Here is a 115,343-nt window from a genome sequence, read left to right as displayed (position 1 = left end):
CAATGTCGGCCCCGGTGGTTTTACTAGCCAATCCATCCGTGAAGCTTGGGTATTGCGCACGCAACATAATAAGCCTTGGGGTGAAGTAGCTGGCTTCACCGATAACACTGAAGCCGCTGAAAGGGTCTTGGCCTTAGCGGTACGTTATGCAACAAAACCACAAGAATTAGCTCGTAACGTATCAAGCAATACACTGCTCACCCAGTGTGACGAAACCATTAATGCCATGACCGTTGCTTATTCTGCTGTCCTTGGTATGTTAGTCCAAGGGCACCCACTAGATGAAAATTTATCTAGTAAATTAATGCAATTAGTTGCCGATCACCAGCTTCCCTTTCACGCGATGAGCATACCGGGGAGCAAACCGTCGGGGGCTGGCACGTTTGCATCGCCAGATGCTTTACTAACCCCATCGAGTATTGCTCGCGCTGCGCACGAAAACCTAATTCAACCTGCATGGAAAGTCTCTATTGTCTATGGTATGCCATGTGCTGTTTACCATCAATTCCCAGCCTGTTATTACTTAGCTGCGCGTTATTCAGATGATTTTGAAAATGCCGTCTTACACGCCATAAACGGTGGTGGGCAAAATATGGCGCGAGCCATGTTAACCGGTGCCCTTGTTGGGGCACAGGTAGGCATTCAAAACATTCCAAAACGCTTTATTGATGGGCTGGAAGACTCAAACAAATTGCTTAATAGAGCAGAAAAATTAGCGGCCCTAATACACTAAACCGATGGCACTTACTAATGCACCCAGCTGGAAACCTTTTTTAGATGACGAGCTAAACCAACCGTATATGCTAGTCCTTAAGGAGTTTCTGCGCATAGAAAAAAACGATGGCAAAACTATCTACCCTCATTCTGCCAACTGGTTTCACGCATTGGAGGCCTGCCCTTTAAACGACGTAAAAGTTGTTATCTTGGGCCAAGACCCCTATCATCAGCCGCACCAAGCGCACGGTCTGTGCTTTTCGGTTCAGCCAGACGTCAAAATACCACCGTCACTGTTAAATATTTATAAGGAATTACACGCCGACTTAGGTATTCCTTATGCCTTACATGGCTGTTTAGAGAGCTGGGCAAAACAAGGTGTTTTATTACTAAATAGTGTCCTCACCGTTGAGTACGACAAGCCTAACGCTCACCAAGGAAAAGGCTGGGAAACATTTACAGACAAAATCATTCATACGGTTGCTGAACAAAACGAACACGTTGTGTTTCTACTTTGGGGCAATTACGCACAAAAAAAAGGGGCTTTCATCGATGAGCAGCAGCACCTTGTTTTAAAAGCCCCACACCCGTCACCATTATCAGCCCACCGTGGTTTTTTAGGTTGTCGGCACTTTAGTCAAACCAACCATTACCTCCAACAACATAATATCCCCCCTATTCATTGGGAATTGCCAAAACTAGCGGCACCTGTTAGTTAATACCAATCCACAAACCATCAACAAAAAAACATTATCTGCTAGCATTTATAAAAGCGTATTTATTTTTTAAAATGCTAATGCTTCTCTAACTTTCAAGAAAAACAATAAGGCATTAAAAATGTTAAACAAAGATCAGCTACTTGAACCACTGATGAGTCAATTGGTAACCCCCGCGTTTGTACTCGACGCTAATGGCAAAGTGCTGATATGGAATAAAGCCTGTGAACGTTTAACCAATGTTAAAGCCGACCAAGTGCTCGGCACTAACCGCCATTGGCAAGCTTTTTATGATCATAAAAGAGACTGTTTAGCTGACTTGCTGGTCAACGGTAACGTCGATAAACTCAAAGCCCTATACTCTTATCACTCAGACAACAACCACTTCGGCGTCCATGCTCAAAATTGGTGTCAAATACCTAATGTTCCTGGCCACTTCTATTTAGCCGTTGATGCTGGCGCTATCTATAATGAAAAAGGCAAACTGATTGCTGTTGTTGAGACCATCAGAGACATCACCGAACAAAAGCTTGCGCAAGAAAACCTTAATCGACTCATGCAAGATCATGTCACCCCTACTTTTGCCTTAGATGCAGATGGAGAGGTTTTAATTTGGAATAGAGCCTGCGAACAACTCACTAATTGTAAGGCTGAAAACATGATCGGCACAAAGAATCATTGGCAGGCTTTTTATGATGAAAAACGAGATTGCTTAGCCGACTTATTATTAAAGAATGATACAGATAAAATCGCGGAGCTTTATTCTCTACAAATCGACGATGCGGTTAACGAACACCGGCTTAGAGTTGAAAATTGGTGTCAGATACCCAAAGTCCCTGGGCATTTTTATCTAGCAATTGATGCAGCGCCAATATACAACGAGGCTGGTGATTTAGTCGCTGTCGTTGAATCACTTCGAAATATGACAGAAGCAAAATTAGCACAAGAAAAGCTCGAACGCCTTGCTCAATATGATGGACTAACAGGGCTCGCCAATAGACGATCATTTGATCAAAGGCTTCAAGGTGATTGGAATTTAGCAGAACGAAATCAAACACCTATATCACTATTGTTTATAGACATTGACTGCTTCAAGCAATTTAATGATATCTATGGTCACCAAACAGGAGACGATTGTTTAAAAGCCGTCGCTTCGGTTATTTCTGGCCAATGTTTTCGCCCTTCTGACCTATCTGCTCGTTATGGCGGTGAAGAATTCACCATCATTTTGCCCAACACTGACAAAAATGGTGCTCAAGTCATAGCCGAACGTGTTCGCAAAGCCGTTTTTGATTTACATTGGGAGCATTCTGGTAACACTGCCGCTGATTATGTCACCATTAGCATAGGCATAGGCACTTGCATTCCCAGCACAGGGCAAACAGTCGACACCCTTATTAAAATGGCGGACGAATCTTTATACAAAGCAAAGGAACAAGGCAGAAATCGAATTTATTAAGGCGTGTATTTTAAAATGTAACGCCTGTTCCACCTAAGCCACAGTAACCACTCGGGTTCTTCGCTAAATATTGTTGATGATAATGCTCAGCATAATAAAAGCTAGGCTCTGGCAAAATTTCCGTTGTAATATCACCTAACCCAGCAGCTTTAAGTTTCTGCTCAAATAACTCTTTAGATTGCTTGGCCAATGTCGCTTCTGCGTTTGTCGCATAATAAATACCTGAGCGGTATTGCGTCCCTCTATCGTTTCCTTGACGCATCCCCTGCGTCGGATCATGCGACTGCCAAAATACCTTTAGCAAACTGTCATAGGAAATAACTGTTGGGTCATACACAACTAACACAACTTCATTATGGCCGGTTTGCCCAGAACATACTTCTTCATATGTTGGGTTAGCGGTATAGCCCCCTGCATAACCGACTGCTGTTGAATATACCCCCTCCAATTGCCAGAATTTACGTTCTGCGCCCCAAAAGCAGCCTAAACCAAACAAGGCTGTTTTATGGCCATCAGGGAAAGGCGGGACCAAAACATGACCAGAATAAACAAAATGCTCCCTTGGCACAGGCATCGATTCGGTACGACCCGGCAAGGCTTGATCTTTTGTAGGCAATATAAGTTTTTTATCAAACATGTTTTATATCTTACCTCATACAATAAAGAAAATAACGCCTTGGCCGCCGTTATTGGGCATTCCGTCATATAATGTTGGCTCTATTTTTAGATAAAACAGCACAGGCGAGCAGCTCTACTATGTCAAACGAAAATAAAGACCAACTCTTTCGATTTCTTTTTAAAGAACTAGGCGTACGGGGTGAAATTGTCTCGTTAGATACCAGTTTTCAAGCTGCATTAGCCTTACACAACTACCCTACCAGTGTTGCTGAACAATTAGGGCAAGCGCTTGCCGCCTCGCTGCTCTTATCTGCTACATTGAAATTTGATGGTTCATTAATTCTGCAGATTCAAGGGAACGGACCGATTAGCATGCTGGTGGCTCAAGCAAGTGACCGTCAAAACGTGCGCGGCTTAGCCCATTGGGATGGCGATGTGAAGCCCGGAAACCTGACAGACTTATTTGCTGATGCCCGACTAGTTCTTACGCTTAAACCAACTATGGGCAAACCTTATCAGGGTATTGTTAATTTGGAAGGCAACGCCCTATCCGATGCACTAGAGTCTTACTTTAAGCAATCTGAGCAGCTTAAAACACGCCTATGGTTTGCCGTAAATGGCGACAAAGCCGTTGGCTTTTTGCTACAAGAGTTGCCCGCACATAACGGCGAACAAGCTGATTGGGAGCGCGTAGAAATGTTAGCAGACACCATCACAAGCAATGAGTTGCTTGAGTTAACAGCTGAGGACATTATTCACCGCCTTTTCCACGAAGAAAGCGTCACACTTTACGAGCCACAAGCGATACAGTTTAAATGCAGTTGCTCTAGAGAAAAGATTGAAGCGGGCTTATTAACTGTCGGGCATGCAGAATTAGTCTCATTACTTGAAGAAAAAGGTGCTGTCGACACACACTGTGATTTTTGCAATCAGCATTATCATTTTGACGCCATTGATATCGAACAGCTATTTTCCACCGGCAAAACCAGTAGCCCAACGGTGCTCCATTAACATTGGCACTCACCTGAGCTAAACTAATACAGCAAACAAAGACCCCCTAAAAGAGCTCAATCGCCGTATAAATTACCTGTCTCGCGCTAAGAAATATAAGGTTTCAGCCACTGCTCAAATTGTGATAAATTCATGACGCCTGCTTGCCTAGCAAGCTCTTTTCCATTTTTCATCACTAATAAGGTCGGAATACTTCGAATATTAAAACGAGCGGCTAACCGTTGCTCATGCTCTGTATCCAACTTAGCAAATCTCGCTTTGGGTTCTAGCTTTTTTATTGCCTGATCAAATGTCGGCGCAAAAGACCGACATGGGCCACACCACCCTGCCCAGCAATCTACTACAACTGGAAGATCATTTTGTTCAAAATGGCGTTGCGCATTGGAAGCTTTTAGGGTGACATATTTGCCAGCAAATAACTTTTTCTTACACTGACCACAACGCCCACCAGCAGTTAATTTATCACTCGGCAGCTTATTAACCACATCACAGGATGTGCAAACTACTTTTATTGAATCAGTCATAGGCTAAGCGTTAATAAAGTTTTTAATAGAATAAAATATGGGGCCAAACTCAGCATCATTCAAGGCCTGATTAATTGCAGTTTTTGCAGCCTCGTTAATTTTTTAATGCTTGCCTCTCGAATACTAGCCCTGCTTCTATTATCCACCTTCTCGCTATAGACAAATTTAACAGGTCGGCGACCTTTAAAATATTTCGCACCTTGCCCCGTCGCATGCTGCTGAAAACGACGGTCTAAATCCGTTGTTATTCCTGTATACAAGCTACTATCACTGGCTTCAATAATGTAGACAAACCAGCTCATACAGCCTTAAGAAGCTCGCCACACTGGCGACAAAAATAGTTGGTTTTGCGCTGAACAACTTTATTATGCCGACGAACACCTAATTGATGCGTTTGGCAATCGCAGCGATAAGGGACTGTTGAATATCGTCGCTTAGGGATATCACTCAAATCATATTGCGCTGTTCGGCTCGCTTTAGCGCCAAACTGTTGCATCATAGCTCGCCACTCTGGCCCATGTGGTAACACTTTTTTCTTACTAAACTGTTTATCAATAATATAGTGCGCAACTTCATGTGGCACAGTTTGCTGAAGATTTTGTTTGAAATATTTTGAAAATATAAGCGCGTTATAACGGATTAATATTTGCTCACGAGATCTTTTATACATGCCAATCGTGTGACCGGTCAGATCAAATTTAACTGGAATAACTTGATAATCCGTACTCAATAAGCTGTTCGCCAATTGTATATATCGAGCGGTTTCATCAATAACCAGCTGCTCCTGTTCTGCAGTCAGCTGAGCGATCATTCCACCACGTTAAGACTATCAACTAACGAACGAACTTCTTGCCTTGCCGCGACATGAGATAAACTATTAACCTTTTCGAGATCCAATACCGTCAGACCATTTGGAAACAGTTCCTTATAAATAACGCGTTCATATAAGCCGGGCACATAACGAAACATAATTCGCTTTTGTAATGATTCCAAGGCACTGTGTACACGTTTGTTATTTCTTGAATCTAGCGATGCCAGTCTCGTTCGAACCACCACCCAATCCATCGGCGGTTTACCACTCGCTGAGCGAAACTTTCGGCTATCCCAAACCATTTCCGTATAAAAACTAAGTTTTTTAACTTGAAAAGAATCCGCCGATACCTCACCCAATAAATCCAAGTCTATAAAGCTATCATTCAAAGGCGTAACTAAGGTGTCTGCCAAGGCATGCGCCAAACGTGACAAGTAGGTGTCATTTCCTGGGCAATCAATAACAATAAAATCGACATCACGTTTGAATTCATCCAGCCCCTCTTGCAAACTCTGTTGATCTTCGACTTCCCTGTCTTTAACTAAACTAGCCGTCGATTGACCAACTACTTTAAACGCTGGCATAGCAACTTTGGTTCCACCATTTGCCATAAACGTTTGCCTGTTTTGCAAATATCTCGCTACACTTTTTTGCCGTGCATCTAAATCGATAACCGCTACTTTTTTAGCCTTATCGAGTAAACCAACAATGATGTGCATGGCAAGGGTGGACTTACCTGTCCCCCCTTTTTCATTACCGACTACAATGATGTGCGCGTCTTTTTTATCCATAAAATTTTTGCCTAATCAAAGCATCCTGTAAGACAATAACTAGAGTGTTTCTAATTCAAACTCTACTAGCGGATTGACATCTTCATCGTAATTAACTGCTGCTAATTCAAAACCAAATAGATTAAGAAATTCTTTTTTGTAACTCGCATAATCTGTTAATTCAAATAAATTTTCTGTTGTTACCGTTGGCCAAATATCAACACATTGTTGTTGAATGTCGTCACGTAGCTCCCAATCATCTAAACGTAAGCGATTAGCATCATCTAAATTCTTTTCTGCTCCGGCATTAAACAGTTGCGTTCTAAAAAGGCGGTTTATTTGTTCGATACAACCTTCATGAATACCTGCTTCCTTCATCACCTTAAACACCATTGAAATATACAACGGCATCACTGGAATAGCAGAACTGGCTTGCGTTACCACCGATTTCAATACGGCGACATGCGCACTACCATTAAGCTGTTTAAGTTTCGCATCAATTGCTTTTGCTGCACGGTCCAAATCCATTTTAGCTTTACCTAATGCTCCGTCCCAATAAATGGGCCATGTAATGGCAGTTCCAATATAGCTATAAGCAACCGACTGACAGCCTTTTGCGAGCACGCCAGCTTTACTCAGCGCATCCATCCACAGCTCCCAGTCTTCCCCACCCATGACAGTCACAGTGTCTTTGATTTCTTGCTCAGTTGCAGGCTCAACTTCTGCCTCAATGATAGTATCTTTATTTGTATCAATCGCGGTTGACCGATATGTTTCACCAATGGGTTTTAAGCATGACCGCGTCAGCTGGTCGGCACCCGGAACTTTACGAACAGGAGAAGCCAGTGAATAAACAACTAAGTCTATCTCACCTAACTCTTCTTTAATCAGCTCAATGGTTTTTTGCTTCGCTTCATTTGAAAAAGCATCGCCATTAATATGCTTCGCATACAAACCTGCTTTTTTTGCTTCAGCATCAAATGCAGCCGTGTTATACCAGCCTGCAGAGCCGGGCTTTTTCTCACTACCGGGTTTTTCAAAAAAAACACCGATAGTTGCAGCACCCGAGCCAAAAGCTGCCGTAATTCTAGAAGCCAGACCATAACCACTTGAAGACCCGATAACCAGCACTTTTTTAGGCCCATCTTTGACCGGACCTTGTTGTTGTGTCAGCTTAATTTGCGCGTTGACATTCTCAGCGCAACCAACAGGGTGTGCTGTTGTACAGATAAAGCCACGAGTTTTTGGTTTAATGATCATACCCTTGTCCATTTAATTAAAATAAAGCCGTTATTTTAAAGGGATAACGTAATATTTTATAGCTCTCAATGAATCATCTTCATATTGCTATCAGCTACTTTATATTCCTTCTACGACTAAAGAACGGCTCAGCAGAAACAGAACCTAGCTTATTCACGCTGACGCACGTTTCAACAATCTCTGTATCAATGTCCAACGAATAATAATGATGGAGATAAAAACTAATACACAACCGATCAACTCTTTTTCTGATAGGCTTTCTCCAAACCAAGCGGCTGCCATAAGCGCTGTCCAAATTGGTTCCACAATCATGATAACCACGCCATGACTGTTGCTTGACAGGCTTTGCGCATGGGTCTGCATAAAAAAACGTAGCGCCGTGCCAATAAATGCGCTTGCCAATACCCAAGCCAGCAAAGTGCTTGAAAACCCTTCTGCCGCCTCTAGCCAACCCTCCGTGATAAAGGACAGCATACCCACTAACACACCAACAGTTACCAAGGCTATCGCTGTTAATGGCAATGCTGGGACTCTTTTACTAACCCGGGTGACCTCACCTAATACAACTATTTCACGATGATTAGCTGCTCGAGAATTCAATACAAAAAACAGGGCCACAAAAAGCGCCGATACAATAAAGAGTAATTGCCCTTTTTGTATCTCAAATTCTCCAGATAGGGACAAGAAAGCTAGGCCCACTAAGGCAAAGGGGATTGCATACCATGTAGTAGAAGGCACCTTCTCAGCAAAAAATATTTTTGAAATAATAGGTGAAAAAATAACCGCCGAACTTGTGATAAAGCTCGCTACGCTCAAACTAACACCTGAATGAAGCCCCATTACCCAAAAACACATTCCTAAAGCAAAGATAAACCCGACGATAATAGCTTGTCGGTACTGATTCCAACTTAAGACACTCAATTGGTTAAAACCCACTATCAACAATAACAAACCAGCTAATAAAAAGCGCGAACATATAAATAAAAGAGGAGGCATTAACAAAACTGCCTCTTTTGAAAAAATCCAACTGATAGCCGCTAATATTGTTACCAGCACCAACAAAATGTCGGCTTTTATAGCATTGGACAAAGCAAATAACCTTTTTCTCTCACCCTTAACAACCGATTAACATCTAGGTGAGCTACAGCACCAACAAGACAGGCATCATTAGCTTTTTTTATTGGCCTGATTTTTAATTTCTTCAACAATGTCAGCAGACATTTCCACCTCGCTAGCCAGCGGAATATCATCCTCATCTGTTGGGTTACTTTCAGGTGCATCCATCTCAGTTACTTTCTCGCTGTCTTCTTCAAGAGGCTCTTCTTTTTTTGTCGTTGTTTTTGATATAACCGGCCCTTCTTCCTGTGCTACTTCAAGCTCTTCATTTGGGATAGCAAGCAAAGCTGTTTCTTCTAGATCGACCTGAAGTGCTTTTGCTTCATCAGAACATAACTCACCTGCTCCGTTCGCTATATGTCGATAAACATCTCGATATTGGTCTGTTAAGCCTTTAAACAGGACAGCTGTATTAACAAAATGATTATCGACTTGTTTGCGATATGCTTCGTGTTCAGCTTCTAGCGCTTTAATTTTTGAACTGCCATCTTTTCCTTTTTTAAATAGCAAGGATAAGAAAAAACCAAAAACTGTACCTATTACAACGCCCAACAATAACTCAATACTCATTTAACTTAACTCCTGGCAAATATTCCACTTCACTTAAAAGACCTTCATTACAATTTTTATTCTATCTCACAACGCCTATAGGTGGGCTAATAACTTAAGCGCTTATTTAACGACTAAGCAATTGGCTCAACATCAATTGGCCTATCCATTAGAATATTCATTTAACCGTTAAATACTTTGATATAAGGCTCACTTTGACTAACCTAAACGAAGATTTTCATTTCCATAATACTTACCGATGGCAAACTTTGCTGAGCATGGCAAAAAAGCATCGAGCCTCTTTAATAAAAGCAAATATTATGGCCATGATCGCTGTTTTAGCGAGTGTTCCTGTGCCCCTTCTAATGCCATTATTAGTCGATGAGGTTTTACTTAAACAGCCCGGTGTTGCCGTACAAACAATCCAACAAATAACACCTACTGTTTGGCACGGGCCTGTCTTATATATTCTCGCCTTATTACTATTAACACTTTTATTAAGGGCTATCTCACTTTTTTTTAACGTTTTACAAAGCCGTCTATTTACTCTGACCGCTAAAGAAATCACTTTTCAAATTCGTCGGCATTTATTACAACGTTTACCTTTTATCTCAATGACCGAGTTTGAAACCGTTGGAAGTGGAACCATTAGCAGTCATTTTATTACTGACATTGAAACCGTTGACCAGTTTATTGGCAGTACAACAAGTAAGCTGTTAGTGGCCATTCTTACTGTTCTTGGAACCTCGATTGTTCTGCTTTGGATGCACTGGCAGCTTGCCCTCTTTATTCTTTTTCTCAACCCTGCAGTCATCTATTTCACCACCATTTTTGCCAAACGGGTTAAACATTTAAAAGCTAACGAAAACTTGGCTTTTGAAGACTTCCAACAATCCCTTATTGAAACCTTAAATGCGATAAGAGAAATTCGCGCTCATAACCGAAGCAAACATTACACAACCCTATTGATTGGTAAAGCCAACACTATTAGAACTCGTGCCAGTAGTTATTCTTGGAAGAGTGACACTGCAAACCGACTGGGTTTTATGGTGTTTTTATTCGGTTTTGATATCTTTCGAGCTCTTGCAATGTTCATGGTCGTCTACGCCGACCTAAGTATTGGCCAGATGCTCGCCGTTTTTGGCTACCTGTGGTTTATGATGGGTCCAGTCCAAGAAATACTGCACGTTCAATTAAGTTTCTTCTCCGCAAACGCCGCCCTCGAGCGGATAAACTCCCTCATTACTTTAAAAGATGAGCCTCGTTATCCACATACAGTTAACCCCTTTAAAAATAAACACTCTGTGTCTATTCAAATGAAAAACATTCATTTTTCGTATGGTCGTCACAAATACATCCTCAATGGCATCACACTGGATATTAAGTCAGGCGATCAAATTGCTTTGGTTGGCGCTAGCGGTGGCGGCAAATCTACATTAGTGCAGGCTCTACTTGGTTTATACCCTATCAGTGACGGAATGATTTATTTTGATAATATTCCAGTCACTCAGATAGGTTTTGATACCATTCGTGACAATGTATCAACCGTACTTCAGCACCCCGTATTATTTAATGCTTCTATACGTGACAACTTAACAATGGGGCGCTCTTTAAATGATAATGAGCTGTGGCACGCACTGTCTATTGCACAACTCCAACAAACCATACAACAATTACCTCAGCAACTGGACACATTGATCGGTCAACAAGGCGTACGTTTATCCGGTGGACAGCGTCAGCGGCTTGCCATTGCTCGAATGATCCTTAGCCAACCTAAGGTCGTTATTCTGGATGAAGCAACCTCAGCGCTGGATAGCGAAACTGAGTTTCAATTACATAAATCAATGCGGTCTTTCTTAAAGGACCGCACCACAATCATTATTGCCCATCGCTTAAGTGCCATAAAACAGGCCCAACATGTGTATGTTTTTGAAGACGGCATTATTAGCGAACAAGGCCATCACAACAAGCTTATTGAACAACAGGGCTTATACGCTAAGCTTTACGGTGAAAAGCAGCATTAAACTAACTCTCACTAAGTATTTGCTCGTCCTATTTTTCTTTAAACATGAAAACAATACAGGTGATATAACAAAAAAGCCAGATAAGCACTCAATGGTGTTTATCTGGCTTTGATTATTAACAAGTTTTTAACTCCCCTTGCTACTAACAGGGGTTTCTTATTCTTTTATCCAACCTTGTAATGCCGCGATAATACCTTCCGCTTGGGCAGCACTCGATATATTGAACTTTGATTTCTGCTGGTACTCACCATTACGCTTTTGATAACGACGAATGGTATATTTATCAGGGCCATACTCTTCTTTTGTACGATTCCAATCTTGATGCTTGTATATAACGGTCGCCCATGCACCCTTTGAAAGAACGACTTTATCAAGTTCTTTTACTGTTTCAATACCGCCATCTGTATAACTAACGGTTAGCTCTTCTACTGTTTCTGCCATGCTATTTCCTGCGCTTTGTTAATCGTTAACGCTAAACCAATTATGATTTAACGCTTGGGATAAGGTTTATCGGAGACATTCTACCAACACCTTTAATCTTTTTTCATGATACCTTCAAGTTGTTTGCAGTCCGGCCACGTTTGTTAGCGATTAAAGCCAATGAATAAAAATTTAGTCTGATACCAAACTGTCGGCAACTGCTTCACCGTAATCAATTAATTCTTCTAGTAGCACTTGCTGTTCTTCACTCCAATCACCCTCAACCACTAACTCATCAAGCCTTTCAAAATATGCTTTTAAGGTTAAACGTCCATCATTATGTTCTTTAATAAAACAATCGTGGCGATATGCTTGCCATTGCGTTTTTTCCACCTCATTAAGAGTTTCCGGGTAATTTCTTGCTCTATAACGAAACAACATTTCTTCTAAACGCTCATCCTCAAATGGCAACGATAACTCTGCCAATTTATCTATTGGACAAGCACGTATTTGCGTCATATTTTGCACATCTATAGGGCTAAAAAAACCGCCACTATATAGCATTAAATCAGGGTCTGTAGCGCTTTCGAATGTATTAATAGAGAAAACTTCTGCTAGTTTTTTTTCAATACCCGCACCGAGTATTTTTTGCCTATTTTCTTCGCACCGCAGTAAATCAATATTTAATTTATTTTTGACCTCTGTAGTCAGGGTACTTAAGGGTGCCAACATTGGTGATTTATTAATATGAACGGTCTTAAGAGGCAGGCGCTTCTGTCCTTCATTTAATTCAGCCGTAGGTGTGTATAATCGCTGGTGGATTTCTTCAGCTGTTAAGTCAATAAGCTCTGTTGGGTCAGCAGATAGATCAAAAACCAGCACTCCATTTTTATTCACTGGGTGAGCAGCAATGGGGACAACAACTGCTAAACAATCTTGTGCGGCAGGGTATTTACTCGACACATGTATAACAGCGGTATTGTGTATCAGGTCAAGGTTTTCCGCGGCTTTTTTTTTATTTCGCAGTGATAAGCCCCAACTATAAATTCTAGGTTGTTGTTGCTTAATAAGCTTTGCTAATTCAATAGTGGCATATACATCTGATAAGGCATCATGTGCGGCCTCATGCAAGATACCATTCGCTTTAGTCAGCTCTTCTAATTTAAAACTAGCCGCGCCATCTTCACGTTGTGGCCAATTAATTCCATCTGGTCTAAGAGCATGTGTCAATCGAACTAGGTCTATTAAATCCCAACGTGAGTTGCCAGACTTCCATTCACGGGCATAAGGGTCGAAAAAATTTCTATATAAAAGGTGCCTTGTAAATTCATCATCAAATCGAATACTGTTGTATCCAACGACACATGTTTGAGGCGTACTAAACTCACGGTGCACTCGCTTAATAAATTCGCTTTCTAATAAACCTTCCCTGATTGCATGTTGTGGTGTAATTCCAGTAATTAGACAGGCTTCTGGGTGAGGCAAGATATCATCATGCAATTTACAATAAAAAACATCGGGGTTTGCAACTGGATTAAAGTTTAAATCCGTACGTATACCCGCAAACTGGACCACACGATCTCTAGCAGGATCAATGCCCGTTGTTTCGTAATCGTACCAGTAGTATGTTTCAGACAAAGCTTACCAAAGTTCATCCAGTGCTCTAAGTACATCACTCCGGCTAATTTGACCAACCAATTCGCCGTCTTCATCGAGTACTGGGTAACGTTTAAATGATGATTTTAAAAATTTCTCAGCAACGTCTACAATACTGGCCGTATCTGGCACTGTCTCTAATTCTTCAGTCATATATTCTGACACGACACCACCCACCCAGTCTTCATAGTAGGTTGACTGTAATGCCACTTGAAGACAGTCCTTTTCGGACAACATTCCTACTAGTGTGCCACGCTCATCCACCACAGGTGCGCCAGATATTTTATGCGTATTTAAATACTTAATCGCCTGGGAAATTTCCAGCCCTGGCGTGAAGGTCGTTAAATTAGTGGCCATGTAGTCTTTTATTAATACTGACTTAAACATCTACTCCCCTTATATCCTATAAACTTATTGTAAGAATGACTAAGCGTTTAACTTTTCCATCTTTTTCTTTTTATCACAGGTTTTTTTACTACAAAGAGCGCAATCACCTTCTAGCCCATCAATGCTATTAAGACCACCACAACTGCCTTTGATTTTGCGATTGCTAAAGATCACACCAACGGACATGAATATCACTACTAGCATGAAAACTAAAAACGTTACTAAAAATATATTCATGATGATAACCCCTGGGTCATTAAGGTAAATTCTGGTGTTGCTATTTCTCTAATGCCATCACCATCCTTCACCAGAAATAAAACAGCTAATCTATTGTACACAGCCAAATCGTACCCCTTTTTATGACCCAATACCATAAAAGCTGTTGCCCAAGCATCTGCTTTCATACTATTTTCTGCCAGCACAGTAACTGAGGCCAATTTATGCTGAACGGGTTGGCCATTTGTGGGATTAATAGTGTGAGAAAAACGAACACCATCTTTCTCGAAAAAATTCCTATAATCACCTGAGGTAGCAATAGCCGTATCGCTTACCTTAAGTACGCGATGGATTGAACGATTTTTTGAGTCTGGCTTTTCAATTGCTATACGCCATAAGGTATTTTGTGCGTTTTTACCGCGTAATCGCATTTCTCCGCCAATCTCGACCATAAAGTTGCTATAGCCTCTTGACTCAATAAGTTCTGCAATTTCATCGACAGCATAGCCTTTAGCAATAGACGAAAAGTCGATATACACCTTATCGTTTAACTTTTTAATCTCAAGCGTGTCTAGGTTATAAGCAATATTTTGATAGCCCACACTAGCTAGGACTTCCTTGATCTGAACTTCAGTTGGTATCTCATCGACATTAAATGTCGGGCCAAAACCCCATAGGTTCACTAAAGGTCCGACAGTAATATCATATGCACCCTCAGTAATATCACTTATCTGTTGAGCGTGTGCTAAAACATTTATAAACTCTTTAGATTTTTTGTGCCACTGCTGGCCCTTAGAGTCGTTAAAGACAGACACTTCCGAGGAACCAATATACGTTGAGAATGACTGATTAATTTCAACTAAGCGTGAGTCTATTGCTTTTTTTAATGACTCTTGTGTTTCATTTAATTGATCTGCTGCAATAGTTATGTGATAGGTCGTACCCATCGTTTCGCCACTTAATGTAAACGCTGATTTATGCTGCGAATCGCAACCATTAAGTAAGCTGAGAAATATTAAAAAACCCGCTAAAAATATTACATTTTTAGCGGGGTGCTTAAGTAAACTCAATTATCCACCAAAGTCATCGAGCATGATATTTTCATCTTCAACACCAAGGTCTTGAAGCATTTTAATCACCGCTGCGTTCATCATTGGTGGCCCACACATGTAAAACTCACAATCTTCAGGTGCTGGATGATTTTTTAAGTATTCTTCAAATAAAACTTCATGAATAAAACCTGTCAAACCATCCCAATTATCTTCAGGCTGTGGATCTGATAAAGCAACGTGCCACTCAAAATTATCGTTTTCTTTCGCGAGCATATCGAAATCTTCCACATAGAACATTTCTTTTAGGCTTCGAGAACCATACCAGAATGATATTTTTCGATCTGTTTTAATCCGACGTAGTTGATCAAAAATATGTGACCTCATCGGCGCCATACCTGCACCACCACCTATGAAGACCATTTCAGACTTTGTCTCTTTGGCGAAAAACTCACCATAAGGGCCAGATATCGTAACTTCATCGCCCGGCTTAAGGTTAAAGATATAAGAAGACATTTTCCCAGGTGGGGTGCCTTCTGGCGCATTAGGTGCTGGTGAAGCGATACGAACATTTAACATTATTATCCCTTCTTCTTCAGGATAATTAGCCATTGAATATGCTCTTAATACTTCTTCATCAACTTCAGATTTATAACGCCAAATATTAAAGTGATCCCAATCAGCTCTATATTCTTCTTCAACGTCAAAGTCTTTATAATCTACAACATGCGGTGGACATTCAATTTGAATATAACCACCCGCACGGAAGCCAACATCTTCACCTTCAGGCAATTCAAGAACCAGTTCTTTAATGAATGTCGCTACGTTATGGTTTGATTTAACTTTACATTTCCACTTCTTAACACCAAACACTTCTTCTGGCACTGTAATTTTCATGTCATGTTTAACCGTTAACTGACACGATAAGCGTTCGCCATCACGTTGCTGACCTTTATTAATGTGAGCACCTTCGGTTGGTAACATTGAGCCACCACCTTCTTGAACACGCACCTTACATTGGCCACAAGTGCCCCCGCCTCCACACGCTGAAGGAACGAATAATTGAGCATCTGCTAATGCGCCTAGCAATTTGCCACCCACAGGTGCCTCTACTTCTTTTTCACCGTTAATTAATATTTTGACATTACCATGCGCTACTAATTTTGACTTTGCCGCCAAAATAATCATCACCAGGATTAAGACAATACCGGTAAAAAACGTTATACCTAAACCAATTTCTAACATACTGAGTTCCTAATTACAGTTGAATACCAGAGAATGCCATAAAGCCCATCGCCATTAAGCCTGCTGTGATAAAGGTAATCCCTAATCCACGTAAGCCATCAGGTACATCTGAATATTTTAGCTTTTCTCTTATTCCTGCAATGGCTGTAATCGCTAGTGCCCAGCCTAAGCCACTGCCAAAGCCAAAGACTAAACTTTCGCCTAAATTATAATCTCGCTCTACCATAAACAATGAACCACCTAGAATCGCACAGTTCACGGTAATTAACGGCAAAAACACACCCAGTGCGTTATAGAGTGCTGGTGCAAACTTATCCATCGCCATTTCAAGAATTTGAACGACCGCCGCAATAACGCCAATATAAACAATTAACCCTAAAAAGTTTAAATCAACTTCTGGTAGCCCTAACCACTCAAGCGCACCTTCTTTAAGTAAACCTTGGTATAAAATGTTATTCAGTGGCATTGTTAACGTTTGCACCAAAATCACGGCAACACCTAAACCCATGGCGGTAGAAACCTTCTTAGAAACAGCTAAGAACGTACACATCCCAAGGAAGAAAGATAACGCTAAGTTTTCTACGAAAACCGCTTTAACAAATAAACTTATATAAGCTTCCATTACGCAACCTCCGTTCCGTTAACTTCTTTGATTTTAAATTCTGCCTTTTCAACTTGTGCAGGACGTAATGAACGAACACCCCAGATCATTAAACCAATGATAAAAAATGCACTCGGTGGTAATAACATTAAACCATTAGGTACGTACCAACCCCCATCATTTACAGTCGATAGGATTTCTATACCAAACAATTTTCCTGAGCCCAAGAGCTCACGAAATGTACCTACAAACATTAGAACAAGCGAATACCCCAGACCATTTCCTATACCATCTAAAAAACTAAGTCCTGGTGGGTTTTTCATTGCAAATGCTTCTGCACGTCCCATCACAATACAGTTAGTAATAATCAACCCAACAAATACAGACAGCTGCTTACTTAAATCATAAACATAGGCTTTCAACACTTGGTCAACAACAATAACCAGCGATGCAATAATCGTCATTTGAACAATAATACGGATTGCACTAGGAACATGATTACGAATCATACTAATTGATAGATTCGAAAACGCTGTCACTGATGTCAGGGCTAATGACATAACGAGTGCCGTCCCCAGGTTTGTTGTTACAGCTAGCGCTGAACAAACCCCTAAAACCTGTAAGCCGATAGGGTTATTATCAACTAATGGGTCTAATATAATTTTTTGAGTTTCTTTATTCATCGTTACGCTCCATTCTCTTGAACTTTATTCAGGTATTGTTGATACCCTTCAGCGCCCATCCAATATTTCAGCATATTACTCACACCACGACTTGTTAATGTTGCTCCCGCTAAACCATCAACTTGATATTCCGCTTTAGGTGCACTCGGAACAACCGTTCCCTTAATGACTTTAATTGCAACATCACCCTCTGGTCCGTAGATTTTCTTTCCATCCCATATTTTTTTCCATTTTGGGTTATCTACTTCCCCACCTAAACCAGGGGTTTCTGCGTGTTCGTAGTAGCTTAAACCAACAATGGTCTGGCCATCATTTTCTACCGCAAGGAAACCGTACAAGGTTGACCATAAACCATAACCATTGATTGGAAGAATTAGCTGCTTCACAGCATCACCTTCTTTCACTTGATAAACCGGCATATATTTCGGACGCATCCTGATATTAGCAAGGTCATCTGACTTAGGTATTGTTACATTCAAGTTTGGGTCTTTAGCTGCTCGTCTTACATCGTATGTTGCCGGATCCATATCGGTGACATACTCACCCGTTGATAAATCAACAAGCTTAATATCAATTTTTGAAAAAGCCGCTTCGATATCATCGCCTTGCTCATACAAACCCGCTACTTGAAGAATATTTTTCTTCTTATCTAGCTCTTTATTAAGTTCTTGTAGTGGTTTAAGTGCAACAGCTGAAATTGACACAAAAACTGCACATACTAGGCACACTAAAGTCGCCATGATGAACGTTTTAAGCGTACTATCGTTTGATAACGCGAGGAAGTTCATTTTGCCTACTGGCTTCGCTTCATTTTCATTAGGCATTTCTTTTCTCCCTTCTTTTGATGTTTGACTGAACAACAAAATAATCAATCAATGGTGCAAACATATTGGCAAACAATATGGCCAACATCATTCCCTCTGGGAAAGCAGGGTTTACCACACGAATTAAAACCACCATCAGACCAATTAATAGACCATACACCCATCGACCCGTGTTTGTCATCGCCGCACTCACAGGGTCCGTTGCCATATAGATGGCACCAAATGCAAAACCACCTAATACAGCATGCCAGTACCAAGGTGTTGCAAACATAGGGTTTGTGTCACTACCAATTAAATTAAGCATAGTACTGGTGACTATCATGCCAGCTAAGACGCCTAACATAATGCGATACGAAGCAATTCGGGTATATAACAAAAAGCTCGCCCCAATTAAACACGCAAGTGTTGAGGTTTCACCCATTGAGCCTTGCACCGTTCCTAAGAACGCATCCATCCAAGTAATTCCTGATGTCGTTACTGCTGTAATACCACCCGCAGCAGCCATGCCTAAAGCCGTCGCACCGCTAAACCCATCAACAGCCGTCCAAATAGCATCACCTGACATTTGAGCTGGATAAGCAAAAAACAAAAACGCACGTGCTGTTAACGCGGGGTTCAAGAAGTTTTTACCTGTACCACCAAACACTTCCTTACCAACAACAACACCAAATGAAATACCAATAGCTACCTGCCAAAGAGGAATTGTGGCCGGCAAAATCAGCGAAAACAGCATTGATGTAACGAAAAACCCTTCGTTAACCTCATGCCCTCGCACAATTGCAAATAAGACTTCCCAAATACCGCCTACTAATACGGTAACAACATAAATGGGTATATAGTACATGGCACCATGTACCATATTTGCCACAAGACTGTCTGGGTTATAGCCGACCGCATTTGTTACAAAACCACGCCATGAATCTAGCGATGTCATGTTTAACTCAGCCATCGCCATGTTCGCCATATGGCCGGTATTCCACATTGCCATCAACACACAAGGTAACGCCGCGATGAATACATACGTCATGATACGCTTTAAATCAATAGCATCTCTTACATGCGTTGTGCCTGCGGTAACATCTTTAGGCGTATATAAAAAGGTATCCACCATTTCATAAATCGCATAATACTTCTCTAGTGATCCGCCTTTAGCGAACTTCGGGTGTATTGAATCTAAATAATTCCTTAAACGAGACATTAACCCTCCTTCTCAATGTGTGCCAAATTAGCGCGTAGCGCCTTACCAAAATCATGCTTTCCTGAATCTACAAATGAGCATAACGCTAAATCTTCTTCGTCTAGTTCTAATGCACCGAGTGATTCAGCTGCATCAACATCCATAACAACTAAGGCTCGAAGTAATTGTGTTGGCAAAATATCCAACGGCATCACGCCTTCATATACCCCAATAGGAACCATGGCACGTGGGCTACCGTGTGCTGATGTATCCATTGCCATTTTTTTCTTACGGTTAAAACTAGATAGCAGAGCATTTGTAAAAGAGAATTTCTCGCCTGCCGGGTTTAGCCACCCTAGCAGCTGACGCTCTCTTCCTTCTTGAAGTACTGACAACTGAACATGGTAACGACCTAAATAAGATGCCCAGTTATTCGCTTTTCTACCTGACAAAACAGAGCCCGAAATAATTCGCACATTACCCGTCTCAATTTCTTTTCTAACCAACTCTTCTGTATTTGCACCCAGTCTAGTTTTAATAAGACGCGGCTTAAGAACTTTGGGGCCGGCTAACGAAATGACCCGCTCAACGTTTAAAAGACCCGATGTAAATAATTTACCAATGGCAATCACATCTTGATAGCCAATGGTCCACGCAATTTTTTTCGAATGAACAGGGTCAATAAAATGTATATGCGTACCAGAAAGACCTGCTGGATGTGGTCCAGAAAACTCAGCGACTTCGACCATGCCGGGAACTGCTATGTCTGCGTCGACAGCCTTACTCACATACACCTTTCCTTCTGTCAGGCGAGAGATCACTGTTAAACCATCTTTAAATGCATCTGCATCTTCGGCAATAACAACACTTGGATCTGCCGCTAATGGATTAGTATCCATAACGGACACATGAATCGCTACAGGTCGAGTAGCTGGCGCAGGTACTTTACTGAATGGACGCGTTCTAAAAGCTGTCCATAAACCTGATTCTGTTAGGTTCTTAACAACATCTACCGCATCAAGGCTCGCTAATTTTTCAGACGAGTATTTGGTAAACTCAACCTGATCGTCACCGTCTAATTCAATAACAACCGTGCGTAACACACGTTTCGCACCTCGGTTAATGCTTTTGACAACCCCGCAACCAGGCGAAGTAAAACTAACACCTTCGGTTTTTTTATCGGTAAATAAAATCTGCCCCAGCTTGACACGATCACCTTCTTTAACCAGCATGGTAGGCTTCATATCTATGTAGTCTTCGCCAAAAACGGCAACACTGGAAACCTGATTACCCTCTGAAATAACTTGACTTGGCGCGCCTTTAATTGGCAGGTCCAAGCCTTCTTTGATCTTAAAGTAGTTCATTGATTAGGCTTCTTAATTGATTTAAGTTTGTTTGTTTAAGCAGACTGCACGTTTAATGTCGAGTAGCGACTATAACCCGCTGACCTGCCGTCAATACTTCTAGAAAAATTACTTATAAAACTTTTCGAATTCTATCCTATCGCACCGCATCATTCAATCTCGTTAACTAATTCCTTATACCAATTCCCTTAGAAAGTAGCCTTAAACTGACCCCCAACATAAAAACAATAAATGTCGCAATAACGATAAAGCCGTATAACAGCGGTATATCAGACTCCCCTAATATACTAAACCGGAATACATCGATCATGTAAAGTACTGGATTGAGTAATGATACGTTTTGCCAAAACTCTGGCAATAAGTCAATCGAATAAAACACCCCTCCCAAATATATCAAAGGCGTCAAAACAAACGTTGGCACAATTGAAATATCATCAAAGCTTTTTGCATAGGCTGCATTAATAAAGCCCGCCGCTGAAAACAACACCCCTGTTAACAAGAATACAACCACCATCATCACCGGGTGCGCAATATTTAAGTCTGTAAAAAACAAGGACACAATCGTCACCAAAACCCCCACGATCAGCCCTCTCAGCACCCCACCAGAAATATACCCTGTCAAAATGATCCAACCGGGAATAGGTGCAACCAACATTTCTTCAATATTATGCTGGAATTTTGAACTGTAGAAAGAAGAAACTACATTTGAATAGGCATTACTAATAACCGCCATTAAAATAAGCCCAGGGACAATAAAGTCCATATAATCATAGCCATTCATCGTCCCAATTCTTGAGCCAATTAAAGTGCCAAAAATAAGAAAATAAAGCGTTGTGGTAATCACCGATGGCAATAAAGTTTGCACCCAAATACGTAGAAAACGCCTAACTTCCTTATACGTTATTGTTTCTAGCGCAACACAGTATTCTTTATTAAACATTATCCTTACCCTTCTTTACTAATAACTTAAGAAACAGCTGTTCTAGCCTGTTTGATTCATTACGAATACCCGATACTTTTATACCCAATTGAGTTAACTCATCAAATAAGGCGTGTATTCCCGACTCCTTGCGCACGCTAACCTGCCATGTCGTTTCATCCAAACGCTCTATTCTACAACCCGTTATTACTGGCAGCTCTTTTTCCGGTCGCTCAAGGCTCAATACAAAAACTTCTTCATCTGCTTTTTCCAGCAAACCCTTCATATCCATATTCTCAATCACATTACCTTTATTGATAATGGCAATATGCTTACACAGGCTTTCTGCTTCCTCTAGATAATGGGTGGTTAGAATTATCGTCGTTCCAGCAGCATTTATTTCCTTAAAAAAGCGCCACATTGACCGACGTATTTCAATATCAACACCAGCTGTAGGTTCGTCGAGTATTAGTAATTTCGGCTTATGCACCAATGCTCGCGCAATCATCAACCGCCGTTTCATACCGCCTGACAGCTCCCTTGCTGCCTCATTACGCTTATCCCAAAGCTCTAGCTGTTTTAGACAAATCTCAGCTCTTTCCAGCGCTTTTTTTCGAGGAATACCGTAATAGCCGGCCTGAGACACAACGATATCAAAGACATTTTCAAACTGATTAAAATTAAACTCTTGTGGCACTAAACCAAGACAGCGCTTCACCCCTTCCGGGTCAGTATCCAAATCATGCCCGTAGACTTTAACAGTACCTGATGTCTTATTAACCAACGAGGCCACAATGCCTATTGTGGTGGACTTGCCTGCGCCATTTGCACCTAATAGTGCAAAAAAATCTCCCTGCTTGACCTCTAAATTTATACCTTTAACCGCAAGAAAGTCGTTATCGTAACGCTTGTATAGCTGATTTATTTCAAGTGCATTCATATTTAAAACTTGTATTTGTAAAAATAAAACATCTAACTCGTAAGCCAAGTTAGCAATTAACCGCCTAGTTTAACGTATAATGACACTATCATTTCGACATCAACCAAACTATTACTTAAATTATGTCTGACAAGCCTATAAAGAACGCGCTGTATTATCACCAACATCCGAAGCCTGGAAAGATTGAAGTTACACCGACTAAAGCACTGAGTAACCAAACCGACCTTGCTTTGGCTTACAGCCCCGGCGTGGCAGAACCCTGTTTAGAAATAGCCAAAGACCCCTCTTCTGCCGCACTTTATACGGCACGAAGCAACCTAGTGGCGGTAATTACCAATGGTACTGCCGTCCTTGGCTTAGGGGATATAGGCCCACTGGCCTCAAAACCAGTTATGGAAGGCAAAGGCGTCCTGTTTAAGAAGTTTGGCGGCGTAGATGTCTTTGACATTGAAATCAATGAAAAAGACCCCGATAAATTTGTTGATATTGTGGCCAGCCTAGCACCCACCTTTGGCGGCATTAACCTTGAAGATATTAAAGCACCCGAATGTTTCTTCATCGAAAAAAAGCTTCGTGAAAAAATTGACATCCCTGTTTTCCACGATGACCAACATGGCACCGCCATTATCACAGCCGCTGCTATCCTTAACGGCTTAAAAGTAGCCAATAAAGACATTTCAACGGTTCGACTTGTTGCATCTGGAGCAGGTGCGGCCGGTATTGCATGCCTAGATATGCTTGTTGAAATGGGCCTCAAACGAGAAAACATTCTCGTCAGCGACAGTAAAGGGATTATCCATGACGGCAGAACTGAAGGAATGGATGATCGCAAACAACGCTACGCGACTAAAACTGACATCAGAACCTTAGCCGAAGCCACTGTCGGAGCAGATATTTTCCTAGGCGTATCACGTGCCGGCATGATGACTAAAGACATGGTCAAACAAATGGCCAAATCACCTATCATCTTCGCACTTGCTAACCCCATACCCGAAATACTACCCGAAGAGATTAAAGAAGTAAGGGATGACGCTATTATTGCAACTGGTCGCTCTGACTATCCAAATCAAGTGAATAATGTGCTGTGTTTCCCTTATATCTTTAGGGGCGCACTTGATGTTGGCGCAACTACCATTAACGAAGAAATGAAACTCGCGTGTATCCGCGCACTATCCAAGTTGGCACAAAAAGCAGTAAATGACGACAGTGATAGTTATGTTGGAAAGACCCCTGTTTTTGGACCCGAATACTTAATTCCTCGTCCTTTCGATCCTAATCTTATTATTGAAATACCATTAGCTGTTGCCAAAGCCGCTATGGAAAGTGGTGTTGCTACCAAACCAATTAAAGACTTTAATCATTACAGAGCCTCGCTTGAACGCTACGTTTATCGTTCAGGCATGGTCATGAAGCCTATTTTCGAGCAAGCCAAACTCACACCAAAGCGTGTCGTTTATGCCGAAGGGGAGAATGGAAGAGTACTTCGCGCCGTACAAGAGATCGTTAACTCGCAGTTAGCCTCGCCCATTCTTGTAGGTCGTAAAAAGGTCATTATTGAACAAATTGATCGATTAGGCCTTGAAACATCAATACTAGATCAAGTTGAAATTATTGAACCAGACAACAACCCTTACTTTCGCGAATGTGTTGCCGAATACCATAAAGCAAAAGGGCGAAAAGGTGTTTCATTAACCTTAGCGCAAAATTATGTGCGGACAAAAACAACCGTCTTAGCCTCCTTACTTGTCAAGCTTGGCAAAGCTGACGCTATGATTTGTGGCATGGTTGGCAATTATCACCGACACCTTGGTCATATTACCGATATTTTAGATAAAGCAGACGGGGTAAAAAATGTAGCTGCACTGAGCGCCATTTCATTACAAAAAGGCGTTTTCTTCTTTTGCGACACAATGGTAAACAACAACCCAACTACTGATGAGCTAGTTGCCATGACATTGCAGTCTGCTAACCATGTTAAACGATTTGGCATCACCCCTAAAGCCGCCTTACTATCACATTCTAATTTTGGCAGCGCTAATGATGATGATGCAAAAAAAATGTCCAACGCTGTTAGCATTCTTCATGAAAAACATCCTCAACTTGAAGTTGAAGGCGAAATTCAAGCCGATGCTGCGTTGCTTGAAAATTTAAGAAAAGGCGTGATAAACGACTCCAAACTTAACGGTGAAGCTAATTTATTTATCTTCCCTAATTTAGACGCCGCCAACATTTCATTTAACATGGTTCGCATCTTAAGTGACGGGGTAACCATTGGCCCTATTTTATTGGGCTTAGAAAAACCCGTTCACGTTCTAAAGCCTTTTGCCTCTGTCAGGCGAATCCTGAACATGACCGCTTTATGCTCTGCAGAACAAGGTGAGGTTAGCTAATTTAAGCGATAAAATACCCGTAATGTGATTTCTTTCACATTACGGGTGCTGGTTTGTTAACTATAATTATTACGTAAATTACTCTAAAATACTGATATGAACGTTAGCTCTATCAACCAAAACGCCCTCTTAGGCATTAACAACGGTCTTAATCAGGCAAGCAATGCAAGCCAGAAACTGGCCAGTAATGAGCAGTTAAGCGGCGAGCAATCTAGTCAAGAGACAGCCAAAGAGCTCCTCGCGTTACAACAAGCACAACAGCAAGTTCAAGTATCAACCCGAGTCGCACAAACAGCTGGCGATGTTATTGGCAGCATAATAGATATTAGAGCCTAACCCTCCCTTCAAAACACAACTAAAGCTCAGCATTAATTAAGGTGAATTCCCATCTGCTATAGTTTTGCGTCTATTTATTGTAGAATGGTCGTTTAACTTTACTTAATAGGACTGTATTTTGGAAACAGAAAAGCAAAAGCTTAGCTACACAATGGGCCAACAAATTGGTGGCGGTATCCGTCAAGATAAACTAGATGTTGAAACCGAATCCCTCGTTTTAGGTCTTACACACAGCTTAAATGGCGACCCTAGCCTTTTAAACCCTGCAGAAATGCAAGCAGTTATTGAAGCATTCCAAAAAGAAATGCAGGAAAAAGCTAACGAAGCAAAAAACAACAACGCTGATAAAAGCATTCAGTTCTTAAAAGACAACCTTGCAACTGAAGGGGTACAAGTTCTAGAAAGCGGCCTGCAATACATTGTTATCAATCAAGGCACAGGCGAAAAACCTCAAGCAACAGATACTGTTGAAGTGCATTATGAAGGCACACTTATCAATGGCACTGTGTTTGACAGCTCTATTAAGCGTGGCGAGCCAGCTACATTCCCAGTAAATGGCGTTATCCCGGGTTGGCAAGAAGCACTACAACTGATGGAAGTTGGCACAAAATGGAAAGTGTTTATTCCTTCTGAATTGGCTTACGGTGAACAAGGTGCAGGTGGTGCGATTGGACCAAATGAAACACTGATTTTTGAAATGGAATTGTTAGCGATTAAATAACACTAAGTTTCAAAGCAAAAAAAACCGGTCATTGACCGGTTTTTTTTGCTTCTATAACCTTAATGTTAGTCTTCGTAACGCTTTAGCACTAGGGTCGCATTTGTTCCACCAAAACCAAAGCTGTTTGACATTACTGTATTCAACTCAACACCTGTCTGAGTTTCCATAACAATATTAGCCGCTTCAGCTGCCTCATCTAATTGGTCAATATTTGCTGAGGCTGTTATAAAGTTATCCTTCATCATCAATAAACAATAAATGGCCTCTTGCACACCCGCTGCCCCTAAAGAATGACCCGATAATGACTTCGTAGAACTGATCGGTGGTACCTTATCACCAAAAGCGGCTTTTACTGCTTTAAGCTCAGCCATGTCACCTACCGGTGTACTGGTGCCATGCGCATTAATATAATCGACAGGTGTATCGACATTCTCTAAGGCCATTTGCATACAACGCGTTGCACCCTCACCCGACGGAGCCACCATATCGTAACCATCTGAAGTAGCGCCGTAACCAACTAATTCAGCATATATTTTCGCACCTCTAGCCAATGCAACATCCAGGGCTTCTACCACTACTACACCACCACCACCAGCTATTACAAAACCATCACGGTCTGCATCATAGGCTCGTGAAGCAGTGTCGGGAGTATCATTTCTTTTTGTTGATAAGGCGCCCATCGCATCAAACATCATTGTTAATGACCAATGCTCCTCTTCGCCGCCACCAGCAAAAACACGATCTTGTTTACCTAATTGAATAAGCTCCATAGCATTACCAATACAATGTGAACTGGTCGCGCAAGCAGAAGTTATCGAATAGTTAACGCCTTTAATCTTGTAGGGTGTAGACAGTCCTGCTGATACTGTGCTGCTCATCGTTCTTGGTACCATATAAGGCCCAACTCGACGAATACCTTTCGTATTCAATAAGTTAATAGCTTCATCAACATTCTTTGTAGACGCTCCACCAGAGCCCATGATAAGCCCAGTTTTAGGGTTTGATACTTCCTCTTCTGTCAAACCTGCATCATCAATCGCTTGCTGCATTGACACATAGGCATAAGCAGCAGCGTCTCCCATAAAGCGTCGAGCCTTACGGTCTATTAATTCGTCTAGATTTATATCTGGCACACCAGCGACATGGCTTCGAAAACCTTTTTCTTTGTACGCTTCCCTATAGCTAATACCTGATTTCCCAGTTTTAAGCGAATCTGCAACAGTATCTACATCACTACCTAGTGATGAAACAATACCCATGCCTGTAATAACAACCCGTCTCATATTTAACCTTTTTTAGAAATTTTCAGTTGAAGTAAATAACCCTACACGCAAATCCTTTGCTTCATAAATTACTTTTCCGTCCACTTCCATCACCGCATCAGCAATACCCATCACTAATTTACGCATAATAACTCGTTTTAAATCAATTTTATAAGTCACTTTCTTGGCCGTTGGTAGTACTTGCCCCGTAAATTTTAACTCACCCACTCCTAACGCTCGTCCTCGTCCTAAGCCACCTTTCCAGCCTAAATAAAAGCCAACTAATTGCCACATTGCATCTAAGCCAAGGCAACCAGGCATGACGGGGTCACCCGGAAAGTGGCATTCAAAAAACCACAGGTCGGGAGTAATATCTAACTCCGCAATAATTTGCCCTTTACCATTTGAACCGCCATCTTCTGTAATGGATATAACTCTATCGACCATTAACATATTTGGCATAGGAAGCTGTGCATTCCCAGGGCCAAATAGCTCCCCTCTTCCACAGCTCAATAATTCTTCTTTATTAAATGAATTCTGTTTCTTAATCTCTGTCAAAATACTGCTTCCTTAAAGTGTTATGGCCCATGATGGATTTACAATGCTATATGATACTTGTTATCAAGCAATTGAGCGAGCATCTTAAACACCAAGTAAGTAACCAGCCGCCATTAAAATAACGCAATCAAATAAATATAACTTTGACGCATACGCTATATTCCATTTGAAAATTTGCTGCCCTGACGCACCGTAGCGCCCATGTAGCGCAAGATTAATTCCAGATATTGGGCTTGCCGACACCCCAATCGCCCAAGCCATTAAAAACGTAATCGCCAGTAACGTTTGATTTGGCTCAATACTTATAATCCAATGCCCAATAACAGCGATACTGATAACCGGATGAACGCCCAAAATAGCTAATACAAACATCCATAGCAAAATAACGGATGCCACAAAGCCATCGAAGTGCTGAAACGGAATAGCTATCGACAAGCCATCAAGGGCTGCCGCCAATCCTGAGCCAAACACACCTGCAATAAGAAATAGAAGCAGCTCATTTTTCATTTGCGGAAGCCTGTTCACCCCATAATGAATGAAACCCATACCCCCTTTGCTTAACCCCTGCCTTAACAGCAAAACCACCAAGCTTAATAGCAAGGAGCACATTGCTATTAATATAAGCACACTAACCGCAGGAAAAGCATAATGAGCCAATGCTACTAATATGACCAAGCCAACTGGCAGCCACAATGCTTCAAACCGTACTGGGTAACCAATAAACTCTTCGATACCCTCCTGCTTATTTGCCTTAGCTTCGAAAAATGTAATCAAAAATGCAAGCACGGCCAATCCAAAACCAACGACCATCACAATGGGCAGCGAAGCTTCGGGCGTAAAAACTAACGCTGCTGCAAAAGCAGCAAAAAATGGCGACCAATGGGCGCCCGATGTAAACGCTCTCGTCAACAACTTCTGTTGATTCATTGATAGCTGCGCCTCTTTTACCATTCTATCTGCCACCAATAATACAGCTGATAGATTGATGACCGAGCCAAAGAAGTGAACACCTAGGTAAGTTCTAACAAAGGCTTTGACGCCTGTCGGTAAAGCCTTTGCTTTCTTATCAACGGGCAAGGCCACTAATTGTAAAAACTGCACCCCAATCAGCATTACAATCATTAACTGATTTGCTGAAAATGCTTTATCAATATGAGCTATTTCACCAGTTTGCCATGCCACCAACCAGCTCATGATGGCAAAAGTCGCAATGGTCAGGATGATCTTTTTTTGCTTAACCGCCAAATCAAAAAATAAAATAATGCCGGCAAGCCATGTAAACACGCCCTGAAGTCCTTCAATATTATTTGGAACCCAAGCATTAAAAACTGTTAACACAAAACTAAGTATTAATAACGGCCCTGCAGCCTTTATAAGATAAGACATTAAAGTCTAAGAAGTTTCTACAGCAAGGCGTAATAACGTGGCGATAGTTCGGTTATATGGCGCATCTTTTCCCATCCTTTCACAGCCTTTAATGACAACGCCACAAATCTCTTCAATTTCTAACGGGCGACCCTTTTCGCGGTCAACCAGCATGGAAGGCTTTATAGAATCAAACGTTGAAATCAATTCAAGCATATCTTCGAGATCTTCTTGAGATAACTCAACCCCATTAGCTTTTGCTGCCAGCACTGATTCTTCCATTGCACCACGTATGAGTGGTAATAGACGCACATCAGGTGTTACCTGCCCGGTCTCTTTTTCTAACAAGGTACATACTGGGTTAAGACCATTATTAATAATTAACTTACGCCATAGTTCTTTATTAATATCTTTAGAGACCTCTGTTGGAATTTCTGCAGAGTTAAAGCAACGAGCTATCTCGTTTATTCTTTGCTCGGTTTTAGTACTGATTTTTTGATGATTGGGCCACAAACCTAAAATGACCTGCGCAGGGCCAATTGACTCAACCACACCTGGTTTAACAATATGCGCACCTATCCGGCGAGCAATACCACCCAAAACCAAACCAGCTGGCAATACTGAACTAAGCTGCTGTTCATTATCGACACCATTTTGCAAAGATAAAACATAGGGCAATTCACTTTTTGGATGCTTCTTTAACCAAGCATCAAGTTGACGCGCAAAGCCCGCTGTTTGCATACTTTTCAAGCACACAACAATAACATCAAGCTGTTCTGGTCGTGTTGTTTCAAACCATTTATCAAGACTAACGGCACTAACCTGTTGGTTAAACACTAACTCGGCGTGTTTAACTTCTAGACCCTGCCCTTGCATAGCCTGTAGGTGAGCGCCTCGAGCGACCAACGTAACAGTCTCACCAGCCTGAATTAGCCTGGCGGCATAGTAACAACCTATACCGCCAGCACCTATAATTGCAAAGTTCACTTAATTTTCTTACCTAAGTTTATTGATCCGCTTCTGTAAAGAAATCTAATACCAACTTGTTAAACCGTGCATTTTGTTCTATTTGAGTCCAATGTCCACATTTTCCAAACATATGCAGTTGCGAGTTTGGCAATAATTCAAAAAAGGTCTTTGATGTAATAGGCGGAACCACAACATCTTCACGACCATGAACCATCAATGTTTCGTGTTGAATCTTCTTAATATCTTCAGGGTCACTAGCAAGCGCGTCAACCCAACGTTGACGAGGTGCAGGGAACATTTTACTAAATGACTCTTGGAACCCTGGCTGAATGCTTGCCTTATAACGAAGTTCAGCTAACTCATCGGTCACTAAGCTTCGATCATAAGCAAATAAATCCATCATTTTACGCATATTTGCCACTGATGGCTCATAACCCCAAACCTCATCCAAGCCTGCTGTTAATTCAAATTCAACGCCGGCCGCGCCCATTAAAACAAGACGATTAACTCGCTCAGGGTGCTTAATTGCAAGTGCTATCGCTAGGCCGCCGCCAAATGAATTACCAACTAAATGTGCTTTCTCAATACCCAATGCATCCATTAGGTCAACAGCATGTTGAACCCAATTATCCATTGTATATTCATAGTTTTCTAAACGTTCGGTAAAACCAAAACCCGCCATATCAGGGGCAATCACACGATAGTGCTCAGCCAATACAGGAATAACTAAACGCCAATTAGCCCAAGCCGTTACACCAGGTCCAGATCCATGAATCATAAATACTGGATACCCTTCACCTTCATCGTGGTAATTAGTTTTAAAGGCACCCGTTTGAATGCTGTTGGCAATTTCTGGATTGGAACTCATGATTGTCTCCTAGATGTTATTTAATAAACCGAATTGTTGAGCCAACATTTTATAGGAGGCTATGCGAGGTTTAAAGGAATGAGTCACATTAACAATCATTAATTCTTCAACATCGTATAACTCTGCAATTTGCTCTAAACGTGACTGACATTGCTCAGGTGTTCCGGTAACCATCGTTGCTAATGTTTCATCGTAGTACGCTTGATCAGAGAGGGATAACTGTTTCTTTTTATCCATCACCTCTTCAGGCGAGAAAAAACTGTCAATCTTGCCATGACGAAAGGCCTGAACTTTCCAATATGTATGGCTACTTGCAATGAGCTCCGCCTCTTCTTTAGAGTCTGCACAAATAGACGCGACTGCAATAATTGCTTCTGCTTTGTCTAGACTACCACCTTGTTTAAATGCCTTGCGATAGCGTTGTATGATCTCTGGGGGTCTATCATGTGTTCCAATAAATAGCGCCAACACAAAACCTGCGCCTAACACACCCGCCATCTCAGCACTGCCATCACTCGAACCTAACATCCAAACTGGTGGTGCGCCCACATCGGTTGGTACCACAACGGCTTGACTATAAGGATGATCCTCAGGCAGATTGTTACTTAAATACCCTATCAAATCTTGCGTTTGACTAGGGTAGTATTCGGAGGGAACCGTTTGCCTTGGCGCTGAAATAGCAGCCGATGAAATTGGGTGTCCACCTGGCGCACGCCCTACTCCTAAATCAATACGGCCCGGATGAAATGCCTCCAACATTTTAAATGTTTCAGCCACCTTAAACGCACTGTAATGCGGCAACATGACTCCACCGCTGCCCACTCTAATGCGTTTTGTAGCATGAGCGACATTATTCACCATCATTTCAGGACAAGGGCTTGCATAACCCGGGGTTGCATGATGCTCTGCGACCCAATACCGGTGATAACCTACCTCATCGCATGCTTTTGCCAATTCAATGGTAGAAAATAATCCGCTAGATTCTGGCTGATTATCATGGACAGGAGATTGATCAAGAACGCTTAGTTTTATGTTTTTCATTATTTAAGGGGAAATTTAAAAAGGCATTTATATTAAATGGATTTGTATTCTCTCGTCGATGACAGTTATCAAAAAATACAAAAAAGCCCTAAACAACTTTCATTGCTAGGGCTTTTAAGTGTTTTCAATAAAACCGATAACTTAAAACGTGTCGTCGCTTAACGACCTAACGATTTTGCAGTTTTACCACCAATTCCAAACTGTGTATTAGGTACTTCTTGAATTAATACGCGAACGTTTTGACGTGGCGCATCGACTGCTTCACAAAGCGCATCGGTTACCTTTTCAATAACCGCAGCTTTTTGCTCATCAGTTCGACCTTCCATCATATGAATATGTGCTATTGGCATTTACTTTCTCCCGTTAATCAACAAATCGCATTGTCACAGTGCCTAGATCTTGATAGCGCACTGAAACATTATCACCTGCTTTAACTGCAATAGCAGGGGTAATAGCCCCAGCCATAATAAACGTACCAGCAGGAATAACCTCTCCACGTTCCGCCAACAGATTAGCCAGCATTGCAACACTTGCTGCAGGGTGACCTAGAATAGCTGCACCAGCACCTAACTCTACTACTTCACCATTGATCTCCATGACCACACCGATTGTTTTAAGATCCAAATCTTCAACCGGTAACATACGACCCCCTGTTACAAAGCGTGATGAAGAAGAGTTATCAGCAATCACACTCTTAAGGTCAAATTTAAAGTCTTTATAACGTGAATCAATAATTTCCACAGCTGGAACAATAAAATCTGTTGCTGACAAAACATCACCAATGTGACAACCTGGTCCACTTAATTCTTTTTTTGTTACAAACGCAACTTCTGCTTCTACTTTTGGGTGAATTAACTCAGAGATCTTAACTTCACCACCATCAGGAATACTAAAATAATCAGCCAAAAAACCATAACAGGGTGTTTCTACTCCCATCTGGCGCATTTTTGCCATCGATGTTAAGCCCATTTTTAGACCAACAATCTTGTTACCTCGTGCTTCTTTTCGACGACGAATCTCCCACTGTACATCGAGTGCTTCATCCCAGGTGATTTCTGGATAATCATTTGTTATTTTTGTTACTTCTGTGCAGTTAAGCTCAGCATTTTCTAGGTGCTCCGCTAACTGTTCAATTGTTGCTTTATCTAAAGCCATAATAGTTCCTCTTACGCTGATTTCTTTTTAATCTCTAAGGCAACATCTTCGATCATGTCTTCTTGACCGCCTACTGCACCCATTTCACCTAATGCCATTAAGATTTCTCGTGCTGGCACGCCATGGTTTTTCTCTGCTCTTTTTGCATGAAGCAAAAATGATGAATAGACGCCTGCATAGCCTAACGTTAAAGAGTCTCTGTCAATACGAGTTGGTGTTGGCATTAACGGAAGCGCAATATCCTCAGCGACGTCCATAAGCTTATCGACATCAACACCAGTTTCAATGCCCATTCGATTACAAACCGCGACCATCACTTCTAGTGGTGTATTACCTGCACCTGCTCCAAAGCCTGCAACAGAACCATCAATACGAGTAGCCCCTGCTTCAATTGCCGCTAGTGAGTTTGAAATACCCATTGCCATGTTGTGATGACCATGAAAACCGATTTCGATATCATCGCTAAATTCCGCTCTTAATGCGGCAATTCGATCGGTTACATCATCTGGCAACAGGTAACCCGCTGAGTCGGTTGCATAAATGCAATTTGCACCGTAATCAACCATTTTTTTAGCTTGCTCTAACAATGCCTCAGGTGATGTCATATGCGCCATCATCAAAAAACCAACCGTATCTAAGCCATATTCACGCCCTTTTTGGATGTGCTGCTCAGAAACATCAGCTTCTGTACAGTGTGTGGCCACACGGATTGTTGAAATACCACAGTCAGCTGCCATCGCAAGATCATCGACCGTACCTAAACCAGGCAGTAACAATGCTGATATTTTGGCATTCTTCATTTTTGGTACAACTGCTTCAAGATATTCACGGTTCGAATGTTTTCCAAACCCGTAGTTTACTGAAGAGCCGCCTAAGCCATCTCCATGTGTTACTTCGATTAATGGCATTCCAGCTTCATCCAACGCAACAGCCATCCTAACCATATCGTCTAATGAGAACTGATGGCTGACTGAGTGCATACCATCACGTAACGCATTATCGTGTAACTTAATTTTTTTACCTTTTAAATTCATCACCAACCCCCTAAGCTAATTTGGTTAATGTCAGTGTGCCGTTTTCAATCTCTTCGGCAAACATTTCTGCTGTTCTTGTCCCAGCAGCCGTCATAATATCCAAATTACCGGCATACTTTGGAAGGTAATCTCCTAGCCCTTCAACCTCTAGAAATATACTAACTCTATGTCCATCAAAAATTGGTCCATTTTTTAACTTATAGCCTGGCACATATTTTTGCACTTCTTTAATCATTGCGTGAACTGATTCTGTAATTGCTTTTTGATCTGGTTCTTCTTCAGTTAAGCAATGAACAGTATCCCTCATAATTAAAGGTGGCTCTGCAGGGTTTAAAATAATAATCGCTTTGCCTTTCTTAGCACCACCAATTTCTTCAACGGCTCGGGCTGTCGTTCTTGTAAATTCATCGATATTTTTCCGTGTGCCCGGGCCTGCTGATTTTGATGCAACTGTTGCAACAATTTCACCGTACTCTACTGCCTGAACTTGGCTCACAGCAGCCACCATCGGTATCGTTGCTTGGCCACCACAGGTCACCATATTAACGTTCATTTCTTGCTCACCCACATGCTCTTTCAAGTTAACAGGTGGAACACAAAATGGGCCAATAGCTGCCGGCGTTAAATCAATCACTAACACGCCTTTTTCTTGCAATTTACGGTTATTTTCCCCGTGTACATATGCAGACGTTGCATCAAATGCAATTTGTATATTATCTTCTTCAATATGTGGAATTAAGCCATCTACACCTTCATGCGTGGTTTTTAGGCCTGCTTCTCGAGCTTTTAATAAACCCTCTGAGTCAGGATCAATACCTACCATCCACAGCGGGTTTAAATTTGGACTACGTTGTAGCTTAGCCATTAGGTCGGTGCCGATATTACCGGAACCAATCATTGCGCAATTTATTGCCATTTACTAATCTCCTAAAATTTTACGCTTAAACAAAGCGAACAGATGCTGAACCAATGCCGCCTACACTAACTCGCATAGAATCGCCTGCTTTAGCATCAACCATCATGCATAATGCGCCTGATAAAATAACTTCACCGGCTTTTAATGTTACGCCTAAGGCACCCATCGTATTAGCTAACCAAGTCATTGCATTAACAGGTGAACCAAGTGCTGCTGCTCCTGCACCTGTGTGCATTAGTTCGCCATTTTTTTCGAGTGTTAAACCACATACGCTTAAATCTACTTTGCGTGGGTCAACAGCCGTTCCACCTAATACAAGATAACCACATGATGCATTGTCAGCTACTGTATCTTGAATTTTAATTTTCCAATCCGTGATTCGTGAGTCAACAATTTCGAAACAAGGCATTACTGCTTCTGTCGCCGCCAAAATATCCGCATTGGTTAAGCCTGGCCCACACAAGTCTTTTTTTAGAACGAATGCTATCTCGCCTTCTGCTTTCGGTTGAATCATTTTTTCAGAGATAGGAATATCCTGTCCTTCTGACATCACCATGTCACTCAATAGGTAACCAAAATCAGGCTGGTTTACACCAAGCATATCCATCACAACTTTGCTGGTACAACCTACTTTTTTACCGACAACTTTTTCACCCGCGTCAAGACGACGTTGAATCATTTGATGTTGAATTTTATAGGCATCTTCAATCGTCACCTCTGGTGAACGCTCGGTAATCGGCGCAATTGTTTGTTGCGTAATAAGCGCCTCATACAGCTCATCGCCGTATTGAATTATTTTATCTTGATCCATTTTTATTCCTTATAGTTTTACACAAATATTGGTCAGCTCTGAATAGAACTCCAATGAATAATGGCCACCTTCACGGCCTGTTCCAGATTGCTTTGCACCACCGAAAGGTGTACGTAAATCTCTTAGGAACCAGCTATTAACCCAGCAAATACCCGTTTCCATTTGAGCGGCAACTCGGTGTGCGCGAGTAACATTTTCTGTCCAAACAGATGAAGCTAGACCATAAGGAGTATCGTTTGCTAACTCGATGGCTTCTGCTTCTGTATCAAATGGTGTGATGTGTGTGCACGGGCCGAAGATTTCTTCTTGCACAACCTTAGCTGTTTCTGGCAACCCTGTCCAGATAGTTGGTTCTATCCAATAACCACCAGCTAAGTCTTCAGGCATGTCAGGAATACCACCACCTGTTACGACTGTTGCGCCTTCATCCACTGCCGCTTGATAGTAGCTCAATACTTTTTCACGGTGTGATTTACTAATTAATGGCCCCATATTGGTTTCGGGGTCTTCAGGTCGACCTAATTTAAGCGCTTCAGCGCCTTCTTTTAAACGTTGTACAAACTCGTCAAAAATTGGTCGTTCAACATATACTCGCTCTGTTCCGAGGCAAACCTGCCCACAGTTAGCAAATGCCGAGCGTAATGTTCCTTCAATCGCTTTATCCATGTCACAGTCAGCAAAAACAATGCCCGCATTTTTTCCACCGAGTTCTAGCGATGAATCGCGAACACCTACCGAAGCCGCAGCTGCAATACGCTCACCCGTTGCTGTTGAGCCTGTGAAAGTAATCGCATCTAGGCCTGGGTTCGTGATCAAGGCTTCACCCACTTCACGACCTTTGCCCAGAATAACGTTATAAACGCCTTTTGGCACCCCTGCCTCGTTCATTACCTCACCCAATAAAGTGGATGTTAATTGTGTTTCTTCAGAAGGCTTTACAATGACTGTATTACCACATGCTAACGCGGGAGCAATTTTCCATGTCATCAATAACAAAGGTAAGTTCCAAGGACCAATAACACCAATCACACCTTTAGGCTTATGAACTGTATAGTTTAGCGCGCCTGTACCGTCTGGTGTCGGCATGTGAAAAGCTTCATCCCCAACATTTTTAATCGTATCTGCAAAAATTTTAAAATTAGCAGCGCCTCGGGGAATATCAATATGACTCGCTAAGGAATAAGGCTTACCCGTATCTAAACACTCAGCCTCTAAAAATTCATCAAAACGCGCATTAATACCGTCGGCAATTTTATATAAAATATCCACACGATCTTGGATAGAGTAACCAGCCCAAGGCCCTTTTAATGCTATGCGGGCAGCATCTACTGCTTCGCCAACTTGCTCTATGCTAGTTTTGTGATATTGGCAGACCAGTTCTCCTGTTGCTGGTGAATATATTTCACCAAAACCACCAGAACCAACAAACTCACCATTAATAAACCCTTTTATTTCTCTCATATTTTTTTAGAACCTTTACTAAATAATAATGTAATTAAACCAAGACATAATCAATTGCATCTACGCCAGCTTGCGCGCAAAGAATATCTTCTTCTTCTGAACCACCTGAGACACCAATCGCACCTATAACGTCTTCACCTTCAAAAATTGGCAAACCGCCACCAAAAGTCACTACATTCGGTCGCCCAGCTATGCCCGCTTGCAACTGGGTCTTACCTTGAAGCACTTCACCCCACTGCATTGTAGGAAACCCAAAGCCTGCAGCTGTGTACGCTTTATCCTTAGCAATTGTCATGGAGGGTAGAAACGACTTATTCATACGCAAAAATGCCATTTCTGACGCCCCGCGATCCACAACCGACACACAAATGTTAATGCCAATTTCTTTTGCTTTTTCGACTGCAGCTTGCACCGCAGTAAAAGCTGCTTCGGTGGAAATATTTTTAGTTACAATACTGCTAGACATAACACTAAGACGTAACGCCCATAAAACTCTCAACCAATTGACGAGAGTGATAGAAAATAGCCTGACCAATATTATCTGCTGTCCATGTTAAGACAGGGCTATCGGGATACACGTAGCTATCTTCAGCGAATACTTCGTTACGGTTACCCGATGGATCAAAGAAATAGATCGTTTGTCCTCGAGTTAAACCATGTCGTGTTGGGCCAGTTTCCAATGGAATATCTTCCATCGAAATAATATCACCTGCTTTTAATACGCCTTCCCAAGAACTTAATAAAAATGAAGCATGGTGTAATTGACCTGATTTTTCAGAACGGATAAAGGCAACATCATGCGCCTTAGTGCTACACGTTAAAAATGCTGCCAGTTGAGTTTCACCATCAACTATTTGCTCAGTTAATTGGAAATCTAATGCTTCGGTAAAAAATTTAAAGTTTTCTTCAAAATTATTACCATACAATAAACAATGATCAAAACGAATGGGCTCCATTCCTTTCAAACCTCTTGGCCAAGGAGCAGGGTTAGTGGTTGGAAGACCGTTACCCACTTGTTCTTTTTCAGCATATAAATCAAAGGTATGACCAGCAGGCGCGACAAAGCGAACCCGTTCACCACAGCCCTTTAATTCGCCAGCAGGAATTCTTTTTGTTTCAATACCAAAGTTTTTAACATTAGACTCATAACGCCACAAATCTTGCTCTGTTGCGACTTTAAACGCCATGTGGTCCATACCTGAGCGATCTGAAGGCTCCAATACTAGCGAAAACTTATCTTGCTCATCCCAACATTTAAGATAGACACGACCCTGATCATCTCGGTCAGTTTCTATCAGACCAATATTTTCACAATAATGGTTTAGTGATTCTTCCATATCCAACACTCTTAGTTGGGTATGTCCTGGACGTAAAATACCTGTCATTGCCATGGTTAGCTCTCCTATCTCTATTAATTTTTTGAAATTACGTTGCACTATAACTATTTAATGCGATCAACACACTTTACCGCGATACAATTTTTTGTAAAAGCCCAATCATACATAATACCATATTGTTGGAAAGCTTCTAATACCATATTGCCTCACAACATCCTTTACCCCCTGTCATTCAAAGTTGATCATTATTAATTATGCTTTATTTAAATGATGACTTTTTAGCCCCTCAGTTTAAGGCCATTTCGTTGATTCAATTGGCTAAAAAAGCCACGTAAGTACCTTACGTGGCTTTTTTAGATGTATAACAAATCAACAATTCACATATCGTTTTTGCTTATGTATATACTGTTGTGAAGGTTTCATTCAAAACACCCGTATGGTAGAAAATACCACTGCCGATCTGGTCTTCGGTCCAAGTCGTCACTGGTCTATCGCGTTGCGCCAAGTAGCCTAAGCCTCCGAAGGTTTCGTTTCTATTTCCTGATGGATCAAAGAAATAAATTGTGTAGCCTCTTGTTACCCCATGCCGTTGTGGCGTCACATCAATTTTCACTTTATTCTTACCCATAACATCGGCGGCCTTTAACACATCATCCCAACTATCCATATAGAAGGCGAGATGATGTAAACCATTAATAGGCCCACCAACAAAGGCAATATCATGCGGTGTATTACTAACCGATAACCATGTTGCCAATTGCTCATTGCCTTCAGGCCCAACCAAGATTTGCTCTACCAGATAAAAATCTAAAACATCGATCATGAATCTCGTATTTTCTTCAACCTTATTAACCCCGTTACCAAGGTCGAACTCACTCATTAGCAAGGCGTGATCTAGCCAATGTACGCCGGCTCCTTGCAAACCATCCGGCCAGGGTTCTGGGTTAACCGCACCTACCTCAGTACCAACATATTCTTTCTCGGCATATAGATACATTTCATGCCCACTAGGTATATTAAATTTCAATACGCGGCCAACAAATGGCCGCCCCCCTTCCGCAATATCCTCTACCACAACACCGTACTGAGTAATGCGCCTTTTAAACTCATCCAAATCCGCATTGCTTTCTACTTTATAGCCCAGGTTTATCACTCCTGCTATATCAGCCTCGGTCAAAATCACGGAATATTTATCCCACTCATCCCAACATTTCAAATAAACATTGCCTGCCGTATCTGTATGTACTACTTTCATACCAATTACATTTACGTAATGTTTTACAGACGCCTCCATATCCAAAACACGGATATTGATATGGCTTATTCTCATGACACCCATAATATCTCCTCTTCTTGATTTAAATCGCAAATAATTACCGACCTGATGGTGGCAAGATATACCTCATATTGCATTGATTTAAATCAGAAAAGCCCTTATCTATAAGGGCTTTTCTATACAAGGTTATTTATTGCGGTTTTAGGTCATTAAGATGTGGACCAGGGTGTTTTAGTACTTTTCTTTACAATGTTTTTTTGTAACTTACCAATAACGCTCAAACTCAGGTCGCTGCGGGGGAACACTCTACACGCCAAGACACTGCCAGATGCTTCCTCATCGGCAGATACATGCGCCCTGCTCATTTTTTTAGTGTCATACACTCCAGAATTTATTTGTATTTTACAAACACCACAACCCCCTCCCTGACAACCCGACGGGATACCTTTTTTACCCATTCTCGACATTGCAGATAAAAGATGTCGATCTGGTTGGCACTTAAAGCTTTCCCCTGTGTTTTCTATTGTGATAACAAAATTTTGAGCTTCATCACGCACTGCATCAGTCATAAGCATTAATACAAGTCGTTAAACTTCTGGAGTATATAAGTCTGAAAAGAATGCTGACGGCTTTAAATTCTTATTTGCAATCAGTTCGTCTGCCACTGCTTTCACCATTGCAGGTGAACCAGCACTATAGGCTTGCCACTCAGACAAATCATTAGGCGTTAGTCGATCAACCACCTCTGTAATTAAGCCCGTATGCCCCTCCCAATCTTCTTGGTGCGATAAAGCCGGGTGATAATGGAAGCCACCATATTTCTTTGCTAAAGCATGCATAAAATCAGACTCTAGTAATTCACTCTCTTCACGACAACCTAAAAAATAATGCACTTCACGATTAGCTAATTGATCGGTTTCATCCAAATAATGAATCATCGAACGAATATAGCTTGCACCAGATGCCCCCGCCACAAAGATCAAATTCCGCTTACTGTCTTCTCGTAAATAAGCCTCACCCATTGGCATGTGTAATTGAACAACATCACCGGCTTTTAGTGAATATAAATAAGCTGCACCTGTTCCCAACTTATCTTCTTTCACTAACAGCTCCACCTCACCTTTTTTATTCGGTGAAGAGGCAATTGAATAATATGACGCCTTATCCAAATTTGGTAATAAGACCGCCAAATATTGACCGGCTTTAAATTCGAGCGACTTAGGCTCAAGCAGTTCAATTCTAAGTAAAATAATACCCTTGCTGACAAAGCCAGAATAAACGACTTGCCCCTTATGCGTTACTTCCATCCAAAACTCTCTTTTAATAATTAAAGCACATAACATGGTAACAACAACCAAGCCCGATACTTTTTATATCATGAGCGCACTGCTCACTTTTTTAATTTTTCTATTGAACTCACTAAACATATAGCCATAACTAGTCTCCCTTAGTTAAACAGTGCACTTCATACTCGTCACCGCAACCTTAGTCAGTTTATCTTGCGAAACGAATTCCTTGCACAATAGAAAATCTAATCTCTTTTATATTATACAAAATTAGTAAAATACAACTTTATTTATTGAAGCAAATCCTAACCCTATAAAAGAACATTCAAGATCCTATATTAAAAAACTTATAAACATTACCTTTACAAAGTCGACTGTAGGGCAAATAAAAAAGCCCTAGCGACAAGTCTGCTAGGGCTTTTTGCTTTATATACTAAACACTATAAACATCTAATACAGTATCAACAACATCATTGTGTAACGTGATTTTTCTATAGCAAATTTTCAACTCACCATCCACTTTACGTAAACGGTGCTCTTGAACACCAAAAGCATTACGACTCACTTTAGAATGATAACTGTGTGTCACCCAAGACGAATGAACAACAATCTCGCCTTCATCATTTTCAGACACTCTAAAGTTGCTGTTCATATGACACGTTCTAGGTAATGGGCTTGCAGAATAAGCCAATTCTGTTCTGATTCTATACACCCTATCCTCAAGACCTGAGCGATTACCATAATAAATCAATGAAATTTCACGCTTAGGGTTACTCGTTTGAGTATATTCATCAATCCATGATGGCATCCAATAGGTAGCATCTTTTGTATATAAATTAATCCAATCATCCCACTGCTTATGGTCTAGAGCGGCAGCCTCATTAATAATTACATCTATGGCTTGTTCTTTTAATACTAAATCCATCTTAACTTTCCTCCGCTTGGCCTTCAGCCATCATCTCGGCCCACCGCTTATGCTGCGCAACCATAATACCTTCATCTTCAAGGTTAGTACCTGACTCAACAGGGTTAATTCCAACAGTTTTAGCAACTTTTTCTGGCCCTTCAACCGTATTCATTGCCCCACGACACATATCACTCCAACGTTGTTTTTCACCCATAAAGCCTATCTGGCTGTTATTGAATGCTGTTAAATCATCCGGTGTTGCCATGCCTGTTGCATTGAAGAAATCCTCATACTGCCGAATACGGCGCTCACGGGCTTCATCTGACTCCCCAACCGGTGCAACACAATAGGTTGTTACTTCTGTTTTATCAACAGAAATAGGGCGGAAATGGCGAATCTGCGTACTCATTTGATCCATTAAGAATACGTTTGGATAGATGCAGGTATTACGTAAAAAACCCGCCATAAATTCTGCTCGCGCCTCTCCAAATTTTTCTCGTAGCGCTGGCATCTGCCCACCAACATAAAGTGGACGATCTTGGGCACTAGGAAATTTCCCCCATAACATCACATGACCATTCCCAAAGTGGTAGTAACCACCCGGTAGCTCCCCAGTAGATCCTGTCGTCATCGCGCCCACATCTGCTGCTTTAACTGCGTCATTCTCTGCTTGGATTTTTTTACGATTGGCTAATGTCATTACATAATTGCCATGAATAGCTTCTAAATGATAACCATCCACACCATTTTCCGCCTGTAATTTCCAATTTCCATTATAGGTATAGGTTGTTATACCCGGTAACACCTCTAGGCCTCCCTCAGCCTGATCTACCAGTAGATCTATCGAGTGCGTCGCCTCGCCTAAGAACTCTTTTAAACTACATGCATTGTCATCCAGCACACCAAAAACAAAACCTCTGTAGCTTTCAATATCACCTATTGTTTGAAGGCCTAAATTATCTTTATCGAAGCTCTCACTATAGCCCACACTGTTTTTATGCTCACCACAATCCAGTAATTTCCCTTTCATGTCGTACGTCCACATATGAAATGGGCAAACCATTTTACGCTTATTACCACATGCAGTGTTTACCAGTTGCGCACCCCTGTGTGAACAGGCATTAATAAAGCCATGGATTTCACCGTCTTTATCACGCGTAACGATAACGGGCTGACGCCCCATATATGTTGTAAAGAAATCATTGGGGTTTTTAATTTGGCTTTCATGGCAAAGATAAACCCAGTTTTTTTCAAAAATGGTTTTCATTTCCATGTCAAAAATTTCTTCATCAGTGAAGACCCTTCTATCAGCACGGTAAATACCCTGCTCTTTATCCTCGATCAAATAGCTCCCAAAATCGATTTTATTTTGTTTACCCATTCTTTATTCTCCTTTTATCAGCCTGTTAACTCGGCTGCATCATTAATCTTATTCTCAACTAACTCTGTCGTTTGAGTAAGTGAACTATATCAATATAAACTTTTCCAGCCATGACTTACATCATTTACTTGATAATTTTATATATATTACCCTTTATTCATTTTCATGTATTCAACGTTAACGTCTACATTGCTCGCCAACATTATAGAGTTCTATGGCTGACTCCATAAAAAGGCCAGCTTTTAAACTGGCCTTTACTCAAACAAGCGTTAAGCAATGATTATTTTCCAAATGAGCGCATATACTGAACACTAAATTGTTTTTTCTTAACCAGTTTCGGGTCAACAATACCTTTAAACTGGCCAGTTGTACAATGCATGGCTTGCACATCCATCATGCCAAACGCATCATCAATTGAAACACCTGTTCCTTTATTGATAGGCAAATGACTATCAGGGTGCGCCTGACCAATCATCCAAGATTTCCAGTACTTTCCTTGGCGGTCATGAACCACTGTACGCGGTAGCGTGAAGGTTTGAGCATCCATAAAGTGAACTCGTTTTCCAATGGGGTGGTTAGGATCAACCGGATCAGACTCAACAACATACACTTTTCTTAAAGAGTACGTAACGTTAGGGAAACAGCCGCCTTTACCGTGACACGTTGTATAGTTGCATAGGTGTAGCCGTCAGACTCATTGAATTCGCTAGTACGTTCTTGCTTTGAAGAGTCATACATTGGCAATAACATTGTTTTTGTGCCTTTATAAGTCCAATTCATATCAGAAATACGACCTTTATAGCCTTCAAAATCTTCAATCATAAGGTCAGAGCCTAAGAATGAATCGGTTACTTGACCCGTTGCTAAACGACGGACACGGCGTTGGAAACCAAGGTATAGCCAAGCGTTATCGCGTTTTAAATCATTTTTATGACGATGAATTAATAATTGTGTGTGTTTTTACGTCGAAAGGGGCTTCAACATTTAAGTAAACTGCACGAAATAACTTACTTGGATTCTTTTCAAACTCTGGTAACGGCTCGTGATTGACCCTGTGCATATAATTCAAGAAGAAGTTCCATCATCTCCCCTCAATTATTTTTTTTATTATTACCAGCACATACTGTACCAAACGCATATATCAGAAGTTGGTACAGCATGTGCACGCCTCATTAGTTCATATTGCATCACCGACGAACAGCAATATAAATTGAGGTTATTTTTACCACCAATAACTATATGGCTATTTGATTCCATCACTATTTGGTAACTATTCAAATCTATAATTAACCAAATAATGACTAAAATCACTAATCAATAATTACTAACATTAATTAAAAAAAGGAATATCCTATGAGAACAGCGATCTATTACGGCCCCCAAGATATTCGTTGTGGCGAGAAACCCGAACCAGAAATTAATGAATCTCATCAAATTTTAGTGGAGGTTGACGCAACGTCAATTTGTGGTTCTGACTTACATGTATACCGTGGCGCTCTGGATGCCATGTTGGAACCGGGGCACTCACAAATAGGTCATGAATTAATAGCCCACGTTCGTGAAGTCGGCCGAGGCGTTGGTAAATTTAAAGCCGGCGACCGAATTTCTATGGCTTATTCATGCTCTTGCGGCGAATGTTATATGTGCGGAGTAGGGCAAACCGCGCATTGTGAAACCACCGAAAAAGCGGTTTATGGTTTTGGTATTCCATTTGGCGACTTAAACGGCACGCATACTGAGGCTCTTATTTTACCGCATGCTGAAGGGCATGTTATAAAAGTACCCGATGCTATTGATGATGCCTCCGCACTCACATTGTCATGCAACCTACCTTCTGCCATTATTGCCAACAAACTGGCCGATATTCAGCCCGGGGAGAACGTTGCTATTATTGGTTGTGGCCCAACGGGGCTATTAACTATGGATATTGCCTTGGGCAAATCTGCTGGGCAAGTTGTTTGTATTGATCAACTCGATTATCGCCTTGCCATAGCTGCAAAAAAAGGCGCAACAACTATCAATTCAACAAAACAAGGCTGGAAAGATGAAGCTCTATCTCTAACAAATAGCCGGGGGTTTGATAAGGTTATTGAGGTAGTCGGTTACCCGGAAACACTTCAAATGTGCCTGGATATCATTCGACCAGGCGGGACCATTGCGGCTATTGGAGTTTTCTGCGATCAAGAGTTTAATTTAGTATTGGCTGATGTGTTTTTACGAGATATAAGCCTGCACATGAATGGTTTTGCTAATGTGCAACCTTACATGTGGGAAGGCATACGTTTAATGGAACGAGGTGTCATTAACCCATCTGAATATTTTTCTCACACCTATACACTCGACCATATCGATCAGGCGTTCAGCACGTTTTATGAAAAATCAGACCATGCACTTAAAATGCTTATTAAACCTTAACTAAGCACACTTAAACACACATAAAAAAAGCCCCTTCAAAAGGGGCTTTTTTATAATTAACGTCTAACTCTACACTTGAGGCTCATACTTTGAATGATCAAAGTTTTTATGAGATTCAATATTTTCAGGCACTAAACCAAATGCTGTTTGCTTACTTAAGTTTTGTGTATTTAACTCATCATATTTTATGTACCATGCTTTATGCATTTTATAAAATGGTATTTCTGGCCACAAATGATGGATTAAATGATAGTTTTGATAAACCAATAAGGGTGTCAACAACCATTCCCACCCCATACGCATGGTTGTCGCCATGTATTTGTCTTCTGTTTGACTAACCGTTGCAGGGTAATGAGGCAATATAACAAATACAATCGCGATCAATAGCAAGGTAATACGCGAAGGGATAAACCACAACATAAACAACTCGTAACCAAATCCAAAATACAACGCAGCAACAAATAGTAGCGCCAATGATGAATAATAAGTAATCAACTGTACCATATGGCGTTGAATTACTTTACCCCCATGTTTTAAGAAATAGTAAATATACCACGCATCAAAAAATGACCATCTAAACGGCACCTGCCACCAGGGAGATTCGTGCTCGAAAAGGTCGGGATCTTTTGGCCCATTGGTATAGATATGATGTTGATTGTGCACCCATCTTAAGGCCACCATGGGTGCATATGGAAATAAGAAAAATAACCCAATCGCACCTATTGTTTCATTGACAGGTTTAATACTCGATAGGGAGTGATGTGATGCATCATGAATCACACTAAATAAGCCATACGTTAAAAGACCGTTGATAATGGCTCCTTGCCACATGGGTAGAGATCCCTCTAACGCGTAGTACCAAACTAGTCCCAAGCCAGCCATAATGCCTATAAATAACAATACAGTAGGAATTGCTAGTGTGGGTGCTTTTCTAAGTGATTCAAAATATGCATCACTTGCAGATGTGTCTTGTGTACTCATAATGTCTCCTTCAAATTAACTTATACTTCTTAGACTGATCATACTAACAAAAGTTACAAAACTTTATAAGTGTCTTTATTTGACACCAGCATGTCATTTTGTGACAATTACACGACAACGCTTGGTAACCCTTGCTTTCATAGAGGAACTTATGGCTCAGTCAATTATACTCCCCGTTAGCTACATACAAATAGCTATTCGAGAATTGTCAAACAAGGGTATTACCCCTGAGCAAATCTTTGAAGGCACTAAATTGTCCTGTCATTCCATACAAAAAGATGGTTATGTCACATTAGATCAATTTATTAAGGTTATCCTTAATACAAGGAAACTAAGTAACAATCCAGCTATTGGTCTATTACTGGGTTCGTTCCTACACCCTTCAACTCACGGCCCTGTTGGCTGGGCAGCCATCAATAGTCCTACGTTATCGGATGCCATCAATATTTTTCAGCGGTACAGCCAAATTCGAACACCTTTTATTTTATATACAACGCTCACCCATGGTGAAGATTACATCATTCGCTTAACGCTGACAGATAGCCTAAAAGCCGCCCACCTTATTTTTATTGAGGCCATGCTCATGTTATTACAGCATATTATTGAGTTTATTCTTGGTAGACCCATGACTGAGGCTAACTTATACATGAATAGCTTCAAACCAAGTTACGCTGATAGCTATGGACAATATTTTCATTGTCCCGTTCATTTTAATTCTGGCCACCTCGAAATTCGCCTTCCCATTGCTATGAAGAACACAGCAAACCCTAATGCCGATAAACACATGTACCAAATTGCGCTGGAACAGTGCCAAGAAGCCCATCACCAGCTGCGGCGCGATATAAATATCAGCACCGAAATATACGACTATATATCTGCAAATTTAAGTTGCTCTCCAACACTTGAGTATACCGCCATACATTTTGGCCTTACACCTCGCACTCTCATCAGGCGGCTTAAAGACCAACAAACCTCTTTCCAAAAAATAAAAGATGAAGTTTACGCATTTCAGGCCAGCGGCTATTTACGGAGAAGCGTTATAGCTATAGACACTTTGTCTGTTATTTTTGGCTACACTGATCCTGCAAACTTTAGACGTAGCTTTAAACGATGGTTTGGTATGAGCCCCCAACAATATCGCGAACAACAAACTGAAGCTTCAAAAAGAAACTAAGGCAGGGTAATTACTTATCTTCTTTTATTTTTCCAAGCCTATACGCCAATTGTGGTCGCGTCATTCCCAGTTTTCTAGCGGCACCCGATAAATTACCACTCGACCTTTTAACCGCTTCTTTAAGAATCGTCTCCTCTATATCAAATAGGTTATTCTGGGCCTCAAAAAACATATCAACAAATTGGTTATAAAGCCCTTTCTTTAGAGTTTTCAACTGGCCATTCTCATTAACTATTCCCTCAGAATTCTCATCAATATCCATCATCGCAAAAAGGTGTTCTAGTTCAATAGAGCCACCATTTTCACAAAGTAAAACACCTCGCTCAATTACATTTTCAAGCTCACGGATATTCCCCGGCCACTCATATCGCTCCAGTTGAACCATGGCATGCTCAGTCACTCCTTTAATTTCTTTTTGATACTTCACTCTATATTGATCAACAAAACTCTCAGCTAATAAAGCAATATCACCTTGCCTTTCTCTAAGTGGTGGAATAGTAATCGGATAGACATTTAAACGATAAAATAAATCGCGTCTAAAATCACCTGACTCAACCTTATCGAGCAAGTCTGTATGTGTAGCCGCCACAACACGAACATCTACAGAAATCACTTTAGTACCGCCAACTCGTTCCAACTCTCCTTCTTGCAACACACGTAGTAATTTTGCTTGCGCCGAATAGGACAGGTCCCCTATCTCATCTAAAAATAATGTCCCGCCATTCGCTCGCTCAAAACGCCCTTTTCGAGATTCATGCGCACCCGTATAAGCCCCTTTTTCAACACCAAATAATTCAGATTCTAATAAATCTTCTGGAATCGCCGCACAATTTATAGCGATGAAATTTTTTTCGCTCCTAGCGCTCTTTCGATGAAGTGAACGAGCAAACAACTCCTTTCCAACCCCTGTTTCACCTAACAAGAGAACCGTAACAGGCCCTTGTGTTGCTTTTTGTAATAAAGCAAAGGCACTATGAAATGATTTAGACTCGCCAACGATGTCTTGCTGTTCATTATTAATATTTTTTATTGAAGATCTTAAATTGACCACCTCATCACGTAGATTAAGAATTTTATCGACAATACTTTCTGACTCATAATATTTCGTCCACTCTTCTGAATTTTCCCACTCGTCAACTGGCTTTCCAATCACTACACAATCATCAGCACCACACCCATTGCAAGCTTGCTCAACAAATAAAATAGATTGCCCAGTAAACTCCGAACTATAACCACTGGCATAACCAACCTCCATCCAACAAACAGGGTCTGTGGCAATGCCATATGCTTTTTTATGCGCCTCACTTTCATAGGAGTCTTTCCAGACAAGCTCCATATAAAATCGTTTTTTCAGCACATCAATTTCAATTTGGTTGACTTTAACGCTTACCAAACCTTCTAACTGATGAAGCTCGGGGCCTACCATAAATTGGTCTAGCTCAGATGCCCCTGGTCGTAACTTTTTTGCTAGCCTTGCGTCTGCCACACCTGCTTGAAACCCAGTACGCATCATAATGCCTTTAGCATGTTCGACACCCAGAGTTTCCACTAACTCCTTACGCATAGACCCAGATGCTGCACTATGCATCAACAACATGCGTTGTTCGCCTAACCAAATATGCCCTGACTCAAAGGAAAACCGTATGCGGTCCTTCAAATCATCACTTGGCATTAATCTATCATCCTTTACATGCACCATAATCAAAACGGGTTAAGAATAAAGTTGGACCGACAGCTTAGCATAGAGCCCATGAAGTCATTTAACCCAAGGGTTATTTAAACCAGTCATCTAATTCATCACCATCAAGCTCATTAATAGCGTACTCATTAAAATCTTTATAGGTGTTCCAATCATGGATTTTTTGACTGGCGGAATCCTTTAAATCTTGATCTGACAGTTGCTGTTGATACTTGTTAAGCATCAATTCACTGTAATCATTGCACTGCTTAAGAAAATCAATAACAATTTTTTTTTGAATATCTAACGGAAGATGTTTTTGGCTCATTTTATTCTCACTTAATATTGACGCTGCTTTTGTTAGGCGATAGAGTCATTTAATCTAACAACAATAAGATTCCATGAGAAAAATAATTATCGCTATAACTGGGGCTACCGGGTCTATTTACGGTACCCGTTTACTTGAAATTCTGCAAACTGTCGATGACGTTGAAACACATTTGATTCTTTCCAATGCGGGTGCACTAACTGCTCAATATGAATTAAATATGGATAAACAAGAGCTTATGTCGCTGGCCGACGTAACGCATCACCCAAAAGATATTGGCGCATCAATTTCAAGCGGCTCATTTATCACCGACGGTATGGTTATTGCGCCATGCTCTATGAAAACACTCGGCTCCATTGCCAATGGTATAGCTGATAATCTAGTCTCTAGAGCTGCAGACGTGATACTAAAAGAACGCCGAAAACTTATTTTAATGGTTCGTGAAACACCCTTAAACCTTGTTCACTTAAGAAATATGACGACCCTCTCCGAGATGGGCGCCATCATTGCACCGCCCGTACCGGCCTTTTATATTCAGCCAAAGTCTATCGACGACATAGTTAATCATTCAGTTGGAAGAATACTAGACACATTAGATATTTCTAATGTAGATTATGTAGCCCGGTGGCAAGGTCTTTCAAAATAATAATCACCCACCTTTAAATAATTACACTCGAAGAGGAGCTTATGTTAAGCAGACGCACTTTTATTAAATCCGCACTGGCCACTAATGTCGCCTTATTAGCCACGCCATCTCAAGCGCTTCAACAGGTTTTCACCGGCTCTGAAGAAATCCCATTACTGGTCTTTGCAGATGAGCATTCAGCTCATTCAAAACATTTTATCTCCAATGTTGCCGAGCGCAAGTCTAATATCGATTTAGATATTGGCCAACACTTTGACCTGCTTAGAGAGTTTTGCAAAGAGTCCCCTATGGGCCAAATTTCAGGCTTAACCAGAGATTCCGATTTTTTTGCCCTTGAACAAATCGCAAAGGACTTTGGTTTTTACACCCAATATTCAGCCACACATCATTATTCCGGAAACATGTTGACGCACGAAGTCTCTAGTTCGAAAGACTCTGCTGAACTAATTACCTCATCACTAAAAAACGCAAAAGAACAATGGCCGCAATGGCTTGCAAATCATATGCGAGTTTTACCGAGAGGGAATGCCCAGCTCGTGACGCAAAAAACACAGATCAGCCTAGCCAATACCGATCAACATGACTTCTTAGTCTCTTGGTCTTTAAGCCCAAATAAAAACAAATAACAATTGGAACAACCATGACTAAACCACTCCCACAAGGCATCACTTTAGGCCAGCTTAATGCGGCGATTGCCGAGATCGAAAAAGTCGTCGGCAAAGAATATGTTTACTTGGATGACATAAAAGAACTTCGCAGCTATCGCGACCCTTATAACACCACCAATGATGCTGACTTTGCTCCATCCGCTGCTGTTGCACCTCATAATGTTGAGCAAATCCAAAAAATTCTTGCCATCGTTAATAATTACAAAATACCTGTTTGGACAATTTCCACCGGTAAAAACTTTGCCTACGGTGGACCCGCTCCTCGTAAGCCCGGCTATATTGTTCTGGATTTAAAGCTCATGAATAGAATTCTTGAGGTTAACGAGAAACATGGTTACGCAATCGTTGAGCCTGGTGTGAGCTATTATGACTTATATAACTACCTTCAAGAAAAAGGCTCAAAGCTTTGGATTGATTGTGCCGCACCCGCCTGGGGCGGAATTGTCGGTAACACCTCTGAGCACGGCGCTGGCTACACACCTTATGGCGATCATCTATTAATGCAATGTGGTATGCAAGTCGTGCTTGCTGATGGTACTGTCGTTGAAACCGGCATGGATACTACTGCAAACAGTAAAACAGGCGGCCTCTACAAGTACGGTCAAGGCGCTGCGATTGATGGATTATTCACCCAATCAAACTTTGGTGTCATTACCCGTATGGGCATCTGGTTAATGCCAGAACCTCCGGGCTATACACCTTTTATGATTACTCTGGAAAATGAGCATGACCTTGAAACAGTAACCGACCTCTCGTTACCACTTCGGGTTAATCAAGTCATTCATAATGCACCAATGACTGTTGATTTACTATGGGAAGCAGCCATGTCTGTTAGCCGTAGTCAATACTATACGGGCAAAGGCCCAATGCCAGACAGTCATCGTAAAAAAATGGCTAAGGACCTCGATTTGGGTATCTGGAATTACTACGGTGCTGTATACGGCCCAGGCCCGATGATGAAAAACAATATGGATGTTATCAGAGATACATTTGGTAGTATTCCAGGCGCAAAATTTCATTATGACGACACCAGAAAAGGTGACCCCGGTTGGGATTACCGCGTCAAACTAATGAAAGGTGTTCCTAATATGACTGAGTTCAGCCTACTGAATTGGGTTGGTGGCGGTGGTCATATTAACTTCTCGCCTATTTCAGCCGCTGATGGCAAATCATCTATGAATCAATACAAGATGATTGAAAAACGTGCACACGAATACGGCTTTGACTACATTGGCGAATTCTTAATTGGCTGGCGAGATCAACACCATATCTTTATGCTGATGTTTAACCGCATGAGCCCAGAAGAGAAAAAGCGCGCTCACGATCTATTCGCTATTTTAGTTGATGAGGCAGCCGCCTTAGGATACGGCGAATACCGTACTCACTTATCCTTTATGGACCAAATCGCTGGCACATTTTCATGGAACGACAACGCACTTTGGGACACCCATCACGCCCTAAAAGATGAATTAGACCCAAATGGAATCCTTTCTCCAGGAAAACAGGGTATTTGGCCAAAAAATTTAAGGGGTGAGTCATGAGTAAATATTTTTTAATTATTACAAGTCTTCTGTTTTTGACTGCTTGCGATCAACAAACAACAGATTCTGCAACAAACCCAGAACCAAGCACTCAAAAAGAAACTGCCGTAATTCCTGAAACTGTGGCAGAGCCTACTTCAAACTATGAGCCTAGCAACCGCTCAGGAAAGGTAATTTTTGACCTACACTGCGCTGGTTGTCACGATTCTGGTAATGCGTATGCAGCCACCAAACAACTTGCTCTAGTTCGTGGCAAGGATCTAGCCGTTATTAGAGAACGTACAGACTTAGTTCCTGACTATATTAAATATATTGTTAGAGACGGGCTGCTAGAGATGCCTCCTTTCCGCCCAACAGACATTAATGATAAGGAACTAGATAACTTAGCAGCATATATCGTTGACAGTGCTAAAGCACACGCAAATAAGGAAAGCAAATAATGAGTACCGACAAAAAACCGTTATCCGCTGAAGCCAAAGCTGTTGGCGAACGTATTGGCAGCTTACGTGATTTTCTAGAATTTTTAGAAGAAAATGGCCAATGTATTACTTGGACTGATGAAGTCATGCCTGAACCAGATATTCGCAATATAGCTGTTGCTGCTGGTCGTGATTCAATGAATGGCCCAGCTGTTATATTTAATAATATCGCTGGCTACCCAGGCAAAAAACTCGTCCTAGGCGTACATGGTAGTTTCACCAATCTAGCACTATTGTTGGGGCACCCTAAAGGCACCACTATAAAAGAATTGTTTTACGACATTATTTCTCGTTGGGGTGACGATAAACCACTACTCGATTTTATTGAACCAGAAGCTGCTCCAGTCAACGAAAATCGCCTGACTGACAACTTCAACCTTTATGATTTATTACCGCTTTATCGTATTAATGAATATGACGGTGGCTTTTATATCGGCAAGGCTAATGTTGTCAGCCGTGACCCACGAGACCCCGAAAACTTTGGTAAGCAAAACGTCGGGATTTACCGTATTCAAGTGCAAGCACCGGGCGAGTTTACCCTGCTGTCAGTTCCTGCACATGATATGGGTCGTCACATTGTCGCTGCTGAACAAGAAAATGTACCATTAAAAATATCCGTCATGCTCGGCAACCACCCAGCTATGTGTATGTTTGCAGCAACACCTGTTGGTTATGAAGAGTCTGAGTTTGCCTATGCATCTCAAATGATGGGTAGTCCGCTACGACTAACAAAATCAGGCAACGGCATGGATATTTTGGCTGATTCAGAAATGGTTATCGAAGCAGAACTAATGAATGGTGTGCGTAGCTTTGAAGGGCCTTTTGGTGAGTTCCCTGGCAGTTATAGTGGCGTTAGAAAAATACCTCGCTTTAAAGTAACGGCTATTTCACACCGCAACGACCCTATTTTTGAAAATATTTACATTGGTCGCGGCTGGACAGAGCACGACACCTTAATTGGCCTAAACACATCAGCACCAATCTACGCACAACTTAAAAAAGACTTTCCTGAAGTTGTTGCTGTTAACGCCTTGTATCAGCATGGCCTTACCGGCGTAATATCGGTTAAGAATCGGTTTGCTGGCTTCGCAAAATCAGTGGCCATGCGAGCACTTGGCACGCCACATGGCACCATGTACCTTAAAAACTTAATCATGGTTGATGATGATGTTGATCCTTTCGACCTAAACGAAGTGATGTGGGCCTTATCAACACGTACCCGGGCTGATGACACGATTGTTATCCCCAATATGCCATTGATTCCGATTGATCCGGCAGCAGAAGTTGCGGGCAAAGGTCATCGCTTAATTATTGATGCAACAAGCTTTATGCCACCCGATAAATTGGGTTCCGACTCAAAAATTGTTACCCCACCATCGGGGGCAAATATTGATGAATTAGCTAAGGTTATTCAATCATTACAAAATGGAGGTCAATCATGAGTTTATGCCCACGCTGCCAAGCCGCCGAAGAAAAAATCCGAGTTGAACATAAAGGTCTCAATGCTCAAGGTGAACTCGTTTGGACAATCTTTCATTGTAGCGCCTGTGAGTTTACATGGCGAGATAGTGAGCCTGCTACTTCCATAGATTACGAGGAACGGGAAGCATTTTTCAGGGTTGATCCTGAAAAACCATATCCAATAATTATGCCTCCGGCTCAATATAAATAGGTTTATCAGCATGAAAAATATTATAGAAAACCTTAACGGCTTATTAGGTGCTGACAACGTCATTAGCGCTTCAGATCAACCTACAGAATATCAATTTCTAACAGACCGCATCAATAATGGTGAGCGTGAAGTCATCGCCGTGGTAACGCCTAGCAATCTAGAGGAATTAAAAAATCTACTGGTCTCTTCCACAGATGAAAGCTATTCCTTGTTCAACCTATTAAGCCCTGGAGAAATAAACACCGCGCCTATTCCCGCAAAAGGTGCCATCGTAGTTATTGATCTTAAAAAGCTTAATAGTATTATCGAAGTTAACACTCAAGCTGCTTATGCACTGATCGAGCCTGGCGTTAGCTATGCTCAACTCAATGAATACTTAGAAGCCAATAACATTCCTTTTATCGTTGATTTTGATAAAAACTCAACTCAATCGGTTTCAGGTGGGATCAGTAATAGAAGTTATGGCTACACGCCGTATGGTGACCACCTCATGATGCAATGTGGTATGGAAGTGATGCTCGCGAATGGTCGTTTAATACGTACAGGTATGGGGGCGATGCCAAACAGCGACTCGTGGCAATTATTTAAATATGGTTTTGGTCCCTATATTGACGGCACCTTTACCCAATCAAGCTTAGGCATTATTACCAAAGTAGGTATCTGGCTAATGCCCAAGGCACCAGCTTATAGACCGTTTGCCATTCAACTGCCAAACGAAGCAGCCATGAATCAAGCCGTTGAGATTATGCGCGACATGAAAATTAATATGCTGGTTCCAAATACGGTAACTGTTGCTTCCGCAAAGTCTGACGCCTTGCAATTCTCTACTGAAGCCCTGGAAGACATTGGTAACAACGATGAAGCGGCGACAAAACACCAATTGGGTGCTTGGAATATGTACGGTGCTTTGTATAACATGCCAGCCAACGTTGATTTCTTATGGCAAGCTATTAATGGCGCCTTCAGCCAAATTGAAGGGGCTAAATTTTTAATGCCTGAGGAAACAGCCAATAACCCTATCTGGGCTCAGCGTGAAATGAAGATGGATGGAAAATTCAATACAATTAATCCAAACTTATCAGGCTACTCATCCATCAATGTACATTTTGCTAGCCCAATTGATGGTGACGATGCAGTTAAGATGCAAACGCTGCTAGAAAGCGTTAACAACCCAGCGGAGCTTAACATCATCGGTCAGTTTGCGCTGACATGGCGTACCATGATGACGCAGCTTCAAGTGCTCTACCCTACAGGTGATGCTGAAAAACTAGCACAAGCACGTCAACTCACTAAGCAGCTTATTGACGACTTTTCAGCTCAAGGATACCCTACTTGCCTAGTGGATGCGGACATGCAAGAAGCCGTTGATGCCGTCAGTCTAGATGGACTCAAAACACTTAAAAACCGTGTTAAAAAAGCACTCGATCCGCAGTCTGTTTTTGGTTAAAACTGCTCCATATTATTATTGCTGAGTCGTGTCACTAAGCATTTTGTTTAATGCACGACTCAGCATAATTGAGTTGTAACAATACGCCGAGTTATTTTAATTAACTTATTCTTCAAACCTTACTAACAGTAGATACTTATTATGATTAAAACCTATGACCTTTGGATTAATGGAGAGCACACAAAACCAGCTTCTGGAAAATATTTTGATGTCCTTAACCCGCTAGATGACAGCCTTTATTGCAAAGCCGCCGAGTCTAATCAAACAGATATCAACAACGCAGTAGATGCTGCTCATGCTTGCTTCTCCAGCTATCGAAAATGCTTAGCTAAAGACCGTGAAGCAATGCTTACAAAAGCCGCTGACCTGCTCGAAAGAGACCGTGAAGAATTCCTTGAAATCCTAATTGATGAAGTCGGCTCTCCAATCAACAAAGCACAATTTGAGGTCACTCAAACAATTGGCCAGCTCCGCGCTGCTGCCGGTAGCGCACGTCGTATTACAGGTCAAACCATGCCGTCTGACACACCGGGCCGTTTAAGCATGAGTGTGCGTAAGCCATTGGGCGTTGTTGCTGCTATTACTCCGTTTAATGTTCCCTTATTAAAAGCTGCAAAATTAGTCGCCTCGCCGTTAGCGACTGGTAATACTGTTGTATTATTAACCTCCGAAGAAGCACCTGCGGTCTCTTTCCGCTTTGCCAAATTGATAGAAGAAGCAGGCTTTCCTGCAGGCAGCTTAAATGTCGTGTCTGGTTTCGGTGTGGATGTTGGTGACTTTTTGACCGACCACCCTCTAGTAAAAGCCGTTATGTTCACCGGTTCCAGTGTAGTCGGTAAACACATCAGCGAAATTTGTGGCCGTAACATGAAACCCTGTGTTCTAGAACTCGGTGGTAAAAGCCCCTATATCGTTTTAGCTGATGCCGACCTTGGATTAGCGGTACAAAATGCCATTATCGGCATGTTCTTTTATCAAGGCCAAGCATGTATTGCATCCAGCCGTATTATTGTAGAAGCAGCTGTGTACGATCAATTTGTTGAAATGTATAGCGCTGCGGCCAAGCAGTTATCAATGGGAGACTTACATGAGATGTCGACCATCTTGGGGCCCATTATTTCACCACGCCAACGCAACCGAGTACGCACACATATTGAAGATGCCGTATCAAAAGGGGCGACTCTCGTTACCGGTGGTGAGTGGGAAGGCAACCGTTGTCAGCCGACTATTCTTACCAATGTCACCGAGGACATGATTGTCTGTCGCCAAGAAACGTTTGGCCCGGTGACCTCCATTTACTCTGTTGAAAACGCTGAAGAGGCGTTAGCACTCGCAAATGATACACATTATGGGCTCAGCGGTGCTATTCACACCAACGACCTTAACAAAGCGCTATCGTTAGCACATGAAGTAGAAACAGGCATGATACATATCAATGCGCCAAGTGTTTACGATGAACCACATGTACCATTTGGCGGTATTGGCGACAGTGGCTTCGGTCGTGAAGGTGTTGATGTTGATATTGATGCGTTAACACAATGGAAATGGATTACGATTCAAATGCCTGGTTACGATCAAGCCCACTAATAGCAAGCTTTTCAATTAAAACATTAACTTAAAGACTTTAAATATTAAAGGACAAACATGACTACCAAACATGAACTATGGATAAACGGTGAGCACACCCAACCTGACAGTGGAAAATATTTTGACGTTCTAAACCCGTTAGACGATTCACTCTACTGCCAAGCCGCTGAGTCAAATGATGCAGACATTAACAAAGCAGTAGAAGCAGCACATCATTGCTTTCAAACCTATAGCAAAACATTAGCTAAGGATATTGAAGCAATGTTGTGTAAAGCCGCTGATTTAATGGAAAGGGATCGTGCTGAGTTTACAGACATTCTAATTGACGAAATCGGCTCGCCAATAAACAAAGCCAATTTTGAGATTGGCTATGCTATCACCCATTTACGCGCTGCTGCAGGCGTAGCGCGTCGCGTCACGGGGCAAACCATGCCATCTGACACGCCGGGCCGAATCAGCATGAGCGTGCGTAAACCTTTAGGCGTTGTTGCAGCCATCACACCGTTCAACGTACCATTGATTAAAGCAGCAAAATTAGTCGCATCACCCTTGGCAACGGGCAACACCGTTGTACTACTGTCCTCAGAAGAAGCACCAACACTGTCTTTCCGTTTTGCTCAACTACTGCATGAAGCCGGCTTCCCTGCGGGTTCTGTTAATGTTGTCTCTGGCTTTGGTGTTGACGTAGGTGATACCTTAAACAGCCACCCACTGGTTAAAACAGTGATGTTTACTGGTTCTAGCCGAGTAGGTAAACATATTGGTGAAATTTGCGGTAAACAAATGAAACACGCCGTGCTTGAGCTTGGCGGAAAAAGCCCACTCGTTATCTTGGCAGATGCTGACCTTGGATTAGCAGTCAAAACGGCTATTTTTGGTATGTTTTTATACCAAGGCCAAGCCTGTATGGCCTCCAGCAGAATCATTGTTGAAGAAGGTATTTATGATCAATTCATCGCAGCCTATAAACAAGCGGCAAGCCAACTGTCTATGGGCGACTTACGTGAAATGTCCACCATCCTTGGCCCTATTATCTCTCAACGCCAGCGTGACCGAGTACGCCGTCATATAGACAATGCAGTAGAAAAAGGTGCTACCATCGAAACCGGCGGTAACTGGCAGGGTAATAAATGTGAGCCAACGATCCTAACCGGGATCACAGAAGAGATGGATGTTTGCTACGAAGAAACTTTTGGCCCTGTAACCTCGGTCTATTCGGTTAAAGATTATGAGGCCGCTCTCGAGATGGCAAATGATACGCCCTATGGACTCAGCTCGGCTATTATTACTAACGACTTAAATAAAGCCTTAGATTTTGCCGAGAACATTGACTCTGGCATGGTTCATATCAATGCCCCTACTTTGTATGACGAACCTCACGTACCTTTTGGCGGTACAGGCGACAGTGGCTTTGGCAGAGAAGGAATCGAGGTCGACGTTGATGCACTAACGGAGTGGAAATGGATTACCATTCAACTCCCTGACGCAAGCGCTGGACACTAAGAATTTATGTTTAAGTAACATTAAAAAGCAGCCCTTCCCGGCTGCTTTTTTTGTGTCAAAAATTTATTATTAAACTTCTACTTAAAAGGATAATCTCATGATCAAACCCGCCAGTGATTTTATTAAAGAAGCCCAAAAAATATGCAATTGCCTTGATGCCGTTGCAGCTAAAGAACTTGCCGGGCAGTCAAATAACCTGATTATTTTGGATGTTCGAGAACCACATGAGACCGCCGAATCAAAGCTTGAACAGGCCATCAACATTCCTCGCGGCCTATTAGAAATGAAAGTACAAAACCATTGCACCGACCCTGATACTCTCATTCTTATCCATTGCGCAGGAGGTGGCCGTGCATCTTTAGCCGCAGCCAGACTACATGAAATGGGCTATCGTAATGTCCATGCCATTACCGAAAAATTTACCGACATCAAGAAGGCTTTTGACTAGCTAGGACAACATAAAAAAACACTAATCAACCTAATTTGAAGACTTTATTTTATTTCAAACATCTTAAAAGTGAGAGGTAGATCCATGTACAAAATAATACTATCGAGTTACAGTTAACTCATAGGTATGCTGAATAGGACTCATGGATGGATGCTCCCAAACAACCCAGCAATGAAACTCAACGTCTAGAGGCTCTTAAAAAGCTCAACATTCTTGATACGCCAGATGAAGAGCGTTTTGACCGCATAACAAACATTGCTCAGCAGTTTTTTAACGTGCCCATTGCGTTAATTAGCTTAGTGGATGAAGATCGCCAGTGGTTTAAATCCAAACAAGGCCTTTCTGTGTGTGAAACATCCCGAGAAATTTCTTTCTGCGGCCACACTATTTTACAATCCGATGTATTTGAAGTTCAAGACACCCTCTTAGATCCACGATTTAAAGACAACCCTTTAGTCACTGCAGCACCTAATATTCGGTTTTATGCAGGCACCCCTCTCCAAACAAAAAGTGGCTTTGCTATCGGCACATTATGCTTGATTGATTCACAACCCAAAAAACTCTCATCCACTGAAAAAAAAGTGCTAAACGATTTAGCAAACTGGGTGCAAGATGAACTGGCTCATAACGAAGCCATGGCGGCCAGCACTATTATTCGAGAAAGTGAAGCACGTTTAAATGCCATTTTAAATACCGTGGCAGATGGCATTATCACCTTAGACTCCAAAGGCACACTTGAAAGCTTCAATGCCGCCGCCACACGTATTTTCCAATACCAGCCAGAAGAAGTCATTGGCAAAAACATTAATATATTAATACCTGAGCTATATCACAATGAGCATATCGGCACTGGCCGCGAAGTAACAGGCCTTCGTAAAGATGGCAGCACCTTCCCAATGGACCTCTCTGTCAGCGAAACTGTTGTTGCTGACCGGCATTTTTATACCGGTATTATGCGTGACATTACCGAGCGTCAAGCGATCGAGAAAGAACTCTTATTAGCGAAACAGTCCGCAGAGGTAGCTAACCAAATGAAGTCTGAGTTTCTTGCCAATATGTCACATGAACTACGAACACCGTTAAACGCTATTATTGGTTATAGCGAATTATTAACTGAAGATGCTCAAGACGTTGGTCTTACACAACAAGTAGCAGACTTAGAAAAAATTCACACGGCAGGCAATCACCTACTGAGCCTAATCAACGATGTGCTCGATTTAGCTAAAATTGAAGCTGGCCGAGTTGAATTGATGCCAGAAAAAATTGCTATTTCAAGACTTATTAATCAGGTCGTAACAGTCGCACAAAAGCAAATTGAAAAAAATGGAAACACCTTCAATGTTATATGCCCAGACGATCTTGGTGATTGCATTACTGACACTGTAAAGGTATGCCAAGTTCTCCTTAATTTATTGTCAAACGCAAGCAAATTCACAGAACAGGGGCAGGTAACATTGTCTGTACAAAAGGAAAACTCACAACTCATTTTTAGCGTAGAAGATACCGGTATTGGTATGACACCCGGCCAATTAGATAAAGTTTTCATCCCCTTTGTTCAAGTAGATAGTGGTACGACTCGACAATATGGTGGTACTGGGCTAGGTCTACCGATAAGCGAGGAAATCTGCCAACTAATGGGTGGTGAAATTAAGGTCAATAGCGCCAAAGGGAGCGGCTCAACATTTACGGTAACGTTACCCATTGATATATCAACCCTCGTTAAAATAAAAACCTATTTAGCAGAACAACCAAAAGAAAACACTTCGCCTGAAAGTAGTCCTAAAGGCTCCATCTTAATCATTGATGATGACCCCCAAGTACACACATTATTGAGCCGACACCTTAATAAAATGCCATTTAAGATCATTACCGCTCAAGATGGCAAAGCTGGTGTTAAAAAAGCCCGTGAGCACGCCCCCTCAGTCATCATATTAGACATCATGATGCCCGAAATGAACGGCTGGACAGTTTTACAAATTTTAAAATCTGATCAACGTACCGCACAGATCCCTGTTGTCATGAGCACCTTTTTAGATGAAAAGAAAAAAGCTTTTGAATTGGGCGCAATTGACTACCTTAACAAACCTGTTAATAAAAACAATTTATTACGTGTCGTCAGTAAAGCTATTAGCAACAACAAAATGCCTGAAATATTAATTATCGAAGATGAGGCAAGCACCATAGCTAAACTGGAGCAAGCCCTCGAAAATTTCGGTTGCACCATAACAAAAGCACTCAACGGTAAAGAAGGCGTTAATAAAATAAGAAACCACTTCCCCGACTTGATTCTGTTAGACCTGATGATGCCTGAAATGGATGGCTTTACATTCTTAGAAAAACTACACCAACTACCCAATACCAAAGAAATTCCCATCATCGTTATGACAGCCAAAGATCTATCACCCGTTGAAAAAGACCTCTTAAAGACCTCGACTCAACAAATCATTACCAAAACATCACTACTCATGAATACCGATAATGTCATTCTGCAAATTATTAACCGCATCCAAACTAGTGCTCTAAAAGCCTATGACACTTAAAATTCTACTGGTGGAGGATAATGAAATGAACCGTGATATGTTGAGTAGACGCTTATATAGAAAAGGCTACCACATGATCCTTGCTGAAGATGGTCAACAAGGCATTGAGTTAGCCTTGTCAGTATCGCCTGATGTCATTTTAATGGATATGAATTTACCGATCATTGATGGTTGGCAGGCAACTAAAACCATTCGTAAACATGAAAAGCCGCTAGGCAAGCATACGCCTATTATCGCCGTCACCTCTCATGCTATGACATCAGATCAAGAAAAAGCCATTAATGCGGGTTGCGACCACTATGAACCCAAACCCATTAACTTAGACCAACTGATTGAAAAAATAGAGCTTTTACATGCCACCTTTCAATCAAAAAACGCTGAGAAAAGTTGTGATGAAACTCAGCCATAAGGCTTAAGAGTATGACCATGCAAACTATTCTAGTCGTCGATGATCTTTCAGAAAACTTGGAGTTATTGTCACGCATTTTACAACGAGAGGGGTATAAGGTCCTCAGCGCTGTCAATGGTGAAGATGCCTTAGCACAACTCACTACGTCTAACCATATTGATTTAATTATCAGCGATATTTTAATGCCCATTATGGACGGTTACGAGTTTTGTAGACAAGTTCAGCAAAATGACCGTTTTTGCTCCATCCCCTTCATTTTCTATACGGCCACGTATACCGATGAAAAAGATAAAGAGTTTGGATTAAAACTTGGCGCAAATCGTTTTCTCATCAAACCTCAAAAAACACAAGACTTATTAAACATCATAAAAGAAGAGTTAGCCAAACCGTTTAAAGTTGAAAAGAACAACATCACACCCGATGCTAAAAGCCCACTGATAGAATCTGAACAACAGTATTTACGGCAATACAGCAGCCGATTAGTCCATAAACTAGAAGATAAACTGCTTGAACTCGAACAAAAAAACACCGAGTTGGAAGAAGAAATGGCCAAGCAATTACAACTTAAACAGCACATTGAATTACTGAACGCTGATTTAGAACGCCGTGTTGCATCACGAACCAAAGACCTGCTCAGCGCCAATCAAAAACTACTGGAAATGGACCAAATAAAAAGCATGTTCATCGCCTCTATGAGTCATGAGCTAAGAACTCCCTTAAACTCAATCATTGGTTTCACCGGCATTATGTTGCAAGGCATGAGCGGCGAGATCACCGATGAACAAGCTAAACAACTCGGCATTGTCAAAAAGAGCGCGTCTCACTTATTAACCCTGATTAATGATGTGATAGATGTCAGTAAAATAGAGTCAGGTGTTGTGTCAATTACTAACCATAATTTTGATCTAATCGAGTTAATAAAAGACGTTATCCAAATACTCTCAAAAGCCTGTTTAGACAAGCAGTTAACTATTCGATCAAACCTACCTGAAAGCTTTTCTTGTTTTAGTGATAAGCGCCGTATTAAACAAATCCTAATTAACCTACTGGATAACGCCATTAAATTCTCCAATGAGGGAGAAATCATCATCTCACTCACTCAAAGAGAATCGTTTTTTACCGTGACTTTCTCTGACACTGGCATCGGAATCAGCGACGATGATACCAACAAACTTTTTTTACCGTTTAGCAAACTCAACCCAACTCAAGCCAACAATCCACGAGGTAAAGGCACTGGCTTAGGGCTTTATCTTTCACAACGATTAGCTAACAAACTTGGTGGACAAATAACCATGACCAGCGAACCTAATAAAGGTAGCAACTTCTCTTTAACATTACCCATTGGAGGAGCCAGCAAATGAAAACTATTTTAATTGTCGATGATAACCCTGATAACCGTTACCTTATTACCTACATCCTAAATAACAATGCCTTTCTAACCATTGAAGCTGTTAATGGTACACAGGCGGTTAACAAAGCGCTGGATGAGCAACCTGACTTAATCTTAATGGATATACAGCTACCTGATATGAGTGGCTTAGAAGCGACACAACAAATTAAACAATCCACACCCCATCGCCACATTCCCGTCGTTGCATTAACGTCTTATGCTCTAGATGGCGATAAGGATAAAGCCCTCAAAGCAGGGTGTTCTGGTTATATCGAAAAACCCATTAACCCAGACACTATCATCGATCAAATCCACCAAGCATTAGCGTCATGTTAGCTATAAACACCATTTTAATTGCAGAAGATATCGAAGATGATCGGTTGATGCTGATGACCCTTTTAAAAGGGCATGGCTACCAAACCGTTGGTGCAGAAAATGGTCAAGATGCGATGGATAAATTGGCTAAACAAAAATTTGACCTGATTATCAGCGATATCTTAATGCCAGAAATGGACGGGTACCGCTTTTGCCTGTCTACTAAGTCTGATGAACGCTATCAAAAGATTCCTTTTGTTTTTTATTCAGCAACCTTTACTGAAGATGTTGATGAAGCTTTAGCAAAAGAAGTTGGCGCCGATTTATTCATCGCCAAACCAACAGACCCTGAGCAATTTATCATTCAAATTAAAAATATACTTTCGCCCGTTGAGAAAAAAACTCCAATAGATGCCCCTGTTTCACATACAAATGAAACTAATTTAACGAAGCAATACAACCAAAGTCTCTCAACCAAGCTTGCAATTCAGGCCATAGACCTTAAAGCGTCTGAGATTAAATACAAAGCTTTATTTGAAACAGCTCAATCCGCAATCATCATCTGTGATAGTGAAAAACTCATTGATTGCAATACAACTTGTTTAAAACTGCTTGGCTGCCATCATCGAGACCAATTTATTGGTACCAAGATAACCGATTGGTCTGCCACCACTCAACCAAACGGCTCTAAATCAACCTTAACTGCCGCACGATATATTACTTTGGCTCTTAGGGAACAAAAACAGTCTTTCGAATGGAACTTAAAAAAACTTAATGGCGAGCTATTTCCTGCATCCGTAGAACTCAGCTCGATGGTAATAGATAACCAGTTACTGATCCAGGCTACCGTTCATGACATAAGCCAGCGTAAACGAAAAGAGCAACAAGAGCAGCTCCACAAAGAAGTGCTTAGGCAATTATTAGACTCTCGTAACCTAGCTACCGTACTAGAAAAAATTGCTACCGGATTAGAACATGAAATACCGCATACCCGATGTAGCATTTTATTAGCTGACGCTCAGAACCAATTATCTCTAATAGCGGCCCCTTCAATGCCAGATAGTTACCAACAAGCTATTAGCCAAAGCTTTACAGAGTCCAGCAACTGCTTATATAAGCAAGCAATACAGCAAGGCCGAAAAATCATAGAGCGTACTCCCACCAGTAGCCAGCAGCCAACTGACTATAAAATAATGTCCGAAACAGGGTTTAATGCCTGCTGGTTAGAACCCATCGACCTCTCATCAGACGACACTTGCGTTATTGCTATACATTTTCGCGACAAAGCAATGCCTATGACGACTCAAAATATTGAGTTATTTTCTTTTTATGTCAAATTAATTGAAATCGCTATTCAACGATACGAAGCTAATAAACAACTAAACCTAGCCAATGCCATTTTCCAACATTCTGTTGAAGCCATGTTGTTAATTGATAAAGACTATAAAATTATTACCGCTAACCCCTCTTTTACTACCGTGACGGGATACTCTGTTGAAGAAGTAATTGGTAAAACCCCTCATATTTTAAGATCAGGTCGGCACGATGAAAAATTTTACGACAAGATGTGGAAATCATTGGCTGATACTGGCCAATGGCAAGGGGAAGTCTGGCATAAACGGAAAAATGGCGAACATTACACAGAATAGCTAACAATAACAACTATTTACGATGATAACGGCGAGGTACTTCAGCGTGCGGCATTATTTTCAGACATTACCGAAAAGAAAAAAATGGATGAGCTGCTTATTAAACAGGCCAATCATGACAGCCTAACAAAATTGCCAAACCGCAATCTGTTAAAAACACGCATTAGTGAAGAAATAACCAAATATCATCGAACTAAAATTCCGTTTGCCGTACTTTTTGCAGATTTAGATCATTTTAAAGAAGTTAATGACTCATTAGGACATGATCTCGGTGATTTATTATTGATTGACGCGGCAAAACGTATTTCTGAGTGTGTCCGCGAAACCGACTTGCTCGCTAGACTAGGCGGCGATGAGTTTACCATCGTTATGACGGACTTAAACAACCCGCACAGTGTAGAGCGCGTCGCTAATGCTATTATTGAATCATTAAGCCGGCCGTTTAAGCTCGATACAGAAATTGCTTATGTGTCCGCTAGCATAGGCATTGCCTTTTACCCTGATGATGGAGACAGCATCGTTGATTTATTAAGGCATGCAGACCAAGCAATGTATTACGCAAAAGCTCAGGGGAAAGGTCGTTTTTGTTACTTCACCAAAACCATGCAAGAAAATGCAAATTATCGGGCCTCTATTTTAAATGACCTACGTACCGCATTACCGTCAAATCAGTTAGAACTCTATTATCAGCCCATTATCTCGCTAAGAACTAACACTGTTATAAAAGCAGAAGCCTTATTACGCTGGAATCATCCACAAAGAGACATTATTAGTCCGCTACAGTTTATCCCTATCGCAGAAGAGTCTGGCCTAATCATAGATATTGGCGATTGGGTGTTTCAACAGGCGTTAGCCCAACTAAAGCATTGGCGTCAACATTTTCAAGCTGACTTCCAAGTGAGTATTAACAAATCGCCTGTGCAGTTTAAATCACTCAGTCAACACGCCGATTGGATGGACACCCTAAGTCGAGCATCAAACTACCCAGAACCTGGCTTAGTCGTTGAAATCACCGAAAGTCTATTACTCCAAGAAGACCCAAACATAATGTTGCAATTTAAACAAATGCAGCATAACGGCGTAAAACTGTCCCTAGATGACTTTGGAACCGGTTACTCATCACTGTCCTATTTAAATAAATTTGGCTTTGACTTCTTAAAAATAGACAAATCCTTTACCCAAGAAATTGTTGAAAACAGTGACAAACGTGAGTTATGTAATGCCATTATTGTTATGGCTCACGCCCTCGGTATAGAAGTTGTCGCAGAAGGTATTGAAACATTAGCACAACAAGACTTATTAAGTGAAATGGGCTGTGACTATGGTCAAGGCTACCTTTACTCTAAACCTGTGCCCGTTAAAAAGTTTGAACAAATCCTAAAAAATGGTCTTGTAAAGTAGACACTAACACCTATACTCTTTAAAGATACCTTAAACTAAAGAGGGTTTAATGGAAAAACCAATCATTCCGGATAATGAGCAAAGCCGTCTCAAAGCACTTCATTCACTCAATGTCTTAGACACGCCGCCAGAAGAGCGGTTTGACCGTTTAACACGCCTAGCTAAACGCATGTTTAATGTTCCCATTGCTCTGGTCAGCCTTGTAGATGAAAACCGTCAATGGTTCAAATCTTGTGTTGGCCTTAGTGTCTGTGAAACACCCCGAGATATTTCGTTTTGTGGGCATACTATTTTGGGTAATGACATTTTCATCGTCCCTGACACACTGGTTGACCCACGTTTTGCAGATAACCCACTCGTGCTAAATGACCCGTTCATTCGTTTCTATGCTGGTTGCCCACTAAGGCACTTAGACGGCAGTATGTTGGGCACGTTATGTATTATTGATCAAGAGCCCAGGGATATTAGTCAAGAAGACTTAGATATCTTGAATGATCTTGCTGACCTTGCATCACGCGAACTGATGGCTATCGAACTAGCAACGCTTGATGAACTCACAAAAATATCTAACCGAAGAGGCTTTATTAAATTAGCTGAACATAGTCTAACAATATGCACCCGCCAAAATATTCCTGTTTCGATTGCTTTTCTAGACCTCAATAGTTTTAAACCCATTAATGATACATTTGGACATGCTGAAGGAGACACTGCGCTAATTGCCTTTGCTGAATTAATGAAAAAATCATTCAGGAAGTCTGACGTGTTTGCACGGATAGGAGGTGATGAATTCGCTATTTTATTAACTGACACCCTCGCTCAACCTGCCGAAAAAACAATGGCCCGTTTTCGTCGTGCTCTAAGGCTATACAATAAAACAGCCAATCGTGGTTATAACATTGAATTCAGTGAAGGTATTATCCCCATTGATCTAGAACAAACCCCATCAATAGAGTCTTTATTAAACCAAGCCGACTCATTAATGTACCAACAAAAAAATACGTCCCGTAAATAACTAAACTAAAAAAAATAAACCATAGAAGTACCGCTACTGAAAATAAAACTTTTTTATTCTCAAAAAAATTTTATTTTAGGTGATTGATAGCGCTGTTCAATCTAAACAAACCAAGCTAGTATTTCTTCGCTAGTTTTATTTGCTCATAATAATGTTTAGCGTAGTTGGTCAGAATACTTTTCTTTTCTTTTTCCGCTACCTTTAAGGAAGTTAACCCCATCCCAGCCAATTCAATGCTCGCTTCTATGGTGTCTGATACAGCTGCTGAGGCCCCTACTTCTAATAACTGGGTACACTCTAATGAATTGCCTCCCCTAACGTAAATCGCTAAATCTGGGTAAGTTTGCCGTAAAGACCCAACAATTAATTTTGATGTTTCCATATCATTAACCGTCACAATGACTATGCGCGAATCTCCGACACCAACTGAATCAAGCAATCCTTTATTACAAACATCTCCATAATAGACAGGAAGGTTATTCGCTTGAGATTTTCGAACAATATTAGGGTCGATATCAATTGCAACAAAGGGTTTTCCCGCTAACTTTAGAATATCTCCTATCCGGTGCCCAACACGACCAAAACCCGCTAGTATTATTGGCGATGATTTAGGCACTTCGGAAGGGTTTATTCCTATCAATTTCTTCTTCGTCACCACCTTTCTTGCACATTCGGCCAATATTGGCGTGACCAATAAACTAATTAAGATCACTAATAACAGTTGTTGATGAAGGGCCGGCGCTAAAATGCCGGAGTCTAGTGATAAGGAAAACAGCACCAATGCAAATTCACCACTTTGAGCCAAAACCAATGAAACCGCTAAGCTTTTCCCCTTACTTAAACCAAACATATAAGTTAATGGGAATAAAATCAGTATTTTAATACCAATCAATAACGCAACTAGCCCCATTGAAAGCAACGGCTGATCAATCAGCAAGCCAAGGTTTAATGACATCCCCATTGTCATAAAAAACAACCCCAATAGCAGCCCTCTAAACGGTTTAATTTCAGAAATAACCTGATGTTTATAGGAGGAATCAGACATCAGCATACCAACTATAAACGCGCCCATCGCCATTGATAAGCCAACCTTCTCGGCAATCAACGACACACCAAGAACAACCAATATAGCTGACGCCGTAAACACTTCTGGAATTTTTGTTAACGCAATCCGATGAAGAACAGGGTGTAAAAAATAGCGTCCAAATAAAATCACCATCAACAGAGTAAATACAGACTCTGCCAGCGCTAAACCAATATCATCCCCCATACTTATTTCTGACACGCCTAAAAGACTGACCAATGCCAGTAACGGCACAACGGCCAAATCCTGAAGAAGGAGAATCGAAAATGATGTTCTACCGTATGTTGATTTCAACAAACGTTGCTCACTTAAAAGTTGCAAAACAAAAGCTGTTGATGACAGCGCTAATGCCGGACCAATAATTGCCGCTGCTTGTAATGGAACTTCAAAAACATAGTAACTCACTGCAACAAGGACCAAGCCTGTTATCAGCACTTGGAGCGTACCTAAACCAAAAACCATTCGTTTCATCTGCCAGAGTCGCGACGGCTTAAGCTCAATCCCAATCACAAATAAAAGAAAGGCTATGCCTATTTCAGCAAAGTGACGGATTTCAGATAGATTATGAATGAGCCCTAGGCCGGATGGACCAACAGCTAAACCTGCAATCAAAAAGCCAGGAACAGCACCCAGTTTTAACGTTTGGCATATCGGCACCACCGCTACGGCAGCCACCAGTAGAATAATTAAATCTTCAAGATAACCCGATGACATATCTCTACCCTTCTAAGTAGACTGTTTTCTGCAACAATTAAGGATCCAGTAACCAAAAACTCCCGATGCAAAGGAACCCAACAAGATAGCTAGTTTATCAGTATATTGAAACAAGCTGGCATCGGTGGAGGTTAGAGAGACAATAAACAAGCTCATCATGAAACCTATACCAGTCAGAATAGAGACTCCATATAATTGCATCCAATTACTTCCACTAGATAGTGCCTCTAATTTTAACTTAATGGCTAACCAACTAAAACCAAAAAAACTAATTGCTTACCTAAAAACAAACCCAGCATGATGCCAACAGTTACTGAGCCAGCCTTTGGTTTAGAGATATATCACCCGCATTAAAAAATGCAAATAAAGGTAAGATGAGAAAAACCACCCCACCAACCGCGCCAATAACCTCGAAACCACCTCTTTGGCAGTTATCGTATATAAAGCTACATTAACTTTACTAACATCGGCTTTTAATATTGTTTTAGCTTCACTTAAATGATGATATACACTTAGTATCCGCAAGTTCTCTTCTTCCAACACGCCGGTGTTAATAGCCAGCCCATCTACATAACAATCTTTGTTTGCCCTTAAGTTCTCTTCAAGCCTAGTGAGTATTTTTATTTGATCTGATCAAACACTTAATGTTCTAAAACATAATGTCCTGGAGCATCTATCAAGCTTTTAGCCACGCTACCCTTTATACCCATTTTTGATGGTGCGACCTTTTCCGCCTCATTTTTACTGACCAACCAGCGCTCCCATTCCAACCACCACGAACCTTCTTTAACACCTGTTGACTCCAACCATTTATCAGGTGAAAGGTACTTATCACTTTTTTTCTTTAATGAAACACGGTAATGACGGTTTCGGTGACCAGGCTCACTAATGATCCCTGCATTATGTCCACCACTAGTCAGTAAAAAGGTCACCTCTGTACGCGTTAAGTGTTTGATTTTGTAGACTGATTTCCATGGTGCCACATGATCCTTCTCCGCTCCTACAACAAAGAGCGGACAATCAATATCCCCTAAAGAAACAGGTTTACCATGAACCTTGTAACGATGTTCTGAAAAATCATTATTCATGAAAAGCTGTTCAAGATACTCAGAGTGCATTTTGTAAGGCATTCTTGTTGCATCGCTATTCCAAGCCATTAAGTCATTCATTGGTGCGCGTTGCCCCAACAAATAATCATGTAATACCCTTGACCAGATTAAATCATTGGAACGCAATAACTGGAATGCTCCCTTCATCTGTTTTGTATCTAGGTAACCTTGTTCCCACATCATATCCTCTAAGTAAGCAACCTGACTGTGGTCAATAAAAAGCATTAACTCTCCAGCCTCAGAGAAATCAGTCTGTGCAGCAAATAACGTAATTGAACCAATGATACTGTTATCTTCTTTAGCCAATGCTGCGGCAACCAATGTTAATAAGGTCCCTCCTAAACAATAACCAACTGTATGAATTTTTTTATTCGGTATCACTGATGAAACTTGCTCTAATGCATGCCCTACACCCAAGTCTATATAATTTTCTAGTGTTAAATCACGATCTTCCTCTGTTGGGTTCTTCCAAGAAATCATAAAAACCGTATACCCATTATCGACCAAGAACTTAACCATTGAATTATGTTCAGATAAATCCATGATGTAATATTTCATAATCCAAGCTGGCACAAAAAGAATCGGCTCCGCATAAACCTTGTCAGTCGTCGGGCTATATTGAATCAATTCAATCAAGTGATTGCTATACACAACCTTCCCTGGCGTTGTGGCTAGGTTTTCCCCTATTTTGAATGCTTCAATACCGACAGGGCCTTCACCCCTGCTACTTCGTCCCCAATCTTCCAAGAGGTTTTGCATTCCCCTTACTAAGTTTTGCCCCCCTTCTTGTTCGGTGACCTTTAATAAATCCGGGTTTGTCAGCAAAAAATTTGAGGGAGAGATCACATCCAGCAACTGGCGTGTCGTAAACGAAACAACATTCTCATGATGCTTAGAAACACCATTAACACCCGTTATCGCGTTGTGCCACCACTGCTGAGTCAATAAAAATGACTGAGCATAAAGTGAAAACGGTAATCTCTTCCATGCATCTGATTCAAAGCGCTTATCTTGTGGCAACGGTTCTATACAACGCTGGTTGTCCACATCATTTCCAAGGTGAGTCAAACACTTAACAACATAACTCAAAAAGCGGCTATTTTTTTTCATCGCTTTTTTAATCAGCTCGCCTTGTTTCCCAGGCGAATTAGCCAAATGTATAGCCCAATCGATATAAGCTAACATCATTGATGTTGGTGAAATCCCCGCCGTTATTTTTCCTTCAGCAGCGTGAATAATACGGTCTAACGTGTTAACACTTTTACTAGGGTCTCTATGTTCCATAATGACTCCTTGCCTTTATAATCAATTAAATATCCATTTCCACACTAATGTAAAGAGAATATAACGATTTAATAAGGTCTACTTAATACATTTGATATTTAACTAACCACCGTGCTGTAATCAGTGAAAGTAAGGCGATAACCAGCATTGGCCAATACTTTGTCCATAACAATGCAAGTTCTACTCCTTCCATAAAAACAGATCTGATCATAATTAAAAATAACGTAAAGGATCAAGCTAAGTTAAATACTGCAGAGCATCTGCGCCTTTTCCATATACGTGTTACAAACCCAGATAAAATAACAGCGGTAGCAAAAAAAGAAACAGCCCAAGATAAAGTGCTATCAAACTACCTAGTTGAACTATCGGTAATCGGTAAACAGTAATATTTTGGTCTCGTACAAAGCCGCGCATCAAATCTAAAATGCTGGAGATCCAGTCAAAGAATACTGGATCACAATGTGTCTGGTTGGCGTGTTGAGTTTAAGCAGCGTCCCCAACCTACGAGCACAAAAAAGCCGACGATTATGTCGGCTTTTTTTGATTAGGATGGTGGGTCGTGCGCGATTCGAACGCGCGACCATCGCATTAAAAGTTCGTCTTAGACTAATTCTAAAAACTGCATACAACTTATAACTCCTTATAAAACAAAGAGTAACTGAAGTTAGCCGGATTGTAAAGAAGTATGAAAGCGTATGAAATAGAATAAACCACTGTAGTTTTTACTGTAGTTTTGCAACCACTCTGAATTGACTAATCCTTGTTAATCATTTGGCAACTGATTCGATTCTAATACTTCCAGTTTTATCAATATTATCTATTAACGAACAATTCGGATTACAGCAACATCAGGACTATATTTCATAGTTCCACTTTATCAATCAGTTTCTTTATATAGCTTTCTGAATCTTCGACTGGAAATAATATATTCCGAGCATCCATTTCTTCTTTGCTGATTTTAAAATCATCAATTGACCACAGGCTTTCCAAGACAGATGAGTTAGTGTTTGAAACTAAAAAGGCATGCATCTCAATATTTTTATAGGCTGGATTTTTGTCATGCAAGTCTGACTCAATATCTTTAATCGTTTTATAAAATCGAATCTTTGGGTCATTAATACCTAAATTACGTAAGCCTTTCGGATCGATGAAGATGATTTTCTGTTGATCTTCTTTGACTAGCCAAAGAATAAAATCAGGATAAAATCCGCCATCTACAAAGAAACCGACACCATCTCCCTTGCTTTCATTACGCAATAGATATGTGTCATAACTCGCCATAACATCATTTTCTATTGCCTTTTGAATGTCTGATACAAACTGTTGTTCACCTTTATTTAACGGCACTGGGGATACTTCAATCTCTTTATCATGTTGAGCGATCAAAGGCTGGTAAAGGTGCCTTTCACACCAAACAAATTCTAAGCCATTAGTTGCTGTTCCAGCCCATTCGCTCGCTTTATTGTTTTTAACTTTCTCTTGTAAGTTGTCCAGCTGTTTAATCAGCGCCTCATGGCGACCAAGATCAACCGTTACAATATAACTACCATCGGGTGTCTCTTTGCTAACACAAGGTAAAATCCGTTTATCATCTTTTAAGGGCCTATACTCAAGCTTATCTGCTTCCCATTGCCTGCGTCTTAAGCCATAGAAAACTTCACAATATTTTTTAAGCAAACTGATTGCAATATCATGCCAAACTTTAACGCCGTTCAATGCATGAATAGATAGCGCTTCTTTCGGTACATGTAATGTGTACCAATTTGTATTTGCTAAAATTTGTGGTATTTCATCACGGCTTAAGGTCAGACTTGCCCAGCGTTTATCTCTCTTAAATTGTAATAACTCAAAATATAATCTATCAGTATCAAGCATTGCTAAATGAAGTTTTGACAGCTTATCCGTGTTACGGTTTACCTGTATCTGCCCCAGACCATCAGCAGCAAAACCTTTCAACTTTGGATACCAATCCAGTGTTACTTTTACTGGATCAATAAAGTATGCCCTTTCGCTACCCGTTAATTTGTTAGGGGATAATAAAAAAACTTGTTCCGCTAAATTACTAAAGGCACTGCCTTGTTTACCAATCGATCGGCCTTCAACCATTTCTTGCAACCTGATTAAACCAATCGTACCTGGCATTGGCGACATAGGTTTTAATGGCAAGCGATATTCCTGCAAGCCTTCATTAACCAAAATTTCTTCAGCTTCAAGTTCTTTACGGAATTGGGCTATGTAGTCCGCTTTTACACCAAAGATATTCAATGTTTCTAATACAGAAATTTCTTTAGGACGTTCTATGCCTTCTGGTAACTGCATAACGACTTCAGCAGAGCGTTTTAAAGTTTCATTCCAGCCTTTAAGACGTACACCACGACCAAACAACTGGATAATTTGAGCACCTTCACTACTACCAATGTTCATCAGCGTCATATTAGATACACGCCAACTGCTCCAACCTTCAGTGAATTTACGCGAACCTACTAATAGATTCACTTTTGAATTTGGCTTATTAATATCACTAAACAGTGATCCGCTAAAGCGAGCTTCTTGCACTTCAAGTCCATTTTGTTCACACAGCTTAACCAACTTAGTATCGTCACCCACGTTAATAACACCAAATGGTGTATCTGCAACACCACCACGTAATGCTATTTCACCAGCCGCACCAGAGATATTTTCTATGTACAATCGACCACCCGTGGTATGAAATACTCTATCCAACATATCATCGTAAATAGCATCAGCCGTTTCGGTTAGCCCCTTTAAATAATCAAATCGCCCATGCAAAAGGTTTGTGCCACCACTGGCAACTAAACCTTCTTCAAGTAATCTACGTATAGCAGTAATTGTAGCTTCGCGTTTATTGAGGACATTATCTATAAACTTCAAAACTTGAATACTGTCAGATTCTTCTCCCTTTATCCCTTTGGCAGTAACTCTACTGCTAACAAAGATCCATAACGGTGGTTCAATATTGAATGTTTTCCATAAGGCTTGCTTGTCGTCAAACACTCGCCGTTGCTGATAAAAACTTAATAACGAAGCAACCAAATATTTATATTGTTCACTATCATCTAAACTACTTTGCAGGTTCAAAATTTGAGATTGCTTGCCATAGCCATCTGCATAAAAATGACGGTAAGAATAATCAAATAAGATGGCTTTAGAATATTGTTGACGAATAGCGTCACTCTTCATGGCTGCTTGAGCAAACGTGGCAGAATATTCAAAAGAAAAACCTTTTTCACATAAAGCATTTCTGTGTCTTAAAAACGTTCCATCACCACCAGAAGATGTTCCTCTATGTCCCTCATCTACCAATACTAAATTATTATTGCCAAATGATGCTGTAGAGACCGTTTTATCCTTACCTTCATCTCGAAATTTATTGATGTCGATAACGATTACGGCCTTATCAAACAATGAACCCTGATTTTTAGTAAAAGGTGCCGCCTCAATCCCTGCAATCGCCAGCTCTTGAATATGTTGGCGGGTTAACCCTTCATTGGGTGTAAGCAGGATAATTCTACCTAAATCCTTTTTATTACCATACCGCTCAAGATAATATTGATACTGCAAAATATTGGCATGCATGATCAGCGTTTTACCTGAACCCGTCGCACTCCAATACGCCACCTTGTTTAACTCAAGCCACGGCATGTCTTTCGTATCTAATAGCGTGAGCGGAGTTTCATCTTCATGTGCTAAATTCCATGTCTCGATATGACTATTCAATTCATCTCTCAAGGCTTCAGGCTTTTGAAATAGCCAATCAAGATAAACTTCCGTAAACAGCAACATTAAGTATTGAAAATATTTCCACTCAATCGCTTGTTCACAGGCAATCGCTCTACCGTCATTTAGCTTTTCAGTAAGATGCTTGATATTCCGATCATATTCACGCAATTCATCATCGGAAATACCAGGCAAACCATCCGCTTCAGCCAATAAGCGCGACACAATGGCATGCTCACCTTCACTATTACGAAGTGTCGTATCACCTTTTAATTGATAACGATCACGCAGTGCTTCAATTAACGGCACCTCTCGATTATCCATTAAAAATCGACCATTGGTTGATTCGAAACCAAATTTGGCAAATAACCACTGAGCAACAATTAATTGGGCACTAAATGGCAAGGTGTTATTCCTTCTTCTTGTTCTACGTTTAGCCATATCAATGCTCTATGCTACTAAACATCAAACGATGGAAGTCTTCTTCAATCAATTTCACGCGAGATTCCATCAAGCCACCTTGGCGGTTTTTAGGAATGGTTATATTGTGATCGCCGTTCACGTATAAAATATCAAATTCATCATCTTGGCTTTCAGTCATTCGCACACTGAGTTTGTCGATTAACACGGCATCTAACACAGCATTATCCATCACCAATCCATTAGCTTCATTAGCTTCATTAGCTTCATTAGCTATAACAGATGGTAAATTACGCCAAACAATTAAAATCTTCTGCCCTTTTCGGTTCGTGCCTGCAACCGTTCTAAACCACCATTTCCCATCAGCTTGGCGTTTAACATCAGCTTGCCAACGACCATGATCAGCTTGTGATAACTCAGCAGTAAAATAGATAGGTGCATTGATATGTTCAACCGTTAAACCCAACAACCAATTAAAGGTTTCCAGTAAATCAACATTAATCAGCTTAGTTTCATCACCTGTAGGATTACGTACTTTTAATTGATAAGCCGTCGGATCAATAAACTTACTGATATCAAGTAGTGAGGCAGAACCTTGTGTCTCAACATTAAGCATATAGTTTAATAAATAAGATTCACGGGCTGATTGCTCATCAGCACTATTCGATGATAAAAGGTCATTTTGAACGGGGGTACGCTTTAACTGTAGGTTGGCTAAGGTATCTTCATAACTTTCAAGTCGAAGATATTTAAAACAATGTGAAATACCATTAAAACTGTCATTTTCATTAGCTACTGGCTTTCCTGCTTTCCAATCTTGAGAATAAATTACTTTTTGAATTCGAGGCTTAACAACCGTATCAAAATAGGCCCCCATTTCTACAAGAAGATATTTTCGTTTACCACTATCTTCTCGATTAAGATTAACAACGGCATGCCCAGTTGTGCCCGACCCACCAAAATAGTCTAAAACAGTATCATCAACACCTAAAGTACTCACTCTAAGTGAGTCCATAACAGCAAAAACAGACTTTGGATAAGAAAAATTATCTAAATCTCCAAATATATTTTTTAATAGATTAGTTCCGTATGATGTTGCTGAATATTCTTTTTTCTCCCACCAAGTTAATGGGAGCATGCCCTCATCATTCATTCTCGCTTTAACATATGCTGTTAATTGAGAATTTTTGTCTTTTTTTACAGTAAATTCTGATGGTTCACTTTTAAATCGATCTATCCCCCATTTCCAACGTCGCTCTTTTCCAGATTCATCTATAGGAAAAACTATTGTTTCATCTGACTTTGGCTCCTCAAGCACCTTCCATTCATTCCCATCCCACTCACATTCAGGAACTCGAAGAGAGTTTTTACTTACATATATTGGGTAAAACATTGTTGGAGCATCACTCTTTACTCCACCGTGTTTTCTAAAGTTAACCCATTCAAAGTAACCGATCTCATCTTTTTCTTTATATCTCGCTTTTTGATCTGCACTCCTGTCTAAACGCCCAATATGTGTATCTTCAGATTTGGACGAAAAAATAGCGTACTCATGAGCAATGGAAAATCCATTTGCAGTAGACCTACCTGACGGGTTATTTTTGATACATGCAACCCCCAATGTGTTCTCAGGATTGAAAATATTTTCGACAACAGGCTTTACTCGATGGAACTCAACATCATCGATAGTTATACAATGTATACCTTTATCTGATAGTAGATGTTTACCGCTACTCAGCCTATCATTAATTAAACTAATCCACGATGAGTGTTTATAAGAGTTTTTGTAAAGTATTTCCGATGCATTTGTATTGTATGGAGGATCAATATAAATACACTTTACTTGCTCCTTATATTTTTCCTTCATCATTTCCAGTGCCTGGAAATTATCACTATTAATCAATACACCATCACATTGTTCATCCAAGCCATCAAATTGACCTAATAAATGTGCTCTGAAAACCTCATCAAACAAACCTGTATCAACCATCAAATAGCGATATTTTGATTGTGTTATCCAATCTCCTGCTTTAATTTCTTGATCAAATTGTTCTAAATCAAGCTCAACAAGCTCTTGCCATTGTTTTCGTTGTAATTCATTCGCGGTAATTTCAGCTAATAAATCTGCCTGTTCAGCTAACCGGTCCAAGGTAATGCAGTAGTTTGTCTCGGTAACAAATTTCTTTTTAAGCCAGAGTTTCTTTTGAAAATTTTCCAGTTGAGCAAGGAAGGCGATGATTTTTTCACCAATAGTTCTAATGACTTCTATCTTGGATAATAACGGTGCAAGCCGAGCAGGGTTGCTTTTCATATTGCTGATATCTTCCCATCGGAACAGTTCATTTTTGATATAAAAATCAAGTTCACGAGTTAGGAATTCACCTAAGTTTTTATGAATGAAATAATCAAAGGTATTTTTCTTGGTGTATAAATTTAGCTGACTCATTAACACGCTATAGTCAGCCAGTTCACCATCTGTTTTTTTATACTTTACTTCTAATAGCTCTCTCCACTCATCAGGTACGCCCCCATTTAAACTAAGTAAGTGTTGTTCGGCAATTTGCTTTAAGTGATCTAAGGTTGGCGGCTTTTTCTTAGCTGCCGCTGTTGCCTTCTCTAATGCATCGTCAGTCCAATCATCAAGATTTGACGCACGGTAATAGAAATAAATATTCAGCTCGTTATCTTTAATTTCCCACGGATTCTCTTGATCTAAGATAAAGACACGTTTGGCATCATCCGCTTCTTTATTGTTATTTTGTGCGCCTGCTTCAGCATCAACTACACGGAAATGAACTCGCATTGGATTTTCTGGCTGCTCGGACTTTAAGCGAAAACAAAAGTCTCGTAATGATTCTGATGATTTGATGTAATACTGATCTTTGTTTGCCCAATGTAGTGTGACTTCTTCGCCGCTATAAGGTATGGCATAGGTGCCCTCTTTATAAACACGACGAGAAATAAAATCACCTTCGTCGTAATAACGGCTAAAGAAAGTCAGTAACGCATCATATACTTCACCTTCTTCACGATCTGTATCGACTGATTGTGAGTATTGCGCTTCTAATTCCCGTACTTTTGGAGATTGTGATGCATCAAACCCTGCATCTTCAGCTGCTTTTTTTGCTTTTACCAATTCTTGTTGTACTACCACCTTATCTTGTGATTCAAAATCACTAAATGCAGTGTTTACAACCTTTGGTAAGTCTTGCTCAATAAAACGATTTATATCGTCTTTTCGAGCATGCATGATGCGATAAATACCAAAATCCAGCTCAGGTTGATTGAGCTGAAAAAGCTCCTTCAATAAGCTTGTGAATTTAGTGAGTTTGCTGTTTTTGATAGCCATGCCTTACTTCCATTATTTTTTAGTTATTTACTTGAACCGAAGATGGTGTTGAGCTTCCTTTTTCGTTGCTCTATCAGCGCCACTATTTTTTTAATCTGATCATTTTCGCCATGCTGTTTCTGAAATTCAGATTCCAAACTAACTGCTTGATAAGACAATTCATCAGCCATTGTTATACATCTATGTCGAACCAATTTTAGATTTATGCCAATATCTTTTGAAAACTGTTCCCACCGTCTTGCAATTATCCAGTCAGGACGATCTTCACCACCAATTTTCATTGCCATTTTTTGAGCAAGGTTGGGATAAATCGCTGTACTCATAAGGTCATAAAATGGTGCTAACTTCGGTCCTGCTGGCGTCAGCATTAATGAAACATTTTTGCCGTGAGCATCTGCATTGCCAATCAAGACATTGAATATCACCCAATTCAATAATTCTGGTAAATCCTTGGCAGGTTGAATGCTATGATTTCGTACTAATTCAAAACACGCCTTTAGGCTTGGCCCACCTTCTTTTTCATACTTGTTATTAGGAGGAATTGCCATTGCCTGACAAAAGTCTTCTTGGGGCAAGCGTATTAAATCACCATGCTCATCACGAATACGGTCATAACGTGTGACGAGATATAACGGCACTGCTTTATGTAAAAGCTGCGTTTCAGGCACATTTAAATTTATTTTATCAGCCAATTGCATACAGAAATACTCATTCTCGACTGTATTAGGATAATGCGGCATTGGCGGTTTTAAAATATGACTACTTGCCGCCACTCCCCTTGGTATGTTGACCGTATTACCATCGTAAAAAACGGGCAGTTTATTTTGTGCGCCTGCAAGCGATAACCTTATACCTTGTTCACCCACCATCATTGGCTGTACCGGCAAATCAGCAATCAATTGGTTTAATGCATTATCATTAAGTTTTTTATAACCCTTATGCGTTGGAAGTACTGTTCCTTCGAGAAACAAACTCACAGCACCCGCACACTCTCCCCCAATAGCTTCTAATAGCGCAAAATCATTCTTTTCTGACAAGCCTAAGCTTTTCGCTATGAGGTGCCTTATTTCTGCTTCGGGCAGTAAATTAGCAAAAAACGGTTGGGCACGTGCATCATGGTATGGCTCAACACGTACGGGCAAACTTAACGATAACGGCTGTGACTTATGTGCTGCCACCCAATCAGCATGATATTCAAATACAAAACGTCGCTCATCATCTAAGTATAGTTTTCCTACACGTTCTGTTGATAAATACACATCAAGTACTTGGCTCACGATGATTTACCTGATGTTTCAATAGTGAAGTCTGAGTGTGTCCAGCCTCGTGGCTGAATAGCTAATTCCAAGCCCAAACTATTAAGCACTTGTAGGACTTTACCCATTTCAACCGTTGGTTTACCATTTTCCAAATCAGAAATAAATCGCACACCGACGCCACATAACGACGCAAACTCAACTTGTGTCGCACCTTGTGATTTTCGTTGCTGACGAATGACATCACCCAATGATTTAGTGTTTAATATTTTCCCGCTCGGTAACGTTTTCATTTTTTAGAGACCTTTTCCAAGAAATATTCCCGTTCGGTAAATATACACAGCAAACTGGCCAAACACAACGATAATATTCCCGATAGGGAATATTTAACCTAAAACCCATCGTATTTTAAACAATGGATGAATGATTGTTTTCTGCTTTAATCGTTTTTCCAACGCTTCTATTAGTTGATCACGTTTAGCTTCTATCTCATCTTCAACATCAAAGATATCTTGTCTCTGACGACGTTGCTGACGCTCTAATGCCCTCAGTTCCTTCAGTAGATGCTCTTGCTCCTCCATTGTCTCGGCAAGGCGACTACGGCGCTTACAATCTCGTATCTTATCTTTTGTATCAACTAATACCTGCTCACTTGAATAAATTTGATCTTCAGCCCATTGTTCAAGCTTATCTCGCTCACGCTGGAAATATTGATCATTTTCTTCTAATGCTTGATTAAGCGTTATGCTGATATGACGATTTACGATTTCTTTTAGTTTTCCTGGTGCTTCAATCTCAGCCCTATTGTTGCTCGTAGCTGAAAGTGAAAATAATCGCTCACACGCCTCATGATCAAGGATCTGCTCATCGTCGGTCAACGCACTAAAAACAAGATGTTCTTCAACTTCAAAACTGTGTAGTTCCAATAAATTAAGTTCAAGCCAGCCTGACTTACTACTTAAATTTTCTAATACAGATATTTTTACGTCATTTTGAGTTAAGTTAAACCTAACTTCCGACACAGGTGTGTCTATACGTCGCCCTGTATCTATAACGTATTCACCCAATGGATGGCTTAAACGATAGAGATGAGCATACTCTGGAATATCCTCACCTTTACGTATTAGTGAATAATTCCCTATGTGTATATCTTCATTGGGTGCTTTTTTTAGGTCAAAAGAAAGCTGCTCATTATTAAAAACGGCTTTGTCTTTTAGAATAAACGATGTTAACAGCCAAAATAATCGTGAAATACGATCTAAAGTTATCTCAGCCCTTTGTCGCTGTATTTTTAACAGATCATGAATTTCACCATCAAAATGCTCCAGCAGTTTTTCTTCTGTCTCTCGCATTTTCTGTTCGATGCTTTCACCCATTTCATTTTGTAAAATTTGGAAAGCATGCTCAATTTCGTGTGGTGTTCGGCAGGTATCGTAAATAGCTGCAATACGGCGTTCAAAATCAACACCTGATTCTATTCTTCCTAAAATTTCATCTGATGCGCCAAACACACCATCAAACAGGTGAAATTTGTCTGATAACAACTCTAAAACACGTCGATCTGCTTGGTTCTGCTTATTCAGGAAATTAATAACAACAACATCAAATTTCTGACCATATCGATGACAACGACCTATGCGCTGTTCCACTCTCTGAGGATTCCATGGCAGGTCATAGTTTATAACTAGGGAACAAAATTGAAGGTTGACACCCTCAGCCGCAGCTTCAGTTGCAATCAATATTTCACCACGGTCTCTAAAGTGATCAATGATCGCTGTTCGACGATCAACGGCTGGACTGCCAGTAATACGGTCACCGCCGACATTGTCTTTTAACCAACGCTGATAAATACCTGTTAGCTGAGCATTATTATTAGTGCCACTGAAAGTAACGACCTTACCTGCATGACTGTGGTTTTCGAGAAATCTGGATAAATAATCTTGTGTGCGCCGTGATTCTGTAAATATAACTACTTTACGTGGTGCGCCCATTTCAGCCATATTATCAAAACCAACATTCAGTGCTTTTAATAAGGCGTGAGACTTTTCATCTTCATTAATACTATGAGCAAGAATTAGATATTGTTCTAATTCAGCTATTTCACCACGTAGTTTGACTTTATCAATGTCAATGGCAGCAGTAGATTCTGCTTCATCAATTTCACCTTCAAGTTCTTCTTCATCTAACTCAGCTTCGTTGACCAGCTTATCGAACCAATCATCTTCTATCGTTTGCTCTTGTTCTAACTTTTTGAGGCGATCTAATATCGCTTCTAATGTCGCTGTTACTGCCGGTGTTGAAGAAGCCAACAATTTACGCAGGACCAAGCCAATTAGATGCCTGTGCCTTGCTGGGAAACCATATGACTCTTCACGTTGTAAGTAACCTGACACAAGATCATAGAGCCGCTGTTCCTCGGGACTCGGTTCAAAAGGTATTGTGATTGGTTTACGCTGTGTGTATTTAATATATTCAAGTACATTTCGCCTTAATGTACGTTTTGTAAACTCAGCTAATCTTTGCCTAAGTGATGCCGCATCTCCTTCTCCTTTCATATATAAGGAACGGAAACTCACAGCATCACCAAAAAGATGTTCATCGATGATTGTCGATAAACCATACAGTTCAATCAAAGAGTTTTGTAGCGGTGTAGCTGTTAGTAATAGCTTACGAGACCCAGCTAACGATTTTTTGATACTCTGACCAGTTTGATGACTTTCTCTATGCGCATTACGTAATTTATGTGCTTCATCAATGACAACTAAATCCCACGGGATTGCTCTAAGCTCCTTTTCCATAGTGACAGCGAAGTTGTATGAAATGATGGAAATAGTGTTTTGATCTAAGGGGTTATAGATCCCACTTTTTTTTAAATTTTTTACTGTTTTTGAATCTAACACTTGAGTCGGTAAATGGAATTTCTCTGCCAACTCCAACGCCCACTGTTTACGTAGTGCAGCAGGACAAATAACAAGTAATCTTCGACGACGCTCGGCCCAGTATTGACACAACACTAATGCTGCTTCGATGGTTTTCCCTAAACCAACCTCATCTGCGAGTAACACCCCTTTGGCTAAGGGGTTATTTAGTGCAAATAATGCTGCATCAATCTGGTGAGGATTGAGATCAACACTGGCATCAAATAACGATTGAGATATTCGGTCTACATCTCCACCACGTCGACGACGTGTCAGTTCCCAAGCAAAATATTTAGCATGGTACTGTGTCATTCCATTCATCATTAAAATTCCTTTTTACCAAAAACAATCAATCAAAATCTATAATCCAAAGGCATACCATTTAAAACCATAATCATCATCATGACCATCCTTAAATTACTGACTGAAGTTTTACGCTCAGCCAGACATAAGAAATGAGTTGGATTATTCTTTAATCAATTTCATGAAAGTTTTATATTTAATCCCTTTTGCCTCGACAGCCACTTATGAACAACCAACTGAATACGCCCAATACCAAGGGTTTAACCTATTTAGCACCTGAGTCTATAATTGCCCATGTCTTCATAGATCTTTGCAGCGTTGTAGCAGTGGCAGCAACTCTCTGATTCACTATATCAACGTGTATAGCAGCGAATATTTTATTTCTTTGATTCTTCAGGCAAGTAACCACTGATGCAGCTTTTACCCTTACCTCGATGTATACAATAAAACCGTTCAGATAGAGAGTCTGGTTCTGTATCTTTCTCAACATTAGGGTTAACTGGCATTGAGTGGTAACGCTTTAACTGCCTAGCATTCTTTACTTTGTTACGGCCTAAAAAGTAGCCTATAAACAGTGCTAAGGTGATTAATAAAATAATGGAGTTGATCATTTCTTCATATTATTCGCACGGAGTAAATGCAGTCAAGCAAGGACTCATTACCCACGACGAAAAGCAAAGCCATGACTGGTTGAAACGTGAATTAGCGCTATCATTGCATTCGTTGAGAGGTTCCATAGCCAAGGCTCAATTAACTGGCGTTACACAAGGTTATTTACAGTTTCCAAGCAGGTTCAACTTTGACAGTTACCTACCCCTAATCTTACCCTCTTCATGGGGTTTGTTTATATGCTCCAATGCCAATGTGGGCTAGTTAGCCCTCGCGCGCGTACTGCTATGAAAACCCTCTCGAAGACATAGCTGACTCCTGCAAAAAACTTAACATTAGTTAACCTTTCATGGGGTTCATTTACGCCAGCCTTTCTTAAAGCCATTTTGAGCTGAGTGTTTTTTACCGTCTACCGTTCTCGGCCCGGTGGATAAACCACCATGTAATTTACACCGACCATTTGAATAAATAGCTTTAATCTTACAAGGCTGGCCTGTCGCTTTTGTTCTAGCCTCACAGCGTAGGTCTTTTAGGTCATCAGGCATTGGAGTATATCTTGGCGGATATTGACTCTTATAACCATCATCACACCATTGCTTAAACGCTTCTTCCCTTTGTTTGTTGTACGCCTTAAAGCGCTTTCGTTTATTGTCCATTTACTTAATTCCATAATGGGGGTAATCATGGGGCTTTCATGGGGTTTGCTTCATAAGTTAAAAAGCCCTTTGTTAACATTAACCGTTCAAGGTATTCAAAATGCCTGACTTAGCTATTTTGGCTTATATAACGTCTATTTCTGAACACTTAAAAGGAGTAATGAGAGATTGAAGCCCCTATGGTGGCTTTAGGCGGCTGGCCGAAAAGTCGTTAGCCTGCTTTGCTTTGTAGCCTTTACCTCTCTGCTTAGCCATGTAGCTAAGTCGCATGAATGCTTCTTGGTAGGTTTCCGTATCGGTGCGAGTCAATTTGTAGTAACCGTATTCAGGCCGAAAGGGTTTAGGTTGACCCCATCCCATCCATATATCATCAATCAAGCTATAAACGTTTGCCGGGTGGCTTACCTTGTTGGCGTTTAATATTATCGCTAGGTGGTAATGCTGTTGTTTAGCCTTCTCTATTTCCCGCACCCAAATGAAGCCCACGCGCTTTAAGTCATATTGACGGCATAACCGCTTTCTTAATTTGCGGATGAACTTTGATAGTAGGGTGTTTTTATCTTCATAGTGATTGACGTGTAAATCTAGCCTAATAACAATAACGCGGCTATGGTGTGACAACATCGCGTCTAACTGGCTTTTAGTTCGCTCCAGTATTTCCACATAGCATCCTTGCTTAGCTGTCACGTTAATGTCTAGCTGTTGGTTGTTGAGGTTAATACAACTCGACTTAATCACGCGCTTAATGGCTTGTTTGAACCGCCGTCACTTCCTTGTACTTTGGCAGTTAATAAAGAGCAGGATAAGAAATAGATATTATACAATACCGCCCTAATTTCTAATTCTTGCTTACCCTTTGCTCCTTGTGCGGCACGGGCTGTGGAAGATTTCAAACAATAAAAACAGGGGTACAATCTTAGGGATGAAAATAAGGGTGTTTCACCCACTCTTAGACGGCTGTTTTTTGGATGAATTAGCCGCGTTTGCGGCTTCATCAATATGTCGGTATTATTAAACGGCATTAGATAAGCTCCTTTCGGTTTGGTCGCTGGCTGGGGCTTTTTCTTTGCTTATTACTTCGCCTTTTATTGTCATTGCTCTAACGTTGTATAGCGGACAGGTCAAGCTGGTGCAATTTTCAACCTGAAAACGCCAAGAACCACCTCCTATAGGGTCATAGATACATTCACAACACTTCGCATCTATTCGCCCCCTTAATTTGCCCTTTTTAAGCAAACGTGAAACAGTCTTACTCTTTACGTCAGCATAATTAATGTTCGTCATTATTCTTCCTCCTTTTTACAAAATCACTGTAGTTTCTTAATGAAAGTACTGAAGAACCTGAACATCACCCGCATATCACATGCGATAACGATTATCTGTGCCCGATATTCCATATCGGTAGCCATCAGCATTACGCGGGTAATGCACAGATTACAGTCCGCGTTTTTCGCTTAGGCAGTTAGTAAATGTTGGAATGTGAACCAGATAGTTTCTGGCAGTGACTTTAACGAACGCTTTTTTGAAGCCGTTATACTCACGTTGTTTAAAAATCCAGTTAAGTTCTGAATCCGTAACAGGGCATATTGAAGATATACCGAAGTCTTTTTTTGAAATATATTCTTTTAACGAAGATTCGTTTGAATTTGTTTGAGAAGTTATGCTGTTCATTTGTAGCCTCACCGTTTGTTTAAGTACGTGAGAGGAATTAAATCACAGAGTCAACTCTAATAGCTGTGGGAGTAAAAACCGGTGTTTTTTTTGTATTTAACTGCTTCCAATTCTTTTCTAAATCTTAAAATACAAACAAGAAGCTATGTCTAAATTCTTTCTAAAAAGAGTGCAGTTAAATCACTTCAAGTAACGATCGACTTATTCATCGTTTCATTAAGCACTTCGCTTTTATGTTCGGTACACAAATGTGTATACCTGTCCGTACTAGCTAACGATTTGTGTCCAAGTATCTCTGAAATTTCCTTTAGCGTTCGCCCGTCTCTTGCTAACGTACTAGCTGTATCATGTCGCATATCATGCCACCTGAAGTCATGAATATCCGCTGCCTTTAAACAGTTAGCCCATTGTTTCTTATAGTCAAACGGCTTATCAGGGTTGGTAGTCGATGGGAACAACAACCCTCTTCCAAGTTGCCTATGTTGCTTCACCAGCCCTAAAACCACATCAGGAATAGGTGTGTGGCGTGCTGTATCATTTTTGGTGTCAGGAAGAATTGCTAAGCCTCTTGTGTAATCAATGTCACACCATCGCAATTCTTCAAGCTCACCTTTGCGCATACCTGTTGTCAGCGCCATCAACACCTTCAAATAAAACAAGCCACCAATCTTCTTTGCGGATTCTAACAGTCTCGGCTTTTCTTCATCAGACAGATAGCGAACGCGTTTGTTGTCCACCTTTAACGAGCGGACTTCTTTACAGGGGTTCTTATTAATATATTCAGTAGTAGTATCATCTTCTTCTTGTTGCAAGATCGCGTAATCAAGAATTGCAGACAATACCGCTAAGTGTTTGTTATAAGTAGCTGCTGCTTTGGATTTTTTAACTTTTAACAGCTCCCGAATAAGCTCAGGCGTTATTTCAGATAGAAGTATGTCGCGCAGTTGGCTCTCCCACCATAGAACGAGTCTGGCGCGGTCATGGTCCTTACCAGTCCACCACTGCATATACTCATCAGCAAGTGTGTTAAATGTAACTGTACAAAGTTTAACGCCTCTTGCTTCTAATTCTTGATATTCAAGCACGTAGCGATTGCCCCATAAGCGAGCATCTGACTTACGCCGAAATGTTTTGGTTTTGAGCGCTTTACCTGATTTGGTAAATATAGTGCGGTAACGACTTTCGCCGTTTTTTAAAGTGAGTTTTCTGATGTGAAAATTTAGCATCCGTATACCCTCTATTAGTTAGAGATAAATAAGACTACTGTAGTATTCACTGTAGTCGACTATTTAGTACACAGTTACTAGAAACTTAAATCCTTTTAAGTCTTTGTTTCCTAAGAGGAAATATGGTGGGTCGTGCGCGATTCGAACGCGCGACCATCGCATTAAAAGTGCGGTGCTCTACCAGCTGAGCTAACGACCCTCCAAGAGGCGAGAATGATACCGGATTGACGCAAAAAGGCAAGTCGAATGTAGTGTTTAAATGTTACTTTTAAGACTAATATTAATATTTAGTGCTGATATCGTGTCGGGTCTTGTACTTTTGCTTTTTCAAAGCCTTGTTGACGTAAGCGGCAAGACTCACATTCTCCGCATGCTTCACCTTTAGTATTAGCCTGATAACATGAGACTGTTTCACTGTAATCAACGTTTAAGGCTTCACCCTTTTGGATTATTTGTGCTTTGCTAAGGTTAATGAGCGGTGTATGTATTTTAAAGCCACCTTCTTCCACACCTGCCTTAGTCGCTAAATTGGCTAAGTTTTCAAATGCGTTAATAAACTCCTGTCGACAATCGGGGTAACCTGAATAATCCACCGCATTAACACCTATAAAAATATCCCATGCCGAAAGAACTTCGGCCCACCCTAGTGCAATTGACAAAAATACAGTGTTTCTAGCTGGCACGTAAGTGACAGGAATTCCCGTTGCTTTTTCGGTTGGAACGTTTATTTCGTCGTCTGTTAACGCAGAACCACCAAACTCTCCCATCCCTAATTCAATGATTTTATGCTCTTGCACATCATAAATTTTGGCGAGTCGACTAGCCGCTTCTAATTCTGAGTCATGGCGTTGCCCATAGTCAAAACTAAGCGCATAACACTCATAGCCTTGCGACTTGGCAATAGCCAATACAGTAGCCGAATCAAGACCTCCCGACACTAATATAACTGCTTTTTTTAACATTCTGAACCGTATATAACTGTCTACTTACCGGGCTCATCGCCCCATAGGTGTTTATGTAATTGAATTTGAAATCTGACTGGTAATTTATCAGTTAATACCCAGTTAGCAAGGTCGCTTGCTTTCAGCTCACCCTGCACCGGTGAAAACAGTACCTCACATTTATCACTTAAGGCATATTCTTGCAGGTGTTGTTTCGACCATTGAAAATCGTCTCTATCACAAATGACATATTTCACTTGATCTTGTTTTGTTAAACAATCGTAATTTTCATGGCGATTTTTAGCCATTTCACCAGATGCCGGTGTTTTCACATCTAACACTTTAATAACCCGCGGATCAACGCCGGACACATCTAAGGCACCGCTGGTTTCCAGCGAAACATGATAACCAGCATCGCACAGCGTTTTCATCAGCTCATGTACCCTTTTCTGAGCCAACGGTTCGCCACCAGTAACATTAATATAGTGCGCACCCAGTTCATTCACTTGTTGCACAATCTCATCAATACTCCGCGTTTCCCCACCATAAAAAGCATACTCTGTATCACAATAGCCACACCGTAAGGGACAACCTGTTAAACGAATAAAGGTTGTCGGCAGGCCTACTGTTTTCCCTTCGCCTTGAAGTGAGTAGAAAATTTCAGTAATCCGAAGAGTATCTTTGGGCATAGCGATTAAAACTAGAAATTAAGAAGTTGTTTAATGCTTTTCTTGACGCATACGTTCAAGTCTTTTCTGTGCAAGGCTTGAAACCGTTGTATCAGGATAAGAAGCGATGACCTTTCCTAGTGTTTCACGGGCTTGCTGCCACTGTTTATTCTCATATTGAATAAAGCCTATTTTTAACATCGCGTCTTTAGCTTTTGAGTGAGCTGGGTATTGCGAAACAACTTTAGTAAACTCGTCTAGTGCGCGCTTAAAGTTTCGGCTAACGTAGCTAGCTTCACCCAACCAATACAAAGCATTGGGTATATAAACACTGGTTGGAAACGTGGTAACAAACTGAGAAAAATCAGCAATTGATTGCTGATAATCGCCTGATTTCAAACTTGAAAACGCTTCGTCGTATGCAACCTTATCTTGCCCACCGCTTACTTTCGTTTGCGAAGGTGCTGAAGGGCTGCTTTGAGCCGATATACCACTATTTGCTGCCTGTGCTAGCGAACCCGATGATGCTTTGATTGAGGCTGATGAATTACCCGATTCTAATTGTGCGATTCGACCATCTATATCCAAATATAAATCACGCTGTCGCTTCTTTAATGTTTCGATCAGGTAATTTTGTTCTTCAATCTGACCACGCATTTGCTGAACTTCACGTTGCAATTGTTCCAATCGGTTATACATTCCCAGCATACTTGAAGCTGATGCTTGCTGTGCAGGAGATGCTATTACGCGACCACTTCCATCAACAACTGGCGGTAGGGCTGCCGAAGCAGCCCCACTGACAACTAGAAGAGCAGCAAACTGCCCTAATATTTTTTTACTGATCAATGCGCTGGGTAAATAAGTTCAACGCGACGATTTAAACGCCAAGCCGATTCATCATGCCCGATAGCAACTGGTTTTTCTTCTCCAAGTGCTACTGCTTCTGTTTGGTTTTCGCCAGCACCTTGGAGTGACAATAAGTTTTGTACTGTTTTTGCACGTTTTTCACTAAGCGCAACATTGTATTCGCGTGTACCACGCTCATCAGCATGTCCTTCAACAATCACTGACACGCCTGCATTAGCGGCTAAATAAGCACCATGAGCGGCCAAAACAGCTTCATATTGTGGTTCTACTGCACTGCTATCGAATGCGAAATAAATAACCTTTGTTGACAAAGGACTTGCTGGGTTATCAAGCGGATGGCCTGAAAAGCTACTTCCATCACTTACGCCCGAAGTACTTGCACCGCCAGTTGATACACCATTAACTCCATCGCTAGTTCCCGTAGCAACATCATCGCCACCAAACATGCTACATCCTGCCAACGCTGTTGAAAGCAAAAGACCCATTACTACATTTTTATACATTTTCATTTTATTCCTCAATTTACTATTTAAAAGGTGACCAGGCTGGCTCTCTAACTTCACCCTCTTGCAGGCGAAGTTTTTGTCGTACTTTACCGTCAGATGATACCGCAGCCAATATCGATTTCAAGCCATCATTCGTTGAATATAGAATCATACTACCATTAGGCGCATAACTGGGTGATTCATCTAAGCTTCCATTAGTAAGAATATTGGTAAAACCTGATTTTAAATCCAGCGTTGCTATGCGGTACTGGCCATTAACCCGATGTACCATGACGATATATTTTCCATCTGGCGAATAACTGGCTCTAGCATTATACGACCCCTCGAATGTTACGCGAGCGGCTTGGCCACCACTAGCCGATATGCGATAAATTTGCGGCTTCCCACCTCGGTCAGAGGTAAAAATAATGTGCCGCCCATCAGGTGACCAATCAGACTCAGTATCAATTGCATAACTTCTGGTTAAACGACGAAATGAGCGAGTAATCACATTATAAATATAAATATCAGCGCTGCCATCTTTCGAAAGAGTTAACGCTAATTGGCTGCCGTCTGGCGACCAAGAAGGGGCGCCATTAATCCCTTTGAACGAGCGCAGTTTTTCACGCTGACCGGTTCGTAATGTTTGCGTATAAATAGAGGACCGCCGTCCCTCATACGACACATAAGAAATTTTATCTCCTCTTGGTGACCAAGAAGGCGACATTAACGGTTCAGTTGAAGTAACAATGGTCTTTGCACCGTATCCGTCTGCATCCGCGACTTGAATTTTATACTCCTGCTTTCCATTAGCCCCCATCATTGATGTGACATATGCCATACGTGTACTAAAGGCACCTTGTTGACCAGTTAAATTTTCGTAAATCAAATCACTGATACGGTGCGCGACACCACGTAAATTAGCTGTGTTAGCAGGAATACTAAACCCCGTTAATTGCTCGCCTTTATATACGTCAAATAGCTGAAACTGCACCGTCAACATGCCATTTGCGGTGGGTGTCACCCTACCAATTACTAAATTGTCTTGCCCCAGCGATTGCCAATTACGAAAATTAACCTGCTCTGCTGATGATGGTTTATTCAACATATCTGTCCGGGGCAGGGGTTTAAATCGACCGCTGCGCGCTAAATCATCACTAACTATTTGAGCAATATCAACCGGCAAACCTCCGATGACTTGTTCACTTGAAAAAGGCACAATCACAATCGGCTGGGCAGATGAAACACCTTGCGTTATTTCAATTCTTAAGGCTTCGCTCATCGCTGAAAAAGTTACAAAAGCACTTAAAAATAAAACCGTTTTAATCATTTTTTGCATTCTTTATTAATCTCCTGGCCTAAAGTAAAACTCAAGCGTTCTAAAAAAATTGAACATCTTAGGGTCATTGGGCAATGGTAAAGGCGCGGCTTTCCTTGTAGCTCGCTCAACCGAACGATCAAAAAGTGCGTTACCACTGGATTTTATCACCTGCGCATCAATCACATCCCCACCTGGAATTAAGCGAACACGAACCACGCAATCTAAGCCGGTAATATCTCCAGGCGGTTGAATCCAGTTTCGTTCTACTTTCTGCCTAATCAAATCAGTATAGCTCGCAACGGCTTCTTGCGCTCTAATCTCCTGCTCTTCTTGAGCTGCCAACTCGCGCAATGCTTGCTCTCTTTGAGCCTGCTCTTTTGCTGCTTTCTCTTTTGCTGCTTTCTCTTTTGCTGCTTTCTCTTTTGCTGCTTTTAATTTTTCGGCTTTTTCACGAGCCAGACGCTCTCTCTTCTTTTTTTCATCCGCCTGTTTCTTTTTTTCTGCGGCTTCAGCTTTTTTCTTTGCTAATAGGTTTTTCTCTTTCAACTTCGCTTGTCTGGCGGCTTCGTCGGCTTTTTGTTTAGCGAGCTTCTGTTTTTGTAGTTCTTGCTGTTTTTTCAAATCAGCTATTCTTTTTTCTTCCGCTAACCTTTTCTTTTTAATCTCATTTAAACGTGCCTGCTCTTGTAAACGCTTTTTGTTTTCTATATTTTTAAGCTTTTCCGCCTCGGCTTTAATCTTAGACTCATCAATAACGGTTGCTTTTACAACATTAACCGTTGGTTTTGGATTAATTTTTTTCTCACTAAAAATGTCAGCACTAGACATAAAGAATGCCACTAGCAGCAAATGAAAAACAACAGACAATATGACCGCAACTGGATATTTTTTAAATAAATCCATCATCGTTATTGTTGTTATTGATTTGGGTCCGTTAGCAGACCAATGCTTGGTACTCCTGCAGCTTGCAAGCTAGTCATTGCTCGTACCACTTCACCATATAGCACGCCTTTATCACCCCGTATCATCACCGGCGTTTTAGGTTTATTACGTAAGACAGCTGCTACTTTAATTTGTAAGGTGTCTGTTGAAATTGGCTCATCCGTCTTTTCACCTACGTCTAAATAATATTGCCCTTGCTGATCTACTGTTACGACTAATGGTTGAATATTATCATCGTCAACCTGCTCAGCATCGGCTTGCGGCAAATCAATTTCTACACCTTGTTGAATAAGTGGCGCGGTAATCATAAAAATAATCAGTAATACCAACATAACGTCGATATAAGGCACCACATTAATTTCAGCCATCGGCCGACGTTTTGTGCTACGAGCCACTGCTTTTCTCATTCATGCTGACATGTGCCTGGCGTTGCAACACGGTTGTAAAATCGTCCATAAATGTTTCGTAACGTGTGGCCAAGCGGTCAGCATTGTTTGAAAACCGATTATATGCAACAACCGCTGGAATGGCCGCAAACAAACCCATTGCCGTCGCCACCAGCGCTTCTGAAATACCTGGTGCCACTAAGGCCAATGTTGCTTGCTTCATATTACCTAATGCTTGAAATGAGCTCATAATGCCCCATACCGTACCAAACAAACCAACGTATGGACTTGTTGAGCCGACTGTCGCTAAAAAAGGTAGATGGTTATCTAGCACATCCATTTCTCGTGTGTACTGAGCCTGCATTGCACGGCGTGCACCTTCAACAACATGCATCGGCTCCATGCCAGATTGTTCTTTCAGACGCTTATACTCTTGAAAGCCCATATGAAAAATGCTCTCCACACCACATCGGCTATGGTGAGCCGAACCTATTTGGCGCGATAATTCATTAAGATCAATCCCAGACCAAAACCGCTTTTCAAATGTATTGGTTACCTTAAATGCAGATTGAAATTCTTTGTATTTTGCAAAAATAAAGGTCCACGAAATAACGGAGGCCACAACTAACATCAACATCACCAGTTTTACGATGGGCCCCGCTTGTGTTATCAGGTGAACGATGGATAAATCATTTGTCATGTTAATTGCTCAATCATTTGTTGTGGAATGGCTTTGACTTTCATACTTTGCGCATCAAGGCAAGCCACCTTTATAACGGCTTTGTTTATTATTTCACGGTTATTGTCTGCCCGCACAATTGCTTGCTGAAAAACTAATGAGGCACGTTTTAATGTTGCTATTTGTGTAAGCACCAGCAAATTATCATTAAACTTTGCTGGCTTCAAGTAATCCATTTGAACCGCCCTTACTGCAAATGCGACATTTTGTTCGCTTATCAATACATCTTGTTCAAAGCCATTGCTACGCAAAAACTCCGTCCGTGCTCGTTCCAAGTATTTCAAGTAATTAGCGTAATACACAATCCCTTGCATATCCGTATCTTCGTAATAAATACGTATTGGCCATTGATGATTATCGTGCATCATATATTGCTATTGGATCAGCTGACCCTACTCTGCCTCAGACACTGCATCGTCTGCATCTATGTTTAATTTATTCGGTGCCTTTAAGCCCAAGTGTTCATAGGCATGACGTGTTGCCATTCGACCACGAGGCGTTCGCATAATATAACCTTTTTGAATAAGGTAGGGCTCTAACACATCTTCAACCGTGCCTCGTTCTTCACTTAATGCAGCGGCCAAACTATCTACACCCACTGGACCACCATCAAACGTATCTACTAAGGTATTTAATAAGCGGCGATCTAATTTATCAAATCCGCTTTTATCCACCTCTAACATCGACAACGCTTTATTTGCTATATCCGCCGTAATCACACCATCACCTTTGACATCCGCATAGTCTCTAACACGTCTTAACAGGCGGTTTGCAATGCGCGGTGTTCCTCGTGATCTTACGGCAATTTCTCTAGCCCCCTCAGCGTCTGACCGCAAGGCCAATATATCCATTGAACGCTGAACAATGTGTGATAAATCGGCATCATTATAAAACTCTAAACGCTGCGTAATACCAAACCGATCACGTAATGGGGAGGTTAACAATCCAGCTCTAGTAGTCGCTCCCACTAGCGTAAACTGAGGCAAATCCAGCTTAATTGAACGCGCTGCTGGACCTTCACCTATCATAATATCTAGCTGATAATCTTCCATCGCTGGGTACAAGATTTCTTCTACCACAGGGCTTAGGCGATGAATTTCATCAATAAATAATACATCGCCTTCTTCAAGATTAGTTAGTAGCGCAGCCAAATCACCGGCCTTTTCCAACACGGGGCCAGATGTTTGACGTAAGTTCACCCCCATTTCATTGGCGATGATGTGTGACAAGGTGGTTTTACCTAAGCCCGGTGGGCCAAAAATCAGTACATGGTCTAGCGCTTCTGAACGTGACCTAGCAGCAGACATGAAAATTTCCATCTGCTCACGGATTGCCGGCTGTCCAATATAATCCGTTAAGGTTTTAGGTCTAATAGCTCGGTCTATTGCTTCATCATCCAGCAAGTTGTCAGAACTAATGAGTCGATCGCTTTCTATCATGTCGGTTACTTTTATTTCTTTGCGGCTGATTGTAAGGCAGAACGAATAATTTGTTCACTGCTAGCATCATCACTGGCTACGGCTCGTGCACGCTTTTCAGCATCTTGCGGTTTATAGCCTAACGCCACTAAAGCGCTAATCGCTTCTTCAACAGCCGATGTTTTTTGCGTCAACACGCCCAACGGTGGTGACGTGGTCGTAACTGTTTCCTCTGGCAAACGATCACGCATATCAATCACTAATCGTTCCGCCGTTTTTTTGCCTATGCCGGGCAAACGCACTAGAGCGGCTACATTGCTATCACTCACCCACAAACAAAAATCACTAACGCTCACGCCTGATAGAATCCCCAAGGCAACTTTAGGGCCCACTCCATTTACTTTAATCAGGCTTCTAAATAACGCCCGTTCTTGCTCCGTTAAAAAACCATACAATACATGGGCATCCTCTCGAACGACAAGATGAGTCCGGAGAGATACTGTCTCGCCTAATGCTGGTAGGTTAAAGAAGCTCGACATAGGTGTTTCAACATCGTAACCCACCCCATTTACATCTATCACAACATGTGGCGCTTGCTTTTCGTCTACCGTGCCACGTAAAAAACCAATCATGCAAACACCTTCGAAGTTGCTTGATTTGTTTGATCCGTATGGAAATGACACAACGCCACTGCTAACGCATCACTGGCATCCATTTGCGGGTCGCCTTGTAGCTTTAATAAAATTTTAACCATGTGTTGAACCTGTGTTTTATCGGCACTGCCTTTACCAACCAGTGCTTGTTTGATCTGACGTGCTGCGTATTCAAACACTTTAATATCATGATCAAATACCGCACAAATTGCTGAGGCTCTAGCTTGCCCTAACTTCAACGCCGAATCGGCATTACGCCCCATAAAAACTTGCTCTACCGCCATTTCTTGGGGTTGATAATGCTGCATTATTTCACGAACACCAAGGTATATTTTTTTTAACCTGTCAGGTAGTGCACCACCACCGGTTCGTATACACCCACTATCGACGTATTTAACTTCTCGCCCAGACACCTCTATAACACCATAACCTGTGGTTCTAGAGCCCGGATCAATACCTAGTATTCGCATCTAACTATACTTACTCAGCGCTGTTCATTATTTCATCTGGATAATCTGCATTTGAATAAACGTTTTGCACATCGTCCAAATCCTCCAACACATCTAACAATCGCAATACCTTTTCGGCATCTTTTTCATTCACCGGCGATAAATTATCTGCCCGCAACGTTACCTCGGCATGCTCATACGGAAAACCCGATTCAACCAAGGCATCACGCACCATCATAAAATCTTCTGCTGGCGTCAACACCTCAAACAATCCGTCATCATGTGTAATAACGTCATCCGCACCCGCCTCTATAGCGGCATCCATCAAACGATCTTCATCTAACTGACTCGACAAGCTAATCACGCCAAGTTTTTGAAACATGTAATCAACCGATCCACTGGTCCCTAAGTTACCACCTGCTTTACTAAAGGCGTGACGCACTTCAGCAACCGTTCTATTCTTATTATCGGTTAAACAATCGACGATAATCGCTATTCCTGCAGGACCATACCCTTCATAACGGATCTCATCGAAATTCTCTGAATCAGTTGTACCACTGCCTTTTTTAATCGCCGTCTCGATGGTGTCCCGCTTCATATTATTAGATAGGCCTTTGTCTACAGCGGCTCTTAATCGAGGGTTATTATCTGGGTCAGGGCCTGCTGCTTTGGTTGCAACGGTGATTTCACGAATAAGCTTAGTAAATAATTTGCCTCGTTTCGCATCTTGTGCGCCTTTACGAAAACGAATATTCGCCCACTTACTATGACCCGCCATACATCTACCTCTCCAAGTAATATTCAACAAGCGAAGTGTATCACTCCCTTGGGTTTTGCTTAAGCGAAACCACTCTCTATTAGCTTGACCTATAAAGCAGTATGGCCTGAATCAACGAAAGCCTGATATCTTTGAGAACTGCTTTCTACAAGAAATTGCCGCTCCTCATTTTTTCATTGAAAATAACGCCTTGTCGATTTAAATAACCGACTGTTAAATCAACCTTGGTAGCCCTCAAAAACAGCATTAATGCTAACAAACAATCTAGCAAAGCGTGCTGTAAGTTTTATTTAATCGCTTTGAACTATGCTAAAATCTTTTAAAACCGATTACTCACCTTATCAGGAGAAACAGATGGCTGATTTATTTGACCCCATAAAGGTTGGTGCGCTTGAGCTACCAAACCGTATTATCATGTCCCCCCTTACCCGCTCACGTTCAGGAAGCAGCCGTATTCCTAACGAATTGATGATTGAGTATTATGTACAACGCAGCTCAGCTGGTTTAATTATCAGCGAAGCGACAGCCGTCTCACCCATGGGCGTTGGCTACGCAGACACACCCGGCATTTGGTCCGATGAACAGGTTGAAGCTTGGAAAAAAGTTACCGACTCGGTACATTCAGCAGGTGGAAGAATCATTATGCAATTATGGCATGTTGGGCGAATCTCTGACCCGATGTTCCTCGATGGTCAATTACCGCTGGCCCCTAGCGCCATTCAACCCAAAGGCCACGTTAGTTTAATTCGCCCAGAAAAACCTTTTGTCACACCACATGCGTTGGAACTAAATGAGATCCAAGACATCGTAGAGCAGTTTCGCACTGGGGCTGAAAACGCTAAAAAGGCAGGCTTTGATGGCGTAGAAATTCATGGTGCGAATGGTTACCTACTGGACCAGTTTCTTCAGGACAGCACCAACCATAGAACAGATATATACGGTGGCAGTATAGAAAATCGTGCTCGATTTATGTTGGACGTGACCGATGCTGTTATTTCCGTCTGGGGTGCAGACAAAGTGGGGATGCACTTGGCTCCAAAAGGGGATGCACACGACATGGGCGATTCCAACTTACTAGGCACCTTTAGCTATGTTGCAAAAGAGCTGGGTAAACGAAAAATTGCCTTTATCTGCTCGCGCGAGGCCTACAGTGATGATTGGTTCGGCCCTACATTAAAAAAAGCTTTTGGCGGCGTTTACATTGCCAACCAAGGGTTCACAAAAGAAAGCGCCAGTGCTGTATTAAACTCAAATCAAGCAGATGCAGTCGCCTTTGGCCAACTCTATATTGCGAACCCAGATCTGGTAGAAAGGTTTCGAGACAATGCACCTCTCAACACACCTGACCCAACAACCTTTTATGCCTCAAGCAGCAAAGGTTATACCGATTATCCGTTGGTTTCACAGGTAAGCTAAAACACAGGCTTGTTTTCGGTAAACTGAAGAATCAAGAAAAAATTAAAGCAGGAAGAGCCAGACAATTTTAAAAAGCTTTAGACCTAGGCTCTAAAGGCTTCTACGTCTACTCACAGCACTTTTTTAACCGCTTAAGCATAAAAAAAGCCTGAAAGTGAACCACTTTCAGGCTTTTAAAAACGCTACGAACCAGTATTAGCGAAATATGCGGATGATTTACATCATGCCGCCCATTCCACCCATGCCACCCATGCCGCCCATGCCGCCCATGCCGCCCATATCTGGCATTGCACCTGCGCCAGCACCGGCTTCTTCAGGCTCATCGGTAATCATAGCTTCTGTCGTAATCATCAAGCCCGCAATAGACGCAGCATTTTGAAGCGCTGTTCTCGTTACTTTTGCAGGGTCAAGAATACCCATTTCAATCATATCGCCATATTCACCAGTGGCCGCATTGTATCCTTCGTTTCCAGTGCCTTGCTTAACCGCTTGAAGTACAACGGATGCTTCTTCACCAGCATTGGTTACAATTTGACGTAATGGTGCTTCCATTGCGCGTAACGCAATTTTAATACCGATATCTTGATCATGGTTCAGACCTTCAGCTTTGCTTGCAGCCTCTAAAACACGAATTAATGCAGTACCACCACCCGGTACAACACCTTCTTCAACCGCAGCACGTGTTGAATGTAATGCGTCTTCTACACGCGCTTTTTTCTCTTTCATTTCAACTTCTGTTGTTGCGCCTACTTTAATAACAGCAACACCACCAGCTAGTTTAGCCATACGCTCTTGAAGTTTTTCTTTGTCATAATCAGAACTTGCTTCTTCAGCTTGTGAGCGAATTTGTGCTACACGTGCTTCAATGTCTGCCGCTTGACCTGCACCGTCAACAACAACTGTACTGTCTTTAGTAATCGTTACACGTTTTGCAGAACCCAAGTCTTCTAACGTTGCTTTTTCAAGTGTTAAACCAACTTCTTCAGCAATAACAGTACCGCCTGTTAAAATCGCAATGTCTTCTAACATTGCTTTACGACGATCGCCAAAGCCAGGTGCTTTAACAGCCGCTACTTTTACGATACCGCGCATATTATTAACAACTAAGGTTGCTAATGCTTCGCCTTCAATGTCTTCTGCGATAATTAATAATGGACGACCTGCTTTTGCAACGGCCTCTAGAGTTGGAAGCAAATCACGGATATTTGAGATTTTTTTATCGTGTAATAAAATGAAAGGGTCTTCCATATCAACACTCATGCTTTCTTGATTGTTGATGAAGTAAGGTGACAAGTAACCACGATCAAATTCCATACCTTCAACGACGTCTAATTCGTTTTCTAAACCAGACCCTTCTTCGACAGTAATAACGCCTTCTTTACCCACTTTGTCCATTGCTTCAGCAATGATTTTACCGACGGACTCATCAGAGTTAGCAGAAATTGTGCCTACTTGAGCAATTGCTTTGGTATCAGCACAAGGCACTGATAAGTCTTTAATTGCATTAACTGCAGCAACAACCGCCTTATCAATACCACGCTTTAAATCCATTGGGTTCATACCCGCTGCGACAGATTTCAAGCCTTCAGTAAGAATAGCTTGAGCCAACACTGTTGCAGTTGTTGTTCCATCACCGGCAACATCAGATGTTTTAGCGGCAACATCTTTTACCATTTGCGCGCCCATGTTTTGGAACTTGTCTTTTAATTCGATTTCTTTTGCAACCGACACACCATCTTTAGTGATAGTTGGGCCGCCGAAGCCTTTGTCTAACACAACATTACGGCCTTTAGGTCCTAATGTTACTTTAACTGCTTTTGCTAGTGTGTTTACACCTTCAACCATTAGGCTGCGTGCATCATCACCAAATTTAACTTGCTTTGCCATGTTTCTTTTCCTTTCTCTAAATAAACTTTAAATTATTCAACAACTGCAATGATGTCGCCTTCGCTCATCACCAATAATTCTTCACCGCCTACTTCAACTTCAGTACCGGAATATTTGCCAAACATCACGTTATCGCCAACCTTTACAGACATCGGCTGAACATCACCTTTACTATTGATAGCACCATTACCCACAGCAACAATGTTGCCTTGACTTGGTTTTTCTTTTGCCGAATCTGGAAGCACGATACCGCCTGCACTAACCGCTTCTTCTTCAACGCGTTTAATAATGACGCGATCACCTAATGGACGTAAGTTCATTTATTGAATCTCCTATTGTTTAATATTGATATAGCCATTATGGCTAGCCCCATAGATATGGGGTGATGTTCAACTAAATCAACCCCATAATATGAAAAATTTTATGGCTTTTTTAAAAGTTTGAAGACTGCAGCATAAAAATACTTAACTACTGTCGCCTCAGCCTACCTGCTGAACCATCAAATTACGCGTCTTTTGCTTATCTTCTACGAAACTTATGGTTAATAATCATAAAACTCAGTTACCATAATTATTGGCAACAATAACCTATACAGCTGACCATGAATGACGAACAACTTCTTAGATACAGCCGACAAATCATGCTGCCTTCAATTGATATTGAAGGACAACAAGCTTTATTGGATGCACGGGTCCTTATCATCGGTATGGGTGGTCTCGGCAGCCCAGTTGGGCTTTACCTTGCTGCCGCTGGCATCGGTCACATGGTCATTAGTGACTTTGACGAAGTAGACCTATCTAATTTACAACGCCAAATCGCCCACACTACTAAGCACATTGGTCAACCAAAGGTTGAATCAGCAAAACAGTCCTTTCACCAAATCAACCCCATGATTGAAATCACCGCCATCAATAAAAAGTTAGAAGGCGATGAGTTATTAGCACAAGTTGAACTCGCTAATATTGTTGTCGATTGCTGTGACAATTTTGAAACCCGCTTTGCCATTAACGATGCCTGTGTTGCCGCTAAAACGCCTTTAGTCTCTGGCGCGGCAATTCGGTTTGAGGGGCAAGTTTCCGTCTTTGATGCCCGCGATGCAACCTGCCCATGCTATAACTGCCTCTACCCACGTGACGGATCGGTTGCTCAAAACTGTTCAGAAAATGGCGTCATCGCACCCATTACTGGCATCATCGGTAGTACACAAGCGCTTGAAACCATTAAAGTACTCTCAGGTGCCGGCCAATCCTTACAAGGCCGCGTTTTATTGCTTGATGCGCTATCAATGCAGTGGCAGAGCATGCAACTACCTCGCAATCCAAATTGCCCTACCTGCTCAAATTCTTAAAGCTAATCTATTGCTTATTAAAAACATTAACATAACCAATGACATTTCATTAGCCCTTTTATAGCCTAAGACGCATAAAACAACGGCACGCCTATCACATCGACTCAAATTGCTTTATTATTTAAACCGTACACATACTATATGGATAAAGCGGCTTAATACGACTAACGATTGTCCACTGAGCGACAATGGTTGTTAGACACGTAAAACAAATAAGATTGGGGCCGTTAAGTTAACTAAATTTTTAAATTGAGGTTATAAAATGGATAACAAAATCGTACAAATAATTTTGGCTATATTCCTTCCCCCCATCGCTGTATTCCTTAAAAAGGGTGCCGGCAAAGACCTTATTATCAATATCCTGCTGTGTTTAGTGTTTTATATTCCTGGTGTTGCTCATGCTTTATGGCTTGTAACAAAATAGGCTAATACCCGCGTCTAACAACTAGCAAAAAAGTAAGGCGCGGCTCTATGCCCCTGTCCTAAATCATGAGCTAGCGCGATAAAAGCATCTTTACTCGCCGATTCTAGTGAGCAATCAGCGTAGTGCCCAGCTACCTCATAACGCTTGAGCAGCTGGCAAGCGTTTTAAGTGATAAACACAAGCGCGGTAATGCTTTACAGCAAGGAAATACAAGCACTTGCATTCAGCCGCAGAAAACTTATACTTAGATTCATTCAGCGCACCATTAATTATAATAAATATTAAAAAAATATAACCGCAGGAGATCCAACATGAAGTGGGAAACACCAACATACAAAGACTTACGTTTCGGTTTTGAAGTAACGATGTACATTTATAACCGATAAATACAGACAGGCATTAAAAAGGGTCCTTATAAGAGCCCTTTATAATGCTATAAATTCAATAACCTTGAGGATGAAAGGCTTTAAAGTCATATTAACAGCCTCAGACTAGTAGGCCCAGTGTTCAGTCACAGATAGAGATTTTGGTAGGCTAATTTGCCCCCCCTTCCTAATAAACAAGCTCTCAATGCTTAACCTTCAGGGACAACTGATTTCAACATCTCGAAGGTTTTAATACTCTAACAACATTATTAAATTTAGCACTTCACCTTGTAGCTAAAACCAAAAGCCTTTACTTAATGAAACAACAACAACCGAAGCATTATCTTGGTTAGGTGCTTTAGCAAACTCAACGGCAGTTAAGAGTTTTGATGAAATAAAGTCTGGTGATTTATTTTTATTCTTATCTATTATAGTTTCAATGTCTTTTAACGTTATAGTATCTAAGCCATCTGAAGCTAAAACCAACTTATCTTTAGAAGATAAATAATTTAGTTTACTTTGAATATCGACTAAAGGAATATCATCAACCGAAACGTAGCTTCTTAGAGCACTCCGCTGCGGATCAGATAAAGCCTCTTCTGTTTCTAAACGACCAATTTCAACTAGGCCATCAAGCACAGCAGCCATAGAATGGTCTTCATTTAGTTTTATAACCTCCCCTTTTCGATATAAATAAAGGTGGGAATCACCCACACTTAACCAATGTAAATCACTATCACTAACATAAATAGCCACGAGTGTTGTGCCCATATCAGGGGGTGCAGCGTTATCATTTACCTCAGCTTTGATGGCAAGCTGGGCCTCTGATAATGACTTTGCCAAGGCATCTGATGGCGTAAGCTTGGTCGAGGTAATAAATTCATTTACAAAAGCCGTAACGACGATATGGCTGGCAAGCGCTCCTCCACTATGCCCCCCCATACCATCACACAAAACAACCAAACAACTATTCAAGCCTTTGAACTGCTCGGTACATATCTCATAGTAATCTTCTTGGTAGTCTCGACTTCCTTGAATCATATTACCCTGTATTTTTAATTCCATGCTGCTTTGCCTAACTTAACTCCCAATCAAAAGCATCATCACACAACTGTACAAATTTAAGTGTGGTGCTACCAACTGAGATAGTCATATTATTATTCAGCTCACAAGATGATAAGACAGGTTGGTCTTCTAAATAGGTTAGGTTTTGACCGCCACCATGCTGGATATAAAACTTTTTATTCTTATGGTCATAAGCTATTTGACAGTGGGCATTTCTAGAAATCTCTTCATCACCAAAATCAAGTTTTACGCCCGCTTTTTCACCACGCCCAATAGAGTTCAGCCCATACCCAAGTGGTAAACTCATCCCTCTTCCCGGTCCTTTCACTACTACAAGCCAGCCCACAACAAACTCTGGATGATAACGATTAGCGCTGTTAGTAAGTGTGCTTTCTGATGCTACTTCGTTATTCGAAGTCGTCGGTCGCACTCTTCTTGTTACAGGATTAGTATCCGAGCTTTTAATACCCTGTGAAGCATCATCTGTATCGGCCGGGAGGCTCTCCGATGCTCCACCTTTCTTAATAGTTGCAAATGCCCCTGCTTCACTCCCAACTCTCCGAGTTGGGTTATTAAAAAAACCACCTTTTGTACTATCATCATTTGACATAATTTTCTCCTATACTGTCATCAGCGTCGCGTTGCGATTGTTTTCCGATATCTACTATTCGGATACAGTCTTGTATAAATTGTAAACGCCTCATCGGTATTGATCTTAGAGGCTACCGTAAAATCCCTTTTTTCTTGCTCAGATGAAAATTTGTTAGGTTGTTCAGAAGGGGCTTGGGCTACTTTATTAGGAACAACCGAATTACCCCTTGAGTCACTGTTTAACTCTCTAACTTTTTGCTCGACCTTCGGCTTAATAGACGGAGCATTAACTAGTTGCTCATTGCTCTTTTTACTTCCAATATTGCTTGCCATATAGACCATTATTAGACCAACGCAGACTCCAATGATCGCAATAACCGCGTTCATATTAAAACTCTTTTCAATATTGGCAGGTTTAGCCTTACTTTTTACCTCTCTATGCTGGTGTTTAACTAATTCTTTTTTATCTAATTTCTTTGTTGCCTGACTCTCTTTACCCTGTGAAGATTGAGTTAAACCAACACCTTTTTTTATTACATCTAACCATTCATTAACTGTTTGCGGTCTATCTATTTCTTCTGGTGATAAGGCCCAGTCTAAAGCAGAAAGAAACCCCTTATCTTCATCTTCCAAGCGATCTACAAGCGTTGGCAATGTATCGTTTCGTATGCGTTCGGTCGCTTCAAAATGCGATAAGTTTTCACCGGTTAAACACACATAAGATACGGCTGCTAGAGCATAAATATCAGTCCACGGTCCTTGATTTCCTCGTGTTGAATATTGTTCAATGGGCGCGTAACCAGGTGTCAGTATTGTAGAAATTGACTGTGAACGAACACCAATTGCTTGCCGAGCTGCACCAAAATCAATCAAGACAGCGCTTCCATTATCTTTAACACGTATATTTCCAGGCTTTATGTCGCGATGAAGCATGCCAGCCGAATGAACAAAAACCAGCCCCTCAGCAATTGGTACAATTATTTTTTTTACTTCAGCAACTGATAGTAGACCATCTTTTTGAATCACATCAGAGACATCACGGCCATCTGCAAAATCCATGATGATATAAGCTGTATTGTTTCTCTCTATAAAACGAATAACACGAATAATACTTGCATGTTCAAAAAGAGCTAATGTTCTAGCCTCTTGAATAAACCGACTCAAGCCCCAACTATATTCATCAACATCTTCAAGAACACGTGTTTTGGGAGAAACATGCATGGCATGGTCTCGAGCAGCTAAATTAAAAGGAAAGTACTCCTTTATAGCTACATACCGATTCAATTGCTGATCAAATGCCTTATAAGTAATCCCAAAACCTCCCGAGCCGATTTCATTCTCAATAATATAATCGTCTAGTTGGTAGCCTTTAGGAAGTACTTGCGTTGGCGATACGGCTTCATTATTTTGAATGCGGTCTTGGTTATCCATTATGTGTCAGAATTTCATATGTTATTTTGGTTTTGCAAATAAGCCTATTATTTTCCAGTTCCAGCCTTTTTCACTGGCTCCCGCAAAATAAAGCTTCTTATTTACCGTTCCTTTGACAGTAATTCGTCTAATAGATGGGCAGTCGATACTGACAACCGCACGAAGTTGCCCAATTAATCGCTGCAACTCTACTCTATCCCCATCAAAAACCCTTGGGTCTTGTGATTGAATATCGAATTTTGCTTCATAAGCTGACCGGCAATCTATGTTCAGTAAATAGGCATTCATTCCTAAATGAGACATAACTGGTGTAGCAGAAAAAGCATTTAAACTCATAGTGGAGAGGATCAAAAAGAAAAAGCATGATCGCCACTTTAAGGAATAAAAATGCAATATTTTATTCAATTTAAACACCCATATTATTTAAGTTAACTAAGCTAACTTCCAAATTCCATTTCCTTGCTGGCATACTCTAATATCTTCTGTAAGCACGCCTTTTGATGTCGTCACCTCTTGACGCACAGTTTTACAAACACCGCTTGCTTGTACATTTACTTCGGACACGGAGCTAGTAGATGTTTGCGTATAGTTTACTGGTTCATTAGAAGGGTGCATTAAAGGGCTATAAACATAACCACTAGCGGTGCCATCTGGTAACTGAGAAATTAAAAACCACTTTTTATCTGGTAGCGCCTCGCCTATTACTTGTACAGATTCATTTCCCGATAATTTAGCAACGGTTTTATAGTCTGTTCCCGGACCACTACGCACATTAATTCGAGAGTTAGGGCTATAAGCTGCGCCGACTAACTTTAATGGAGGGGTTTTTTCAACTCTATCTTTTAAAACCCTAACTTTGACATTTTTATCTTGCCTTGTTTCTGGCACACTATCGACGACTCTAACTTGCCCTGTAACGCCCTGCTCACCTGAGAAAGCCACCGGTCTTCCACTTGCTGCTGATTGTTGCTGGGCTGCAAATAGCTTTTTTTGATCTTCTGAACTCAAAACCTTAGCAAATTGATCGCCAATATAGGTCCCCGCTGCTGCCCCAGCCATAACAATCGCTGCACGAACCAAAGGGTTGTCAACATTCTCTGCAAGCTTGGCGGCAAGAACACCACCACCTAAACCACCAACAACTTTGCTTATGCTCGACTTTTGTTCTTCTGTCATCCCCGCACAACCACTGAGTACAACGATTATCGACAAAATGAGATACAGCGATCTATTAAATTTCATTTATTACTCTCCATTTATTAATAAATATAAAACCCATTAACCAGCTATCACTTTAAACGAAACCGATCCCAATTTAACATTCGCACCATTATTGAGAGCGACACTTTCTTTAGCGGTTAGCTGCCGTCCGTTTACGTATGTACCATTAGTCGATTCCATATCTCGAATAAATAAATCATTTCCTTGGGCGTAAAATACACAATGTTGCCTTGATATACTGTCATCATCTATCGCATATTTCCTATTGCTAGGGTCTCGGCCAACAATAACTTCACCTTTGTATAACTCATCAACATTAATTACTATTCTATATCGTCGATTATCATCACCATAACCATCAAGAATTAAACTAGCTTTTGATTTTGATACATCGGCACTATAGTTATTCGCTTTTTGAGTAGCCTCAGCTTTTTTTGAACTAGATGAAGGTATAGACCTAGAATATGTTTCGATGACACGAGCAACCTTTTTTTTGCCTGATGGGCTTCGCATTGCATAAAGCACCAGTAAACTCATCATCACAAAGCCTATTGCAGCTATAATAAAACCTTCTTTAATTACCCCGCTCAGCTTTTCGTCAGAGCTTAGACACTCATCGTCATCAAGCGTGTAAGTTATATTCCTTCCACTCAGAATTTTTACCAACTCACGAACATCGGTTGCATAATAAAAACCGGCCGCAAAAGTTCCACCCGTTTTACGGCCTTTATTATCATATACAGTATCAAATGCACCCTGAGTATTGATACCTATCACTCTCTGACAACCATCAATTAATGGTCCACCGCTATTTCCTTTATTTATAAATGCACTATGCTGAACTAGCCTTAAAGGCGCGCCTCCTTTCCTCCAAACACCATTTTCTATAAGTCGCCCTAGCACACCAGAACTAAATGTTGATTCAGCAACAATATCAGAGGTTCTTATTGTTTTTGAGTCCGCAACGCCAGGGAACCCAACAGCACGAACAGCTTTACCTTTTTCTGGCAAATTGCTTGTTAACGTAATTGGTGATAACTGCAATGATCTCAATGCATCTTTTTTAATCAATAAAATAGCTAAGTCCAGATCAGAAGAGCTCCAAATAACCTCAGCATTGGGCCTTTTTATAATGCTTTCCAACCCAAGGGATTGTCCATCTGGCACGACAGAAAATAAAGCTCCACCCTGAACCACATGATTGTTAGTAACAACATAACCACCATTATTTATTACAAACCCAGTTCCATGCCCTGTGCCCGATACTTTGCCTTTACGAAAAGATACTGTATGCACTTTAACAATCGATGTTGTAAAAGCTTTACTCTCCGCGAATGCATATGAAGGATATGCGTAAATGGGTATTAGTAATATAACTAGACTTATTAGCTTTAATTGCCAGCGATTTAAAGCATACATCAATGGAATCAAGCGCATTAAATACCTCCTAAGATACTCAACGTACATCGCACTTCACCAAACTCTACTATATCTCCAGCGATAATAATTAAACCCTCAGGCCCAACCGGTTGCTTATTTACTTGTGTTCCACCAGTAGAGCCCAGGTCGATAATATTTAAACGGTTGTCTTTAACAAATAACCGAGCATGTTCTCGACTGACAGTGTCATCTGCAATCACTACCTGGGAAAGATCAGGATTTCTGCCAACAACTAGACCCTTTTTTCGTTGCATTAAGTCCTTTCCTAAAACAATAAAAGCCACCGGTGCACCTGAAGAATCAACCCCCTCAAACCGACAGTCGCCAAAGCTAGCTGTTGCTGCTTTCAATTCTTCTTTTGCTAGCCGTGAGCTTTTTTTCTTATTAATCAGTAGCAATAAAATGATAAAAATGGCAACGGCTATTGCGCCGACAACAGACCAAAAAAGAATTTTATTATCTTCTTTTATTTCGATATTTTCTGTGCCTAAACTTTCTGCTTTTGTGTTTATATTAGAAACAATCTCAGTGATATCACTACGACCTTTTTCCGCCTCTTTCCTGGCCTGTTTTTCTTTCTCAACTTGCTTTTCCGCCTCTTTTATTTTTTTCTTAGCCTTATTTATTTGTGCCTGTTGTTTTATTTGTGCCTGTGCTTGTTGCTCTATAGCACTTAAACAAGGCTTATCTGCAACTTTTGTTACTATGTTTGATGCCGATAATTCTGCAGTGAGTATGCTGATATCAATCACCTCAACACCTGTTGGCAGATGAGGTTTCCAAAGTTGCTTTAAAGTCATCTCTCTCTTTGGGCTCACGATTCCAAGCAACTCACCACACCGATTAACTACCGGTGCGCCATACCCTCCTCTACCAATAGAAGCAATCAAACTATAGCGCCCATCAATAGCACCAGACCCGTTTAAAAGGGCCTTAGCGAAACTTTTATTATGGAGCTCCGAAGCAACAAACTTAGGCCGCTTAGAAAAGCTAAAGAACGACCCTCTTGCCTTTTCTATTGACAAGCTCCAGTAGCCTGCAATTTCTAATGAATCATTATTTGATACAGAGTTTAAAGCAATTTTTACAGGCTCCTGCTGTAAAGTACTTGAGCGAAGTATTGCTAAATCAGTAACCTCATTTTTGGAAATAATAGCTGCGCTTTTATTTAGACTGTCATCACCTTGAAGAACAACTCGATCCGCATACGCTAATAAATGCGCGCTCGTTATCACTACGCCATCTGTTGTGACGACGACTCCGCTACCTTGATTCAATAATTGATCGCCTTTATAGGCAAGAACTTGGACTACGCTATCAGCCCATTGCTTAACCGGCTGGTCAGTAGTTTTTGTAGGATTGTTGGCAAAAGCCGATGACACAGAAAACAAGAGAGAAAATAACAAACAAAACAAGCATTTATTAAGCTGTACGCAAAAATAAAATACTTTATTAGACGTAACCATAGATAAAATCCTTTTTAACTAAACAAACTCACTGTATTAACTTTTTGTAACTCAAAAGTTTTTAAAAGCATAACTGAAAAAAAGAATACAGTTATTTATTAGAACTAACAATATGTAATACGTAGATTAACTACAAGTAACCATTTCGGTTATTTAAAAATGAATGCAACCACCCGACACAAACAAGGCAATTTAAAGCTCTTAATATCTACACTTCTTAAAATAAAAAACTCTTATCTTCGGACTGATTAATACATTGTTTACTATTTATCAGGCTTATGACTGCAAACAGATCTTTCATGTGAATCTAGAAATATTCATTGACTCGTTACCCCCATATCTCATTATTATTGCGTTTTTTTTCGGCAGTTCTTCAAAGAATTAACTCAAACTACTGACCCGAACCAATGGAAACTGCAAAGAAACTTTAAACCCTGGTCTCGTATTTTCGATGTGTAATTTTGCTCCATGCCGAATAGCTACAGCTTGCACAAACCTTAGTCCAAACCCATATCCGGCAACTTTCCCTTGTTGCGCTTGTTGTAAAATTGTATTTAAATCATCTGAATCAGCACCTCTCCCTGAGTCTGAAACAGCAACTACAGCCCTACCATTATCTATAAAGACGTCAATAGCCACTTGACTGTTAGCAGGTGCATACTTCAATGCATTATTAAGTAGATTTGTGATGGCATTGATTAACAAATTCTCCTGCCCAAGTATTTTCGCGGAATTTTCAGGCTTAACGAGCTCCAGTTGAGCATCATCGAAAGCATCTTGATATAGCTTTGCTGCTGTTAAGGCTATTTCGCATAAGTCCACCTCACGCATTACACTATCCGTACTAGACTCAATCTTCGAAAGCTCTAAAATTTCTCGTAATAGAATAAGAAGAGCTTTCGCTGAGTCAGCCATTTCAAGTTGATCTTTTTTAGTAGCCAACTCGTGAAGGTGACTAAGTTCTTTATTTATTTCGTGTGCAGCCATTTGACTTACTGCCTCAAGCCCCATCATCAGCCGCGTATTTTCATCCAACGCTCTATTTATATACCGCGCTAACTCAGCGAGCTCATCTTTTTTATTGATCTCTTTCTCCGCAATTCTTTTGTTAAACATTCCACTTTGAACCTTAGATAGCACCTTATTCATTTGCTCAACTCTGCGGCTAAATTGCCTATTAACAAAAAGAACAAGTAATGTTAGTACTCCCGCAACAATTCCTATCGTTGTCGCAATATTAGAGAATACTTCCTTACTTTTAAGCAAATACGCTTGTTCAAGCTCATAGTAAAAATACTTTTTTTTATCAGGAGAGAGAGAAACCGTATTTTTTTGCAGCTCACTTTTGACAATATTATCCGTCAACACTTTAAGACTAAAAACTGTTATCAACGTTGTTAGTAACACCAAGGTCACTAATAAAAGGTGAATTGCCCGAAACATTCGTTTAGGTTTTTTTGAAATATTAATCACTCCTGGTTATCTGCTTTTTTAAGCGTTAAGCGATACCCTAAGCGATTATTAATAATTAAGGGCGCATCCGGGAGTACTGATAAATTCCCTCGAAGTCTACTTAGCGCTGTGTTAATCACCGTTTCTTGAGGTGGCAAGCTCTTATAGCTTTCCCATACTGATCGCCATAAAACATCTCGGCTTATATATTCGCCTTTTAGTGAGACTAATACTTTTAAAATTTCGAAAGATTGAGGTCGTAAAGAGATTGCTTCTCCATGCCAAAGAGCTGTGCGATTTATCGTACGAATTTCCATACCTTCCCAAACCTCAACTGACTCTGGAACACGCTTACCCCGCACCCTTCTTGCTACAGCACGGAGACGCGCATTAAGTTCTTCAAGATCATAAGGTTTATTTATATAGTCATCGGCACCTAGATCTAGTGCTAAGATATGATCATGAGTAGCGCCTAAACGACTAGCAACTAAAATGCCTGGCGCTTTAGTTTCTAGCTCATTGAACCATCTTATTAAAGCCAAACCATCTTCCGAATCGCCAAGCATACGATCAAGAATAACCAAGTCAAAAGCAACCTTGGCAAACTGTGCTCGTGCAGCTCTAACAGTTCCTACAATGACAAACTCCCAGCCTAAACTAGTTACTTCTCGTTTCACTTGGTTTGCAAGTAGGTCATCGTCTTCTACAATCAATACTTTTAAATTTGCTATATTTTTTTCCATTGATTTTAATTCCATTACCTATTTTTAAATCAAGCTTAAAGAACAGAAAAGTTCAAAAAAAAGGAATGAGCTTTATAAAAAACATCTCTATCTATGTCTCTTAAACTAATCGTTAACTTTTGTTTATCACAAGGTAATTCAAAATTTGTTTTAAATCAGCTTACCATTACGGTTATTTAAAGCATTTTGCATTATAAAAAACTAGATACTTAGTTCTGCATCTATCAAGTTAATAGTGGAAAATTAGCACCCCGTCTGAAGAAAAAGGATATCCGAGTAGCCGATTAAATATTCATTCAAACATATGTATAAATATGCCACTTCACAGTAACGGCATCAATCTCGGCAAGCAATATCAAATTATTACCTCAATGGTTACTGGCAAAAATCTCGAATGACTATTACCTTGTCATAGTAAAATTGATAACATCAAATGGAGTTGTAATGAAAATCCAACATCGTTTCTTTCTACTTTTCATGCTAATGCTATCCGCTGCAGCCAGTGCACAAATAGATAACTTAACACCTCTCTATGAACAAGATAAATATGCTATTTATCCTTCTTCTCCATATTGGTGCTCAACTAGCAACACAAAGTATAGCGATAACATTGAACTTAATATTCTTTATGATGTGGAGAATGATAAAAGAGATACATTAATCTTTGGAGGAAACACAAATCAAGACTACATCCGCTTTTTTAACAAAGTAATATCTCCTATTATTGCAAACCATTGCCCTCACTATAGTGGTTTTAGTCCTAGTGCAAATTTACGATTTAACAATAAAGAAGATTGGAAAAAACATAATGGCAGATACTGGGATAGACTAACGTTTTCCTATGTTATTCGTAAAAAAAGTCAGGCTGGCAAAATTGCTGTCAGCTATAAAGGACAACTTACAGGGCGTTACTTAAGTGCTGAAGCTTTAGCCAAACAAAAACAAGACAAAAATTTGATCGCCACTCAGGCCGCTGAAAATCGAAGTGAAGCAAAAAAGCAAGGGCATCCTTTCAAAGCATTAGCCGGAGGTGGATATTTAGATACTATCTATACAGGTGATTTTATCGCCCAAAATGAAGTTGCTTGGTACTATCTTTC

At 40.9% G+C, this 115,343-nt stretch carries 116 protein-coding genes and 1 tRNA gene (2 of these 117 cut by a window edge); 32 read left to right on the top strand and 85 right to left on the bottom strand.

The window, feature by feature from the left end; translation table 11 throughout:
- The 3 genes from KUG63_RS05775 to KUG63_RS05765 all read left to right on the top strand — a co-directional run.
- Positions 1-733, top strand: partial view of an ADP-ribosylglycohydrolase family protein gene (locus KUG63_RS05775; protein ID WP_020932935.1) — the 3' portion only. Its footprint begins 314 nt before the window's first position; 733 of the gene's 1,047 nt are visible here — the last part of the coding sequence; its start codon lies beyond the left edge, outside the window; its stop codon occupies positions 731-733.
- Positions 734-737: 4 nt separating this feature from the next.
- A complete protein-coding gene (gene ung / locus KUG63_RS05770) occupies positions 738-1,433 on the top strand; it encodes a uracil-DNA glycosylase (RefSeq protein WP_015005357.1) in 696 nt (231 codons plus the stop codon).
- Positions 1,434-1,551: 118 nt separating this feature from the next.
- Positions 1,552-2,889 carry a diguanylate cyclase domain-containing protein gene (locus KUG63_RS05765; RefSeq protein ID WP_020161867.1) on the top strand — a complete coding sequence of 446 codons (1,338 nt, stop codon included), beginning with the start codon at positions 1,552-1,554 and terminating at the stop codon, positions 2,887-2,889.
- 10 nt (positions 2,890-2,899) lie between these two features.
- On the opposite strand, the gene msrA is transcribed toward KUG63_RS05765, so the two are convergent.
- On the bottom strand, positions 2,900-3,526 hold the full coding sequence (gene msrA / locus KUG63_RS05760) for a peptide-methionine (S)-S-oxide reductase MsrA (protein ID WP_020161866.1): 627 nt from the start codon (positions 3,524-3,526) through the stop codon (positions 2,900-2,902).
- A gap of 119 nt (positions 3,527-3,645) precedes the next feature.
- Here msrA and hslO point away from each other — a divergent pair, with 119 nt between their 5' ends.
- Complete coding sequence (gene hslO, locus KUG63_RS05755; protein ID WP_287554389.1) at positions 3,646-4,518, top strand: Hsp33 family molecular chaperone HslO; 873 nt, start codon at positions 3,646-3,648, stop codon at positions 4,516-4,518.
- An 86-nt stretch (positions 4,519-4,604) separates the two neighbouring features.
- Here hslO and trxC read toward each other — a convergent pair whose 3' ends face one another.
- The 7 genes from trxC to KUG63_RS05720 form a co-directional block, all read right to left on the bottom strand.
- A complete protein-coding gene (gene trxC, locus KUG63_RS05750) occupies positions 4,605-5,042 on the bottom strand; it encodes a thioredoxin TrxC (protein ID WP_020932938.1) in 438 nt (145 codons plus the stop codon).
- Positions 5,043-5,101: 59 nt separating this feature from the next.
- Complete coding sequence (locus tag KUG63_RS05745; protein WP_073023529.1) at positions 5,102-5,344, bottom strand: GIY-YIG nuclease family protein; 243 nt, start codon at positions 5,342-5,344, stop codon at positions 5,102-5,104.
- Entirely contained in the window at positions 5,341-5,853 is a 513-nt protein-coding gene (locus tag KUG63_RS05740) for a SprT-like domain-containing protein (RefSeq protein ID WP_015005351.1), read from the bottom strand. The genes KUG63_RS05745 and KUG63_RS05740 overlap by 4 nt, the downstream gene beginning before the upstream one ends.
- Positions 5,850-6,644, bottom strand: a complete 795-nt coding sequence (locus tag KUG63_RS05735; protein ID WP_015005350.1) for a division plane positioning ATPase MipZ — start codon at positions 6,642-6,644, stop codon at positions 5,850-5,852. Before KUG63_RS05735 ends, KUG63_RS05740 begins: the two co-directional genes overlap by 4 nt.
- A 39-nt stretch (positions 6,645-6,683) precedes the next feature.
- On the bottom strand, positions 6,684-7,883 hold the full coding sequence (fabV, locus tag KUG63_RS05730; RefSeq protein ID WP_287554386.1) for an enoyl-ACP reductase FabV: 1,200 nt from the start codon (positions 7,881-7,883) through the stop codon (positions 6,684-6,686).
- Positions 7,884-8,036: 153 nt separating this feature from the next.
- Entirely contained in the window at positions 8,037-8,972 is a 936-nt protein-coding gene (locus tag KUG63_RS05725; RefSeq protein WP_016389813.1) for a DMT family transporter, read from the bottom strand.
- A gap of 78 nt (positions 8,973-9,050) precedes the next feature.
- Positions 9,051-9,569, bottom strand: a complete 519-nt coding sequence (locus KUG63_RS05720) for a YhcB family protein (protein WP_015005347.1) — start codon at positions 9,567-9,569, stop codon at positions 9,051-9,053.
- Between the two features lie 257 nt (positions 9,570-9,826).
- Between KUG63_RS05720 and KUG63_RS05715 the strand changes: the two genes are divergently transcribed.
- Positions 9,827-11,572: an ABC transporter ATP-binding protein gene (locus KUG63_RS05715; RefSeq protein ID WP_277642015.1), complete on the top strand. Its 1,746-nt coding sequence runs from the start codon at positions 9,827-9,829 to the stop codon at positions 11,570-11,572.
- A gap of 156 nt (positions 11,573-11,728) precedes the next feature.
- Here the strand turns inward: KUG63_RS05715 and KUG63_RS05710 are convergent, their stop codons facing one another.
- The 13 genes from KUG63_RS05710 to KUG63_RS05650 form a co-directional block, all read right to left on the bottom strand.
- Positions 11,729-12,013, bottom strand: coding sequence for a hypothetical protein (locus KUG63_RS05710; RefSeq protein WP_015005345.1), 285 nt, complete (start codon positions 12,011-12,013; stop codon positions 11,729-11,731).
- A 171-nt stretch (positions 12,014-12,184) separates the two neighbouring features.
- Entirely contained in the window at positions 12,185-13,630 is a 1,446-nt protein-coding gene (gene sbcB / locus KUG63_RS05705) for an exodeoxyribonuclease I (protein ID WP_015005344.1), read from the bottom strand.
- A gap of 3 nt (positions 13,631-13,633) precedes the next feature.
- On the bottom strand, positions 13,634-14,035 hold the full coding sequence (locus tag KUG63_RS05700; RefSeq protein WP_015005343.1) for a CBS domain-containing protein: 402 nt from the start codon (positions 14,033-14,035) through the stop codon (positions 13,634-13,636).
- A 39-nt stretch (positions 14,036-14,074) separates the two neighbouring features.
- Positions 14,075-14,272 carry a (Na+)-NQR maturation NqrM gene (gene nqrM / locus KUG63_RS05695; RefSeq protein WP_041230479.1) on the bottom strand — a complete coding sequence of 66 codons (198 nt, stop codon included), beginning with the start codon at positions 14,270-14,272 and terminating at the stop codon, positions 14,075-14,077.
- A complete protein-coding gene (locus KUG63_RS05690; protein WP_015005341.1) occupies positions 14,269-15,321 on the bottom strand; it encodes an FAD:protein FMN transferase in 1,053 nt (350 codons plus the stop codon). Before KUG63_RS05690 ends, nqrM begins: the two co-directional genes overlap by 4 nt.
- Entirely contained in the window at positions 15,322-16,545 is a 1,224-nt protein-coding gene (nqrF, locus tag KUG63_RS05685; protein WP_015005340.1) for an NADH:ubiquinone reductase (Na(+)-transporting) subunit F, read from the bottom strand.
- A gap of 13 nt (positions 16,546-16,558) precedes the next feature.
- On the bottom strand, positions 16,559-17,167 hold the full coding sequence (gene nqrE / locus KUG63_RS05680; protein WP_015005339.1) for an NADH:ubiquinone reductase (Na(+)-transporting) subunit E: 609 nt from the start codon (positions 17,165-17,167) through the stop codon (positions 16,559-16,561).
- A complete protein-coding gene (locus KUG63_RS05675; protein WP_015005338.1) occupies positions 17,167-17,829 on the bottom strand; it encodes an NADH:ubiquinone reductase (Na(+)-transporting) subunit D in 663 nt (220 codons plus the stop codon). Before KUG63_RS05675 ends, nqrE begins: the two co-directional genes overlap by 1 nt.
- 2 nt (positions 17,830-17,831) lie before the next feature.
- Positions 17,832-18,653, bottom strand: a complete 822-nt coding sequence (locus KUG63_RS05670) for a Na(+)-translocating NADH-quinone reductase subunit C (RefSeq protein WP_015005337.1) — start codon at positions 18,651-18,653, stop codon at positions 17,832-17,834.
- On the bottom strand, positions 18,646-19,851 hold the full coding sequence (locus KUG63_RS05665) for an NADH:ubiquinone reductase (Na(+)-transporting) subunit B (RefSeq protein ID WP_015005336.1): 1,206 nt from the start codon (positions 19,849-19,851) through the stop codon (positions 18,646-18,648). The genes KUG63_RS05670 and KUG63_RS05665 overlap by 8 nt, the downstream gene beginning before the upstream one ends.
- The gene (locus tag KUG63_RS05660; protein WP_020932947.1) at positions 19,851-21,194 is read right to left on the bottom strand and encodes a Na(+)-translocating NADH-quinone reductase subunit A; all 1,344 of its coding nucleotides are present in this window, start codon (positions 21,192-21,194) and stop codon (positions 19,851-19,853) included. The genes KUG63_RS05665 and KUG63_RS05660 overlap by 1 nt, the downstream gene beginning before the upstream one ends.
- A 166-nt stretch (positions 21,195-21,360) precedes the next feature.
- Positions 21,361-22,134, bottom strand: coding sequence for an ABC transporter permease (locus KUG63_RS05655; RefSeq protein WP_015005334.1), 774 nt, complete (start codon positions 22,132-22,134; stop codon positions 21,361-21,363).
- Positions 22,127-23,053 carry an ABC transporter ATP-binding protein gene (locus KUG63_RS05650; RefSeq protein WP_413464110.1) on the bottom strand — a complete coding sequence of 309 codons (927 nt, stop codon included), beginning with the start codon at positions 23,051-23,053 and terminating at the stop codon, positions 22,127-22,129. Before KUG63_RS05650 ends, KUG63_RS05655 begins: the two co-directional genes overlap by 8 nt.
- A gap of 122 nt (positions 23,054-23,175) precedes the next feature.
- Between KUG63_RS05650 and KUG63_RS05645 the strand changes: the two genes are divergently transcribed.
- From KUG63_RS05645 to KUG63_RS05635, 3 genes are all read left to right on the top strand, one after another.
- The gene (locus KUG63_RS05645; protein ID WP_277642382.1) at positions 23,176-25,443 is read left to right on the top strand and encodes an NADP-dependent malic enzyme; all 2,268 of its coding nucleotides are present in this window, start codon (positions 23,176-23,178) and stop codon (positions 25,441-25,443) included.
- A 96-nt stretch (positions 25,444-25,539) separates the two neighbouring features.
- Positions 25,540-25,779, top strand: coding sequence for a hypothetical protein (locus KUG63_RS05640; protein WP_015005331.1), 240 nt, complete (start codon positions 25,540-25,542; stop codon positions 25,777-25,779).
- 118 nt (positions 25,780-25,897) lie between these two features.
- The gene (locus KUG63_RS05635) at positions 25,898-26,500 is read left to right on the top strand and encodes an FKBP-type peptidyl-prolyl cis-trans isomerase (RefSeq protein WP_015005330.1); all 603 of its coding nucleotides are present in this window, start codon (positions 25,898-25,900) and stop codon (positions 26,498-26,500) included.
- A gap of 65 nt (positions 26,501-26,565) precedes the next feature.
- On the opposite strand, the gene fabB is transcribed toward KUG63_RS05635, so the two are convergent.
- From fabB to KUG63_RS05530, 21 genes are all read right to left on the bottom strand, one after another.
- Positions 26,566-27,783 carry a beta-ketoacyl-ACP synthase I gene (fabB, locus tag KUG63_RS05630; protein WP_015005329.1) on the bottom strand — a complete coding sequence of 406 codons (1,218 nt, stop codon included), beginning with the start codon at positions 27,781-27,783 and terminating at the stop codon, positions 26,566-26,568.
- Between the two features lie 12 nt (positions 27,784-27,795).
- Positions 27,796-28,311, bottom strand: coding sequence for a 3-hydroxyacyl-[acyl-carrier-protein] dehydratase FabA (gene fabA / locus KUG63_RS05625; protein WP_026362564.1), 516 nt, complete (start codon positions 28,309-28,311; stop codon positions 27,796-27,798).
- A gap of 93 nt (positions 28,312-28,404) precedes the next feature.
- Positions 28,405-29,706 carry a hypothetical protein gene (locus KUG63_RS05620; protein ID WP_015005327.1) on the bottom strand — a complete coding sequence of 434 codons (1,302 nt, stop codon included), beginning with the start codon at positions 29,704-29,706 and terminating at the stop codon, positions 28,405-28,407.
- A 6-nt stretch (positions 29,707-29,712) separates the two neighbouring features.
- A complete protein-coding gene (locus KUG63_RS05615) occupies positions 29,713-30,672 on the bottom strand; it encodes a ketopantoate reductase family protein (RefSeq protein ID WP_287554380.1) in 960 nt (319 codons plus the stop codon).
- A 19-nt stretch (positions 30,673-30,691) separates the two neighbouring features.
- Positions 30,692-31,522, bottom strand: coding sequence for an alpha/beta fold hydrolase (locus KUG63_RS05610; protein WP_277642385.1), 831 nt, complete (start codon positions 31,520-31,522; stop codon positions 30,692-30,694).
- Positions 31,523-31,531: 9 nt separating this feature from the next.
- Positions 31,532-32,563, bottom strand: coding sequence for an LLM class flavin-dependent oxidoreductase (locus KUG63_RS05605; RefSeq protein ID WP_016389824.1), 1,032 nt, complete (start codon positions 32,561-32,563; stop codon positions 31,532-31,534).
- 158 nt (positions 32,564-32,721) lie between these two features.
- Positions 32,722-32,913 (bottom strand): 2-hydroxymuconate tautomerase, encoded by a 192-nt coding sequence (locus KUG63_RS05600; RefSeq protein ID WP_015005322.1) that lies wholly within the window; start codon positions 32,911-32,913, stop codon positions 32,722-32,724.
- Between the two features lie 13 nt (positions 32,914-32,926).
- A complete protein-coding gene (gene dmpH / locus KUG63_RS05595; protein ID WP_015005321.1) occupies positions 32,927-33,718 on the bottom strand; it encodes a 2-oxo-3-hexenedioate decarboxylase in 792 nt (263 codons plus the stop codon).
- A gap of 11 nt (positions 33,719-33,729) precedes the next feature.
- Positions 33,730-34,752 carry a 4-hydroxy-2-oxovalerate aldolase gene (gene dmpG / locus KUG63_RS05590; RefSeq protein ID WP_016389825.1) on the bottom strand — a complete coding sequence of 341 codons (1,023 nt, stop codon included), beginning with the start codon at positions 34,750-34,752 and terminating at the stop codon, positions 33,730-33,732.
- A 10-nt stretch (positions 34,753-34,762) separates the two neighbouring features.
- Positions 34,763-35,668 (bottom strand): acetaldehyde dehydrogenase (acetylating), encoded by a 906-nt coding sequence (locus tag KUG63_RS05585; RefSeq protein WP_016389826.1) that lies wholly within the window; start codon positions 35,666-35,668, stop codon positions 34,763-34,765.
- 25 nt (positions 35,669-35,693) lie between these two features.
- Complete coding sequence (gene dmpE / locus KUG63_RS05580; protein ID WP_015005318.1) at positions 35,694-36,479, bottom strand: 2-oxopent-4-enoate hydratase; 786 nt, start codon at positions 36,477-36,479, stop codon at positions 35,694-35,696.
- Between the two features lie 9 nt (positions 36,480-36,488).
- The gene (locus tag KUG63_RS05575) at positions 36,489-37,940 is read right to left on the bottom strand and encodes a 2-hydroxymuconic semialdehyde dehydrogenase (protein ID WP_016389827.1); all 1,452 of its coding nucleotides are present in this window, start codon (positions 37,938-37,940) and stop codon (positions 36,489-36,491) included.
- Positions 37,941-37,974: 34 nt separating this feature from the next.
- The gene (locus tag KUG63_RS05570) at positions 37,975-38,406 is read right to left on the bottom strand and encodes a GlcG/HbpS family heme-binding protein (RefSeq protein WP_015005316.1); all 432 of its coding nucleotides are present in this window, start codon (positions 38,404-38,406) and stop codon (positions 37,975-37,977) included.
- A gap of 4 nt (positions 38,407-38,410) precedes the next feature.
- Positions 38,411-39,331, bottom strand: coding sequence for a catechol 2,3-dioxygenase (locus KUG63_RS05565; RefSeq protein WP_016389828.1), 921 nt, complete (start codon positions 39,329-39,331; stop codon positions 38,411-38,413).
- 340 nt (positions 39,332-39,671) lie between these two features.
- Positions 39,672-40,616 carry a catechol 2,3-dioxygenase gene (locus KUG63_RS05560; protein ID WP_287554376.1) on the bottom strand — a complete coding sequence of 315 codons (945 nt, stop codon included), beginning with the start codon at positions 40,614-40,616 and terminating at the stop codon, positions 39,672-39,674.
- Positions 40,617-40,762: 146 nt separating this feature from the next.
- Positions 40,763-41,122, bottom strand: coding sequence for a 2Fe-2S iron-sulfur cluster-binding protein (locus KUG63_RS05555; protein ID WP_020932966.1), 360 nt, complete (start codon positions 41,120-41,122; stop codon positions 40,763-40,765).
- 18 nt (positions 41,123-41,140) lie between these two features.
- On the bottom strand, positions 41,141-41,860 hold the full coding sequence (locus tag KUG63_RS05550) for an FAD-binding oxidoreductase (protein ID WP_287554374.1): 720 nt from the start codon (positions 41,858-41,860) through the stop codon (positions 41,141-41,143).
- Positions 41,861-42,272: 412 nt separating this feature from the next.
- On the bottom strand, positions 42,273-42,764 hold the full coding sequence (locus KUG63_RS05545) for an aromatic-ring-hydroxylating dioxygenase subunit beta (protein ID WP_287554372.1): 492 nt from the start codon (positions 42,762-42,764) through the stop codon (positions 42,273-42,275).
- A 1-nt stretch (position 42,765) separates the two neighbouring features.
- A complete protein-coding gene (locus KUG63_RS05540) occupies positions 42,766-44,127 on the bottom strand; it encodes an aromatic ring-hydroxylating oxygenase subunit alpha (RefSeq protein ID WP_287554371.1) in 1,362 nt (453 codons plus the stop codon).
- A gap of 280 nt (positions 44,128-44,407) precedes the next feature.
- Entirely contained in the window at positions 44,408-44,737 is a 330-nt protein-coding gene (locus KUG63_RS05535) for a DUF1329 domain-containing protein (protein WP_287554369.1), read from the bottom strand.
- Positions 44,738-44,742: 5 nt separating this feature from the next.
- Positions 44,743-45,069 carry a DUF1329 domain-containing protein gene (locus KUG63_RS05530; RefSeq protein WP_287554394.1) on the bottom strand — a complete coding sequence of 109 codons (327 nt, stop codon included), beginning with the start codon at positions 45,067-45,069 and terminating at the stop codon, positions 44,743-44,745.
- Positions 45,070-45,480: 411 nt separating this feature from the next.
- Here KUG63_RS05530 and KUG63_RS05525 point away from each other — a divergent pair, with 411 nt between their 5' ends.
- Positions 45,481-46,542, top strand: coding sequence for an alcohol dehydrogenase catalytic domain-containing protein (locus KUG63_RS05525; protein WP_287554367.1), 1,062 nt, complete (start codon positions 45,481-45,483; stop codon positions 46,540-46,542).
- 69 nt (positions 46,543-46,611) lie between these two features.
- Here KUG63_RS05525 and KUG63_RS05520 read toward each other — a convergent pair whose 3' ends face one another.
- Positions 46,612-47,523, bottom strand: a complete 912-nt coding sequence (locus tag KUG63_RS05520) for a fatty acid desaturase (RefSeq protein ID WP_020932977.1) — start codon at positions 47,521-47,523, stop codon at positions 46,612-46,614.
- A gap of 151 nt (positions 47,524-47,674) precedes the next feature.
- On the opposite strand from KUG63_RS05520, the gene KUG63_RS05515 reads away from it, so the two are divergent.
- Complete coding sequence (locus KUG63_RS05515; RefSeq protein ID WP_287554365.1) at positions 47,675-48,697, top strand: AraC family transcriptional regulator; 1,023 nt, start codon at positions 47,675-47,677, stop codon at positions 48,695-48,697.
- 10 nt (positions 48,698-48,707) lie between these two features.
- Here the strand turns inward: KUG63_RS05515 and KUG63_RS05510 are convergent, their stop codons facing one another.
- Both KUG63_RS05510 and KUG63_RS05505 read right to left on the bottom strand, forming a co-directional pair.
- On the bottom strand, positions 48,708-50,369 hold the full coding sequence (locus KUG63_RS05510) for a sigma-54-dependent Fis family transcriptional regulator (RefSeq protein WP_287554363.1): 1,662 nt from the start codon (positions 50,367-50,369) through the stop codon (positions 48,708-48,710).
- Positions 50,370-50,469: 100 nt separating this feature from the next.
- Positions 50,470-50,703, bottom strand: coding sequence for a hypothetical protein (locus KUG63_RS05505; RefSeq protein ID WP_287554361.1), 234 nt, complete (start codon positions 50,701-50,703; stop codon positions 50,470-50,472).
- Between the two features lie 73 nt (positions 50,704-50,776).
- Here KUG63_RS05505 and KUG63_RS05500 point away from each other — a divergent pair, with 73 nt between their 5' ends.
- The 17 genes from KUG63_RS05500 to KUG63_RS05420 all read left to right on the top strand — a co-directional run bounded on the left by KUG63_RS05500 (position 50,777) and on the right by KUG63_RS05420 (position 69,410).
- Entirely contained in the window at positions 50,777-51,349 is a 573-nt protein-coding gene (locus tag KUG63_RS05500; protein WP_015005307.1) for a UbiX family flavin prenyltransferase, read from the top strand.
- Positions 51,350-51,390: 41 nt separating this feature from the next.
- Complete coding sequence (locus tag KUG63_RS05495; RefSeq protein WP_287554359.1) at positions 51,391-51,975, top strand: hypothetical protein; 585 nt, start codon at positions 51,391-51,393, stop codon at positions 51,973-51,975.
- A gap of 14 nt (positions 51,976-51,989) precedes the next feature.
- Positions 51,990-53,558 (top strand): FAD-binding oxidoreductase, encoded by a 1,569-nt coding sequence (locus KUG63_RS05490; protein ID WP_015005305.1) that lies wholly within the window; start codon positions 51,990-51,992, stop codon positions 53,556-53,558.
- Complete coding sequence (locus KUG63_RS05485) at positions 53,555-53,998, top strand: c-type cytochrome (RefSeq protein WP_020161842.1); 444 nt, start codon at positions 53,555-53,557, stop codon at positions 53,996-53,998. Before KUG63_RS05490 ends, KUG63_RS05485 begins: the two co-directional genes overlap by 4 nt.
- Positions 53,998-55,479 (top strand): non-oxidative hydroxyarylic acid decarboxylases subunit C, encoded by a 1,482-nt coding sequence (locus tag KUG63_RS05480; RefSeq protein ID WP_016389838.1) that lies wholly within the window; start codon positions 53,998-54,000, stop codon positions 55,477-55,479. Before KUG63_RS05485 ends, KUG63_RS05480 begins: the two co-directional genes overlap by 1 nt.
- A complete protein-coding gene (locus KUG63_RS05475; RefSeq protein WP_015005302.1) occupies positions 55,476-55,709 on the top strand; it encodes a non-oxidative hydroxyarylic acid decarboxylases subunit D in 234 nt (77 codons plus the stop codon). The genes KUG63_RS05480 and KUG63_RS05475 overlap by 4 nt, the downstream gene beginning before the upstream one ends.
- A 10-nt stretch (positions 55,710-55,719) precedes the next feature.
- Entirely contained in the window at positions 55,720-57,156 is a 1,437-nt protein-coding gene (locus tag KUG63_RS05470) for an FAD-binding oxidoreductase (RefSeq protein WP_287554356.1), read from the top strand.
- A gap of 141 nt (positions 57,157-57,297) precedes the next feature.
- A complete protein-coding gene (locus KUG63_RS05465; RefSeq protein ID WP_287554355.1) occupies positions 57,298-58,743 on the top strand; it encodes an aldehyde dehydrogenase family protein in 1,446 nt (481 codons plus the stop codon).
- A 57-nt stretch (positions 58,744-58,800) separates the two neighbouring features.
- A complete protein-coding gene (locus tag KUG63_RS05460; RefSeq protein ID WP_287554354.1) occupies positions 58,801-60,246 on the top strand; it encodes an aldehyde dehydrogenase family protein in 1,446 nt (481 codons plus the stop codon).
- 97 nt (positions 60,247-60,343) lie between these two features.
- Positions 60,344-60,694 (top strand): rhodanese-like domain-containing protein, encoded by a 351-nt coding sequence (locus tag KUG63_RS05455; protein ID WP_073023468.1) that lies wholly within the window; start codon positions 60,344-60,346, stop codon positions 60,692-60,694.
- A 146-nt stretch (positions 60,695-60,840) separates the two neighbouring features.
- Complete coding sequence (locus tag KUG63_RS05450) at positions 60,841-63,234, top strand: response regulator (protein WP_287554351.1); 2,394 nt, start codon at positions 60,841-60,843, stop codon at positions 63,232-63,234.
- Positions 63,224-63,643, top strand: a complete 420-nt coding sequence (locus tag KUG63_RS05445) for a response regulator (protein ID WP_073023464.1) — start codon at positions 63,224-63,226, stop codon at positions 63,641-63,643. The genes KUG63_RS05450 and KUG63_RS05445 overlap by 11 nt, the downstream gene beginning before the upstream one ends.
- Before the next feature lie 11 nt (positions 63,644-63,654).
- Complete coding sequence (locus KUG63_RS05440) at positions 63,655-65,004, top strand: ATP-binding protein (RefSeq protein ID WP_277642673.1); 1,350 nt, start codon at positions 63,655-63,657, stop codon at positions 65,002-65,004.
- Positions 65,001-65,369, top strand: coding sequence for a response regulator (locus tag KUG63_RS05435; protein ID WP_277642674.1), 369 nt, complete (start codon positions 65,001-65,003; stop codon positions 65,367-65,369). Before KUG63_RS05440 ends, KUG63_RS05435 begins: the two co-directional genes overlap by 4 nt.
- A complete protein-coding gene (locus tag KUG63_RS05430) occupies positions 65,363-66,997 on the top strand; it encodes a PAS domain S-box protein (protein WP_287554349.1) in 1,635 nt (544 codons plus the stop codon). The genes KUG63_RS05435 and KUG63_RS05430 overlap by 7 nt, the downstream gene beginning before the upstream one ends.
- Before the next feature lie 84 nt (positions 66,998-67,081).
- Entirely contained in the window at positions 67,082-68,398 is a 1,317-nt protein-coding gene (locus tag KUG63_RS05425; protein ID WP_287554347.1) for a putative bifunctional diguanylate cyclase/phosphodiesterase, read from the top strand.
- A 49-nt stretch (positions 68,399-68,447) separates the two neighbouring features.
- Entirely contained in the window at positions 68,448-69,410 is a 963-nt protein-coding gene (locus KUG63_RS05420) for a sensor domain-containing diguanylate cyclase (RefSeq protein ID WP_020932990.1), read from the top strand.
- A 115-nt stretch (positions 69,411-69,525) separates the two neighbouring features.
- Here KUG63_RS05420 and KUG63_RS05415 read toward each other — a convergent pair whose 3' ends face one another.
- The 29 genes from KUG63_RS05415 to KUG63_RS05280 form a co-directional block, all read right to left on the bottom strand.
- Positions 69,526-71,208 (bottom strand): monovalent cation:proton antiporter-2 (CPA2) family protein, encoded by a 1,683-nt coding sequence (locus tag KUG63_RS05415; RefSeq protein WP_020161833.1) that lies wholly within the window; start codon positions 71,206-71,208, stop codon positions 69,526-69,528.
- A 12-nt stretch (positions 71,209-71,220) separates the two neighbouring features.
- Positions 71,221-71,481 (bottom strand): Na+/H+ antiporter NhaA, encoded by a 261-nt coding sequence (locus tag KUG63_RS11875; RefSeq protein ID WP_353885275.1) that lies wholly within the window; start codon positions 71,479-71,481, stop codon positions 71,221-71,223.
- A 368-nt stretch (positions 71,482-71,849) separates the two neighbouring features.
- The gene (locus tag KUG63_RS05410; protein WP_287554344.1) at positions 71,850-73,601 is read right to left on the bottom strand and encodes a PHA/PHB synthase family protein; all 1,752 of its coding nucleotides are present in this window, start codon (positions 73,599-73,601) and stop codon (positions 71,850-71,852) included.
- An 861-nt stretch (positions 73,602-74,462) separates the two neighbouring features.
- A complete protein-coding gene (locus KUG63_RS05405) occupies positions 74,463-77,780 on the bottom strand; it encodes a DEAD/DEAH box helicase family protein (protein ID WP_287554342.1) in 3,318 nt (1,105 codons plus the stop codon).
- Between the two features lies 1 nt (position 77,781).
- Positions 77,782-81,108, bottom strand: a complete 3,327-nt coding sequence (locus KUG63_RS05400) for a site-specific DNA-methyltransferase (RefSeq protein ID WP_287554341.1) — start codon at positions 81,106-81,108, stop codon at positions 77,782-77,784.
- 23 nt (positions 81,109-81,131) lie between these two features.
- The gene (locus tag KUG63_RS05395) at positions 81,132-82,385 is read right to left on the bottom strand and encodes a type II toxin-antitoxin system HipA family toxin (RefSeq protein WP_287554339.1); all 1,254 of its coding nucleotides are present in this window, start codon (positions 82,383-82,385) and stop codon (positions 81,132-81,134) included.
- Positions 82,382-82,657, bottom strand: coding sequence for a helix-turn-helix transcriptional regulator (locus KUG63_RS05390; RefSeq protein ID WP_277642661.1), 276 nt, complete (start codon positions 82,655-82,657; stop codon positions 82,382-82,384). The genes KUG63_RS05395 and KUG63_RS05390 overlap by 4 nt, the downstream gene beginning before the upstream one ends.
- A gap of 93 nt (positions 82,658-82,750) precedes the next feature.
- On the bottom strand, positions 82,751-85,606 hold the full coding sequence (locus KUG63_RS05385) for an SNF2-related protein (protein ID WP_277642660.1): 2,856 nt from the start codon (positions 85,604-85,606) through the stop codon (positions 82,751-82,753).
- A 356-nt stretch (positions 85,607-85,962) separates the two neighbouring features.
- On the bottom strand, positions 85,963-86,196 hold the full coding sequence (locus KUG63_RS05380; protein ID WP_277642659.1) for a hypothetical protein: 234 nt from the start codon (positions 86,194-86,196) through the stop codon (positions 85,963-85,965).
- 354 nt (positions 86,197-86,550) lie between these two features.
- Positions 86,551-86,850: an HGGxSTG domain-containing protein gene (locus KUG63_RS05375; protein ID WP_277642658.1), complete on the bottom strand. Its 300-nt coding sequence runs from the start codon at positions 86,848-86,850 to the stop codon at positions 86,551-86,553.
- Between the two features lie 177 nt (positions 86,851-87,027).
- Positions 87,028-87,513 carry an inovirus-type Gp2 protein gene (locus tag KUG63_RS05370; protein WP_277642657.1) on the bottom strand — a complete coding sequence of 162 codons (486 nt, stop codon included), beginning with the start codon at positions 87,511-87,513 and terminating at the stop codon, positions 87,028-87,030.
- 71 nt (positions 87,514-87,584) lie between these two features.
- Positions 87,585-87,872: a hypothetical protein gene (locus KUG63_RS05365; RefSeq protein ID WP_277642656.1), complete on the bottom strand. Its 288-nt coding sequence runs from the start codon at positions 87,870-87,872 to the stop codon at positions 87,585-87,587.
- Positions 87,862-88,134, bottom strand: a complete 273-nt coding sequence (locus KUG63_RS05360; protein ID WP_277642655.1) for a hypothetical protein — start codon at positions 88,132-88,134, stop codon at positions 87,862-87,864. Before KUG63_RS05360 ends, KUG63_RS05365 begins: the two co-directional genes overlap by 11 nt.
- 150 nt (positions 88,135-88,284) lie before the next feature.
- Positions 88,285-88,521 carry a hypothetical protein gene (locus tag KUG63_RS05355; RefSeq protein WP_287554337.1) on the bottom strand — a complete coding sequence of 79 codons (237 nt, stop codon included), beginning with the start codon at positions 88,519-88,521 and terminating at the stop codon, positions 88,285-88,287.
- Positions 88,522-88,706: 185 nt separating this feature from the next.
- Positions 88,707-89,747, bottom strand: coding sequence for a tyrosine-type recombinase/integrase (locus KUG63_RS05350; RefSeq protein WP_287554336.1), 1,041 nt, complete (start codon positions 89,745-89,747; stop codon positions 88,707-88,709).
- A 123-nt stretch (positions 89,748-89,870) separates the two neighbouring features.
- Positions 89,871-89,946, bottom strand: a tRNA-Lys gene (locus tag KUG63_RS05345).
- Positions 89,947-90,034: 88 nt separating this feature from the next.
- A complete protein-coding gene (queC, locus tag KUG63_RS05340) occupies positions 90,035-90,709 on the bottom strand; it encodes a 7-cyano-7-deazaguanine synthase QueC (RefSeq protein ID WP_015005290.1) in 675 nt (224 codons plus the stop codon).
- A 20-nt stretch (positions 90,710-90,729) separates the two neighbouring features.
- Complete coding sequence (gene queE / locus KUG63_RS05335) at positions 90,730-91,377, bottom strand: 7-carboxy-7-deazaguanine synthase QueE (RefSeq protein ID WP_287017258.1); 648 nt, start codon at positions 91,375-91,377, stop codon at positions 90,730-90,732.
- A 30-nt stretch (positions 91,378-91,407) separates the two neighbouring features.
- A complete protein-coding gene (gene ybgF / locus KUG63_RS05330; RefSeq protein WP_287017257.1) occupies positions 91,408-92,202 on the bottom strand; it encodes a tol-pal system protein YbgF in 795 nt (264 codons plus the stop codon).
- A complete protein-coding gene (locus KUG63_RS05325; protein ID WP_016389856.1) occupies positions 92,199-92,732 on the bottom strand; it encodes a peptidoglycan-associated lipoprotein in 534 nt (177 codons plus the stop codon). The genes ybgF and KUG63_RS05325 overlap by 4 nt, the downstream gene beginning before the upstream one ends.
- A 16-nt stretch (positions 92,733-92,748) precedes the next feature.
- Positions 92,749-94,047, bottom strand: a complete 1,299-nt coding sequence (gene tolB, locus KUG63_RS05320; protein WP_287554335.1) for a Tol-Pal system beta propeller repeat protein TolB — start codon at positions 94,045-94,047, stop codon at positions 92,749-92,751.
- A 6-nt stretch (positions 94,048-94,053) separates the two neighbouring features.
- Entirely contained in the window at positions 94,054-94,935 is an 882-nt protein-coding gene (tolA, locus tag KUG63_RS05315; protein WP_287554333.1) for a cell envelope integrity protein TolA, read from the bottom strand.
- 11 nt (positions 94,936-94,946) lie between these two features.
- Positions 94,947-95,378, bottom strand: coding sequence for a protein TolR (gene tolR / locus KUG63_RS05310; protein ID WP_016389859.1), 432 nt, complete (start codon positions 95,376-95,378; stop codon positions 94,947-94,949).
- Entirely contained in the window at positions 95,356-96,057 is a 702-nt protein-coding gene (tolQ, locus tag KUG63_RS05305) for a protein TolQ (RefSeq protein WP_287554331.1), read from the bottom strand. The genes tolR and tolQ overlap by 23 nt, the downstream gene beginning before the upstream one ends.
- A complete protein-coding gene (gene ybgC / locus KUG63_RS05300) occupies positions 96,054-96,464 on the bottom strand; it encodes a tol-pal system-associated acyl-CoA thioesterase (RefSeq protein WP_033422295.1) in 411 nt (136 codons plus the stop codon). The genes tolQ and ybgC overlap by 4 nt, the downstream gene beginning before the upstream one ends.
- Before the next feature lie 24 nt (positions 96,465-96,488).
- Entirely contained in the window at positions 96,489-97,535 is a 1,047-nt protein-coding gene (gene ruvB, locus KUG63_RS05295; protein ID WP_073023407.1) for a Holliday junction branch migration DNA helicase RuvB, read from the bottom strand.
- An 11-nt stretch (positions 97,536-97,546) separates the two neighbouring features.
- Positions 97,547-98,146 (bottom strand): Holliday junction branch migration protein RuvA, encoded by a 600-nt coding sequence (gene ruvA, locus KUG63_RS05290; protein WP_287554328.1) that lies wholly within the window; start codon positions 98,144-98,146, stop codon positions 97,547-97,549.
- A complete protein-coding gene (gene ruvC / locus KUG63_RS05285) occupies positions 98,143-98,637 on the bottom strand; it encodes a crossover junction endodeoxyribonuclease RuvC (RefSeq protein WP_073023403.1) in 495 nt (164 codons plus the stop codon). Before ruvC ends, ruvA begins: the two co-directional genes overlap by 4 nt.
- Positions 98,638-98,647: 10 nt before the next feature.
- Entirely contained in the window at positions 98,648-99,394 is a 747-nt protein-coding gene (locus tag KUG63_RS05280; protein WP_287554326.1) for a YebC/PmpR family DNA-binding transcriptional regulator, read from the bottom strand.
- Positions 99,395-99,748: 354 nt separating this feature from the next.
- Here KUG63_RS05280 and KUG63_RS05275 point away from each other — a divergent pair, with 354 nt between their 5' ends.
- The gene (locus tag KUG63_RS05275) at positions 99,749-100,810 is read left to right on the top strand and encodes an alkene reductase (RefSeq protein WP_015005277.1); all 1,062 of its coding nucleotides are present in this window, start codon (positions 99,749-99,751) and stop codon (positions 100,808-100,810) included.
- Between the two features lie 216 nt (positions 100,811-101,026).
- On the opposite strand, the gene groL is transcribed toward KUG63_RS05275, so the two are convergent.
- Both groL and groES read right to left on the bottom strand, forming a co-directional pair.
- The gene (gene groL, locus KUG63_RS05270; RefSeq protein ID WP_287554324.1) at positions 101,027-102,697 is read right to left on the bottom strand and encodes a chaperonin GroEL; all 1,671 of its coding nucleotides are present in this window, start codon (positions 102,695-102,697) and stop codon (positions 101,027-101,029) included.
- Positions 102,698-102,729: 32 nt separating this feature from the next.
- Positions 102,730-103,017 (bottom strand): co-chaperone GroES, encoded by a 288-nt coding sequence (groES, locus tag KUG63_RS05265; protein WP_015005275.1) that lies wholly within the window; start codon positions 103,015-103,017, stop codon positions 102,730-102,732.
- Between the two features lie 281 nt (positions 103,018-103,298).
- Here groES and KUG63_RS05260 point away from each other — a divergent pair, with 281 nt between their 5' ends.
- The 3 genes from KUG63_RS05260 (at position 103,299) to pqqA (ending at position 104,855) form a co-directional block, all read left to right on the top strand.
- Positions 103,299-104,045 carry a HesA/MoeB/ThiF family protein gene (locus tag KUG63_RS05260; RefSeq protein ID WP_287554323.1) on the top strand — a complete coding sequence of 249 codons (747 nt, stop codon included), beginning with the start codon at positions 103,299-103,301 and terminating at the stop codon, positions 104,043-104,045.
- A 262-nt stretch (positions 104,046-104,307) separates the two neighbouring features.
- Positions 104,308-104,469 (top strand): YqaE/Pmp3 family membrane protein, encoded by a 162-nt coding sequence (locus tag KUG63_RS05255; RefSeq protein WP_015005273.1) that lies wholly within the window; start codon positions 104,308-104,310, stop codon positions 104,467-104,469.
- Positions 104,470-104,780: 311 nt separating this feature from the next.
- The gene (pqqA, locus tag KUG63_RS05250) at positions 104,781-104,855 is read left to right on the top strand and encodes a pyrroloquinoline quinone precursor peptide PqqA (protein ID WP_016389867.1); all 75 of its coding nucleotides are present in this window, start codon (positions 104,781-104,783) and stop codon (positions 104,853-104,855) included.
- Positions 104,856-105,128: 273 nt separating this feature from the next.
- On the opposite strand, the gene KUG63_RS05245 is transcribed toward pqqA, so the two are convergent.
- The 9 genes from KUG63_RS05245 to KUG63_RS05205 all read right to left on the bottom strand — a co-directional run bounded on the left by KUG63_RS05245 (position 105,129) and on the right by KUG63_RS05205 (position 114,243).
- Positions 105,129-105,899, bottom strand: a complete 771-nt coding sequence (locus KUG63_RS05245; RefSeq protein WP_287554322.1) for a PP2C family protein-serine/threonine phosphatase — start codon at positions 105,897-105,899, stop codon at positions 105,129-105,131.
- 10 nt (positions 105,900-105,909) lie between these two features.
- Positions 105,910-106,509 (bottom strand): FHA domain-containing protein, encoded by a 600-nt coding sequence (locus tag KUG63_RS05240; RefSeq protein ID WP_287554321.1) that lies wholly within the window; start codon positions 106,507-106,509, stop codon positions 105,910-105,912.
- Between the two features lie 20 nt (positions 106,510-106,529).
- Positions 106,530-107,921: a serine/threonine protein kinase gene (locus KUG63_RS05235; protein ID WP_287554319.1), complete on the bottom strand. Its 1,392-nt coding sequence runs from the start codon at positions 107,919-107,921 to the stop codon at positions 106,530-106,532.
- A gap of 21 nt (positions 107,922-107,942) precedes the next feature.
- A complete protein-coding gene (locus KUG63_RS05230) occupies positions 107,943-108,257 on the bottom strand; it encodes a hypothetical protein (protein ID WP_073023391.1) in 315 nt (104 codons plus the stop codon).
- Positions 108,258-108,353: 96 nt separating this feature from the next.
- On the bottom strand, positions 108,354-109,163 hold the full coding sequence (locus tag KUG63_RS05225) for an SH3 domain-containing protein (RefSeq protein WP_287554318.1): 810 nt from the start codon (positions 109,161-109,163) through the stop codon (positions 108,354-108,356).
- Between the two features lie 36 nt (positions 109,164-109,199).
- The gene (locus tag KUG63_RS05220) at positions 109,200-110,579 is read right to left on the bottom strand and encodes a trypsin-like peptidase domain-containing protein (RefSeq protein ID WP_287554317.1); all 1,380 of its coding nucleotides are present in this window, start codon (positions 110,577-110,579) and stop codon (positions 109,200-109,202) included.
- Positions 110,579-112,048, bottom strand: a complete 1,470-nt coding sequence (locus tag KUG63_RS05215; protein WP_287554316.1) for an FHA domain-containing protein — start codon at positions 112,046-112,048, stop codon at positions 110,579-110,581. Before KUG63_RS05215 ends, KUG63_RS05220 begins: the two co-directional genes overlap by 1 nt.
- 381 nt (positions 112,049-112,429) lie before the next feature.
- Entirely contained in the window at positions 112,430-113,491 is a 1,062-nt protein-coding gene (locus KUG63_RS05210; protein WP_287554314.1) for a HAMP domain-containing sensor histidine kinase, read from the bottom strand.
- A gap of 26 nt (positions 113,492-113,517) precedes the next feature.
- Positions 113,518-114,243: a response regulator transcription factor gene (locus KUG63_RS05205; RefSeq protein WP_287554312.1), complete on the bottom strand. Its 726-nt coding sequence runs from the start codon at positions 114,241-114,243 to the stop codon at positions 113,518-113,520.
- A gap of 444 nt (positions 114,244-114,687) precedes the next feature.
- On the opposite strand from KUG63_RS05205, the gene KUG63_RS05200 reads away from it, so the two are divergent.
- A protein-coding gene (locus KUG63_RS05200) for an FKBP-type peptidyl-prolyl cis-trans isomerase (protein WP_287554310.1) crosses the window boundary here: on the top strand, positions 114,688-115,343 show its start. Its footprint extends 2,119 nt past the window's final position; the window shows 656 of its 2,775 coding nt (coding positions 1-656); it begins with the start codon at positions 114,688-114,690; its stop codon lies off the right edge, out of view.

The organism is Cycloclasticus sp. (assembly GCF_019090545.1).
GTDB lineage: Bacteria > Pseudomonadota > Gammaproteobacteria > Methylococcales > Cycloclasticaceae > Cycloclasticus > Cycloclasticus pugetii.
Note: the sequence above shows the minus strand (reverse complement) of the source record. Positions and strands in the feature narration are given on the sequence as shown.

Excerpts from the sequence above, each read along its gene's own strand:
- ung (WP_015005357.1), top strand. The coding sequence starts at position 738 with ATGGCACTTACTAATGCACCCAGCTGGAAACCTTTTTTAGATGACGAG.
- KUG63_RS05765 (WP_020161867.1), top strand. The coding sequence starts at position 1,552 with ATGTTAAACAAAGATCAGCTACTTGAACCACTGATGAGTCAATTGGTA.
- msrA (WP_020161866.1), bottom strand. The coding sequence starts at position 3,526 with ATGTTTGATAAAAAACTTATATTGCCTACAAAAGATCAAGCCTTGCCG.
- hslO (WP_287554389.1), top strand. The coding sequence starts at position 3,646 with ATGTCAAACGAAAATAAAGACCAACTCTTTCGATTTCTTTTTAAAGAA.
- trxC (WP_020932938.1), bottom strand. The coding sequence starts at position 5,042 with ATGACTGATTCAATAAAAGTAGTTTGCACATCCTGTGATGTGGTTAAT.
- KUG63_RS05745 (WP_073023529.1), bottom strand. The coding sequence starts at position 5,344 with ATGAGCTGGTTTGTCTACATTATTGAAGCCAGTGATAGTAGCTTGTAT.
- KUG63_RS05740 (WP_015005351.1), bottom strand. The coding sequence starts at position 5,853 with ATGATCGCTCAGCTGACTGCAGAACAGGAGCAGCTGGTTATTGATGAA.
- KUG63_RS05735 (WP_015005350.1), bottom strand. The coding sequence starts at position 6,644 with ATGGATAAAAAAGACGCGCACATCATTGTAGTCGGTAATGAAAAAGGG.
- fabV (WP_287554386.1), bottom strand. The coding sequence starts at position 7,883 with ATGATCATTAAACCAAAAACTCGTGGCTTTATCTGTACAACAGCACAC.
- KUG63_RS05720 (WP_015005347.1), bottom strand. The coding sequence starts at position 9,569 with ATGAGTATTGAGTTATTGTTGGGCGTTGTAATAGGTACAGTTTTTGGT.
- KUG63_RS05715 (WP_277642015.1), top strand. The coding sequence starts at position 9,827 with ATGGCAAAAAAGCATCGAGCCTCTTTAATAAAAGCAAATATTATGGCC.
- KUG63_RS05710 (WP_015005345.1), bottom strand. The coding sequence starts at position 12,013 with ATGGCAGAAACAGTAGAAGAGCTAACCGTTAGTTATACAGATGGCGGT.
- KUG63_RS05700 (WP_015005343.1), bottom strand. The coding sequence starts at position 14,035 with ATGTTTAAGTCAGTATTAATAAAAGACTACATGGCCACTAATTTAACG.
- nqrM (WP_041230479.1), bottom strand. The coding sequence starts at position 14,272 with ATGAATATATTTTTAGTAACGTTTTTAGTTTTCATGCTAGTAGTGATA.
- nqrF (WP_015005340.1), bottom strand. The coding sequence starts at position 16,545 with ATGTTAGAAATTGGTTTAGGTATAACGTTTTTTACCGGTATTGTCTTA.
- nqrE (WP_015005339.1), bottom strand. The coding sequence starts at position 17,167 with ATGGAAGCTTATATAAGTTTATTTGTTAAAGCGGTTTTCGTAGAAAAC.
- KUG63_RS05675 (WP_015005338.1), bottom strand. The coding sequence starts at position 17,829 with ATGAATAAAGAAACTCAAAAAATTATATTAGACCCATTAGTTGATAAT.
- KUG63_RS05670 (WP_015005337.1), bottom strand. The coding sequence starts at position 18,653 with ATGCCTAATGAAAATGAAGCGAAGCCAGTAGGCAAAATGAACTTCCTC.
- KUG63_RS05665 (WP_015005336.1), bottom strand. The coding sequence starts at position 19,851 with ATGTCTCGTTTAAGGAATTATTTAGATTCAATACACCCGAAGTTCGCT.
- KUG63_RS05660 (WP_020932947.1), bottom strand. The coding sequence starts at position 21,194 with ATGAACTACTTTAAGATCAAAGAAGGCTTGGACCTGCCAATTAAAGGC.
- KUG63_RS05655 (WP_015005334.1), bottom strand. The coding sequence starts at position 22,134 with ATGTTTAATAAAGAATACTGTGTTGCGCTAGAAACAATAACGTATAAG.
- KUG63_RS05650 (WP_413464110.1), bottom strand. The coding sequence starts at position 23,053 with ATGAATGCACTTGAAATAAATCAGCTATACAAGCGTTACGATAACGAC.
- KUG63_RS05645 (WP_277642382.1), top strand. The coding sequence starts at position 23,176 with ATGTCTGACAAGCCTATAAAGAACGCGCTGTATTATCACCAACATCCG.
- KUG63_RS05640 (WP_015005331.1), top strand. The coding sequence starts at position 25,540 with ATGAACGTTAGCTCTATCAACCAAAACGCCCTCTTAGGCATTAACAAC.
- fabB (WP_015005329.1), bottom strand. The coding sequence starts at position 27,783 with ATGAGACGGGTTGTTATTACAGGCATGGGTATTGTTTCATCACTAGGT.
- KUG63_RS05620 (WP_015005327.1), bottom strand. The coding sequence starts at position 29,706 with ATGTCTTATCTTATAAAGGCTGCAGGGCCGTTATTAATACTTAGTTTT.
- KUG63_RS05610 (WP_277642385.1), bottom strand. The coding sequence starts at position 31,522 with ATGAGTTCCAATCCAGAAATTGCCAACAGCATTCAAACGGGTGCCTTT.
- KUG63_RS05605 (WP_016389824.1), bottom strand. The coding sequence starts at position 32,563 with ATGAAAAACATAAAACTAAGCGTTCTTGATCAATCTCCTGTCCATGAT.
- KUG63_RS05600 (WP_015005322.1), bottom strand. The coding sequence starts at position 32,913 with ATGCCAATAGCACATATTCATATGATGGAAGGTCGAACTGATGAGCAA.
- dmpH (WP_015005321.1), bottom strand. The coding sequence starts at position 33,718 with ATGGCTTTAGATAAAGCAACAATTGAACAGTTAGCGGAGCACCTAGAA.
- dmpG (WP_016389825.1), bottom strand. The coding sequence starts at position 34,752 with ATGAATTTAAAAGGTAAAAAAATTAAGTTACACGATAATGCGTTACGT.
- KUG63_RS05585 (WP_016389826.1), bottom strand. The coding sequence starts at position 35,668 with ATGGCAATAAATTGCGCAATGATTGGTTCCGGTAATATCGGCACCGAC.
- dmpE (WP_015005318.1), bottom strand. The coding sequence starts at position 36,479 with ATGGATCAAGATAAAATAATTCAATACGGCGATGAGCTGTATGAGGCG.
- KUG63_RS05575 (WP_016389827.1), bottom strand. The coding sequence starts at position 37,940 with ATGAGAGAAATAAAAGGGTTTATTAATGGTGAGTTTGTTGGTTCTGGT.
- KUG63_RS05570 (WP_015005316.1), bottom strand. The coding sequence starts at position 38,406 with ATGTCTAGCAGTATTGTAACTAAAAATATTTCCACCGAAGCAGCTTTT.
- KUG63_RS05565 (WP_016389828.1), bottom strand. The coding sequence starts at position 39,331 with ATGGCAATGACAGGTATTTTACGTCCAGGACATACCCAACTAAGAGTG.
- KUG63_RS05560 (WP_287554376.1), bottom strand. The coding sequence starts at position 40,616 with ATGGGTGTCATGAGAATAAGCCATATCAATATCCGTGTTTTGGATATG.
- KUG63_RS05555 (WP_020932966.1), bottom strand. The coding sequence starts at position 41,122 with ATGACTGATGCAGTGCGTGATGAAGCTCAAAATTTTGTTATCACAATA.
- KUG63_RS05550 (WP_287554374.1), bottom strand. The coding sequence starts at position 41,860 with ATGGAAGTAACGCATAAGGGGCAAGTCGTTTATTCTGGCTTTGTCAGC.
- KUG63_RS05545 (WP_287554372.1), bottom strand. The coding sequence starts at position 42,764 with ATGGATTTAGTATTAAAAGAACAAGCCATAGATGTAATTATTAATGAG.
- KUG63_RS05540 (WP_287554371.1), bottom strand. The coding sequence starts at position 44,127 with ATGGGTAAACAAAATAAAATCGATTTTGGGAGCTATTTGATCGAGGAT.
- KUG63_RS05525 (WP_287554367.1), top strand. The coding sequence starts at position 45,481 with ATGAGAACAGCGATCTATTACGGCCCCCAAGATATTCGTTGTGGCGAG.
- KUG63_RS05520 (WP_020932977.1), bottom strand. The coding sequence starts at position 47,523 with ATGAGTACACAAGACACATCTGCAAGTGATGCATATTTTGAATCACTT.
- KUG63_RS05515 (WP_287554365.1), top strand. The coding sequence starts at position 47,675 with ATGGCTCAGTCAATTATACTCCCCGTTAGCTACATACAAATAGCTATT.
- KUG63_RS05510 (WP_287554363.1), bottom strand. The coding sequence starts at position 50,369 with ATGCCAAGTGATGATTTGAAGGACCGCATACGGTTTTCCTTTGAGTCA.
- KUG63_RS05505 (WP_287554361.1), bottom strand. The coding sequence starts at position 50,703 with ATGAGCCAAAAACATCTTCCGTTAGATATTCAAAAAAAAATTGTTATT.
- KUG63_RS05500 (WP_015005307.1), top strand. The coding sequence starts at position 50,777 with ATGAGAAAAATAATTATCGCTATAACTGGGGCTACCGGGTCTATTTAC.
- KUG63_RS05495 (WP_287554359.1), top strand. The coding sequence starts at position 51,391 with ATGTTAAGCAGACGCACTTTTATTAAATCCGCACTGGCCACTAATGTC.
- KUG63_RS05490 (WP_015005305.1), top strand. The coding sequence starts at position 51,990 with ATGACTAAACCACTCCCACAAGGCATCACTTTAGGCCAGCTTAATGCG.
- KUG63_RS05485 (WP_020161842.1), top strand. The coding sequence starts at position 53,555 with ATGAGTAAATATTTTTTAATTATTACAAGTCTTCTGTTTTTGACTGCT.
- KUG63_RS05480 (WP_016389838.1), top strand. The coding sequence starts at position 53,998 with ATGAGTACCGACAAAAAACCGTTATCCGCTGAAGCCAAAGCTGTTGGC.
- KUG63_RS05475 (WP_015005302.1), top strand. The coding sequence starts at position 55,476 with ATGAGTTTATGCCCACGCTGCCAAGCCGCCGAAGAAAAAATCCGAGTT.
- KUG63_RS05470 (WP_287554356.1), top strand. The coding sequence starts at position 55,720 with ATGAAAAATATTATAGAAAACCTTAACGGCTTATTAGGTGCTGACAAC.
- KUG63_RS05465 (WP_287554355.1), top strand. The coding sequence starts at position 57,298 with ATGATTAAAACCTATGACCTTTGGATTAATGGAGAGCACACAAAACCA.
- KUG63_RS05460 (WP_287554354.1), top strand. The coding sequence starts at position 58,801 with ATGACTACCAAACATGAACTATGGATAAACGGTGAGCACACCCAACCT.
- KUG63_RS05455 (WP_073023468.1), top strand. The coding sequence starts at position 60,344 with ATGATCAAACCCGCCAGTGATTTTATTAAAGAAGCCCAAAAAATATGC.
- KUG63_RS05450 (WP_287554351.1), top strand. The coding sequence starts at position 60,841 with ATGGATGCTCCCAAACAACCCAGCAATGAAACTCAACGTCTAGAGGCT.
- KUG63_RS05445 (WP_073023464.1), top strand. The coding sequence starts at position 63,224 with ATGACACTTAAAATTCTACTGGTGGAGGATAATGAAATGAACCGTGAT.
- KUG63_RS05440 (WP_277642673.1), top strand. The coding sequence starts at position 63,655 with ATGACCATGCAAACTATTCTAGTCGTCGATGATCTTTCAGAAAACTTG.
- KUG63_RS05435 (WP_277642674.1), top strand. The coding sequence starts at position 65,001 with ATGAAAACTATTTTAATTGTCGATGATAACCCTGATAACCGTTACCTT.
- KUG63_RS05430 (WP_287554349.1), top strand. The coding sequence starts at position 65,363 with ATGTTAGCTATAAACACCATTTTAATTGCAGAAGATATCGAAGATGAT.
- KUG63_RS05425 (WP_287554347.1), top strand. The coding sequence starts at position 67,082 with ATGGATGAGCTGCTTATTAAACAGGCCAATCATGACAGCCTAACAAAA.
- KUG63_RS05420 (WP_020932990.1), top strand. The coding sequence starts at position 68,448 with ATGGAAAAACCAATCATTCCGGATAATGAGCAAAGCCGTCTCAAAGCA.
- KUG63_RS05415 (WP_020161833.1), bottom strand. The coding sequence starts at position 71,208 with ATGTCATCGGGTTATCTTGAAGATTTAATTATTCTACTGGTGGCTGCC.
- KUG63_RS05410 (WP_287554344.1), bottom strand. The coding sequence starts at position 73,601 with ATGGAACATAGAGACCCTAGTAAAAGTGTTAACACGTTAGACCGTATT.
- KUG63_RS05405 (WP_287554342.1), bottom strand. The coding sequence starts at position 77,780 with ATGGCTAAACGTAGAACAAGAAGAAGGAATAACACCTTGCCATTTAGT.
- KUG63_RS05400 (WP_287554341.1), bottom strand. The coding sequence starts at position 81,108 with ATGGCTATCAAAAACAGCAAACTCACTAAATTCACAAGCTTATTGAAG.
- KUG63_RS05390 (WP_277642661.1), bottom strand. The coding sequence starts at position 82,657 with ATGAAAACGTTACCGAGCGGGAAAATATTAAACACTAAATCATTGGGT.
- KUG63_RS05385 (WP_277642660.1), bottom strand. The coding sequence starts at position 85,606 with ATGATGAATGGAATGACACAGTACCATGCTAAATATTTTGCTTGGGAA.
- KUG63_RS05380 (WP_277642659.1), bottom strand. The coding sequence starts at position 86,196 with ATGATCAACTCCATTATTTTATTAATCACCTTAGCACTGTTTATAGGC.
- KUG63_RS05375 (WP_277642658.1), bottom strand. The coding sequence starts at position 86,850 with ATGGACAATAAACGAAAGCGCTTTAAGGCGTACAACAAACAAAGGGAA.
- KUG63_RS05365 (WP_277642656.1), bottom strand. The coding sequence starts at position 87,872 with ATGCCGTTTAATAATACCGACATATTGATGAAGCCGCAAACGCGGCTA.
- KUG63_RS05360 (WP_277642655.1), bottom strand. The coding sequence starts at position 88,134 with ATGACGAACATTAATTATGCTGACGTAAAGAGTAAGACTGTTTCACGT.
- KUG63_RS05355 (WP_287554337.1), bottom strand. The coding sequence starts at position 88,521 with ATGAACAGCATAACTTCTCAAACAAATTCAAACGAATCTTCGTTAAAA.
- KUG63_RS05350 (WP_287554336.1), bottom strand. The coding sequence starts at position 89,747 with ATGCTAAATTTTCACATCAGAAAACTCACTTTAAAAAACGGCGAAAGT.
- queC (WP_015005290.1), bottom strand. The coding sequence starts at position 90,709 with ATGTTAAAAAAAGCAGTTATATTAGTGTCGGGAGGTCTTGATTCGGCT.
- queE (WP_287017258.1), bottom strand. The coding sequence starts at position 91,377 with ATGCCCAAAGATACTCTTCGGATTACTGAAATTTTCTACTCACTTCAA.
- KUG63_RS05325 (WP_016389856.1), bottom strand. The coding sequence starts at position 92,732 with ATGAAAATGTATAAAAATGTAGTAATGGGTCTTTTGCTTTCAACAGCG.
- tolB (WP_287554335.1), bottom strand. The coding sequence starts at position 94,047 with ATGCAAAAAATGATTAAAACGGTTTTATTTTTAAGTGCTTTTGTAACT.
- tolA (WP_287554333.1), bottom strand. The coding sequence starts at position 94,935 with ATGATGGATTTATTTAAAAAATATCCAGTTGCGGTCATATTGTCTGTT.
- tolR (WP_016389859.1), bottom strand. The coding sequence starts at position 95,378 with ATGAGAAAAGCAGTGGCTCGTAGCACAAAACGTCGGCCGATGGCTGAA.
- tolQ (WP_287554331.1), bottom strand. The coding sequence starts at position 96,057 with ATGACAAATGATTTATCCATCGTTCACCTGATAACACAAGCGGGGCCC.
- ybgC (WP_033422295.1), bottom strand. The coding sequence starts at position 96,464 with ATGATGCACGATAATCATCAATGGCCAATACGTATTTATTACGAAGAT.
- ruvB (WP_073023407.1), bottom strand. The coding sequence starts at position 97,535 with ATGATAGAAAGCGATCGACTCATTAGTTCTGACAACTTGCTGGATGAT.
- ruvA (WP_287554328.1), bottom strand. The coding sequence starts at position 98,146 with ATGATTGGTTTTTTACGTGGCACGGTAGACGAAAAGCAAGCGCCACAT.
- ruvC (WP_073023403.1), bottom strand. The coding sequence starts at position 98,637 with ATGCGAATACTAGGTATTGATCCGGGCTCTAGAACCACAGGTTATGGT.
- KUG63_RS05280 (WP_287554326.1), bottom strand. The coding sequence starts at position 99,394 with ATGGCGGGTCATAGTAAGTGGGCGAATATTCGTTTTCGTAAAGGCGCA.
- KUG63_RS05275 (WP_015005277.1), top strand. The coding sequence starts at position 99,749 with ATGGCTGATTTATTTGACCCCATAAAGGTTGGTGCGCTTGAGCTACCA.
- groL (WP_287554324.1), bottom strand. The coding sequence starts at position 102,697 with ATGGCAAAGCAAGTTAAATTTGGTGATGATGCACGCAGCCTAATGGTT.
- groES (WP_015005275.1), bottom strand. The coding sequence starts at position 103,017 with ATGAACTTACGTCCATTAGGTGATCGCGTCATTATTAAACGCGTTGAA.
- KUG63_RS05260 (WP_287554323.1), top strand. The coding sequence starts at position 103,299 with ATGAATGACGAACAACTTCTTAGATACAGCCGACAAATCATGCTGCCT.
- KUG63_RS05255 (WP_015005273.1), top strand. The coding sequence starts at position 104,308 with ATGGATAACAAAATCGTACAAATAATTTTGGCTATATTCCTTCCCCCC.
- KUG63_RS05245 (WP_287554322.1), bottom strand. The coding sequence starts at position 105,899 with ATGGAATTAAAAATACAGGGTAATATGATTCAAGGAAGTCGAGACTAC.
- KUG63_RS05240 (WP_287554321.1), bottom strand. The coding sequence starts at position 106,509 with ATGTCAAATGATGATAGTACAAAAGGTGGTTTTTTTAATAACCCAACT.
- KUG63_RS05235 (WP_287554319.1), bottom strand. The coding sequence starts at position 107,921 with ATGGATAACCAAGACCGCATTCAAAATAATGAAGCCGTATCGCCAACG.
- KUG63_RS05230 (WP_073023391.1), bottom strand. The coding sequence starts at position 108,257 with ATGAGTTTAAATGCTTTTTCTGCTACACCAGTTATGTCTCATTTAGGA.
- KUG63_RS05225 (WP_287554318.1), bottom strand. The coding sequence starts at position 109,163 with ATGAAATTTAATAGATCGCTGTATCTCATTTTGTCGATAATCGTTGTA.
- KUG63_RS05220 (WP_287554317.1), bottom strand. The coding sequence starts at position 110,579 with ATGCGCTTGATTCCATTGATGTATGCTTTAAATCGCTGGCAATTAAAG.
- KUG63_RS05215 (WP_287554316.1), bottom strand. The coding sequence starts at position 112,048 with ATGGTTACGTCTAATAAAGTATTTTATTTTTGCGTACAGCTTAATAAA.
- KUG63_RS05210 (WP_287554314.1), bottom strand. The coding sequence starts at position 113,491 with ATGTTTCGGGCAATTCACCTTTTATTAGTGACCTTGGTGTTACTAACA.
- KUG63_RS05205 (WP_287554312.1), bottom strand. The coding sequence starts at position 114,243 with ATGGAAAAAAATATAGCAAATTTAAAAGTATTGATTGTAGAAGACGAT.